General features: G+C 38.6%; 80 protein-coding genes, 2 tRNA genes and 1 pseudogene. 58 read left to right on the forward strand and 25 right to left on the reverse strand.

The window, feature by feature from the left end; translation table 11 throughout:
- Window positions 1–249: 249 nt before the first annotated feature.
- From accC to aroQ, 3 genes are read right to left on the reverse strand one after another with little or no spacing between them, the layout of a single operon-like run.
- Window positions 250–1,605, reverse strand: a complete 1,356-nt coding sequence (gene accC, locus ACYSN2_RS08980; RefSeq protein WP_461749920.1) for an acetyl-CoA carboxylase biotin carboxylase subunit — start codon at window positions 1,603–1,605, stop codon at window positions 250–252.
- 13 nt (window positions 1,606–1,618) lie between these two features.
- The gene (gene accB, locus ACYSN2_RS08985; protein WP_461749921.1) at window positions 1,619–2,095 is read right to left on the reverse strand and encodes an acetyl-CoA carboxylase biotin carboxyl carrier protein; all 477 of its coding nucleotides are present in this window, start codon (window positions 2,093–2,095) and stop codon (window positions 1,619–1,621) included.
- A 59-nt stretch (window positions 2,096–2,154) separates the two neighbouring features.
- Window positions 2,155–2,616, reverse strand: coding sequence for a type II 3-dehydroquinate dehydratase (aroQ, locus tag ACYSN2_RS08990; protein WP_461749922.1), 462 nt, complete (start codon window positions 2,614–2,616; stop codon window positions 2,155–2,157).
- A gap of 208 nt (window positions 2,617–2,824) precedes the next feature.
- Here aroQ and ACYSN2_RS08995 point away from each other — a divergent pair, with 208 nt between their 5' ends.
- Complete coding sequence (locus ACYSN2_RS08995; protein ID WP_461749923.1) at window positions 2,825–3,727, forward strand: lytic transglycosylase domain-containing protein; 903 nt, start codon at window positions 2,825–2,827, stop codon at window positions 3,725–3,727.
- Between the two features lie 289 nt (window positions 3,728–4,016).
- On the forward strand, window positions 4,017–5,171 hold the full coding sequence (locus ACYSN2_RS09000; RefSeq protein ID WP_461749924.1) for a mechanosensitive ion channel family protein: 1,155 nt from the start codon (window positions 4,017–4,019) through the stop codon (window positions 5,169–5,171).
- Between the two features lie 144 nt (window positions 5,172–5,315).
- On the opposite strand, the gene ACYSN2_RS09005 is transcribed toward ACYSN2_RS09000, so the two are convergent.
- Window positions 5,316–6,023, reverse strand: a complete 708-nt coding sequence (locus ACYSN2_RS09005; RefSeq protein ID WP_461749925.1) for a UTRA domain-containing protein — start codon at window positions 6,021–6,023, stop codon at window positions 5,316–5,318.
- Between the two features lie 382 nt (window positions 6,024–6,405).
- Here ACYSN2_RS09005 and hutU point away from each other — a divergent pair, with 382 nt between their 5' ends.
- The 8 genes from hutU (at window position 6,406) to ACYSN2_RS09045 (ending at window position 19,157) form a co-directional block, all read left to right on the forward strand.
- Entirely contained in the window at window positions 6,406–8,073 is a 1,668-nt protein-coding gene (gene hutU / locus ACYSN2_RS09010; RefSeq protein WP_461749926.1) for a urocanate hydratase, read from the forward strand.
- Window positions 8,074–8,319: 246 nt separating this feature from the next.
- A complete protein-coding gene (gene hutI / locus ACYSN2_RS09015; protein ID WP_461749927.1) occupies window positions 8,320–9,558 on the forward strand; it encodes an imidazolonepropionase in 1,239 nt (412 codons plus the stop codon).
- A 384-nt stretch (window positions 9,559–9,942) separates the two neighbouring features.
- Window positions 9,943–11,481 carry a histidine ammonia-lyase gene (gene hutH / locus ACYSN2_RS09020; protein ID WP_461749928.1) on the forward strand — a complete coding sequence of 513 codons (1,539 nt, stop codon included), beginning with the start codon at window positions 9,943–9,945 and terminating at the stop codon, window positions 11,479–11,481.
- A 125-nt stretch (window positions 11,482–11,606) separates the two neighbouring features.
- Window positions 11,607–12,998 carry an amino acid permease gene (locus ACYSN2_RS09025; RefSeq protein WP_461749929.1) on the forward strand — a complete coding sequence of 464 codons (1,392 nt, stop codon included), beginning with the start codon at window positions 11,607–11,609 and terminating at the stop codon, window positions 12,996–12,998.
- A gap of 342 nt (window positions 12,999–13,340) precedes the next feature.
- Entirely contained in the window at window positions 13,341–14,618 is a 1,278-nt protein-coding gene (locus tag ACYSN2_RS09030; RefSeq protein ID WP_461749930.1) for an MFS transporter, read from the forward strand.
- 343 nt (window positions 14,619–14,961) lie between these two features.
- On the forward strand, window positions 14,962–16,467 hold the full coding sequence (locus ACYSN2_RS09035; RefSeq protein WP_461749931.1) for an MBOAT family O-acyltransferase: 1,506 nt from the start codon (window positions 14,962–14,964) through the stop codon (window positions 16,465–16,467).
- A gap of 10 nt (window positions 16,468–16,477) precedes the next feature.
- On the forward strand, window positions 16,478–17,692 hold the full coding sequence (locus ACYSN2_RS09040; RefSeq protein WP_461749932.1) for an SGNH/GDSL hydrolase family protein: 1,215 nt from the start codon (window positions 16,478–16,480) through the stop codon (window positions 17,690–17,692).
- Between the two features lie 268 nt (window positions 17,693–17,960).
- The gene (locus ACYSN2_RS09045) at window positions 17,961–19,157 is read left to right on the forward strand and encodes a GDSL-type esterase/lipase family protein (RefSeq protein WP_461749933.1); all 1,197 of its coding nucleotides are present in this window, start codon (window positions 17,961–17,963) and stop codon (window positions 19,155–19,157) included.
- 502 nt (window positions 19,158–19,659) lie between these two features.
- On the opposite strand, the gene ACYSN2_RS09050 is transcribed toward ACYSN2_RS09045, so the two are convergent.
- From ACYSN2_RS09050 to ACYSN2_RS09060, 3 genes are all read right to left on the reverse strand, one after another.
- A tRNA-Met gene (locus ACYSN2_RS09050) sits at window positions 19,660–19,736 on the reverse strand.
- Window positions 19,737–19,840: 104 nt separating this feature from the next.
- Window positions 19,841–20,083 (reverse strand): hypothetical protein, encoded by a 243-nt coding sequence (locus ACYSN2_RS09055; RefSeq protein WP_461749934.1) that lies wholly within the window; start codon window positions 20,081–20,083, stop codon window positions 19,841–19,843.
- A 108-nt stretch (window positions 20,084–20,191) separates the two neighbouring features.
- Entirely contained in the window at window positions 20,192–20,617 is a 426-nt protein-coding gene (locus tag ACYSN2_RS09060) for an SRPBCC family protein (RefSeq protein ID WP_461749935.1), read from the reverse strand.
- A gap of 164 nt (window positions 20,618–20,781) precedes the next feature.
- On the opposite strand from ACYSN2_RS09060, the gene ACYSN2_RS09065 reads away from it, so the two are divergent.
- A complete protein-coding gene (locus tag ACYSN2_RS09065) occupies window positions 20,782–21,165 on the forward strand; it encodes a PAS domain-containing protein (RefSeq protein WP_461749936.1) in 384 nt (127 codons plus the stop codon).
- Between the two features lie 148 nt (window positions 21,166–21,313).
- Here the strand turns inward: ACYSN2_RS09065 and ACYSN2_RS09070 are convergent.
- From ACYSN2_RS09070 to mutS, 3 genes are all read right to left on the reverse strand, one after another.
- A tRNA-Leu gene (locus ACYSN2_RS09070) sits at window positions 21,314–21,397 on the reverse strand.
- An 86-nt stretch (window positions 21,398–21,483) separates the two neighbouring features.
- The gene (locus tag ACYSN2_RS09075) at window positions 21,484–22,263 is read right to left on the reverse strand and encodes an alpha/beta fold hydrolase (RefSeq protein WP_461749937.1); all 780 of its coding nucleotides are present in this window, start codon (window positions 22,261–22,263) and stop codon (window positions 21,484–21,486) included.
- Between the two features lie 173 nt (window positions 22,264–22,436).
- Window positions 22,437–25,115, reverse strand: a complete 2,679-nt coding sequence (gene mutS, locus ACYSN2_RS09080; RefSeq protein WP_461749938.1) for a DNA mismatch repair protein MutS — start codon at window positions 25,113–25,115, stop codon at window positions 22,437–22,439.
- Window positions 25,116–25,394: 279 nt separating this feature from the next.
- On the opposite strand from mutS, the gene ACYSN2_RS09085 reads away from it, so the two are divergent.
- The 16 genes and pseudogenes from ACYSN2_RS09085 (at window position 25,395) to ACYSN2_RS09160 (ending at window position 38,294) form a co-directional block, all read left to right on the forward strand.
- Window positions 25,395–26,978, forward strand: a complete 1,584-nt coding sequence (locus ACYSN2_RS09085; RefSeq protein WP_461749939.1) for a TerC family protein — start codon at window positions 25,395–25,397, stop codon at window positions 26,976–26,978.
- Window positions 26,971–27,867, forward strand: a complete 897-nt coding sequence (gene hslO, locus ACYSN2_RS09090) for an Hsp33 family molecular chaperone HslO (RefSeq protein WP_461749940.1) — start codon at window positions 26,971–26,973, stop codon at window positions 27,865–27,867. The genes ACYSN2_RS09085 and hslO overlap by 8 nt, the downstream gene beginning before the upstream one ends.
- 338 nt (window positions 27,868–28,205) lie before the next feature.
- Complete coding sequence (locus ACYSN2_RS09095; RefSeq protein WP_461749941.1) at window positions 28,206–28,862, forward strand: UbiX family flavin prenyltransferase; 657 nt, start codon at window positions 28,206–28,208, stop codon at window positions 28,860–28,862.
- A 186-nt stretch (window positions 28,863–29,048) separates the two neighbouring features.
- The gene (locus ACYSN2_RS09100; RefSeq protein WP_461749942.1) at window positions 29,049–30,059 is read left to right on the forward strand and encodes an RDD family protein; all 1,011 of its coding nucleotides are present in this window, start codon (window positions 29,049–29,051) and stop codon (window positions 30,057–30,059) included.
- A gap of 141 nt (window positions 30,060–30,200) precedes the next feature.
- Window positions 30,201–31,109 (forward strand): cell division protein ZipA C-terminal FtsZ-binding domain-containing protein, encoded by a 909-nt coding sequence (locus ACYSN2_RS09105; RefSeq protein ID WP_461749943.1) that lies wholly within the window; start codon window positions 30,201–30,203, stop codon window positions 31,107–31,109.
- 133 nt (window positions 31,110–31,242) lie between these two features.
- Window positions 31,243–33,276 carry an NAD-dependent DNA ligase LigA gene (gene ligA, locus ACYSN2_RS09110; protein ID WP_461749944.1) on the forward strand — a complete coding sequence of 678 codons (2,034 nt, stop codon included), beginning with the start codon at window positions 31,243–31,245 and terminating at the stop codon, window positions 33,274–33,276.
- Window positions 33,277–33,586: 310 nt separating this feature from the next.
- Window positions 33,587–34,330: a tRNA (N6-threonylcarbamoyladenosine(37)-N6)-methyltransferase TrmO gene (tsaA, locus tag ACYSN2_RS09115; RefSeq protein WP_461749945.1), complete on the forward strand. Its 744-nt coding sequence runs from the start codon at window positions 33,587–33,589 to the stop codon at window positions 34,328–34,330.
- Window positions 34,331–34,500: 170 nt separating this feature from the next.
- A complete protein-coding gene (locus tag ACYSN2_RS09120; RefSeq protein WP_461749946.1) occupies window positions 34,501–34,746 on the forward strand; it encodes a hypothetical protein in 246 nt (81 codons plus the stop codon).
- Window positions 34,747–34,945: 199 nt separating this feature from the next.
- Entirely contained in the window at window positions 34,946–35,278 is a 333-nt protein-coding gene (locus ACYSN2_RS09125) for a hypothetical protein (protein WP_461749947.1), read from the forward strand.
- Window positions 35,279–35,400: 122 nt separating this feature from the next.
- Window positions 35,401–35,532 carry a hypothetical protein gene (locus tag ACYSN2_RS09130; protein WP_461749948.1) on the forward strand — a complete coding sequence of 44 codons (132 nt, stop codon included), beginning with the start codon at window positions 35,401–35,403 and terminating at the stop codon, window positions 35,530–35,532.
- A gap of 93 nt (window positions 35,533–35,625) precedes the next feature.
- Window positions 35,626–36,087, forward strand: a complete 462-nt coding sequence (locus ACYSN2_RS09135) for a VENN motif pre-toxin domain-containing protein (protein WP_461749949.1) — start codon at window positions 35,626–35,628, stop codon at window positions 36,085–36,087.
- Window positions 36,088–36,094: 7 nt separating this feature from the next.
- Window positions 36,095–36,586: a hypothetical protein gene (locus ACYSN2_RS09140; RefSeq protein WP_461749950.1), complete on the forward strand. Its 492-nt coding sequence runs from the start codon at window positions 36,095–36,097 to the stop codon at window positions 36,584–36,586.
- Window positions 36,587–36,766: 180 nt separating this feature from the next.
- The gene (locus tag ACYSN2_RS09145; RefSeq protein ID WP_461749951.1) at window positions 36,767–36,982 is read left to right on the forward strand and encodes a hypothetical protein; all 216 of its coding nucleotides are present in this window, start codon (window positions 36,767–36,769) and stop codon (window positions 36,980–36,982) included.
- Between the two features lie 288 nt (window positions 36,983–37,270).
- Window positions 37,271–37,408: pseudogene (locus ACYSN2_RS09150) on the forward strand (hemagglutinin); the annotation flags it as partial.
- Window positions 37,405–37,815, forward strand: a complete 411-nt coding sequence (locus tag ACYSN2_RS09155) for a hypothetical protein (protein ID WP_461749952.1) — start codon at window positions 37,405–37,407, stop codon at window positions 37,813–37,815. The pseudogene ACYSN2_RS09150 and the gene ACYSN2_RS09155, both read left to right, overlap by 4 nt.
- Window positions 37,816–37,949: 134 nt before the next feature.
- A complete protein-coding gene (locus ACYSN2_RS09160) occupies window positions 37,950–38,294 on the forward strand; it encodes a hypothetical protein (RefSeq protein ID WP_461749953.1) in 345 nt (114 codons plus the stop codon).
- A gap of 136 nt (window positions 38,295–38,430) precedes the next feature.
- Here the strand turns inward: ACYSN2_RS09160 and ACYSN2_RS09165 are convergent, their stop codons facing one another.
- Entirely contained in the window at window positions 38,431–38,784 is a 354-nt protein-coding gene (locus ACYSN2_RS09165; RefSeq protein ID WP_461749954.1) for a DsrE family protein, read from the reverse strand.
- 218 nt (window positions 38,785–39,002) lie between these two features.
- Here ACYSN2_RS09165 and ACYSN2_RS09170 point away from each other — a divergent pair, with 218 nt between their 5' ends.
- From ACYSN2_RS09170 to ACYSN2_RS09180, 3 genes are all read left to right on the forward strand, one after another.
- Complete coding sequence (locus ACYSN2_RS09170; RefSeq protein WP_461749955.1) at window positions 39,003–39,197, forward strand: hypothetical protein; 195 nt, start codon at window positions 39,003–39,005, stop codon at window positions 39,195–39,197.
- A 149-nt stretch (window positions 39,198–39,346) separates the two neighbouring features.
- Window positions 39,347–40,660 carry a serine/threonine protein kinase gene (locus ACYSN2_RS09175; protein ID WP_461749956.1) on the forward strand — a complete coding sequence of 438 codons (1,314 nt, stop codon included), beginning with the start codon at window positions 39,347–39,349 and terminating at the stop codon, window positions 40,658–40,660.
- 41 nt (window positions 40,661–40,701) lie between these two features.
- The gene (locus tag ACYSN2_RS09180; RefSeq protein ID WP_461749957.1) at window positions 40,702–40,914 is read left to right on the forward strand and encodes a hypothetical protein; all 213 of its coding nucleotides are present in this window, start codon (window positions 40,702–40,704) and stop codon (window positions 40,912–40,914) included.
- A gap of 259 nt (window positions 40,915–41,173) precedes the next feature.
- Here the strand turns inward: ACYSN2_RS09180 and ACYSN2_RS09185 are convergent, their stop codons facing one another.
- Window positions 41,174–43,708, reverse strand: coding sequence for an ABC transporter transmembrane domain-containing protein (locus ACYSN2_RS09185; RefSeq protein WP_461749958.1), 2,535 nt, complete (start codon window positions 43,706–43,708; stop codon window positions 41,174–41,176).
- Window positions 43,709–43,929: 221 nt separating this feature from the next.
- Entirely contained in the window at window positions 43,930–45,006 is a 1,077-nt protein-coding gene (locus ACYSN2_RS09190) for an SEL1-like repeat protein (RefSeq protein WP_461749959.1), read from the reverse strand.
- A 571-nt stretch (window positions 45,007–45,577) separates the two neighbouring features.
- On the opposite strand from ACYSN2_RS09190, the gene ACYSN2_RS09195 reads away from it, so the two are divergent.
- The 13 genes from ACYSN2_RS09195 (at window position 45,578) to ACYSN2_RS09255 (ending at window position 62,840) form a co-directional block, all read left to right on the forward strand.
- Window positions 45,578–47,653 carry a RelA/SpoT family protein gene (locus ACYSN2_RS09195; RefSeq protein ID WP_461749960.1) on the forward strand — a complete coding sequence of 692 codons (2,076 nt, stop codon included), beginning with the start codon at window positions 45,578–45,580 and terminating at the stop codon, window positions 47,651–47,653.
- A gap of 550 nt (window positions 47,654–48,203) precedes the next feature.
- A complete protein-coding gene (locus ACYSN2_RS09200; protein ID WP_461749961.1) occupies window positions 48,204–49,259 on the forward strand; it encodes a methionine ABC transporter ATP-binding protein in 1,056 nt (351 codons plus the stop codon).
- A 2-nt stretch (window positions 49,260–49,261) separates the two neighbouring features.
- Window positions 49,262–49,936 carry a methionine ABC transporter permease gene (locus ACYSN2_RS09205; RefSeq protein WP_461749962.1) on the forward strand — a complete coding sequence of 225 codons (675 nt, stop codon included), beginning with the start codon at window positions 49,262–49,264 and terminating at the stop codon, window positions 49,934–49,936.
- A 314-nt stretch (window positions 49,937–50,250) separates the two neighbouring features.
- A complete protein-coding gene (locus tag ACYSN2_RS09210) occupies window positions 50,251–51,393 on the forward strand; it encodes an acyl-CoA dehydrogenase family protein (protein ID WP_461749963.1) in 1,143 nt (380 codons plus the stop codon).
- Window positions 51,394–51,807: 414 nt separating this feature from the next.
- Window positions 51,808–52,614 carry a MetQ/NlpA family ABC transporter substrate-binding protein gene (locus ACYSN2_RS09215; RefSeq protein ID WP_461749964.1) on the forward strand — a complete coding sequence of 269 codons (807 nt, stop codon included), beginning with the start codon at window positions 51,808–51,810 and terminating at the stop codon, window positions 52,612–52,614.
- A gap of 268 nt (window positions 52,615–52,882) precedes the next feature.
- Complete coding sequence (gene dbpA, locus ACYSN2_RS09220; protein ID WP_461749965.1) at window positions 52,883–54,274, forward strand: ATP-dependent RNA helicase DbpA; 1,392 nt, start codon at window positions 52,883–52,885, stop codon at window positions 54,272–54,274.
- Window positions 54,275–54,861: 587 nt separating this feature from the next.
- Window positions 54,862–55,470 carry a CDP-alcohol phosphatidyltransferase family protein gene (locus ACYSN2_RS09225; RefSeq protein WP_461749966.1) on the forward strand — a complete coding sequence of 203 codons (609 nt, stop codon included), beginning with the start codon at window positions 54,862–54,864 and terminating at the stop codon, window positions 55,468–55,470.
- A gap of 9 nt (window positions 55,471–55,479) precedes the next feature.
- Window positions 55,480–57,324, forward strand: coding sequence for a bifunctional alpha/beta hydrolase/class I SAM-dependent methyltransferase (locus ACYSN2_RS09230; protein WP_461749967.1), 1,845 nt, complete (start codon window positions 55,480–55,482; stop codon window positions 57,322–57,324).
- Between the two features lie 2 nt (window positions 57,325–57,326).
- Entirely contained in the window at window positions 57,327–58,664 is a 1,338-nt protein-coding gene (locus tag ACYSN2_RS09235; protein WP_461749968.1) for a phosphatase PAP2/dual specificity phosphatase family protein, read from the forward strand.
- Window positions 58,665–58,720: 56 nt separating this feature from the next.
- Complete coding sequence (locus ACYSN2_RS09240; RefSeq protein ID WP_461749969.1) at window positions 58,721–59,185, forward strand: hypothetical protein; 465 nt, start codon at window positions 58,721–58,723, stop codon at window positions 59,183–59,185.
- 161 nt (window positions 59,186–59,346) lie between these two features.
- Window positions 59,347–61,458: a carbon starvation CstA family protein gene (locus ACYSN2_RS09245; protein WP_461749970.1), complete on the forward strand. Its 2,112-nt coding sequence runs from the start codon at window positions 59,347–59,349 to the stop codon at window positions 61,456–61,458.
- Window positions 61,459–61,569: 111 nt separating this feature from the next.
- Window positions 61,570–61,776, forward strand: coding sequence for a YbdD/YjiX family protein (locus ACYSN2_RS09250; protein WP_461749971.1), 207 nt, complete (start codon window positions 61,570–61,572; stop codon window positions 61,774–61,776).
- 53 nt (window positions 61,777–61,829) lie between these two features.
- Complete coding sequence (locus tag ACYSN2_RS09255; protein WP_461749972.1) at window positions 61,830–62,840, forward strand: CobW family GTP-binding protein; 1,011 nt, start codon at window positions 61,830–61,832, stop codon at window positions 62,838–62,840.
- A gap of 105 nt (window positions 62,841–62,945) precedes the next feature.
- Here the strand turns inward: ACYSN2_RS09255 and ACYSN2_RS09260 are convergent, their stop codons facing one another.
- Window positions 62,946–63,560: a YdcF family protein gene (locus ACYSN2_RS09260; protein ID WP_461749973.1), complete on the reverse strand. Its 615-nt coding sequence runs from the start codon at window positions 63,558–63,560 to the stop codon at window positions 62,946–62,948.
- Window positions 63,561–63,935: 375 nt separating this feature from the next.
- Here ACYSN2_RS09260 and ACYSN2_RS09265 point away from each other — a divergent pair, with 375 nt between their 5' ends.
- The 7 genes from ACYSN2_RS09265 to ACYSN2_RS09295 all read left to right on the forward strand — a co-directional run bounded on the left by ACYSN2_RS09265 (window position 63,936) and on the right by ACYSN2_RS09295 (window position 70,963).
- Window positions 63,936–65,531 (forward strand): UxaA family hydrolase, encoded by a 1,596-nt coding sequence (locus ACYSN2_RS09265; protein WP_461749974.1) that lies wholly within the window; start codon window positions 63,936–63,938, stop codon window positions 65,529–65,531.
- A gap of 18 nt (window positions 65,532–65,549) precedes the next feature.
- Window positions 65,550–66,374, forward strand: a complete 825-nt coding sequence (locus ACYSN2_RS09270; protein WP_461749975.1) for an amidohydrolase family protein — start codon at window positions 65,550–65,552, stop codon at window positions 66,372–66,374.
- A gap of 25 nt (window positions 66,375–66,399) precedes the next feature.
- The gene (locus tag ACYSN2_RS09275; RefSeq protein ID WP_461749976.1) at window positions 66,400–67,182 is read left to right on the forward strand and encodes an SDR family oxidoreductase; all 783 of its coding nucleotides are present in this window, start codon (window positions 66,400–66,402) and stop codon (window positions 67,180–67,182) included.
- Entirely contained in the window at window positions 67,179–67,526 is a 348-nt protein-coding gene (locus tag ACYSN2_RS09280) for an L-rhamnose mutarotase (RefSeq protein WP_461749977.1), read from the forward strand. Before ACYSN2_RS09275 ends, ACYSN2_RS09280 begins: the two co-directional genes overlap by 4 nt.
- Before the next feature lie 20 nt (window positions 67,527–67,546).
- Window positions 67,547–68,785, forward strand: coding sequence for an L-fucose:H+ symporter permease (gene fucP, locus ACYSN2_RS09285; RefSeq protein WP_461749978.1), 1,239 nt, complete (start codon window positions 67,547–67,549; stop codon window positions 68,783–68,785).
- A gap of 173 nt (window positions 68,786–68,958) precedes the next feature.
- Entirely contained in the window at window positions 68,959–70,278 is a 1,320-nt protein-coding gene (locus ACYSN2_RS09290; protein ID WP_461749979.1) for an MFS transporter, read from the forward strand.
- Complete coding sequence (locus tag ACYSN2_RS09295) at window positions 70,271–70,963, forward strand: cyclase family protein (RefSeq protein ID WP_461749980.1); 693 nt, start codon at window positions 70,271–70,273, stop codon at window positions 70,961–70,963. The genes ACYSN2_RS09290 and ACYSN2_RS09295 overlap by 8 nt, the downstream gene beginning before the upstream one ends.
- A 279-nt stretch (window positions 70,964–71,242) precedes the next feature.
- Here ACYSN2_RS09295 and glyA read toward each other — a convergent pair whose 3' ends face one another.
- Complete coding sequence (gene glyA / locus ACYSN2_RS09300) at window positions 71,243–72,502, reverse strand: serine hydroxymethyltransferase (protein ID WP_461749981.1); 1,260 nt, start codon at window positions 72,500–72,502, stop codon at window positions 71,243–71,245.
- 176 nt (window positions 72,503–72,678) lie between these two features.
- Here glyA and ACYSN2_RS09305 point away from each other — a divergent pair, with 176 nt between their 5' ends.
- The 5 genes from ACYSN2_RS09305 to ychF all read left to right on the forward strand — a co-directional run bounded on the left by ACYSN2_RS09305 (window position 72,679) and on the right by ychF (window position 78,423).
- Window positions 72,679–73,344: a protein-L-isoaspartate O-methyltransferase family protein gene (locus ACYSN2_RS09305; protein ID WP_461749982.1), complete on the forward strand. Its 666-nt coding sequence runs from the start codon at window positions 72,679–72,681 to the stop codon at window positions 73,342–73,344.
- A 376-nt stretch (window positions 73,345–73,720) separates the two neighbouring features.
- Window positions 73,721–75,967, forward strand: a complete 2,247-nt coding sequence (parC, locus tag ACYSN2_RS09310) for a DNA topoisomerase IV subunit A (protein WP_461749983.1) — start codon at window positions 73,721–73,723, stop codon at window positions 75,965–75,967.
- Between the two features lie 80 nt (window positions 75,968–76,047).
- Window positions 76,048–76,713, forward strand: a complete 666-nt coding sequence (locus ACYSN2_RS09315) for a 50S ribosomal protein L25/general stress protein Ctc (protein ID WP_461749984.1) — start codon at window positions 76,048–76,050, stop codon at window positions 76,711–76,713.
- A 30-nt stretch (window positions 76,714–76,743) separates the two neighbouring features.
- A complete protein-coding gene (gene pth, locus ACYSN2_RS09320) occupies window positions 76,744–77,304 on the forward strand; it encodes an aminoacyl-tRNA hydrolase (RefSeq protein WP_461749985.1) in 561 nt (186 codons plus the stop codon).
- Window positions 77,305–77,328: 24 nt separating this feature from the next.
- Window positions 77,329–78,423 (forward strand): redox-regulated ATPase YchF, encoded by a 1,095-nt coding sequence (ychF, locus tag ACYSN2_RS09325; RefSeq protein WP_461749986.1) that lies wholly within the window; start codon window positions 77,329–77,331, stop codon window positions 78,421–78,423.
- Window positions 78,424–78,552: 129 nt separating this feature from the next.
- Here the strand turns inward: ychF and ACYSN2_RS09330 are convergent, their stop codons facing one another.
- Complete coding sequence (locus tag ACYSN2_RS09330) at window positions 78,553–78,945, reverse strand: fluoride efflux transporter FluC (protein ID WP_461749987.1); 393 nt, start codon at window positions 78,943–78,945, stop codon at window positions 78,553–78,555.
- Between the two features lie 67 nt (window positions 78,946–79,012).
- On the opposite strand from ACYSN2_RS09330, the gene ung reads away from it, so the two are divergent.
- Window positions 79,013–79,690, forward strand: coding sequence for a uracil-DNA glycosylase (gene ung, locus ACYSN2_RS09335; RefSeq protein ID WP_461749988.1), 678 nt, complete (start codon window positions 79,013–79,015; stop codon window positions 79,688–79,690).
- A gap of 70 nt (window positions 79,691–79,760) precedes the next feature.
- On the opposite strand, the gene ACYSN2_RS09340 is transcribed toward ung, so the two are convergent.
- From ACYSN2_RS09340 to tkt, 6 genes are all read right to left on the reverse strand, one after another.
- Window positions 79,761–81,026, reverse strand: a complete 1,266-nt coding sequence (locus ACYSN2_RS09340; RefSeq protein WP_461749989.1) for a serine hydrolase — start codon at window positions 81,024–81,026, stop codon at window positions 79,761–79,763.
- A gap of 445 nt (window positions 81,027–81,471) precedes the next feature.
- Window positions 81,472–82,860: a leucyl aminopeptidase family protein gene (locus tag ACYSN2_RS09345; protein ID WP_461749990.1), complete on the reverse strand. Its 1,389-nt coding sequence runs from the start codon at window positions 82,858–82,860 to the stop codon at window positions 81,472–81,474.
- Between the two features lie 72 nt (window positions 82,861–82,932).
- Window positions 82,933–86,094, reverse strand: a complete 3,162-nt coding sequence (locus tag ACYSN2_RS09350; RefSeq protein WP_461749991.1) for a DNA translocase FtsK — start codon at window positions 86,092–86,094, stop codon at window positions 82,933–82,935.
- 196 nt (window positions 86,095–86,290) lie between these two features.
- Complete coding sequence (gene secD / locus ACYSN2_RS09355; RefSeq protein WP_461749992.1) at window positions 86,291–89,140, reverse strand: protein translocase subunit SecD; 2,850 nt, start codon at window positions 89,138–89,140, stop codon at window positions 86,291–86,293.
- Window positions 89,141–89,229: 89 nt separating this feature from the next.
- Complete coding sequence (gene yajC / locus ACYSN2_RS09360; protein ID WP_461749993.1) at window positions 89,230–89,613, reverse strand: preprotein translocase subunit YajC; 384 nt, start codon at window positions 89,611–89,613, stop codon at window positions 89,230–89,232.
- Between the two features lie 563 nt (window positions 89,614–90,176).
- On the reverse strand, window positions 90,177–92,144 hold the full coding sequence (gene tkt, locus ACYSN2_RS09365) for a transketolase (protein WP_461749994.1): 1,968 nt from the start codon (window positions 92,142–92,144) through the stop codon (window positions 90,177–90,179).
- A gap of 218 nt (window positions 92,145–92,362) precedes the next feature.
- Between tkt and ACYSN2_RS09370 the strand changes: the two genes are divergently transcribed.
- The gene (locus tag ACYSN2_RS09370) at window positions 92,363–93,988 is read left to right on the forward strand and encodes a CTP synthase (RefSeq protein WP_461749995.1); all 1,626 of its coding nucleotides are present in this window, start codon (window positions 92,363–92,365) and stop codon (window positions 93,986–93,988) included.
- Window positions 93,989–94,167: 179 nt separating this feature from the next.
- On the forward strand, window positions 94,168–94,641 hold the full coding sequence (locus ACYSN2_RS09375; protein WP_461749996.1) for a tRNA (cytidine(34)-2'-O)-methyltransferase: 474 nt from the start codon (window positions 94,168–94,170) through the stop codon (window positions 94,639–94,641).
- Between the two features lie 139 nt (window positions 94,642–94,780).
- Here ACYSN2_RS09375 and ACYSN2_RS09380 read toward each other — a convergent pair whose 3' ends face one another.
- The 3 genes from ACYSN2_RS09380 to ACYSN2_RS09390 form a co-directional block, all read right to left on the reverse strand.
- Entirely contained in the window at window positions 94,781–96,151 is a 1,371-nt protein-coding gene (locus ACYSN2_RS09380) for an MATE family efflux transporter (RefSeq protein WP_461749997.1), read from the reverse strand.
- Between the two features lie 161 nt (window positions 96,152–96,312).
- Window positions 96,313–96,636, reverse strand: coding sequence for an RnfH family protein (locus ACYSN2_RS09385; RefSeq protein ID WP_461749998.1), 324 nt, complete (start codon window positions 96,634–96,636; stop codon window positions 96,313–96,315).
- Window positions 96,617–97,060, reverse strand: a complete 444-nt coding sequence (locus ACYSN2_RS09390; protein ID WP_461749999.1) for a type II toxin-antitoxin system RatA family toxin — start codon at window positions 97,058–97,060, stop codon at window positions 96,617–96,619. The genes ACYSN2_RS09385 and ACYSN2_RS09390 overlap by 20 nt, the downstream gene beginning before the upstream one ends.
- Window positions 97,061–97,400 lie beyond the last annotated feature (340 nt).

The raw sequence follows: 97,400 nt of genomic DNA on the forward strand, positions 1-97,400 counted from the left end.
TTCAAGGGTAAGATGTGAATAATGCGACATAATTCAACTCCGGGAAGGGATGGATAATGGAGCATTGTCACATCTTACTTCCGTTTCAGATAGTTAAAAAGTGTCGCACTTCATACTTGGATCTAAGCACTATAAGTAGCTGTAAAAATGCAGTTTATAAATTCTGGTTAAAAAGAAAGCCACAAATCAATATTTGTGGCTTTTACGTTTGTGTTTTATTAAATAATCACATGATTATATTTAATGATATTAAGCAGTAACTTTGCTCTCTTTTAACATTTTCTCAAGGTGATGGATATCCATACCACCTTTTAAGAATGTTGGATCATTAAGGATTTTCAAATGAAGTTCCGCATTTGTATTGATGCCTTCAATCACTAACTCATGAAGTGCATTTTTTAATCTGCCAATTGCCATCTCGCGAGTAGGCGCATAAGCGATGATTTTTGCGATCATTGAATCGTAGAAAGGAGGAACAGCATAGCCCGCATAGATATGGGTATCAATACGGATTCCAGGGCCACCTGGTGGATGATATGTTGTAATCATGCCTGGTGATGGAATAAATGTTTCATGATGCTCTGCATTAATACGGCATTCAATAGCATGACCTTCAAACTTGATATCTTCTTGTTTGATGGTTAACGGCATGCCACTTGCAATTTTAAGCTGCTCACGAACAAGGTCGATTCCTGTGATCATCTCAGTAATAGGATGTTCAACTTGAATACGGGTATTCATCTCAATAAAGAAGAATTCTCCATTTTCATAAAGGAATTCAAATGTTCCTGCACCACGATAGTTAATGCGTTTACACGCTTCAACACACGCTTCTCCAATACGTGTACGCTCTTCCGGCGTAATTTCAGGAGCCGGCGCTTCTTCAAGAACTTTCTGGTGACGGCGTTGCAATGAGCAATCACGCTCTCCTAAGTGAATTGCATTTCCTTGACCATCTGCCAAGATTTGCACTTCAATATGGCGCGGTTTTTGTAAATAACGCTCCATATATACTTCAGGATTACCAAATGCCGCAAGCGCTTCTGCCTTTGTAAGCTCGATAGAGCGAAGAAGATCTTTCTCAGATTCAACAACGCGCATTCCACGTCCGCCGCCGCCGCCTGAAGCTTTAACGATGACAGGATAACCAACTTCACGAGCTAAAAGGATATTTGCATCTGCATCATCTGTTAAGGCATCATCAGAACCTGGAACACATGGAACGCCTGCTTCAATCATTGCTTTTTTCGCAGAAACTTTATCACCCATAATACGGATGGTTTCAGCTTTAGGGCCAATGAACATGAAGCCTGAATTTTCCGCACGTTCAGCAAAGTCAGCATTTTCTGCTAAGAAGCCGTAACCAGGATGAATGGCATCTGCATTTGTAAGTTCAGCTGCTGCAATAATGCTAGGAATATTGAGGTAGCTTAAACCTGGTGCCGGAGGACCAATACAAACAGACTCATCCGCAAGGCGAACGTGTTTTAAATCTTTATCACCGGTTGAGTGAACTGCAACAGTTTGAATTCCAAGCTCTTTACAAGCTCTTAGAATACGGAGTGCAATTTCTCCACGGTTTGCTATTAATACTTTTTTTAACATCTCGAATTGCTCCTTATGCAAGGATCATTAGAGGTTGATCAAACTCTACAGGTTCACCATTTTCAACTAAGAATTTAACTACTTTCCCTGAAAGTTCTGACTCGATTTGGTTGAACATTTTCATCGCTTCGATGATGCAAACAACGTCGCCAGTATTGATTTGTTGATCCACTTCTGCAAATGCCGCTGAAGTAGGAGATGCCGCACGGTAGAAAGTTCCTACCATTGGTGAACGAACAATTTTACCTGATAATTCTGCCGGTGCAGCTTCAGGAGCTGCTGTTGTTGCAACTGATGGCATTTGAACATTTGCTTGCGGCGCTGGAGCTGCTTGCATTTGTGGCATCATTGGCATTTGGCCAGTGAATACTTGAGTTTCTTTAGGAAAACGACTAATACGGAGTGATTCTTCACCGTCAGTAATCTCGATTTCATCAATTGAGGATTTATCAATGAGTTCTACGAGTTTTTCGATTTCTTTAATATCCATTAAGATTTGCTCCTATTTGAAAAATGTAAGGAGATTCCGAAGGGGAATCTCCTTATGATCTATTTGCTAGAGATTATATTCGTAATATTAAGTAGTGCAAGTTCATATCCATAAAGACCACAACCAACTATCACACCTTTTGAAATATCTGATAGATAGGAAGTATGTCTAAATGTCTCCCGTTGATACACATTTGAGATATGTATTTCAACAAAAGGAACATCCACTCCTAAAAAAGCATCCCGAATAGCAACGCTAGTATGAGTAAAAGCGCCGGGATTAATGATAATTCCGGCAATGTTATCTGTTTTAGCCTGGTGAATCGCATCTACGATTTCGTATTCACGATTACTTTGCAGGGTTTGTAAATCAAAACCAAGCGTTTGAGATTTTTTAATCAGGTGTTCTTCAAGCATTTCTAAGGTTGTGTGGCCATATATTTCAGGTTCTCTCAACCCTAGGAGATTTAAGTTAACACCGTTAATTAAAAGGATTTTTTTGCGATTTTTCTGGCTTGTCATGAGGGCTATTTTACCGCATTATCTATAAGAATGTTTAAATATTCTCTTATACCACGGGTATCGAATTATCGGGCATTTTTAATTTGAAAATATTATATATCTATCAGAGATATTTAGTAAATTTATGATGGATATATAAAAAATAAAGGAGTTTTTTTGTTCATCTTGGGATATAATCCTTTTGTGTTCAATAATGTGAATGATTAGGATGATTAAAAAGCAAGCTTGTGATTTAAAGTTAAAATTAGGCGTTTCTTTGTGCGTATTAGTCTCTTCAGTGTTCTCTTGGAGTTTTAGCAAGAGCATTGATAGAGTGAATCCACAAGAGATGTTGTTGTCGACAAAGTTATCAAATGGAATGCAGATCAGCGATAAAAATCATGCTCGTGTTAAGGAGATGATTCATAATTTTGAAACTAAAAATTCAGCGATTTTTACGCATTTAGATGAGAATGGATTAGTTGTTTTCAACTATGTGGTAAAAGAGTTAGAACGTCGCAATATGCCGCTAGAAATAGCTTTCGTTCCGTTAGTGGAGAGTGGCTATAAACCGAATGCTCGTAATGGCTTACATATCGGGTTGTGGCAATTAGGAAAACCAACCGCGGAAACATTTGGTGTACGAGTAACAAAAGAGTCTGATGGCAGACTCGATTTAGTAAGAGCTACTGAAGCCGCATTAGATTATTTAGAATATTTAAATAAGCGTTTTGATGGCGATTGGTTATTAACGTTAGCTGCCTACAATGCAGGAGAGGGTAGAGTCCTTCGAAGCATGAAGAAAAATAGAGATGCTGGTAAGCCAGATGACTATTGGAATATTGAACTTCCTGAAATTACCAGAGCTTATATTCCCAAGGTTTTAGCGTTATCAGAATTAGCTTTGGAAAAAGAGATGTTTGCTGTGCCTGTGGTGGAAATACCCGAAATTGTGGCAGTAAAATCTAATAATAAAGGAAAACTATTAGGTTCCTTTAAAAAGCAAGGAATTCAGAAAGATACAATAGACTACTTTAATCCATCAGATATCTATACTAGAGACGGATCATCTGTCATAATTATGCTTAAAGATATTGTATCTTTAGCAGATTCAACGGCATATCAATTTTAAGAAAGAGTGTATATCTTACATATCAGCTAATAGATACTTTGTTGATAGTTGTTTTAGTGAAAATCGAAAATAGATAGTGTTTACATGATGTATCACTATCTATTTTTTTGTCCGTTGTTTCGGGGGAAATCAAAAGGATTGATGATTTACTCATGATAGTGATACTTAAAGTAGGAATATAGATTAGAATAAATGAAGATTTTACTGTAGATATTCAGCATATTCTTCACGCTATTTAAATAGTAATGGTTCTATGGATGGAATAAATTTGAAAAAGGAATATTTCTAAATGACAGATCCTATGATGATAAAATATGGTATAGGAATGGCGCTTTTCGGCGGATTTATGTTGATGAGCATACTTTTTTACTTTGTTGCTAAAAAGCATACTTTGGGTAAAAAAGGTATTATTTTTCATTTCCTTTTAGGTGGAACGCTGTATGCAGGAGTTATCGTTTTCACTAACTACCTCGAAATGGCCTTAAAAGAATTTCACATTAAGTTTATTTCAGTAGAAACAATTAATTATATTCAAACGCTTTTGTTCGCATTAATTGCTATTAAAATCTTATTCTTTTTTGCAAATGGCTTAGAAGAGGTTCAGATTAAAAAAGGGGCAGATAAAACTTCAGCAAGGTTTATCACACGAGTTTTAAAAATCACTATTTTTATTAGTGTTGTTCTACTTTTTGGTGAACATTTTGGTTTAAGTCTATCAGGACTCATGACCTTTGGAGGGATTGGTGGAATAGCTTTAGGGTTTGCCAGTCGGGATGTTCTTGGGAATTTTTTCTCCGGCGTGATGCTCTATTTTGATAGACCTTTTGAAATTGGAGATTGGATTAAATCTTCAGATCGAGAAATAGAAGGCATTGTCGTAGAAGTTGGTTGGCGAATGACAAAGATCATGACATTTCAAAATAGACCGCTCTATATTCCAAATTCTCTTTTTTCATCCATTACGATTGAAAATCCAGGACGAATGACAAATCGATGCATCGATGTTGTATTAGGTCTTCGCTGTGAAGATGCTAGTAAAATGTCGACGATTATTGATGAGCTTCGATCGATGTTGCGAAGTAGTGATAAAATTGATCAGACTCAAGATTTATTAGTAAACTTCAATGCGTTTGCTGATTCTTCTTTGAATATTATGGTCCATTGTTTTACGAAAACAGTAAAGTGGGAAGAGTGGTTAGAGGCTCAACAAGAGATCTTTTTTTCGATGATTGAAATTATTCAAAAGCATGGTGCGGACTTAGCGTATCCAACAGAAACGCTTAACGTTAATAATGATCAAAATCCTTTTTTAATTGCACAAACTGCTGATAATACAGCGCAAGTTCAAGTGTCTACAGACTCAATAGTTTCGAAAGAATCAACAGTGAATACGGCAAAAAATAGCTCTGATTCTGTAGGGAATAATACTCAAAATCCTGAATAGGAAGTATCGGTGTTGAGGCGATTGTTTCGATAACTTCTATATTTATAGAACTATAGGAGTTGAAAACATGTAAAGGCGCTTATTACGAGAGTAGTAAGCGCCTTTTGATGGTAAATAGTATGATTATGATGCCGAGGAAGATTATTAGGAAGAATAATTTCTACCAAAGAAGTATTTGTATCGCATTCCCGGCGCTAAAAATGAGGAAACACTAATGATATTATGTTTATCCCACGTTCTTCTTGAAATATAAAGACAAGGTTCACCTTCAGAGATCTCAAGGAGTTTTGCATATTGAGATGTGCAAGCGATAGCTTCTATTGCCTGTTCCATTCGGCTTAAACCGTGTTTCTCAAGCAAGTAGCCCGTCGGTGTGTATTGCGTAAAATCTTGATCAATAAACTCAGGTACAAAGATGGGGTTGATATAACGATTTTCTAAAATTAGGGGTAACCCATTCTCATAGTGAATGAGTTGACAATAGTAAACCTTAGCACCTGTATGAATCCCTAATCCTAATGCAGTCACATCATCCGCAGGAGTGCTCTTTTGCGCTAAGACTTTTACGGCATATTGATTACCGCGTTCTAGTACTTCTTTTTTAATATCCCCAATATTTGCCGGAGATGTGGCTGATTTTTGTCCTGTGACAAATGTACCTTTCCCCGCGGTTCTTGTAAGAACATTTTGTGTCGTTAAATCATTAACCGCACGATTTACTGTCATTCTGCTCACACCAAATTTTTCCGACAATTCTAATTCTGTAGGAATTTGAGAGCCAGGAGGGTACTCGCCAGAGGCAATGCTGTTAAGTAGATAATTTTTAATGCTTTTAAATTTTGGAATAGCCATAAGCAGACGTCTTATTGAAAAGTAATTTTGAAGATAGAAGCTAATAAGCATCTAAATGTATAATTATTTGGGAGTAACTGATAGAGGATTCTATCATGCCGTTATAGGGCTTTGAAGTGAAAGTTTTCTTAAAAACCCTGATAATTGCTTGATTATAAATGGATTATCAATGTATTAATACGATAATACTAATAATATCAATATGTTAATTTATCTATACTTAATATAAAAAACACTTGCCATAATCAAAAAAACATGGTTAATTACATACATTGCTTTAACAAATGTATATACATTTGCAGCAAAAGATGAATTTAAATACTGAGAAGAATGAAACGATCTTAGTAGATATCGATAAAAAGAGCTAGAGGAGTTAATTACTATGTCACATCGTACAGATAATAGCCGTGTTATTCGTTCACCTAAAGGGGATCAGCTTACTTGTAAGAGCTGGCAAACAGAAGCTGTTTACAGAATGCTTCAAAATAACTTAGATCCAGAAGTTGCAGAGCATCCAAAAAGCTTAGTTGTTTACGGCGGCATCGGAAGAGCAGCGAGAGATTGGGAATGCTTTGATAAGATTTTGGAAGTGCTCAAAAATCTTGAAGATCATGAAACGTTATTAGTGCAATCAGGAAAACCTGTCGGTGTTTTTGAAACGCATAAAGATGCGCCAAGAGTCTTAATTGCGAACTCGAATATCGTACCGCATTGGGCAACTTGGGAAAAATTCCATGAATTAGACCAAAAAGGTTTAATGATGTACGGACAAATGACCGCAGGTTCTTGGATCTACATCGGCTCGCAAGGAATTGTTCAAGGAACGTATGAAACATTTGTTGCGGCAGCGAAACAGCATTTTAATGGCGATCCATCAGGTCGTTGGGTGCTTACCGGCGGTTTAGGCGGAATGGGTGGCGCGCAACCTTTAGCGGCAACAATGGCGGGATTCAATACCATTGCTGTCGATTGCGATGAAACACGCATTGATTTCAGATTGAAAACTCGTTATGTCGATAAAAAAGCAAAAACGTTAGATGAAGCATTAGAGCTCTTAGAACTTGCGAAAAAAGAAGGAAAGCCAACGTCTATCGGGCTTTTAGGTAATGCCGCAGATATCTTTACAGAATTAGTAGAAAGAGGCATTACGCCGGATGTTGTGACAGACCAAACAAGTGCACATGACCCGATTAATGGTTACTTACCATCAGGCTGGACAATGGAAGAGTGGCTAGAGAAGCGCACCTCAAATCCAGCTGAAGTAGAGCGTGAAGCAAGAAAAAGCATGGCAAAACAAGTGAGAGCAATGCTAGAGCTTCAAAAACGTGGCGCAGCAACATTTGACTATGGAAACAATATTCGCCAAATGGCACTTGAAGAAGGTGTTGAAAATGCCTTTGATTTCCCAGGATTTGTACCGGCATATATTCGCCCACTTTTCTGTGAAGGAACAGGACCTTTCCGCTGGGTAGCATTATCAGGGGATCCTGAAGATATCTACAAAACAGACCAAAAAGTAAAAGAGCTGATTCCAGATAATCCACATCTTCATAATTGGTTAGATATGGCGCGTGACCGTATTGAATTCCAAGGATTGCCGGCGCGTATCTGCTGGGTTGGATTGAAAGATCGTCAAAGATTAGGTTTAGCATTTAATGAAATGGTTCGTAATGGCGAATTGAAAGCGCCGATTGTGATTGGCCGAGATCATTTAGACTCAGGATCAGTCGCTTCTCCTAACCGTGAAACAGAATCCATGAAAGATGGATCAGATGCAGTTTCAGATTGGCCATTACTCAACGCATTATTGAATACTGCTGGCGGTGCAACATGGGTTTCTTTGCATCATGGTGGTGGTGTTGGTATGGGCTTCTCACAGCATTCAGGAGTTGTTATCCTCTGTGATGGTTCTGAAGATGCCGATAAACGTGTTGCAAGAGTATTAAGAAATGACCCAGCTACAGGTGTGATGCGTCATGCGGATGCAGGTTATGAAATTGCAATTAACTGTGCAAAAGAGCAAGGACTTAACCTACCGATGATTAAGTAAAAAACTTGTAATACATTGAAAATAGTAGGAAGTACTGCTGGAAAAGCTCAATAGTTTAATGTTGGTTTTGATAGCAGTACTTTTTGCATTTTACGTTTATGTTCAGCAACGACTTAATAAATGCTTCATAAAATAACGAAGAACGAATGAAAAGGATGGAATACAAATCCTTTTATAAAAGATAAAAGATGAGATCTTTATAAGATACTATTTCTTTATTAATCACGATAACGATGAGGATAAAATATGAGTCAATCATTTCATGCAATTAAAGGACTTACCATTTGGAGAGGTGCTAAGATTGCGACTATGGATTCATCTTTAACGCAAGATTATGGATTGCTTGAAGGATATGATCTACTTACAAAAGATCAAGAAATTGTGGCTCTATTGGAAGAAGGGAGTTATGAAATGCCTGAGGATGCGCTCATTCATCAGGTAGATGATCTTCTGATTACTCCAGGATTTATAGATTGTCATACCCATATTGTCTTTGGGGGGAATCGTGCAAAAGAATGGGAACTTCGTCAAAATGGTGTTCCTTATGCAGAAATTTCTACAAATGGCGGTGGGATTAACTCTACGGTAAAAAATACACGAGAAGCTACTTTTAATGAGCTATATGATAGAGCTTATCCAAGAATGGCGGCATTGGCAGAAGATGGTGTCACAACCTTAGAATCAAAAACAGGTTATGGTCTGAATTTAGAAAGTGAGAGAAAACAGCTCGCTGTTTCTAAAAAGCTGGGTGAAACGTATCCCATTGAAGTTGTCCCAACATTACTTTCAGCGCATGCAATTCCCTTAGAATACAAAGATCGCGGCGATGAGTACATCGATCTTGTTTGCCAAGAAATCCTTCCGACTTTATGGGCAGAAAAGAGCTTTGAAGCAGTGGATGTGTTTTGCGAATCCGTAGGATTTACATTAGAGCAGACTAAAAAGGTATTTGAAGCGGCAAAAGCACTTCATATTCCGGTAAAAGGGCATATGGAGCAGATGTCTAACTTGGGTGGAAGTGAGCTTATTGCCCAATATAATGGGCTATCAGTTGATCATATTGAGTTTTTGGATGAAACTGCGATTCAAGCGATCTCTCAATCAGGAACGGTTGCAACATTATTACCACTTGCTTACTACTTTTTACGAGAAACACAGAAACCACCCATTGAGTTGCTAAGACAATATAACGTTCCGATGGCAATTTCTACAGATTACAATCCTGGCACAAGTCCATTTACATCATTAAGACTAGCGATGAATGCAGCATGTGTACTGTTTGGATTAACGCCACAAGAGGTAATGGCTGGCGTAACAAGAAATGCGGCAAAGGCACTGAATAGAGAAAATAGTCATGGACAAATTCGAGCAGGATTTGTCGCAAACTTTGTCGTTTGGGATGTCGTAGATCCTGTAGAGATATTCTATGAAGTGGGATATAACCCACTAGTTCATCGTGTATTTGAAGGAAATATTACGCATTAATACTTCTGAAAATATTCATAGAATGAATGTTTTTATTCATTAAATCCTCATTCATGCATGACAGAACATTGAATGAGGAAATCTTAAATCAGATATCGATCATATACCGATTATATATAAATCATGTGGCATGAAAGATGATGATTTAAGAGCATCAGAATTCTAAGAGTTGATCAGGATGATTTTCTCATAACATATTTTAAAACCCTAAGAAACATAGGAGATGATCTTGGGAGATGGGGTTTATTCACTTTTTTTATTAAAAAGCACCTATCGAAACGTATCAATGATCTCATATAAAAATGAGTAAAAGATCGTGATACCCCAATTGCATTATTAAAAAATTAGATTATTACAATTAATTATCTCGAAGAGGAATAGAATATGACAATGATAAAAATTGATGGAAACTCTCTTACATTGGAAGATATTGTCAATGTTGCAAGACATCATTATCAAATTGAATTAACAGCAGAAGCGATTAGTGAAGTTGAGAAATCTCGTGAATATGTGGATCAATTGGTTGACTCTGGCGAAGTTGTATACGGTATTACCACAGGGTTTGGGAATTTTAGTAATGTTCATATTTCTAAAGATGAAGCAAAAGAGCTTCAAAGAAATCTCATTATTAGCCACTCTTGCGGTATTGGTAATACGTTTAGTAAAGAAATTGTTCGCGCGATTATGCTCCTTCGCATTAATAACTTGGCGAAAGGTTTCTCTGGCATTCGTCTATGCACTTTAAATACCTTAATTGAACTTCTAAATAAAGGTGTTCATCCGCGTATTTATGAGAAAGGTTCTTTAGGCGCAAGTGGCGATTTAGTGCCGTTAGCGCATATGGTTTTACCAATGCTTGGGGAAGGAGAAGCGGAATTTGAAGGCGAAATGCTTGCAGGTTCTGAAGCAATGAAACGTGCCGGTATTGAACCATTAGAGCTTACATCGAAAGAAGGGTTGGCGCTGATTAATGGCACACAAGTCATGACGGCGGTGGGCGCTTTAACGGTATACGATTCGATTCAACTTCTAAAAGCCAATGATATCGCTACAAGCTTAACGATTGAGGCATTGAATGGCATTACCGATCCGTTTATTCCCGAACTTCATGCGCTTCGTCCGCATCCAGGGCAGGGAATTGTTGCTGAGAATCTTTTAAAGCTTCTTAAAAATAGTGAAAGAACCACGCGACAAGGCGATCTTCGTGTTCAAGATGCTTATTCGCTTCGCTGTGCGCCGCAAATTCAAGGTGCGAGCCATGACGCCATTGATTTTGTGAAATCTCGTGTGGAGATTGAAATTAACTCGGTAACCGATAACCCGATTATTCTTCGTGATAAAAACATGGGAATTTCCGGTGGCCATTTCCACGGGCAACCAATGGCACTTGCATTCGATTTCCTAGGAATCGCTTTAGCCGAGATTGCGAACGTGAGTGAAAGACGCATCGAGCGATTAGTGAATCCGGCGCTTAATAATGATTTACCGGCATTTCTAACGGAAAATGGTGGTCTTCATTCAGGGTATATGATTGTGCAATATGCGGCAGCTTCTCTTGTTTCAGAGAATAAAGTGCTTGCGCATCCTGCGAGTGTGGATTCTATTCCCTCATCAGCCAACCAGGAAGATCATGTCAGTATGGGAACGATCGCGGCACGTAAAGCTAAAGATATCTTTAATAACGCAAAATCTGTCGTTGGTATGGAACTAATGCTTGCTTGCCAAGCAATTGACTTGAATAAATCTGATGCAAATAAGGCTTTAGGCGTCGGAACAAAGGTTGCATATGATAGTATTCGTGAGCTTATTCCTGCATTAGAAGCAGATCGAATTACCTATATTGATATGCATAAAGCGATTGATCTTATTAATCATGATTTTATTGTAAAAGTTGAATCAGCCTTAGGCGATAAGCTTCGTTAATCGCTTAACAATTTAAATAGGATGATAGGTGCGAAGACTTGTTCGCACCTAATAATACAAGGAGTTTAGGAATGGCACTTATTGAATAAAAATTTAGATCTATAAGATCGAAAGGGGGTTTTACTATGGCCACACAACAATTAAAAAAAGGCCTTACAACACGGCATGTTCTTTTTATAGGATTAGGATCAGCAGTAGGAACAGGGCTTTTCTATGGCTCTGCGAATGCAATCCAACTTGCCGGACCTGCTGTTTTATTGGCATATTTAATTTCCGGTATTGCCGTATTTATGGTGATGCGAGCGCTCGGCGAGATGATTATGCATCAGGCATTACCCGGAGCATTTGGGGCATATGCCACTAAATATTTAGGTCCTTTGCCGGGATATATTACGGGTTGGACGTATGTCATTGAGATGGCGCTTGTTTGTATTGCCGATGTTACAGCATTTGCAATCTATATGGGGCTTTGGTATCCCGATGTCGAGCCGTGGGTTTGGGCACTTGGAATTACCATCTTATTATGTGGTATTAATCTTTGTACCGTAAAGCTCTTTGGAGAATTAGGTTTCTGGTTATCTTTACTGAAAGTAGTTGCGATTGTTGTCATGATCGTTGCCGGTGGTTACATTTTATTATCGGGGATGGAGTTATCAACGGATGGTAGTGCAGAAAGCTCTATCAGTAATCTCTGGAGCCATGGTGGATTTATGGCGAATGGCTGGCACGGCGTGATTATCTCGTTTAGTGTGGTTGTTTTTGCCTTTGGAGGTGTAGAAACCTTGGGATTAACGGCATTAGAAGCGAAAGATCCTGAAAAAGTAATTCCAATGGCCATTAATGTTGTACCTGTACAAATTCTACTATTCTATTTTTTAGCAATGTTAGTGCTGCTTTCACTTTTTCCATGGAATCAAATAGGGTTACAAGGAAGTCCGTTCGTGACAATATTTAGCGGTTTAGGAATAGAATCTGCAGCGAATATTTTAAATCTAGTTGTGATTACGGCGGCAGTTTCAGCGATTAATAGTGATATTTTTGGCGCCGGAAGAATGATGTATGGTTTATCAAAACAAGGACAAGCTCCGAAAATTTATAGCCAGCTCTCTAAAAATGGTGTTCCTATTTATTCTGTAGGCGCAATGTTCTTTGTTCTTATTTTGGGCGTAGTATTAAACTATTTCTTCCCAAAACATCTATTTTTTGTCATTGCGGCAATGGCAACATTTGCAACCGTTTGGGTTTGGTTGACGGTACTATTATCTCAAGTTGCAATGCGTAGAACACTTTCAGCAGAAGAGGCAAAAGAGCTCAAATTCCCGATTCCTTTTTGGCCTGTAGGACCTGCAATTGCAATCGCATTTATGGTTTTTGTAATAGGTGTTTTAGGATATTACGAACCTGCAAGAAGCGCCTTATATGCCGGTGTTGTATGGCTTATTTGGTTGGTGCTCGTTTATTATGTATGGACAAAACCCCAAATGTTAAAACGAAAAGCGGCAGGAGAATTTGACTAGATCATAACAGACAAAACCATTCTTCAGCATGAGTGTATAAAAATGAAAAAAGATCAAATCTATTTCCAAGATTTGATCTTTTTTTATTTTTTTCAATAGAAACTATCCCTATGTTTTTGAAAATAATGAGTTTTAAGTACTATCAAGTTTTTTTGTGTATAGTAAATAAAACGCTGTAATTACAATTTAGTAGTAATTTTGGTTGTGTTTTAAATTTATGAAAATAAGAACTGTACACGTTATTTTAAACAGGTTTAAATTTTTATTTAAAAATAGGAGGATTGCATTTATTTGCTTATCAAAAACAAAAAATAAACTAATGACCAAATAAGGAGGGGAATTATGTTTAAAGTTTCTAAGTACGACAATAAAAAGACAAGAATTAAAAATGTTGTAGGCATTACGATGGGGAATGCAATAGAGTTTTATGACTTTGGTATATATACAGTTTTTGCAGTTCTTCTAGGGCGATTATATTTTCCCGCTGAAAGTGAGTTTGTAAAGTTACTATTATCTTTTGCTACATTAGGGGTTGGTTTTGTTTCTCGACCGCTAGGGGCTATATTTCTTGGGCTTTATTCGGATAAATATGGGAGAAAACCAGCGCTTCTTTTGACATTATCACTGATGGCATTGTCGATTATTATTTTTATACTTACTCCAACCTATCAAGCAATTGGGGTTTTAGCGCCTATACTTATTATTTTTGCTAGATTGCTACAAGGATTTTCATTAGGTGGTGAGTTGGGATCCTCGACAGCAATGTTGATGGAGTACGCGGATAATAATAGTCGAGGATTTTATGGTAGTTGGCAGATGTTTGGGCAAAGCTTTAGTCAGTTGCTTGCTGCACTTATTGGTGGGGTGCTCGGGATATTATTGCCAATAGAGGCACTGGAGCTTTGGGGCTGGCGTGCGGCATTTGCGGTTGGTTTGATTATTATTCCTATAGCGCTTTATATTCGCCGAAATCTTCCTGAAACATTAGATGTTGAAAACGTGAAAGGAAAAGAGATATTACGGGAGTTATTTCAAAAGAAAGTAAAGTTGTTAATAGCAGGTATTTTACTTATCCTTGGGATTACCGCCCCAACGTACATTATAGGATTTTATATGGCAAATTATTCTACTTCTCAATTAGGGATGGAGTTTAAATATGCTGTTTGGGGGATTACAACAACAGGAATTGTGCAAGCAGTTTTAGCTCCTTTTATGGGAAAGTTGACTGATAAAATAGGTCGCAAGACTATGATTTTTTGGGGCAGGCTTGCAACTATTATTTTGATCTATCCTGCTTTTTTAATATTGAATCAATATCCAGAACCCACAGTCCTAATAATCATTGTAGGTATATTGTCAATATTTTTATCAGTAAATGGCGTGGCGAGTATCGTCATGTGTGCCGAAATTTTTCCGAGTAGAATTCGAGCAACAGGACTATCTATTTCTTACGGATTTTCCGTGATGATATTTGGAGGTTTTGCACAGTTTTTTGTGACTTTGCTCCTTGAGTGGACGCATAATCCATTATCACCATCGTTTTATGTTATAGGAACTGTTTTAATTAGCATGTTAGTTTTATTTTTGGTTCCAGAGACTTCTGGGAAAGAGTTAGAGTAGAAATATTAGTATCGATAGAATAATTTAGAATGGGTAAGCTATACAATGTTGCTACAAATAGGTGTTGGCTTACCCTATCTGATGCTTGGATGTTGATAATAATGACCGATGGGGGATTCTTGCTGACCAAAATAAGAGGATATTTAATATAAGTATGCTTTTGATTACGAATCAAATACTTTGCTTGAAACTCAATCTTAAATCCGTAAAATGAGCGATTCATCTGAATGAATCAAGGATGATTGTTTGAAGCTGAAAGCCATTTAAAATGGAAGAAATGCAAATTGAGCATTCAAATTGCATATTATTAAAAATTATCAAAATCGATAAGTAAGGTTGCATTGTGAGTTATCTATCAATAGAGTTTTCGGCAATATTTGTGCTTTTCTTTCTGTTTTATTGGAGCTTTAGGTCTTCTGTTGGGATTCAAAACCTGATTTTACTTATCAGTAGCTACCTGATTGTCGGGTTATTTAATATTAACTTTGCGCTGATATTGGGAAGTTATACTGTTGCCATTTACTTGCTTTCGAGCTGTATTATATACAGCTTATGGCCGAAATTATGGCTTGTGATCTCCGTATTTGTGGCGATTGGGAATCTAGCGGTTTATAAATATTTCAACTTTTTCGCACCGCAAGTACAACATCAGCTTAGTGAATTTGGCATTGATTTAACGTTGCCTATTGCCGAGATTATTTTGCCCATTGGAATCTCTTTTTATACCTTCCATTCGATGAGCTATTTGGTTTCTGTTTATGAAAGAGTAGTGGATCAGAAGCAGGTTGGATTGCCGGAAGATCAGTGGCGTGGAATTGCGCCTGTGAGCTTTTTTGACTTTGCACTTTTTCTCTCATTTTTCCCAAGTATTATTGCTGGCCCTATTAATCGAGCGAATGTGTTTCTGCCACAAATTCAAGCAACAAGTCCAAGAAATGTGATTGAACCACACCGCGCGTTTATGTTGATTATTCTCGCAGTGATTAAAGTCTATTGGCTGAGCGCATTTTTCTCACAAGCCTTTGTGAAGCCGGTTTTCGATAACCCAAGTGAACATCATACGGTTGAGCTTATCTTAGGAGTTTATGCTTATGCCGTAGAAATATACTTAAACTTCTCAGGATATACGGATTTAGTGACGGGAATTGCGCTGTTACTTGGTTTTAAATTGCCGATAAACTTTAATGCGCCATATTTAGCAACGAGCTTGAAAGAGTTCTGGAATCGCTGGCATATCAGTCTTTCTACATGGATTCGGGATTATATCTATTTTCCTTTAGGCGGAAATCGTAAAGGATTTTCACGTACGCAAGTGAATGTCATGATCGGTATGATTTTGTCGGGATTATGGCACGGAGAAACTCTGAACTTTCTTATCTGGGGCGCAATTCATGGCATCGGCGTTGTATTTTTGAATATTAAAGATGAGTTCAAAGAGCGAAGACTTCTTCGGAAAGGAATGGCAAGAGCTCATGTGAAAGTGATAATGCGAAAAGAGAGCATTGGCTGGCGGAAATATCTCTTTCGCTTTTTAACCTTCAACTATGTCTGTTTAGGTTGGCTCTTCTTTAGAAGCGAGAGTTTCGATGATTCTATGGCATATATTACGGCGCTCTATCGTAACTTTGGCGATATCACGCTCTATTACGAACCGCTTGGGATTTTGGCGCTGTTAATGATTGCGATATTTGTGATCTATCCGCTTCTTACAAAATTGCCGGCGCTGTTTGTGAACGTCACGAAAAAAATCCCGTTTTTACTATTGCCGGCAATTTACGTTGCCATTTTATGGATCGTGATCTATTTAGCACCTTCCGGCATTCCACAATTTATCTATGCAAGTTTCTAAGGAGAGAATAATGTCGAAATTAAAAGTGGCGTATATTCTGCTTCTCACGCTTGCCGGTATTTTCTTTCTATACCGAGAATCCATCAACGTCTATTGGGCGCAAACATATCATGAAGAATCGCCGTTAGTATCGATTGAGCAATGGGGCGAATCCGTTCTTGAGGAGTATGGTTTAGTTAAAAATGGCTCGAAAGAAGATTTGGTAGATGATTTGGAATATCGCACGGAGATTATTTCACAAGAAGGAATTAAAGAAGCGGATCGACTCTTTGCTAGAAGCTATCAAAATACGGCAGATCAGAAAGAAGATCATCATGCTAATAATCAGGGCGTAGAAGGGAAAGAAGTATTCGACGAGAATGATCCAATTGCGAATAGAGAGATTGGTGCTGATGTTAAGCAGGATGTTGCGCCTGAAGTGTTTATTTACGGCCCTGAAATTCCGCAGTTGCCAAGTGATGTGATTGTCACTGCCGGTGATAAGCTCTTTTTTGTGGGCGATTCCTTAATGCAAGGCGTTGCGCCAAGAGTTCGTCAATCCCTTCATAAGTCTGAAAATATTGATGGCGTTGATCTGAGTAAGCAGAGCACAGGGCTTGCGTATCCGAAATTTTATAACTGGCCACAAGTGGTTGCAGATACGTTGAGCAAGGATAAGGATATCAAAGCAGTTGTGGTCTATATGGGTGCAAATGATCCTTGGGATTTTCCGGTGCCGGGAAGAAAGCAATATTTACGCTTTAAAAGTGCAGATTGGGAGCGCGCATATCGTGAGCGAGTTCAGAAGATTTTACTATCCGCACATCAATATGATTTGCCGGTGATTTGGCTCGGCGCACCGTGTATGCGAAAGGATAAACTGCATCAATCGATGGTGTATCTCAATACGATTTATCAATCCGAGATGGAAAAGTTCAATGGGCATTACATTCCTACGAACGATATTTTAGGTTGTAGCGATGAAGAATATAGCGCTTATGTGGAAACCGAAGAGGGAAATCGAAAGGTTCGAACGAACGATGGAATTCACTTTACGGTCGCAGGGCAAAGATTAATTGCCGAGAGAATCATTGAAGAATTGACCATTGAACGGGAAGAAGTTGAAGAGATAGAAGCGGAAGTGATTGAGGCCGAAGAAGCGAGAGAATCTTCAGAAAAGCTGGAAGCACCTAAGCTTGAGCTATTATCGGAAACGGAAACTTTCAATGAAGAATCAACGCATTAAAAGTGTAAATAACTCGCTTTTAAATAAGATAGAGCTAAAATGCTCGATTGAAAATAAACATGGAAATAAGTTATAAAAATCAATTATTAAGATGTTCCTAGATTGTTCTTGGATTGGTTTTAGTTGGTTTTAGAAAATGCCTGAATATTCGATTGGATGCTTAATATGGATCGAATAGTTAGGTTGAATAAGTAGATTGAATAGAATTTTATGAGATTATGTGCTCACCATTGCAATATGAGCTTCTATAAATAGATAAGGGAATAGAATGAAAGTATTAAAAAATGGCGTAATGATGATGGTTGCGCTATTACTCGCAGCATGTAGCGCAGATGATATGAGCGATTATCAGCGAGATGTCGGTCCCGGCATTACGGATTTTGGTGAACGCAATACAGAACAGCTCAGAGCGAAAATGCAGATGATTGCGCAAGGCGGCAATGAAGTTGTGAAGATCACGCAATTTGGGGATTCGCATAGCGCCGCTGATCTCTTTACCGGCGCACTGAGAGATTCTTTACAAAGCCGATTAGGAAATGCCGGCATTGGTTGGGTAACGCCGATGAATGTTCGAGGGCAGCGAAATGCTGAAGTACGTTGGAAGAGCGGAAATTGGGAGTTATCTAGTAGTAGATCGACAAGTGACTTGGATTTTCCGATGGGCGGATATATTGCAAAACCCACAAGAGTTGGCGGCTATATTGACGTAACGCTCGCAAATCCTGAGAAAAGTCATGATCTTTGGGATATTAAAATGGTTCTGAAAGCGCGGGGTAGCGAAGATATTTCCATTACGAATGATATTGGACGTCTGAATCTCACAAATTCCATGAGTGGCATCGGGCGTTGGCAAACAATGGATTTCAGAACGCCGATGCCGTTTAGAATTATGGCGAATGATCGTAATGTCGAGCTTGGCGGAATATGGTTACAGCAGAGTAACCGAGCGGGCGCAATTGTCTCTTCTATTGCGACAAATGGCGCACAGCTTGCGATTTGGAATCGCTGGTCACCGGAATGGCTTGCAGAATTACGTACTACCCAAAGTGATCTCGTCATTTTAGAATATGGCACGAATGAAGCCTTTAACGAGATTTTCGATATTCAGGATTATAAGCAGAATCTCATCGATAGTATTCGTAATGTGCGAATGCAGTTACCGAATGCCGCAATTCTTCTAATGAGTCCGCCAGATGCGTTATTACGTGATGCAAATGGCAGTTGCGTAGATCGTATGCCGCCATCTTATCGAGCGGTAAAAGAAGTGCAATATTCCGTAGCAAGATCAGAGCGATTACTCTATTGGGATTGGCAAAAAGCAATGGGCGGGCAGTGTAGTATTGAGAAGTGGGAAAGAGAAGAACTTGCCGGCAAAGATAAAGTGCATTTAACTTCTAAAGGCTATCAAGTAAGCGCAAGAATGTTCTACCGAGATTTAATGAGCTTTGTAGGTTTGTCGCAATAATCAATCATAGATAAATTCGGAATATAAATTCGTCATAGAAAAGTTAAAAGATCATCTTCATAAACTGAGATGATCTTTTTTATTACCGGCAATTTTATGATGGGCAATATCAATATTATTGTCATTTTTCTTTACTGAAAACTTTAAAAAGAATGAATACTGCTGGCACGAGATTTACAAAAAGCTGCAAGCATTCGATCCAGCGATGAATCAGCCTCTGTTTAGTAATGGAGTTTTTTAAATCGATTTCACTATATTAATCGTCATTTTGGTTTAAATGATTTAAACGGTTTAAAACTCTAAAAAGGATTAACAGTGCTGGCACGGGATCTTGAGAAGAATGCAAACATTCGACCCAGCGATGAATCAGCTTCTATTTATAGTTGAACTTTCTTAAATCATCACTAAGATTCATTCTATTATTAATTAATGCTTGTTTTGGCTCAGAGAAGCAAAACCGATAGACGTAAAAAAAGCTCGTTAAATAACGAGCTTTTGAATGTGGTTGCGGGGGCTGGATTTGAACCAACGACCTTCGGGTTATGAGCCCGACGAGCTACCAGACTGCTCCACCCCGCGTTAATGAAGTAGCCATACTATAGAGTTTTTGAATAAACACAAGCACTATTTACAAAAAATGATAAATAAGTGCAGAAATTCACGTTTTTGCGCAAAATTGATCCTTAATCGTCACTTCCAATAGCACCGGCAGGAATTTCTCCTGATTTTGCTAATACGACTAATTTTCCAAAATCCCCAGTTTCTTCATCATATTCTTGAGATACCGCAATCACGCCGGCGCGTATCTCGGCAAATTTTTCCGCTCGGTGAATCGCTTCATCTGCATTGCTGCATTGAATTGGCGTATCAGTAATGAGTTGAGAACCTTGTTTTGTGAAAGTCTGAACGATATAAGCTGTTTTCATGATCATTCCTTTATTTGTGTTTTATAGTAATCGGATTACGTTGCTTAATATCCCCATAATTGCTTGTTTTCGCAATAGGAAAGAGCAGTTTATTTATCTGAATCTGTATTATTGATGGCTGAGTTTTTCAGCAGATGATTTTAGACCTGAAAGCGATTTTGGTAAGCCTTTTTGGATTTGCTTTCCAATAATTTTTCCAAATAAAGGACTTAAAATTCCCGAAAAACTAACTCGATGAATCACATTCATGAGGTTGTCTTGGATAGGAATGATTTCATGCTCAAATGTGATTTTACAAAGGGGAAGATTACTCGTAACAGTAAATGATCGGTTATCTTTTACATCAGCAAGATAGATTTTAGACTTAGGGCCTTTTAGGGGTTTTAAAAATCCTGAAGAACCTGTTGAAAAACTTCCGGTAATAGCGGAAGCTTCAACTTCATCGTCCCATTGATTCCAATTAGAAATATCTCTATATAGTGCAAATATAGCTTCTTTAGATGATGCTATGTGAATCGATTCTTGAAAAGACATGCAATGATTTCCTTCATAAAAGTATGCGTTAATGATTAATTAGAATATGCGTTTTATTATAATTATAGATTGTGCAAAAAATCTAATTAGAATTATGATAGAAAATAAACGATAGACTATTTTCTAAATAGTTTATATCAGTAAAACTGAAAAGGAGTCACGATATGAAGGATTATGAGCTTTCAGAACAGATTATAGAGCAGATGAATGATGCATTAATTTTTGCAGATCTTGCCGGCAATATTCAAAGGTGGAATGGCGCTGCAACACGTATATTTGGTTTTACAAAAGAAGACGCTATCGGCGAAAGTCTGAATATTATTATTCCAGAAAAGATCCGAAAAGCGCATTGGCAAGGTTTTGAAAGAGCCATTCAAAGCGGCAACTTACAATTATCCGGCAATCCCACATTAACAAGAGCGCTTCATAAGGACGATACTCGAAAAATCTATGTGGAAATGAGCTTTTCATTAGTGGTAGATACAGATGGAAAAGTCATCGGCAGCATTGCGGTTGCGAGAGATGTGACGGGGAAGATTGGGAAATAACCACTAAAATCAGAAAGAATTTGGGAATAAAGAAGCTCATAGAGTTTCATTAAAAGGGAGAAGTAAAAATAAAGCGTTTCTTTTGTGTCCCTTGGAATAAAAAAGAAGCCTGTAATCTATTGATATACAGGCTTTTTTAAATTAAAAATGGTACCGAAGAAGAGACTCGAACTCTTACGCCTTTCAGCAGGGGATTTTGAATCCCCCGTGTCTACCATTCCACCACTCCGGCTTAGGGTTGCTATTCTATGAGCTTTAGGGCTTTTCTGTCAATGAAAAAATGGTCTATTTTGCGATTTGAGTATTTAAAGTGCGATTTTAAACATTTTTGTTTAAAAATTTCAAAATCGCTCTAATGACAGAATCGGTCTTTTGTGCGTGTACCCAATGACCTGCGCCGGCAATGACAACGGCGGAAGCATTTGGCAATTGCGCTTGGATACCTGCTTGATATTCTCTTGTGACGTAAGGGGAATCGCCACCGATAATAAAGAATGCTTCGCCTTTCCATGCAGGAATGATTTGCCAGCCGGAAACAGCTTGATATTCAGCATCTAATGCCGAAACATTAAAGCGCCATGCGCCATTTCGGAAAGATTTGAGGAGAAATTGAATGACGAAATCTCCTTCCGTAATATATTCCGCCATGAGTTCAGCGGCTTGCCGGCGATCGGTAATCTCTTGGCTTTCCACCGCTTTAAGAGCGCTCAGGATTTCATCATGCCGGCGCACCTTGTATGAAACCGGTGCAACATCAATAATAATGAGCTTTTCCACACGATCAGGAATCAGCTTTGTTACGGTCATTACCGCTTTTCCGCCCATGGAATGACCGATGAGAATCACTTTATCGATGTTCAGATGATCGAGCAATCGCACGATATCTTCAGCCATCACATCATAATTCATCACATCATTGTGAAATGATTCTCCGTGATTTCTCGCATCAATTTGGATGGTTGTATATTCGTCCAATCCTCGTGCAATCATGCCGAGATTATTCATATCGCCGAATAATCCATGCATTAGTAGAATCGGAGTGGAATGTTTTTCAACCTCCGGCGTTGTGATTTTGTAATTGAGTAATGGTGTTGTCATGGTGATGTAATCTCGGGAGTTATTTTGAAAGTGATCTATTTGAATGTGTTTTAATCTCTGTAAAGGGCTGACTCATAGCGGGATATTATGTTTGCATACTTATTGGAAATTCTCGCCCGCTATTAAAAGTCATTTTTATAATATTGGAATGTACTATCTCTGGCACTAGTTCCTTAACGAAGTTTTTTCTGCCAAGCGTAGATGAGATCGAGCGCCATTCTTGGCGTGAGATCATTGGCATCGATTGCTCTGATTTCCTCTTCCACTTCTGAAGGCATTGCTTCCATGAATAATGGCAGTTCTGCTTGTGGGCTTGGCATTTTTGATGGTTTTGCTGAGGTTGCTTTCTCTGTTTGATTAGCCATTTCTGCCAGTGTTATTGCCGGCATTTCAGTTTTATGAGTTTGCTCTGATGATTGATGTTTTGTGGATGCCGCTAAGAAACTCTGTTCTAATTCAGAGAGTTTTTCTTTCGCTGATTCAATCACTTTTTTCGGAACGCCGGCAAGGGCTGCGACTTGTAAACCGTAGCTTTTTGAAGCGGCGCCGGCTTTGACTTCATGCATGAAAATGATTTCATCTTTGTATTCTACGGCATCAAGGTGAAGATTTTTCACGGTAGAGTAGAGCTCTTCCAGTTCTGTCATTTCAAAGTAATGCGTGGCGAAAATCGTCATCGCTTTTGCCGTTTCTGTGAGATATACGGCAGCGCTCCAAGCGAGGGATAAACCATCGAGCGTGGAGGTTCCTCGCCCAACTTCATCCATTAATACCAAGCTCTGATCGGTTGCGTAATTGAGGATTGTGGCGGTTTCTGTCATCTCCACCATAAAGGTCGATTGCTCGGAGTTAAGATCATCTTGTGCGCCAATTCGAGTAAAAATACGATCAATAGGGCCAAGTTTTGCGCTCTCTGCTGGCACAAATGAGCCAATATGTGCAAGCAGAGCAATGAGCGCTGTTTGGCGCATATAGGTAGATTTACCGCCCATATTTGGTCCTGTCACAATCAGCATATTAGATTCGGGATTAATATGAAGATCATTCGGAATAAACGGACGGGAAAGGGCGCGTTCTACAATCGGATGACGACCTTTCAGGATCTCAATGCCGATCTCTTTGCGAAATTCAGGACGACACCATTGATAACGATTTTTGAGTAATCCAAGAGTAATGAAGATATCAATATTCGCAAGGGCTTCGCTGAGTAATCGAAGCGCCGTTTGATGCGGTTCAATTTTATCTAGAAGCTGATCCCAAAGGAGCTTTTCAAGGGCTAAAGAACGCTCTTTTGCCGAGAGAATTTTGTTTTCAAACTCTTTCAGATCAGGGTAGATATAGCGCTCCACATCTTTAAGGGTTTGCCTGCGAACATATTCTGTCGGCACTTTGTCTGAATGCAGTTTCGAAACTTCAATGTAATAGCCATGAACCCGGTTATACCCCACTTTTAAGGTAGGAATATTGAGGCGTTCACGCTCTTTGGTTTCAAGATTCAGTAAGAACTGATCGCCTTTTGTACTCAGCTCGATGAGCTCATCTAAATTGGCATCGTAACCCACTTTAATCACGCCACCATCTCGAATCAAAAGGGGCGGTTCATCGACGATTGCCGTTTCTAATAGCTCGCAAAGTTCATGTTGTGGTTGAAGCCATTCAAGCCAGAGCGGATTAATCTCGCATAAACGGCTATTTTTAGAAACTTCGGCAACAATTTGTGGCGTATTTTGTAGGATTTTACGAAGCTGTGTTAAATCTCTTGGGCGAGCAGTTTTCAGCACGATTCTTGTCACTAAACGTTCTAAATCGCCGATATTTTGTAACGCTTTGTAGATCGCATCATGATCGCTTTTCGCTTCTAAAGATTCTACAAGATCGAGGCGCTCGTTGAGGATTTTATGATCTCGAAGCGGACGATTTAACCAACGGGAAAGGAGGCGTGAACCCATCGGCGTTTGACATTCATCTAAAAGATCACGAACCGTATTCTCTGTTTCGCCGTAAAGCGTGCGCTCAATTTCTAAGTTCCGGCGCGTTGTCATATCTAAAATCACTGAATCATCAATGGATTCGAGCGTAATTTGATTGATATAACTTAAGGGATCTTTCTGGGTTTCTTTCACATAGGTAAGAAGTGCGCCGGCAACATGAATGCCTAAATGGCTTTTTTCGAGGGAAAAGCCTTGTAAGCTTTGAGTTTTGAAATGCTCACAAAGAAGTGTGTAATTGCGTTCTTGATCAAAATGCCAATCAGGAAATGCCGTAAAGTGACATAAATGACGAATCGCCGGCGGAATAATGGTGGATTCGCTATACACGATTTCAGAAGGCTTAATGCGAAGCAACTCCGCCGTCATCGCATCTTGTGATAATGCCGGCATTAGCGAAAACTCCGCCGCCGCAAGGTTAATCCAAGCGATCAGCCATTTCTCATCGACTTTGAAAATCGCTGCCGTAATGCTGTCGTTTTTAGCATCTAAGAGATAATCATCCGTCAGCGTTCCCGGCGTTAAAATTCGTACCACATCTCGCTCCACAGGACCTTTGCCGGTGACTTCGCCGACTTGCTCACAAATGGCAACGGATTCGCCTTGTTTCAGTAATCTTGCGAGATAGCTTTCTGAGGAATGATGGGGGATTCCCGCCATGGGAATCGGTGCGCCGGCAGAATTTCCACGCTGAGTTAAGGTAATATCGAGGAGTTTCGCGGCTTTTTTGGCATCATCATAAAAGAGCTCATAAAAGTCCCCTAAGCGATAAAAGAGCAGCATGTTGGGGTATCGAGATTTAATTTCCCAATATTGTTGCATCATCGGCGTGTGGGCTTTGAGGTCTTTTGTTATTTCAGTCATGAGGTTTTAGCTTCTTTAACTATTAAGTTTATTAAGTTTCTTAAAAAAATCGTGTAAAATAGCGAGTGTTATGTTTTGAATGTATTGTTTTATAGAGTGTTTTATAGAGTGTTTTATCTGTTTTTATAAATATTTTATAAGGGTTTTATAAGTGCTTTATAGATTTTCTTATAAATTTCTTTATCAATTGACAGAAAAATTTATAGAAATTTCTTGGTAAAACAGACATCATTCAAAATATCATTATTTTAAATACCATACATTCTTAGAAGGAGAATCATGGAAGTATTTTTGGGATCTTTAGTAGATCCGTCAGTTTGGATATCGCTTGCGATACTTCTGTTATTAGAAGTGATTTTAGGCATCGATAACCTTATCTTCATTGCAATTCTTGCAAACAAACTTCCACCAAAACAGCGTAATAAAGCACGAGTTGTCGGGCTCTCATTAGCACTCATCATGCGTATTGGTTTGTTATCCGTGATGACATGGTTAATTACGTTAACAACGCCGTTATTCCACGATCCATTCTTCCATCATCCCTTCTCATTTAGGGACATTATAATGATTCTCGGCGGATTTTTCTTGATTCAAAAAGCCACAAGAGAATTACATGAACGGATTGAAGGCGAAATTGATCTTAATAATAAATCTAAAAACTATGCGAAATTCTGGCCAATCGTGGCGCAGATCATTGTTTTAGATGCTGTATTCTCATTCGATGCTGTTATTACGGCAACGAGTATCGCAGATCATCTTTGGGTGATGGTATTAGCAGTCACGCTCTCTATGGGAATGATGATCTTTGCCGCGAAATCCCTCACGATTTTCGTTCATAAGCATCCAACTGTGGTTGTGCTCTGCTTAAGCTTCCTCTTAATGATCGGTTTAACCTTAGTGGTAGAAGGTTTTGGCGTTCAAATTCCGAAAGGCTATATTTATGCCGCAATTGGCTTCTCGCTCTTTATCGAGATTATTAACCAATGGATTAATCGCAAACAAGAGAATGTTTACAATCAATATTCTCGCCGTGAAAGAACGGCAAACATGGTACTTCGCATGCTCGGCAATGAGCATGATGAAGATCATGATGAAGAAGATGGCGAAGAGAAAAAAGAGGAAGAACTCATCTTTGGGGAAGACGAGCGCAACATGGTGAGCGGCGTTTTAACCCTCGGTGAGCGAACCATTCGTTCGATTATGACGCCGAGAAATGAGATCTCTTGGATTAATCTTCAAGATTCTAAAGAGAAGCTCCTTGAAAGCCTAGAAGAGAATCCCCATAATCAGTTTCCGATATGTGATGGCGCCCTTGATAATGTAAAAGGTGTGGCAAGATCTAAAGATGTGGTGATGGATCTGATTGAGTTTGGCGAAATTCAAGAGCGTAGTATTAAATCTGTGATTTTCTCCCACCGTTCTACGAGTGTTTTGAAAATGATGGATATTTTTAGAGAGAGTAAAGCGCACTTAGTCGTTGTTACAGATGACTTTGGCGGTGTGCAAGGGGTTATCACATTATTAGATGTCTTTGAAGCGATTGCCGGTGAATTCCCTGATGAAGATGAAGGGCTTTCAGTGGAGAAAATTTCAGATGATGAATGGAATATTGATGCAGGATGCGATCTTTTATTAGTTGAGCAAACCCTTGGTATTCGCGGTCTTATTGATGAAGATGGCGATTATAGTTCGTTGGGTGGGTTAATGGTAGATCACTTTGATAGCTTGCCGACAAAAGGCGATTTCTTAGATATCGAAGGCTTTAGATTTACGGTATTGGATGTAGACGATAAGCGCATTCTCATGGTCAATGTCAAAAAATTAGAAGAATTTGATGATAATAACGAGGAAAAACATGATTAATACAACTGATAAAACCGTAGATCATTTAGATCGCTTTCTATTTGATAACTTACCGATTCGTGGCGAGAGAGTATTGCTTGAGCATACTTGGCGTGAGCATTTAGTGCGCCGTAATTATCCTAAAAATGTCGAAAAACTCTTAGGCGAACTCATTGCAACGACTGCACTTTTAGGCGCAACCATTAAAATTGAAGGCCGTTTAACGGTACAAATTCAAGGAAATGGTCCTGTGAGCTTATTAGTGGTGCAAGTGAATCATCTTCACGGTATTCGTGCAACCGCTAAAATTGATGGCGATGTCGAAGGTTTAGAAGGGCTTGAAGCACTTTGTGGAGAGGGACATGTTGTGATCACGATTGATGCGGATCATTTCAAACAACCATATCAAGGCGTTGTCTCTTTAACAGAAAAATCTATCGCAAAAGTGATTGAAGCATACTTTGAAAGTTCAGAGCAATTGCCGACAAGATTATTCTTAGCAACATCAGATCAAGCAGCTGCGGGCTTAATGATTCAAAGATTGCCGGGAGAAATTCATGATGAAGATCTCTTTAATCGTGCGATTTTATTAGCCGAAACAGCAACGCCGGAAGAGCTTTTAACACTTCCAACCACAGAGCTTCTCTATCGTCTGTATGAAACAGATGAAGAGCTTGCGGTGCGTATTTTTGAGCCGGAGTTATATCATTTTGAATGTAATTGTTCGAAAGAGCGCTCTTTAACCATGCTTTACCATTTGGGCGAAGATGAGCTAAAAGAGATCATTGAAGAGCAAGGTGGAACGGTATTTGTAGATTGCGAATTCTGCGGAAAACGTTATCTCTTTACAGAGCAAGATGTGGACTTCTCGCTCTGCACGCCGGAAGAGCAAGCAACTCAAAATGCTTAAACGTTAGAAAATAGAAAGAGCGTTCTATGAAGGGGGATGAATATCACTTCTTCATGGAACGCTTTTTTGTTAGATGAGTTTTTGGAGTTATCGTGTTTGGTGGTTTTGTTAAAATTAACCAAAGTATTAGTCAAAGTTTTAAAAAACATTCATAAAATGGCCTTTGTTCTTAGAAGGGCTGATATGTGGCGGGAGGGAAAGTTTGCATTTTTCCATAAATCTCACGCCCGCAGTTCAAGGCTTTTAGTTCGTAACTTGAATGAATAGATGTTAGATAATGAGGAAAGGGTTAAACTCCTTGAAAGCAGATCCGTGATTGAGGATAGAGAAGGTCGAAGATGAATAATCAACAATTTGAAATACCCACAAAACCTTATCGAGAGCGAGATAGAGTCACTGTTGCGCTCTCCGGCGCATCTGGTGCGCAATATGGATTGAGATTGATCGAGGTTTTAGTGAGCCGAGGTTATCCTGTCAATGTGCTCTTAACAAATGCCGCTCTGATGGTACTTGCCCTTGAGATGGAGATTCAATTGGGAAGCTCATTAAGCGAGCAGAAAAAGCGTTTAATGACACGATTCTCTATTACAGATGAAGATCTCCTTCGAATTTATAGCGAGAAAGATTGGACATCGCCGATGGCTTCTGGCTCGAATACATCTTACGCAATGGTGATTTGCCCATGTTCCATGGGAATGCTTGCAGCGGTTGCGACAGGGCAGTCGAATAATCTCATTGAAAGAGCTGCGGATGTGATGATTAAAGAGCGTAAAAACTTAATGCTCGTGGTGCGAGAAGCGCCATTTAATCAGATTCATTTAGAGAATATGCTTACACTTAGCCGCATGAATGTCATTATTATGCCGGCAAATCCTGGGTTTTATCATCAGCCGAAAACAGTAGAAGATATTATTGATTTTATGGTGGCAAGGATTTTAGATCAGCTCTCAATCCCTCATGATTTAATGCAACGTTGGGGTGAGAAAGAAACATAAGCGTAATATTGAATGAGATTAAATATTGATTGGGTAGAAGAAGATAGAAAATATTAAGAACATTGCTCCAATAAAATATTGCTTCATAGATATTTATGGCGATTTAAGATAATGTGCAGTGATTCAAAATTAGATGCCAATATTCGAAGTAGCGAAAAGTGTAAAAGTTAAACAGTTAGGAAAGTCATGACTCAGACGAATCAAAATCATAATGAACATCAAGAACAATATTGTGTTCGTTTTTTAGGGGAAATGTTGCCGGGATATTCGAAAGAAACGGCCATTATTAATGTCGCAACTGCCTATAATGTTGCGCCGGAAGAGATCGCAAAGTGGTTTGCAGAAAACGGTGTTACCTTAAGAGAAAAAGCGAGCAAGGAAGAAGTCAAAGGGCTTGAGCGCTTTTTTAATCAGCACGGAATGCGCCTTGCTATTACGGTGTTAGAAGTTGAAACCTCATTTGCACCGCAAATTGATAGCTTAGTGCCACCGGCAACAACGTCTGATGCACAAATTACAAATGGCGATTATCCTAGAAATGAATCCTCTGATGCTGGTCAGGATCACTTGCAATCAGATAAAAAAGTAACCGCAGAAGAGCTCGGGATAACGCTCCAAAAACTTCAGGAAACGTTAGTCGGTAAAGAATTAGCAAAATTTATGCCGGCGCCTCTTTGGAAGCGAACATTGGCTTTTATTATTGATTATCTAACGTTGTCATTTCTCTCATTAATTGCCATCTATATTTTAGGATCTATTGGCATTATTGATAGTTCGGCATTTAAAGAATATTTCGCGATGGCTGAAAGTAGCTTATCGACACAAGAGCTTCTCATGAACCCTGACTTAGAGCCGATTGTGGTTGAGATGATGAAGACGCTCAATATTTGGGTAAGCCTGATTTTTATTCTCTATTTTGGATTGCAAGAACGTTATTACGGCGCAACCCTTGGAAAAAGAATTTTTAATATGCGCGTTTATAATATGCAAACAGGAGTATATCTCTCTTGGAATTGCGTCATTAAACGAACGTTTCTCTTTTATCTAGGATTTAACTTTTTAGCGGGAATCCCGGTCATTGGGGGAATACTCTTCCTCATTAGTATCCTTTGGGTTGTGAGAGACCCGCGTTATCGCCGTACATTATATGATATTATTTCAGGAACAATTGTTGGATCGACAGGAAATAAGCCTTAATAACTCAGAAATAGTTGTGTAAGTTGCAGTAAAAAAAATAAAATTAAGGTAATATCTACAAGAAGAAAGATTTCTATCGATTCAAGCTGTTTCATGGCCTTTTTTAACAACAATAATAAGTAGTAGGAAGATAAAACTATTATGATCATCGTATATATTTTAATCGGCATCGTGCTTATTGTGGCTGCAGTCTATTGGATGCGCCTTGAGAAAAATAAGGTCGAAGATGATGTGGCTGATAAAGTCGAGCCTGATTTGCATAGCCTATTTGATGAAACGCCTATTTCAAAGGATGAGTCGTTAGAGCATAAAGATTCATCTCAACCATCAGAAGCAACGATTGATCATGATGATTTAGCGTATCGACCTAAAAGCCAAGAAGAAATCGCACCAGAACCTGTGCAACAAACAATGTTTTCAGAACCTGTAGAAGAAGTATTAGCAGAACCTGAGCCTTTCGAAGAACGATCTGAAGAATCACATAAAAAAGAAGGGTTTCTTCAGAAAATATCCGGGTTATTTCGTGGTAAGCAGTCTGATATGGCAGTTTATAGCGATGATGGAAATCTCATGCGACCGGCGGCTGTTGAAACAATTGCCCTTATTTTAAGTGCTGCGCCAGATCAACCTTATAGTTTTAAAGAGGTTTTAACCGTTGCGCATGAACTCAATCTACAAGTGGAAAATGGCGGATTTATTCAGCTGTTAACAACAACACATTACGGCGATGAACCAATGTATTCCATCGGGCATCTTTTAGGTGATGGAACGTTTGATGAAAATCTTGTGCGTCATCATTTAGATGATACAACGCCGGGATTAATCTTCTTCTCCAAAATCCCAGGACCCGATCCTGATATCAGTACCATTGAACAACTCTTAGCCGGTATTCATCATTTTAGTTCGGTATTAGGCGGAAAAATCTTAGATTCGAATCAAAGAGTGATGAGTAAAGATGATTTGATTGCGCTATTTCATAAAACAAACAAGCTCGATAGCGAAGAGTGGGAAAAAGCCTATGAAGCTTACGAAACTCGTAATCGTGAATAGAATTTTTGAAATTTCTAGGATCGGCTACGGGAATTCCTGAGCGAGATTCATGGAAGAGATTCGAGAGAAAAAGTGCTATTATCTGATAGCACTTTTTTTTGTGTCTTTCACATTATCAGTAAGAGGAATCAGCGTGAATCAATCTATAAAAGATCGTATGGAATTTTTGACGAAAGAGATTAATCGTCTTAATTATAATTATCATGTGCTTGATGAAACGTTGATTCCAGATCATGAATTTGATCAGCTTTTTCAAGAATTAAAAGTGCTAGAAATCGCCCATCCTGAATTTAAAGATCTCAATAGTCCAACTGAAAAAGTGGGCGGAAAAGTGTTGACAGGATTTACCGAAGTTCGTCATGAACGTCCAATGCTTTCTCTCGATAACGCCTTTAATGAAGCGGATTTAGTGAGCTTTCATGAACGAATTTTGGAGCGTTTAGGCGGTAATATCACGACAATCGAATATTATGCCGAGCCAAAACTCGATGGTTTAGCGGTGAGCATTATTTATGAGAATGGAATTTTAACGCAAGCGGCAACTCGCGGCGATGGCGTTGTTGGGGAAGAGATTACAGAAAATGTCCGCACGATTCGAAGCCTTCCGCATAAGCTTCAGGGCAATTTTCCTGAGCGTTTAGAAGTGCGCGGGGAAGTGTTTATGCGTAAATCTGTCTTTGAAAAAATTAATGAAAGACAGCTCAAAAGAGGACAAAAGCCTTTTGCCAATCCTCGAAATGCCGCCGCAGGTTCTATTCGTCAATTAGATTCTAAAATTGCCGCAGAAAGGGAACTCAGCTTCTATTGTTACGGCGTGGGTTTATACGAAGGTTTGCCGGTAACGATTGAGAGTCATTCACAGTGGCTAGAATATGTCGAAACGCTCAGCATTCCTGTTTCTCCGCTGAATCAAAAGCTCGATACACTTCCAAAACTGAACCAATATTATGAAGAGATGGAAGCGGCGCGGGATGCACTTCTGTTTGAGATTGATGGGGTTGTGATCAAAGTAGATAATCTTCTGCTTCAAGAGCGATTAGGCTTTGTTTCTCGCTCGCCACGATTCGCCATTGCCGTGAAGTTTCCGGCGATGGAAGCAAGAACGCAGTTATTAGATGTCGATTTCCAAGTCGGCAGAACGGGTGCAATTACGCCGGTTGCAAGATTAGAACCTGTGGAAGTGGGCGGTGTTGTAGTATCAAATGCCACGCTCCATAACCAAGATGAAATCGCCCGATTAGGCGTGATGATTGGCGATGAAGTGATGATTCATCGTGCCGGTGATGTGATCCCGAAAGTGATTCGAGTTGTGGTTGAAAATCGAGATGAAACATCAGTACGTGAGATTATTTTCCCGACAAATTGCCCCATTTGCGATTCGCCAATTATCCGTTTAGAAGGAGAAGCCATTGCGCGTTGTAGTGGTGGTTTAACGTGCGATGCGCAAAAGTTAGAAGGTTTAAAACACTTTGTGTCGAGAACGGCGATGAATATTGACGGCGTTGGTGGAAGATGGCTCGAAGTATTACTGCAAGAGAAGGTCATCGATTCGATTGCCGGACTCTATCATCTACAAAAAGGGCGTCTGCTTGAACTTCCAAGAATGGGCGAAAAGTCCGCAGAAAAAATGCTCGCAAGTATTGAAGGTAGTAAACAGCCGGCATTTTCAAACTTCATCTATGCGCTCGGCATTCGTGAAGTGGGGGAAGCAACGGCAAGAACGTTAGCAAATCATTTTGCAACATTATCGGACTTGATGAAAACAGATGAAACGGCATTAATTCAGCTAGAAGATATTGGTCCGATTGTGGCAAAACGCATCGTAGATTTCTTTGCATTACCGCATCATCAAGCGCTCGTACAAGCCTTATTAGATGCCGGCATTGAGATTCAATATCCTGCAAAAATAGATACAACAAATAGTGATTCTCTGCCACTTTTAGGCGAAACATGGGTCATTACCGGCACACTATCCAAATATGATCGTAATGAAGCAAAAGACAAACTCATGGCGCTCGGTGCAAAAGTCACAGGTTCTGTTTCGAAATCCACGACAAAACTCCTTGCCGGCGAAAAAGCAGGTAGCAAATTAGCACAAGCAGAAAAACACGGCGTGATTGTGGTAAGTGAACCTGAATTCTTAGCATTATTCGGAGAAACTTTATAAGATTTTATTCAGATAGGAATTGAGAAATCGTGATTTCGGTTTAATCATAAAAGCTCAATATTGCTGGCGCGGGATAATGAGAAGCATGTAAGCATTCGAACCGGCAATGATTCAGCCTATATTTGTCATTGGATTTTCTTAAACCGATTTCAACTGTAAAATCATAAAAACTCAATATTGCTGGCACGTAATAATGACAAGCATGCAAACATTCTAGCCGGCAATGATTCAGCTTATATTTATTATTGAATTTTCTTAAACTGATTCCATCAATTTTACTAAATACCGATACCGGCGAAAAAGGCAGATCATGGATAACTCTGAAAAACAGACGAAAACAATTGAAGCAATTGCCATTATGGAAGGCTGTTTTCCTGAGAAGTTTGGGATTCCTCGGCAAGCCGGCATTGCGAAATCTGCTCGGGGAATGATTCGATTATTACCGCCTTTTAATCATGAAAATTACCTGCACGGATTAGAGCTTTCAAGCCATATTTGGCTCACTTTTGGCTTTCATCAAAACCATTGGAATGGCAAAGCAACGGTTCGTCCGCAAAGATTGGGTGGAAATGAACGCATGGGCGTATTTGCCACAAGAAGCTCATTTCGTCCTAATGGTTTAGGTTTATCTGCCGTAAAGATTGAGAAAATCCATTGGGAGCAAGGCATCATCGAGGTTTCAGGGCATGATCTGATGGATGGCACACCAATTTACTGCATTAAACCTTACATCCCTTTTTCCGATTCTATTCCAGATGCCGTAAGTCATTTTGCTTCCGAAAAACCGGAAGATTATACGGTACTCTTTAGCCAAGAAGCAAAAGCGCAGTTAGCGCATTATGAAGCGGAAACGCCGTATCTAGAAACGCTCATCACAGAAGTGATCGGACAAAACCCCAAACCACAATTTCATCAAGATCCCAAACGCATTTACGGCATTCGCTTAAAATCATGGAATATCCGTTTTAAAACAGCGGAAGAAGCGGATCTGTTATCGATGAATACAGATCTTTCAAAAGCAAGTATTCTGGTTTTATCGGTAGAAAAGGTTTGATATCGTAAAATATTAATATCCCAAACTAAATATGGTTCTACACTGTTTATTTATGGTAGGAAAAAATTCTACTTATGATTGGTATTATTTTTGGAGAGGATTACAGCTCTTTCTCGGGAGTTTTATATCCTAAGAAACCTAAATAGGTAAAAATAATAGTAGAGGAATATATGATAAAAGATGATTTTACACTAGATTATTTTAGTGATGTAAATAGAGAAGAAGTCATGCTTGAAATATCTTACAAAGGGCAAATGTTGTGCCAGCTAAATAAAGAAAAAGGAGTAAATAATATTGAAATAGAGTTTTACCCTTTTATCAGAACGTCATTAGAGGAATTAGAAAATATGAAATTTTCTTTAGAATTATTTTTAGAAATTCTAGAAGAAGCAAAAGATGCATTAATAAAAGCTTAGGGTTATAAAGAAATCCAGAAAAAGCGAAAGATTGGGAAAATGCCGGTCTTCTTAGATCACTATTTGTTGCAGAAGAGTTAACACTTATGACGCAGATTTAAATTTTATTAAGGATTAATGACATGTTTGATATCAAAATAGAAGATGAGAAGAAAATTTTATACGAAGAGGAAGGTTTTTTTGGAGAAATTATTTTTTCTTGCCAACTTCCTATTGGACAGTAGAGCAATATAAAGAATCTTGGAAAAGAGCGATAGATTTAGGGGTGTTAAATAATAACCCTACTGTTCTGGCTGTTTCTATGAGAGACCCTGAATTTATGAACTTTATTTTTACGTGGGTACTTTATCCTGAGAATGGTAGGGTATTTATTCAAAATACTATTTTATTTAAAGAGGAAATTAAGGATTTTCAGGTTGAGAATATTAATAGTTATATTGGAACTCGAGAGACTATAAATGAGAATGGCGATAAAATTTCAGAGCGGGAGGCCTCTAAAGAGGATATTCTAAAATTTAGAAAAGGATTATAATTTTGATTAATTTGTAGATTTCACTATCTAAAATAGCTGCGCAAGGGATTCAAACGGATCTCACTAGAGAAACAGCTGATGCGAATAGTGGTGCGATTGAGAATGTATTTGATCGAGAGAAAGTGCAAGCGGAGATTGATCTTCAAGTCAAAGTCACGCAGCAGTTTGACCGAACATGGCAAGATTCAAAGCTCCTAATTAATACTGAAATTGAACGTCTTAAAAAAGAGGACCCAGAAGCGGCTAAAAAATGAGAAAATGCCGGTCTTCTGCTCGACATCATTGCCGGCGGTTTATCAAGTCCCGGTGAAGGGATTTTAGGTTCACTAGCGGGTGCTGCAAATCCTGTGATTGCACAAACGATTAAAGGGTTGGTAAATGATGAAACGCTTAAAAATGGTGGAATTGGGCATATTCTCGCTCACGCAGTTGCCGGAGCGGCAATGGCTGCGGCAAATGGTGGTGATCTTTTATCTGGTGCGATCAGTGCCGGCGGCGCCGAAGCGTTAGCACCCATCATCGCAGAATTTCTCTATGGTAAAGGCAAAACTCCCGAAGACTTAACCGCAGATGAGAAAAACATCTTAAGCGCAATCGTCGGTATTCTCGGAACTGATGCCGGCGCATTAACAGGTGATAGTGCCATTGATGCCGTAATCGGTGATAGTGTTGCGACTAATGCAGGAGATAAAGCAAAGCCTTATACAGATTCTAAACTTTTAATACAAGAATTAATAAGTACTAAAACACCAACCTTAGATCCTCAAGGAATATCAGCTTTACACTTTTTATTCACGACAGGAAAATAAAAACAGTATGAGTAAAATATTTTTCAAGTATAAAAAAGCTCAAGAACCGATTTTGGGAAAACTAATATATTACATGGATGAACATTCTATGGACTTTATCCTTGATGCTAAAAACGATACTTTTGGTGAGAGTGGGTTGATATCTCTCACTATTAATACGCTTCAAATTGAAGTTGATTTAAAAAGTGGCAGACTGATTTATCCATGGGGCTTTTTTCCATTAATTAATATTAATGAAAAAGTATTAGATATTCCTCAGCGAGGTTATGGGGATATATTCATAAATAATCAGGAAGATGATTTTATCTCAGGAGTATCCGTTAGATTTCCAAATTTTGAAGTTAGGGAATTATGTAGAGTTTCTCAAACAGATTGGATATTTATAGGTAATGTTGATGAACTGCAAGATTCATATTCTATTGAATTTGCACAAAATGTTATAGCTACATTAAAGAATAATAAGATTGTTGCTTTTTGGTTTTGTCCGACAAATAGTTAAAAGCCCAGCAGATATGAACAGATTGGGTAGAGAGATCCTAGCAGATATTATTACTTTCCCAATATTACTATTAAGTCAGGTAATCGTTTTAAACGGTTATGATATTATTTCACCTTATGAGATGGGAGCAAGATTTGACTTAAATGGTAATTTTAAAGGATTTTTGGAGCCGCCTAAGAAATGATAAATACTAACTTAGTAATTAAATTAGCTAGCGATGCTGAATATGAGCAGTTGATAGTTGAAATATGTTTTTTAGATCAATATATTGCATTTTTACATCAAGATAATGGTGAAAATGATGTCCGTATATCATTTGCTAATGATCTTAACGATATCAATCTTGATCAATTAATGGAGGCTTTGGATAAGGCTAAAAAAGAGTTATTAAATTAATTTTGATAGTAGATTTAATTCTCAATAATGTTGATATCAAAGCGGCATCTTTGCCGGCGATGATGGTTTCCAAGTAAAGGTGGATGGTTATCTCAAGATGGGTTGGTATTATATTTGGATTATAGTGCAAATGAAGAGCGTTTAATTTACCGTACTGATTGTGAGTATTTGTAATCTCCCATAATAAAAGACATACCTTCAGTGGGGTTTTCTCTTATAGATAAAGGTGATGAGATTGTTTATTTCTGTAATCGGTAACTGTTTGATATTTGTGTAAAAATTAGGCTGTTTTATTTGAGTGGAAAACATAAGGATCATATAGAGGTTTTTGATAAGCGGGGTAATTTTAGATTTGTATTAAATTTAGATGGTTCTCGTAATAATAAGAAAACCGAAGCAGGAAAAGGAAGAAGGTTACCAAAATGAATGTAGATATTGAATTTGAAGAAATTAAAAAATTAATTGTATTGGTTGCTGAATGGCAAGGGGTTTTGAAGGAAGATTTAATTCAAGATTGGAGTATTGATTATAAGATCGATTTAAACGAAGAATTTAATAGTATTGTAAAAGATCTTTTTCAGGAGATGAAATTACTGACTCAAGCACGAGAGAAAGAAGATGATTTAACAGCGTTGATTGCTATTATTGGAGCTAAAGTTAAATCTCAAAGCTTAATGAATTTTTTTATAGATATACATGATGATATAGAGCGACTAATGTGGGGGGATGAATTTGTTGGTAAATGGCCGTCAATACCAGAAGAGTATAAAATCCCAGAGGATTATGATTATAAAGATACAAATAAACCTTATAGTGAACAAATTAAATTTTAATATTTCTTAGATTCCAGTATTAAGTACGACACTTATTATATATAAAATATGGAATTTAAAATTTCAAGAAAAAATGCATACTACAAATAGGACATATTCAGCCAACAAGAAAAAATAGAAATAGGTTTTGAGTTATGAAAGAAGAAGAGCTAAGAAAAAAAATTTTAGAATATCATAGGGTTTCATCCTCTATAAATTTAATTTTAATTTCATATCAGGATGATATAAATAATATTTTTTTAAAAATAAAATTATCAGGTTATCTGGAAAGTGAATGCTTGTTTGATAAGTTGTTTTATATTCAAAAACTTCTATCAGAAATTAAATATAAGTATAAATACAATTTTAGTAGGGTTTTTGATAACTTTATTTATTTTTTTGATAGAGATGATGAGCACTCTCGTAAATTTCTATATAAAAAGCTTCAAGACAGTACCAATTTAGGAATGAATATGAGTTTTTTTGAAACCCTAGAGTAGTTAAACCTGAAGATATTCGGATAATTAGCCTCTTATTTGAAGCATCTTTGCCGGCGATGATGGTTTCCAAGTAAAGGTGGATGGTAATACGCACCTTTCAGGCGGAGTGATTGTTGTGGTTTAAATGATTTTTAGATTACGGCTTCACATACGCAAATCCTGCTTGCTGATATTCCACTAACGCAATAATCGCTACCGGCGTGATGTCGATGTTTGATGGATAATCAGCATTGTTGAGGGATTCTTGTGAAATATCTTGCCCTTTCAGAGAATTATTACAGGCGAAAAATTGCAGGTTTTCGTGAGCGAGAAGATGGATTTGCTCTCGAATGCCAGCATCAAGATACCCTTTTACGGCACCGGCATTGGCGATGACTGCGATTTCAAAAGAAGCGTGATTTTCCTGTAAGGAAGCAATGGCATTTTTGACATTATTAAGTGCCATTTGCCATCTTTCTACATCACTAATATGTAATACGAGCTTGAACATGATCAATCCTTTTAGTTTTAAGAGATAACTTTTACAAAGTTCTTTTTGCTGAAAGGCTCTAGTTTACGAAATCAGCAAAGAGATTGTCATTTCTTTTCATGAGTAATTTCAGTTACATTATATTTAATAAGTGTTTATATTTATAATCAAATGTTTATTTCTTAAAATAATGATATAATGTTATCACTTTAGTAAATAGTCATACGAGGTTACCAAAGATGACAAAGAAAATTGAGTTAAAAGATTTATCAATTAATCATTTTGATAGAGTTTTAAAAGTAGAAGAGATTAAAGGTGGCGGTAGAGAGATTTGCTACTATGATTCATCAGGTTCTTATACTTGTACTACAGAATCCACTACTACTTATTACAAGCGCAGACGCAGAAATAATCGTCGTTATGACCGTTGGTAAATTCAAGTAATATAGAAGAAGGCTTTTAAAGCCTTCTTTTTTATTTGGCAAAAATTCATGAAAATTTTGTAACGTATCTTGGATAGATATTTAAAATCTATTAGGGCGAATCCTCATCATCAATCACTATAATAATGGAAGATTATCAGATGGTACTTCAAACAAAGACGCTTCAAAAATTTATTAAAGCGGTAGATTTTACGCTAGAGAAAGTCGAAAGATCGGATGATCAAACCTACTTTTTGGTGCGAGATACGTTATATCAGCGTTCTTACAAAGTGAATGAGAGTATCTATCAGTTTTTAACATTATTGGAATCGGCATTCACGTTAGAGGAAATTTTTACCCATTTAGGTATTGCTGATATTCATTCGGAAGAAGCGTTGTCCTTTTTGCAGTTTTTTGAAGATCTTCAAGAGAAAGAATTGATTGTGACAGAGGAACATAATGAGCATATTAAAACATCGTTAGAAACCTTCACGCTTCCGGATGTGAATCTTCCACAGTTTGAGATATTGAAAACCTTCAAACATACGATTTCGCTTTTTGTAGGATTGGTGCGTTTCGTTGATCCGCTTCAAAATAAATCTCTTGGAATAGAGCAAGAAACAACGATAGACACACAGCCCTTTATCGTTAAGAAATTGCTATTTAGAGAAACGATTACTGAAGAGGAAAAGAGAGGGGATTGGCAGATTTTTGAACAAGAAATCGCATTGATGAAAGAGCTGGAACCCTTTCATAATTTCCCGAAGCTTCTTTTTTATAATGCCGAAGAATATCTCATGGCGATTGAATATATTGACGGCGTGGGCGTTCATAAATATGTTCAAACTCAGCAATTAGATTTGGCATCTCGCCTGATTTTGATTGAAAAAATCCTACAGATATTTGTAGAGCTAGAATCCATCGGTATTATTCACGGCGATATTCATGCGAGCAATATTTTGGTAGATACCTTCGGAAAGCCTTATTTAATCGACTTTGGCTTATCGAATCATACGGAGATTGCCGGCAATGAAGTGATTCGAAAAGGTGGCGTTTATCTCTATTTACCGCCGGAGCGAATTTCAGATCAAGCCTTTAAGATTATCAATCAAGAGCGCGCGGATATTGTCAGCGAAATTTATCAGATGGGCGTTTTGATCTATCTTATTCTGTATCATCAGTTTCCTTTTGAAGCGCTCACTTGGAGCGAGGTTTCAGAGAAAATCTTGAATGAATCGCCGGCATTTCCATTGCAAATAGATCATGGGAAAAGTAATCAAGTAAAAAGAGATCACGACGAATTTGATGAGCGTGAAATAAATTCCAGAGAAGCATTACCTTCCGGCATTATTGAACTGCTTCAAAAGCTTCTAGAGAAAAATCCGCAGAAAAGACCACAAAGCTTTTCAGCGCTGTTGGCAGAATGGCAACAAGCAATATTGCCGGCAATGAATGATGAGAAACCTTTAGAGTAAGTATTTCATGATCTTTAAAGGTTGATGCAAAACGGGGTGTCATGCTTGCAGTTTTTGAACAATTGCATGCCCGCAATAAGAGGCTTTTTGAGCGATTGACGAAAGGATTTTCAGAGTTTCGGGGAAGTTTTAAATTCAAAAGTGATGTGATCCTATTTCGGCTTAAAGCTCTAAAAGGATTGATACTGCTGGTGCGGGATATTGAGAAGAATGCAAACATTCGATCCAGCCATGAATCAGCTCTGATTGCATAATTAAACTTCCTAAACTGACTTTACGATTAGTTTTCAGGATTTTTTACTGCGGGCTCGGTATATTGAGAAGAATGCAAACATTCGATCCAGCCATGAATCAGCTCTGATTGCATAATTAAACTTCCTAAACTGATTTTACGATTAATTTTCAGGATTTTTTACTGCGGGCGCGTGATTTGAAAATATATGCAAGTATTCTCTCCCGCCATGAATCAGCCTGTTTTTATCATTAAACTTCCCAAACTTTCTAAATTGACCATTACAAAACCCATTCTTGCGTAAATTGAATGTGTTCAATATCTTCATGAGAAATGATGATAAAGGTGCGATCAATGGAATTCAGATAGTTTTCAATACGTTTTCTAGAATCCGCATCAATGCCGGAAAGCACTTCATCTAAAATCACAATCTCCGCAGGATGAAGGAGCGCTCGAAGCAGTAAAATCTTTTTGCGTTGTCCTGTTGAGAGATTTTTACCATTTTCACTAATCATAAAATCCAAGCCTTCTTCATGGGATTCCACTAAAGACGTAAGCGTGAGAAGATCAAGCATTTCGGCAATCTTTTTAGAGGAAACCTCTCTGCCAAAAGTGACGTTATAACGGAACGTATCGAAAAATAACGTATCTTCATTACTGACTAAAATGCTTTTCTCTTTGAGCGCATCATAATCATATTCGGTATGCGCTTTGCCGTTAATGAGAAGCTCGCCACTTAACGGCGGATATAAGAAGGCGAGGATTTTACAAAGCGTGGTTTTTCCCGAACCATTAGCGCCAATCAGGCGGATTTTATCGTGTTGATGAATCGTGAAATTAATGGAATCTAATGCTTTTTTATCCAGCCGATAGCGATAAGAAATATCTTTTAATTCGAGAGATTGAATGGGCTCAAGCGTGTGAATAGGATTGATTGTGCCACGCTGATGAGCGGAATTATGATCGTGATTGCTATCGTGATTATTGGCAATAATGCCGGGAGAAAGTGAATGATTAGAAGTTTCCGTATTCGGAGAAGCTTGAGTTTCTTCCTCCGATCTTTCTTCAAAGGCAAAATAACGCTGTAAGATAATTTGGTTTTCTTGAAGTGAGAGATTCTCTTCTAATAGCGCACCTAATGATGAAAATACCTTGCCGGAAAGGGCGATATAAGTGATCACTTGTCCCGTTGTCATGAGATCAAATGTGACGGCTTGATATGCCGAAATCGTCATAATTAAAATAGTGGCGATAATGGAAATCAGTGAAACCACAAGGCGATTGACGAGATCTGTTTTTTTAGAACGAACGCCGATAGCGAGTAAGTTTTCAATATTCTCACGGATTTTCTTAGAAAAATGATGCTCAAAACGTCCACTTTTTAGGGTTTGAATGCCATCTAATTTTTCAAACATACGAGAGAAAAAATCTGCCTTTCGTAAAAAACGGGTATGTTCATTTTGCTGAAGGTAGGGCGTAATAATATAAAACCAAATGATATAGAGAATAATCACGGCAATGACGATAAACGTGAGCTTCCAATCGAGCCAAAATAGAATCGCTAGCGTATAAATCACAATAAAGCTATCCATTAACAGGTTCGTGAAAAAGCGCATAAAGAACGATTTCAGACGCGTGGAATCATTCAGCCGTTCGGTTAAATCGCCTTTTTTATAGCTCTGAATATAGCTCAAAGAATAATCATTGAGTTTTTGATCAAACTTCACGAGAAATATCTCATCAATGGCTTTCGATAAAATAATGCCGAGCCAAGATTTACTTAGCGACATAATCAAATTGAGAAGCTGATAAAAGAGCACGCCGATGCCAAATGCCAGAATCACGGCGCTATTTTTATTCACGAGAATATGATCAATTAAATATTGATTGATAAAGACAGAAAGCTGAATAAAAGAGCCGGCAATGACCACCATTAACAGGTAATAACCCCAGATTTTTTGATACTTTCCAAGCTCCGTAAAAAGTTGCCAATAGATATTTTTGGAAGCAGGTTTTTCTGTTTGAAGTTGGTGGATTTTCCGGTTTAAAGCGGATTGATCATCAATTTTCACCGTTAAAATCACCGGCGCACGGAGCTTGATGGTTTCCTTTTTCAAAGTTGTTGTACGAAAGGATTTGGGCAGATGTTTAATCTCTTGATTAAAGATCAGATCGTGTAGAAATGCTTTTTCGCTGTTGAAATCTTTAAAACCAAAAGATTCCTTCATATAGAGAAAGTAAGTTGCCGAATTGAATAGATCCGTGAGCGATTGCACTTCTAGTGCTTTTTTCAAAGGAATATCATATTCATGAAGAAGCGGTTCCACGAGCGCCGTGATTTTTTCGGTGGTTGAGAGATATTCAAGCTCACTTTCCCCTAAAAAAGCCATCTTTTTAACTTCCGAAAAAGTGCTCCAATAGGGAGATTTTACGGCAGGATCGAGGATTTTTACTTTGCCATTTTTCACTTGCTGAACAACGACAAAGTGAATCTCTTTTTTACGTTTTACCGGCAATATAAATGGCGTTAAAGCTTGGTAATAGGCATTGTCTGTGAGATTGAGATCGAGCAGTTTATAATCGGCTTCAAAATGATGCGCTTTAAAAAACTGGGCAATATCTTCCAGATGTGTGCCTTGAAAATCGATTTCGATCGATGATTCAATATATTCTCTCGGAAGATCCACTTTTAAAATGTTACAGATCGTCTTTACGGCACTAATACCGCAATCATTATGTTTTCGTTGATGATCTATTCTGTTTTTAAGCACGGAATCCCCAAAGTCAGAGCTGGTTACAAGCGTTAAGCGTTTCATACGAGGGCTTTATGGAGCCCCCATGAATTCTTATCAATGAGTGTATTATAAGATAAATATATTTATTAATAGTTTTATATTCGCTTTATGTTTTTTGTATTATTTTAGCTGTTGGCTTGTAATGAGTGCTTTCCGTTATAGCGTTCTATCTCATGAAATATCCCATTTCTAAGACGGATACTTTGGATTCTATTTTATGATTTATAGGGATTTATACGGATTTATTGAAACTTCCCTCGCGCTTCATTGTCATATTCTCGAGCTCGTTTTAAATCTTTTTCAACGGCAAATCCGTGACGATATAAGTAAGCCAATACAACGAGCGCATTGGGATCCCGATTTTCTTCGGCAATTTTTGCCCAATATAATGCTTCTTCATAATCAATAGCGACCGGCATATTCTTCGTAATATACATGCGCGCTAGTAAGCCTTTTGCTGAGAGATCACCTTGCGCAACTGCTTTCATCAGCCATTCATAACTTGCTTGATAATCGATCTTTCTTCCATAACCCCAGAAATACATTTCCGCTAAGCGAAACTCGGCATCTACATCTCCTTGATTGGCGGATGCTGAAAACCATTTGTAGGCGGTTCTATTATTTTCTCTACCGATTAAACCTAAGTAGTAGATTTCTCCAAGAAGATGTTGCGCTGCGGCATTTTCTTGTTTGGCGGAGAGTTCTAGCCATTTTTTTGCTTCCTGATAATTGGGTTCGCCGATATGTCCTTGGTAATAAATCTCTCCAACTTTATATTGTGCCTTATCATCACCTTGCTTTGCAGAGAGAAGAAACCATTTGAGCGCTTCTTCGTTATCTTCTTCATCAATTAAACCAAAATAGTAAATTGCTCCTATTTTATATTGCGCTGCGGCATTTTCTTGTGCAGCGGAGAGTTCTAGCCATTTTTTTGCTTCCTCATAATTGGGCTCGCCGGTATATCCTTGGTAATAAATTTCTCCAACTTTATATTGAGCGTCCACATCTCCTTGCTCTGCAGAGAGAAGAAACCATTTGAGTGCTTCCTCATTATCTTCTTCATCGATTAAACCAAAATAGTAGATTGCGCCGAGATAATATTGCGAAACTGGGTCATTTTGTAGAGCGGCTTTCTCGAGCCAAATAAGCGCTTTGCGATAATCTTCCGGCGAAGAAGCTTCATGATAGAGATCTTCCCCTAATTGAGCTTGGGCAAATAGATGACCTTTTCTAGCTTGAAGCTCAAGTGTGCTGTAATTAAACGATTGAGCGAAAGAGGCAGAAAAGAGAAGAAAGATAAGAATAAGCAGTTTTTTCATAGTATAAGATCAGTTCTGTTTGAAGAGATTTCCATAATTTCAATGGGATGTTGGTTCAATAATAATCCTAAGTGAATGTCTGTAATTATCTGATATTTAACAAATCTCTTATTGATAATTACATAATAAAATCTAGATAAAATAGGTGACAAACATTAAATATTTTATTTTTTAATGGTGTGATTGATATTAGTCAGATTTTGAGTAGGACTTCATAGCTTACTGAAAATATTGTTAGTTTTTTTATAGAAGTCGTTTATTTTGTTGTAAATCATCAATTTGAAGTTTATAAGTGAAAGTTTTATTGCATGATGATGTGGGATTTGAGGGAGATTGTTTTTCTAGAAGTTAGGCTTGAGCTTGCTTGATATTATAAGAATGAGTATTGTAAAGTGATGTTAATGTGTTGGAAGTACAAAGAATCTCGAGCTTAGAGGGAATTTGGAAGAAATAATTTACAGTAAATGATGACGGGTTTGTATAATAGCGAGAACGTAATTAAAATCTGAAGAAAATCACACATTGGGTGGAATTATAAGAAAAATAATGATCAGTAGATGGAGAAGTAGATGTGTCGAAGTCAATTACATTGAACACTCTTCTTGAGTGGCTACAAAGTAAAGAGCAATCGTGGAAGCCTGAGTATTTTGAAGCTTGTATGAAGCATCAGGATCATCCGTTATTTAAAATAGCGTTAGAAACCGCTTACTACTTAGATCGATTGGATATTGAATCAATGCCACAAGTTGCATTGATTCTCTTTATATTGGGCGTTCCAATTGCAGAACAGCCTGAAGGCACACAAAAATTTATCCAATATTTAGGGGTTGTGAATCAGCTTACTTCCGGCAATATCTCTTATGAGAAATCTCCGGAAACCCTGCGGAAGATGTTTTTAGCGTTTGCCGAAGATGTGCGCGTCATTGTCGTCATGCTGGCGTATCAAGTAATTATTATGCGTAATGCGCGTGATTCCCAAGAAGATAATCAGAGAGCCATTGCCCAAAATACCAATACCATCTTTGCACCCATTGCTAACCGCTTAGGACTTTCCGGCATTAAATGGGAATTGGAAGATTATTCTTTTCGTTTTTTAGAGCCAGATTTCTATCGAGAAATCGCTTCAAAGCTCGATGGTAAGCGTAATATTCGTGAAACCTATATTACAAATGTTGTGCAAACTTTGAAGGATTTACTGGCAGAGCATCATATCAACGCCGATGTCAGCGGGCGCGTGAAGCATATTTACAGTATTGCTCGAAAAATGCGTCAAAAGAATTTAAGCTTTGAACAGCTTTACGATATTCGCGCGGTACGAATTTTAGTAGATACAACTGCTGATTGTTATGCGGTTTTAGGCATGATTCATGAGCTTTGGGTGCCGATTCCACGAGAGTTTGATGATTATATTGCCAATCCAAAACCCAATGGTTATCAATCGTTACATACGGTTGTATTAGCGCCACAAGATTTGACGTTAGAAGTGCAGATCAGAACCCATAAAATGCACAACGATGCCGAAAAAGGCGTTGCGGCGCATTGGAAATATAAAGAAGGTCGTGGCACAAGTATTGATCAGGCGGACCTTAACTGGCTTCGTGAGCATTTAGATCGTGCGCTAGAAGAGGGCGAAGAGCAGATTACGGAAGAATCGATCTTCAACGAAAATGTCTATGTGATGACGCCGGCAGGAGAACCGTTAGAGCTGATTGCTGGAGCCACGCCATTAGATTTTGCTTATAAAATTCATACGGGATTAGGTAATCGTTGCCGAGGCGCAAAGGTCAATGGTGCGATTGTGCCGTTAACGTACGTTCTGCAAAATCGGGATGTGGTAGAAATCCTCACCGGAAAAGTGCCGAATCCTAGCCGTGATTGGATGTCGCCCCATTTAGGATATACGGGATCGAGCCGAACAAGATCGAAAATTCGGGCTTGGTTTAGAGCGCAAGAGATTGAAAGTAACTTAAATGCCGGAAAACTCATGGTGGAAAAGGAGCTTTCAAGGCTCAATATTCGTCTAAGCGAAGAAGAGTTACGCCGATTATCGAGTAAGCTCCATTGCACAAGCCTCAATGATCTTTATGCGAATATTGGCTCCGGCGATATTACGATGGCACAGCTTATTGCAAGATTGCCGGGAGAAAAACCAAAGAATAACTTTGACCCTGATCTGATGGTGCGTCCGCAGACGAAAAAGACGCAGAGCGGGATTCAAGTGAAAGGCATGGGGAAATTATTAACGTCCATTGCCACTTGCTGTAAGCCGGCACCACCAGATTTGATCGGCGGTTATATCACGTTAAATCGAGGCGTAACGATTCATCGTCTCAATTGTACGAACTATCAAAATATGCTTGAGCAAAATCCCGAACGGGGCATTGATGTGGATTGGGGAAGTAGCGATGAGCGCTTGGTAGAAGCAGATATTCATGTGCTGGCGTATGCGAATGTGGATCTGTTGCAAGAGATCGGACAATTAGTATCGACAGAACATTTGAAAATCACCAATATGAATATGAAAAAAGAGAGTGCAGATACAAGATCAATCAGCTTTACGCTAGAGATTAAACATGTGGATCAGCTTAGCCGATTATTAGATCGTATCAATCAAATTCCGGCCGTTTTGAAAGCTTACCGGAAATAATTATTCATGAAATATTAGAAACCTACTCATTGAGTAGGTTTTTGTTTTTATGATGAGTTGAAAATGCGGTTTAAGTGATTATTTGAAAAAGATAATGACAGTAAGTTTTTTGAAGATTGATATTCATGCTTGTCATGTAATTATCTGTTTGAAATACCAGTGTATATTTTCGCCTTGTAGCTGAGGAAATATTGGGGAATGATCAATTATATGGATTTTCACTATTGTTAAGAGATGGTTTTATTGCATCTTGAACGTTCTTTTAACGCTCTTTTAACGGTCTATTTACAAAATAATTTAAATTACATATTGTTTTTGTATGCGATGTATGTTTTATTATACGAGCTGTTGCACCAAACCCAAAAGATTAAACAATTGAAATTGTATTTTACCCAAAGAAGTAGAAACAATTATCAGAGCGTAAGGAGTTGATGAAAAATGTGTAAAATAATGAACTTATCCATGATGCGAATGTTGGCAATGTGTCTTTCGATGTCCACATCTTCAAAACCAACGTCCTTGCAAAAAATCTATAAACGGAGAAAACCCTGTGATTCAATTTGAACATATTTATAAAACATATTTACGTAACGGCGTTGAAACCGAAGCGTTAAAAGATGTCAGTTTGCATATTGAGAAAGGTGATATTTTTGGTGTAATCGGTTACAGCGGTGCCGGCAAAAGTACCTTGATTCGTCTTGTGAATGATATCGAAAGCCCAAGTCACGGAAAAGTGATTGTTGACGGACGAGATCTTTCTACCTATACGCCGAAGGAGCTTCGTTTAGCGAAGAAAAATATCGGCATGATCTTCCAACACTTTAACTTGCTAGAAACCAAAACGGTTGCGGAGAATATCGCTCTGCCATTAACGTTAAATGGTAATCATTCTGCGAGTGAAATTCACCAGAAAGTGGATGAGCTCTTAAAGTTTGTCGAGCTTCCTGATAAGCGAAATTCTTATCCACGTGAGTTATCTGGCGGACAAAAACAGCGAATCGGGATTGCGAGAGCGCTCGTGAATGATCCAAAAATTTTGCTCTGTGATGAAGCAACTTCAGCGCTTGACCCACAAACAACTATTGCGATTTTAGACCTTTTGAAAAAGATCAATAAAGAGCAAGGCGTGACGATTATGATGGTGACGCATCAGATGGAAGTGGTGGAATATCTCTGTAATAAAGTTGCCGTGATGGAAAAAGGCGAAGTGATTGAAACCGGTAAAACCATTGATGTTTTCGGCAATCCACAAAACCCAACTACAAAGAGCTTTGTACGTACAGTCATCGGCGATTCTATTCCGGAGCGTGTATTACAAAACTTAGATGATCCAACATTAAAAGATATCTACCGCTTTGAGTTCTTAGGACGATCTGCGCAAGAGCCTGTGATTAATGAATTAATTTTAAAAGGGAATGTTGTCATCAATATTCTTTTTGCCAACATGATTGAGATTGAGGGCAATATCTTAGGAAGCACGTTTGTACAGATGACGGGCGAACCTCAAAAAGTGGAAGAAGCAATCGCATTTTTACGTTTCCACGGCGTTCGTGTCACGCACGAAGCAACTAAATCAGATCAAAATACGGCAAGAAAAGGAGCATAATCATGTGGCAATGGTATACAGAAACATTCAAAACCCAAGTAACGCTTGAACAGTTTTTACAAGCTGGCTGGGAAACATTTGTCATGGTCGGTGTTTCTTTAGTAATCGGTACGATTTTAGGTTCGATTATCGGCATTCTCTTGGTATTAACACGCCCCGGCGGTATTGAAGCGTCGCCGGTCTTTTATAAAGTTTTAAACATCGTTGTCAATATCGTTCGTTCTCTGCCATTTATTATTTTAATGGTCGCAATTATTCCGTTTACGAGAATGGTTGTCGGAACATCTATCGGAACTTCAGCGGCAATCGTGCCACTCATTATCTACATCTCGCCATTTATCGGACGTTTAGTAGAAAGTTCACTATTAGAAGTAGATCACGGCATTGTAGAAGCAGCAAACTCTATGGGCGCAACGACTTTTCAAATTATTTGCAAGTTCTTATTGCCGGAAGCGAGAGGCTCACTCATTTTAAACTTCACAACGGCAACTATTGGTTTAGTGGGAGCAACGGCAATGGCAGGCGCAGTTGGCGGCGGCGGTATTGGAGATTTAGCGCTGAACTACGGTTACCAACGTTTCGATAGCGTTGCGATGTTCTACACGGTGGTTTCTTTAGTCGTGATTGTTCAAGCAATTCAATCACTCGGTAACTTCTTGGCAAAACGTTATCACTAATGGATACCGCAAAATAGAGCAACTATTTCAAGTGTTGATAGCGTATATTCCTCTCTCAGCACTTGAAGAAGACAAAATAATGACAAGGTAATGTAGGAATCCTTCATGTTATGAACATGATTTGTGAATCTAGTTTGAGAATTTAGTTTATGAAAGAGATTTTGGATTCCTACATTCGTTTCATTCAGTGGCGAGTTTCTTCAGCCATTATCATTATTTGTTCCCCTAATTACATCTGTTAATAATCATCGGTTAATTATTTTAAAATATGCGTGATTGCACGTGTAGTAGTAAAACTCAGCTTGGAGAAAGTTATGAATATTGTAGAAATGGATTCAAAAGCACGTTTAGATGCGATTAGAAATATTGCGAAAGCCTTTAGAGAAAGAGCTTATCAGCATGATCTTGATGGAACATTTCCTTTAGAAAATTATGCAGATTTAAGAGCTGTAAACTTTCCGGCATTAACCATTCCAACAGAGCTCGGCGGCGCTGGGATTTCACTGAGTGAAATGCTGAGATTACAATCTGAAATTGCTAAAAATGATGGCTCAACAGGATTAGCAATCGGCTGGCACATGGGCATCAGTAAGCATTTAGGGGAAAGTGATCATTGGGATGCAAAACTGTATGAAGCGTTTGCGAAAGATGTGTTAGCAAAAGGTGCACTGATTAATAATGCCGCATCAGAGCCGGCAACAGGAAGTCCGACACGAGGTGGAAGACCTGAAACAACTGCCGTAAAAACAGAAAATGGTTGGATTATTAATGGTAGAAAAACCTTTACGACATTATCTCCTGTTTTGGATTATATCGCCGTAAGTGCCGGCATTGATGGTTCCGACAAAGTCGCAAGTTTCTTAGTAAAACGAGAGCTTCCCGGCGTTTCTATTGAAGAAACATGGGATTCCATTGCGATGTCGGCAACAGGAAGCCATGATCTCATTTTAGAGAATGTAGAAGTTCGAGATGAAGATTTAGCGCAATACTTAACGCCGGGGAAAAAAGATCCACAGGGTTGGTTATTACATATTCCGGCAGTCTATTTCGGATTATCGGTAGCAGCTTATGAAGAAGCGCTCAATTTCGCTAATAGTTACTCTTCCAATGCAATGACAGGAACGGTAGGGCAATTCCCAACAGTTCAGCAAAAAATCGGGCAGATTCGTGTGAAATTATTAGAGATGGAATATTTCCTCTTTGGTGTTTCTCAAAAATGGGATGAAGCCGATGCAGAAACTCGTAGGGAAATGGGCAGTGAACTCAGCGCCGTCAAAGTAGCAATTGTGAATAATGCGCTTCAAGTTGTGGATATTGCCATGCGCATTGTGGGCGCAAGAAGCTTATCGCAAAAGCATCCACTTTCTAGAATTTACCGTGATGTTCGTGCAGGATTACACAATCCACCGATGGAAGATATGGTTTACACCAATCTCGCGAAAGAAGTTTTAGTGTAGTTTGAATTGATGGTTTTAAGCTGATTTTAAAAGCCTTCTTACTAGAAAGACATTCTTACCAGAAAGACGTTTTCGTTCTAAAGCTGTTGATTATCAGATAAATATGAGGGTTTGTTTAGCCGATGAGGGCTAAGCAATCTCTTTATTCACGCCCAATTTTTTGTGGCGTACTTTATACAAAATGTCGTTTTTTAGTTTAACAATCTTTAAAAGCCTTCATCTTGCTAGCACGAGATATTCAGAAGAATGCAAACATTCGAACCAGCGATGCATCAGCCTGTAAAGATGCCATTGAGGCTTCGTAAATTCATTCTATTATTCAAATCAATTCCAGTATTCAATGATTCAATTATAAAAAATATCACTAACAATCAATATGATATAAGCATTCAAATCACGCAGAGGAGAAACAATATGAAATCTTTAAAATATGCACTTTTAGTGGGCGCTACATTACTATTAACCGCTTGCGGAGATGGAAAAGATCCCGATAAAACGGTTGTTTTAGGATTTGGTCCTTCAACTTATGCCGAGCAATTTGAAAAGGGCATTCGTCCGATTTTAGAGGCCGATGGTTATGATGTAACGGTGAAAATTTTATCGCAAAACATGCAGATCAATCCGGCATTGAAAGATAAATCCATCGATGTTGCAGGGCACCAAAGTATTGCCTATATGGAAGAGATGAATAAAGAGCTCGGCATGAATATGGTAAAACTTGTGGATACCGCAAGTGCGCCACAATCCCTTCGTTCTAATAAACACAAATCCTTGTCTGATGTGAAAGCCGGCATGACGGTTGCGATTCCAAATGATCCTGTGAATGCCGAAAGAGCGGCAAGAATCCTAGAAGATATCGGTTGGGTAGAAGTATTGGATGGCGAGATTTCTAACTTTAGTGAAAGAGATATCAAATCATTAAATGGCGTAAAAGTCTTATTTCTCGATCCTGCGTTAGGACTTCGTATTTTGGAAGATGTAGACTTTGCCGTCATTAACGGAAACTACGTTGCTAATGCCGGTTTACAGATGACAGATGCATTAGTGATCGAAGAAACGCCGGCGGAACATGTAGTCATTATCTCTATTCGCGGGGAAGACCAAGATACCTCATGGGCAAAAGCTCTGAAAGCGGCGTATGAATCGAAAGAATATGAAGCATATATTAAAAATGAACCGCTATATAACGGCTTTATTTTGCCAACGGTTTGGAGAGATTAAGGTTTTCGGATATTTTAGAACCAATTTAATAACCTTAAAAGAATCAATATTGCTGGCACGGGATATTGATAAGCATGCAAACATTCGAACCAGCTACATATCAGCTTTTGTTGTGTGAAAAACTTACTTAAACCGACATCACCATAAAAGAGTGATGAAAAATCTAAATCGTCAACCGCGTGAAAATAGCGTACTATTCAAGGGTTGAGAAATGATGTGAAAGTCATTTTCTCAACCCTTTTTAATTGATATATCAGAGAAAAATACCGTGTCGAATCAAAAATTTTCAAGTTTAGCTCTTCCTAAAACGCAATTATCGAATCTTCAGGATTTGGGATATGTTGCGATGACGCCGATTCAAGCCGCAAGTTTGCCGGCGATTTTAAAAGGCCGAGATCTTTTGGGGCAAGCGCAAACGGGAAGTGGAAAGACAGCGGCTTTCGGAATTGGTTTGCTTGAAACCATTGATGCAAGACAGTTTACGACGCAAAGTTTGATTATTTGCCCAACACGGGAACTTGCGGATCAGGTTAGTAAAGAGCTTCGCCGATTAGGACGTTATATTCCGAACCTGAAGATCTCAACGGTTTGCGGCGGTACGCCGATTAAAAGACAGATTCACGCAATGGGGCAACATGCGCCACATATTGCTGTCGGAACGCCGGGAAGATTATTAGATCATTTAGAGCGCCGAACATTAGATCTTTCTCATGTGAAAGTTGTGGTGCTAGATGAAGCCGATCGCATGCTCGATATGGGCTTTTTTGATGAAGTCGATGAGATTATCGAATATACGCCGAGAAAACGCCAAACGTTACTTTTCTCAGCGACATATCCAGAAGATATTCAAGCCATTAGCCGTAGAATTCAGCATAAACCAGAAATGGTGGTGATTGAAGATGCGCCAAGCGAAGCGCCGAAGATCGAGCAATCGGTGGTAACCCTAGAAGATGGCAGAGATAAATCGGATGCAACGTTAAATCTGCTCTATCATTTTGAGCCAGAATCGGCGGTGGTATTTTGTAATACGATTGCTTCAACGATTGAGCTTGCAGAGTTTTTACAAGATCATGATATTGATACCTTAGCGCTTCACGGCGATTTAGATCAGCGTGAAAGAGATCAAGTTTTACTCCGTTTTAGCAATCGCAGTTGCCGAGTATTAGTGGCAACAGACGTTGCGGCGCGTGGATTAGATATCGAAGATTTAGCAATGGTGATTAACTACGATGTGCCTTTTGATCCGGAAGTATACGTTCACAGAATTGGTCGAACAGGGCGCGCAGGAAAAATGGGGATTGCCGTCAGTTTAAGCCTTGCCGGAAAAGGTCATCGTTTGGAAGAGATTGAAGATTATATTGATCAGAAATTAGCCGAAATCTCTTATGCGAAATTGCAACAATCTAAGGCAATTCCACTTATTGCACCAATGCTCACTATTGAAATTAGCGAAGGTAAAAAGTCGAAAATCAGCGCCGGCGATATTCTCGGTGCATTAACGTCAAGAGGCGGTATTCAGGGATCGGATATGGGTAAAATCTCCCTTTTCCCAATGCAATCTTATGTTGCCGTTACAAGAGATCAAGCGGAAAAAGCCGTAGATCAGATCTGGAATGTGACTTTGAAAGGCTTGCGTTGCCGAGCGAGAATTGTGAAGTAGTTTCTGTAAAATATATTTTTAACGCATTGTTTTCTTTTTTCTCTTTTCTCTTTATGTAGTGCGGGAAAGATGTTTCATAATGGGTTTTATATAGGATTTTCCCATATAGTTCTCCCATAAAATCCATTATGAATATGATATTCCTGCTCCTAAAATCTCTACTCTGTTTGCATGCAAATAAGGATTCCTAATGAGATGATCTTTACTGAATTTTTGCATGCTATTTTTATGGCTATTTGATGTCATAAGCTCAAAGGGATCGATATCGCTGGCATGGGATATTCAGAAGAATGCAAACATTCGAACCAGCCATGAATCAGCCTATATTTATGCAATTAGAGTTTTTATGTGAAGTTTTCATTTAAAGTTTCGTAAACTGATTTTTCAATAATTTTTTACTTCCCGATTGTTTTAAATTACTCTCATCGTTCTGGTTCTTATATCTGTTTGTTATCAATAGGTTATTTTTACACCTTATTGATCTGCAACGTTTCGAGAATGAAGCGCATCCATAGATTGACATTAATTTAACGCCATAATGATAATATTTATCAAAATATTATTTTAAAATAATGGTGTTTTATTAAATGATCTCTATCTATTCATTAAAATCAAAATTTCAGAATCTTTTGAGACCTTTCGTCAAAAATCTCTATCAATGGGGGGTTACGGCGAATCAGGTAACTCTGTTTGCGTGTCTTGCTTCAATATTCATATCGATTATCGCCATTATTATTTTGCCATCTGTATGGATTCTAACGTTGATTCCTGTGTGGATGTTTATTCGAATGGCGCTGAATGCCATAGATGGAATGTTAGCAAGGGAATTTTCGCAAAAATCTATATTAGGTGCGTACTTAAATGAACTTTGCGATGTGATCGCCGATAGCTTTTTGTTTGCCATTTTTATCTTTATTCCCGGCATTGAATTGTGGGCTATTTTGCCGGTGATTTTTTTAGCGATTGTATCTGAATATGCCGGTGTAATGGCACCTTTGATCGGCGCAGAAAGACGGTATGACGGACCGATGGGAAAGAGTGATCGAGCATTTGTATTTGGAACATTAAGTCTGTTGATAGGCTTGAAACTATTGCCGGCATTCCTCGTGAACTTTGGACTTTGGATTATTTCCGCATTACTAATTTATACCATTGTGAATCGAGTCCGAAAGGGAATATCTGCCGGCAACTTGTAGGGAGTTTTTATGAGAATTGAAAGTCAGTTAGAATTTATGAGTCATGATGGCGAGGCGCTATTTTATCGTCATTGGTCGATGGATAAGAGGTCAGTGGATAAGAGGTCGATGGATAAGAGCGATCATAGCGTAGAAGATTCGTATGAATCAGAAGATCCTTCGAACCGGAAGGCGATTATCCTCTTTCACCGAGGTCATGAACATTCCGGAAGAATTGCCCATCTTGTAGAGGAACTTAACCTTCCGGATTATCAGTTTTTTGCGTGGGATTCTAGAGGTTGTGGGAAATCTCCGGGAGAACGAGGAGATGCGCCGAGTTTTGGCTGGATGGTGCACGATGCTGAAGCTTTTTATCGCCATATTTTGCAGGAATATCAGCTTAAAGAAGAGAACATCATTGTGATTGCGCAAAGTGTGGGTGCTGTCATTGCCGCAACTTGGGTGCATGATTATGTGCCGAAGATTCGGGGATTAATTTTGGCATCTCCGGCTTTTAGAGTGAAGCTTTACGTGCCTTTTGCAATTCCGGGATTGAAACTGATGTATAACATTCGTGGGAATTTTTTCGTGAATAGTTATGTGAAATCTCGCTTTTTAACCCATGATAAAACCCGGCAAATCAGTTTTGATTCAGATGCATTAATTGCAAGACCGATTTCGACAAGAATTTTATTAGATTTAGCAGAAACATCGAAAAGAATCGTTGCGGATGCCGCATCTATTCATACACCAACGCAACTCCTGATTTCAGGATCAGATTATGTCGTTAGACGTAAACCGCAGATGCAATTTTTCAAAGGATTAAGCTCGGATTTTAAAGAGATTCATCTCATGAAAGGGTTTTATCACGATACGATCGGAGAAGAGAATCGACATTTAGCGATTGAAAAAATTGAAAAATTTATTGCAAAAGTCTTTCAACAGCCGGTTAAAACCTCTTCTTTAATAGATGCCGATAAACAAGGATATACTTTTGACGAAGCAATGGCGTTGATGAAACCTGAGCGTTCTATCTTCAAAAAGATCTATTGGGCATTCACGAAGAAGAGTTTGAAGTCAGTTTCAAAGATCTCAGAAGGCGTGAAATTGGGAATTGATACGGGATTTGATTCGGGAAGTACCCTCGATTATGTCTACCGAAATCAAGCTTCCGGTGAAACTGCTCTAGGAAGATATTTGGATTATCTCTACCTACAAGCCATTGGCTGGCGCGGTATTCGTCAGCGAAAAGTGCATTTAGAGCAGATTTTAAAAGAAGCGATAGAAACACAGCAAGCAGATGGAAAAGAGGTCAATATTCTCGATATTGCCGCCGGTCATGGGCGCTATGTTTTAGAAACGGTGAATCAAATACCGAAGAAGCCGGCTTCTATTTTATTGCGAGATTATAGCGAACTCAATGTGGAGAAAGGCACGGCGTTAATTGCGCAGAAAGGGTTATCTGATATTGCTCTTTTTGAGCAAGGAAATGCGTTTAGCAGAGAAGAACTGGTTGCGATTTCGCCAAAACCAACCATTAGTATTGTGTCGGGACTTTTTGAGCTATTTAGTGAGAATGCTTTACTGCAAGAATCGTTATCAGGATTATCTGCCAATATGGAAGAAGGGAATTACCTGATCTATACCAATCAGCCTTGGCATCCGCAATTAGAATATATTGCAAGAGCGCTCACGTCTCATCGAGAAGGGCAACAGTGGGTAATGAGACGAAGAACGCAATTAGAGATGGATGAATTAGTAGAATCTGCGGGATTTACTAAGGTGAAAATGCTGATTGATGAATGGGGAATCTTTTCAGTATCCATTGCTGTGAAGAATTCTAGTCATCTTGATTTTAATCATCGAGATCTATAATCATGCCGGAAGTGTGTTCTAAAAAAAGATTGTGGGTTTATAAAATCGCAGGGCTTTGTGCGCTCATACTCTTTTTTTATGTTACCTATAATTTTGCCAATCAAATGACGTTACTTCGTGCGAAGAATGAAGTGATTCCTCACGTGATGTTTGCGTGGGAATCAAACATTCCTTTAATTCCTTGGACGATTATTCCTTATTGGTCTGAAAATTTGCTGTATGGTTTAGCGGTTTTATTAGCATGCAATCTCCGGCAATTGAAAACGTTATTAAAACAGCTGTTTTCAGTACAAATCATCTGTGTTCTTGGCTTTTTGTTGGTGCCGTTACAACAAATTAATATTACGCTTCGTCCGGAAATCGGGGGTTTCTTTGGTTGGTGGTTTGATGAATTAATGAAGTTTGATCTTCCTTATAATCAAGCGCCATCGCTTCATATCTCCCTATTAGTCATTCTGTGGGTTTTTTATAACAAAATAGTTCCGCGGCGATGGCAGTGGTTGATGCATATTTGGGCGCTGTTAATTGGCGTCTCTGTTTTAACCACATGGCAACATCATTTCATTGATATTCCCGCAGGAGTTTTGGCAGGATCGTTAGCGATTTGGTGTTTTCCGGCAGATCGAAAATCTCCTTTAAACCAACTTTGGCAGAAAAAACCGTATCGCTGGCCGTGTCGATGGAAATGGGCATTGTTGTATTTTGGGATTAGTGCGCTCGCTTTATCAATAGCCCTTTGGTTACAAAGCATCTATCTCTGGTTGCTCTATATTTCTTTCTCATTTCTACTCGTTAGCTTCAATTACGCAATATTTGGGAAAAATGGGTTTCCTAAAGAATCAAATGGACGATATCAACTGACGAATGGGATTCTATTTTTTCCTTATATTTTGGTGGCAAAGTTAAACGCTAGGATTTGGACAAGAGATAATCAGGCATATGATCGAGTGATTGAAGGATTATATCTTGGTGCAATGCCGAGAAAACAAGCGGGAATTACGGAGTTTTCTTCGGCAGTTGATTGTTGCGTTGAAATTCCTTTCTCATTAGAGGTTGCTCATTATTATCCGAATTACTGTTTAGATATGACGGCACTTTCTGTACAAGAATGCCGAGATTCAGCCATGACCATTCATCAAGCATTACGGCAGGGTAAGACATTTGTTTTTTGTGCATTAGGATATTCCCGCAGCGCAACAGCTATCGCCAGCTATTTGATGATATATGAAAATCATACCTTAGAAATGGCACTGCAATTGATTTTACAATCGAGAAAAGGTGTCGTGATTAGCGTGTATCAACAAAGACTTTTGAAAGAATTAGAGATGATTGGATTGTAATCAGGAGAAGATGAATGAAGCTTCCCGTAATAGTGACGTTTTTAAAGCAAGGAAAGATGATTAATAGAGCATCATCTTTAATGCTGCTTTTTGGATTATTGATCGCAGTCGTATTTTTATTATTATTTTCATATCTATTGAGTTCATCGAATTCATTGGCATTAAATGCACCGAGTTATTTAGCGCCCATGATAATCGGATTATTATTACTATCTATCGTGCTTTGGAGCGCGCAAACTTACCATTATTTACGAGTAAATATAGATTATGGTTTATTTCTTCACTTATTGCACAAAGAAGAGAACGGAGAAGATATTGCTCCACTTTTATCGCAACTAGATGAAACGCTCATATCAATGGGAATGATGAAGAGTTTGAAAGCTCAGAGATCATTAGAGAATCGCGCAAGAGGTGCTTTGAAATTGCTGAGGCAACAGATCATCATCTTAATTTCTCAATGTTTCATTATCAGTATGATGGTGATTATTTTAATGATTTGGTCAATTTTATCGTTTTTTTGAAACATTTTATTTTGAGATTTTCTTGAGATATATCAGTCGCTATAAATTCCTTTACAAGTAATTCTTTAATCTAAATGGCAACAGAATTTGTATTTTTATGAGTGTTTTTTATTAACTCATTGATTATATGAATTATATTATTTATTTAAGAGGAACTATTTATGGTTAATACTTCATCTCGTGGCTTAAAAAGCCATTTTATTTGGCTGGTTTTCGCCATTATTGGTGCAAGTTGCCTAGGATATATCGCATTAAATCGGGGAGAAACGATTAATGCAATGTGGGTTTTAACGGCATCTATTTGTGTGTATTTAATTGGATATCGATATTATTCCCGTTATATTGCGAATCGAGTTTTAAAATTAGATAGCACACGTTTAACACCGGCTTATAAATATAATGATGGTTTGGATTATGTTCCAACACGTAAATCTATTCTATTTGGTCATCACTTTGCGGCAATTGCAGGAGCAGGACCTTTAGTAGGACCTGTTTTAGCAGCTCAAATGGGATATCTACCAGGAATGCTCTGGATTTTAGCCGGCGTAATATTTGCCGGTGCGGTTCAAGACTTTATGGTGTTGTTTGTTTCCACAAGAAGAGATGGAAAATCTCTTGGAGAATTGATTAAAAGTGAAATGGGTTCAATCCCTGGCATCATTGCATTAGTGGCTTGCTTCATGATTATGATTATTATCTTGGCGGTTCTCGCTATGATTGTCGTTAAAGCTTTAGAGCATAGCCCTTGGGGAACTTTTGCCGTAGCCTTTACAATTCCTTTAGCCGTTTTTATGGGTGTATATATGCGCTATATTCGCCCTGGAAAAGTATTGGAAATTTCTGTTATTGGTTTTATTTTACTGATTCTAGGAATTGTCTTTGGGAAAGATATTGCCGACTCTGTTATTGGTCCTTGGTTTGATTTTTCAGGAAAAGGATTAACCATTTCATTAGTAATTTATGGTTTTATTGCTGCCGTATTGCCGGTGTGGTTACTGCTTGCGCCGAGAGATTATCTTTCAACGTTTTTAAAAATTGGGGCAATACTTGCACTTGCTGTAGGGATTGTCATCGTCATGCCAGAGCTGAAAATGCCGGCATTAACGCAATTTGCAAAAAGTGGTAATAACGGTCCTGTTTGGTCTGGAGATCTGTTTCCTTTCCTCTTCATTACAATCGCCTGTGGTGCTGTATCTGGATTCCATGCGCTGATTGCTTCAGGAACGACACCGAAGATGTTAGAAAATGAAGCGCAAGCCCCACTTATTGGTTATGGTGGCATGTTGATGGAATCTTTCGTAGCGATCATGGCGCTTATTTGTGCTTCTATTATTGATCCGGGTATCTATTTCGCAATGAATAGCCCAATGGCATTCTTGAACCCTGATGGTCTACAAGATGTCGTACTTGCAGCATCTAATACGGTAAGTAGTTTAGGATTTGAAATAACGCCGGAAGTTTTGAAGCAGTTAGCGATTGATGTTGATGAGCCTAGCATTATTTCTAGAACAGGTGGAGCTCCGACGCTCGCAATAGGCATGGCAACGATTTTACACGGCGCATTAGGTGGATTGATTAAAATGGACTTTTGGTACCATTTTGCCATTTTATTTGAAGCACTCTTTATTTTAACGGCGGTAGATGCCGGTACACGTTCTGCAAGATATATGTTCCAAGGGATTTTAGCAGTTATTAATCCTAAATGGGGTAGAACAGATATTTTGGCGGTAAACCTTATTGCAACGGGAGTAGTGGTTGCTGCTTGGGGATATTTTCTTTATCAAGGAGTGATCGATCCATTAGGAGGAATTAATACTCTATGGCCACTATTTGGAATCGCAAATCAGATGTTAGCAGCGATTGCATTGATGCTGTGTGCAGCAGTTCTTTATAAGATGAAGCAACAAAAACATGCATGGGTTGTGATATTTCCTACAGCGTGGTTGATCATTTGTACAATGACGGCGGGATGGCAAAAAGCATTTTCTGCAGATCCGGCGGTAGGATTCTTTGCAAAGGCCTCTCAATTAAAAGCACAGTTTATTGAAACTCCTTTTGTTTCCAATGCTATTTTTAGTAGCGTTGAGAAAGTCGAGCAGGTAATTTTAAATAATCAGATAAATGGTATTTTAACGTTATTCTTCATGTTGGTAGTGGTGCTATTAGGATTCTATTCCTTTAAAACAGCGATTGTGGCGCTTAAAAATCCTAAACCAACAGCAAATGAAACACCCTATGAAACTTTTCCTAAAAATATTGTGAAAAATTCATAATGATTCTTTATGTATGATGATGCGTTAAAGTAGAAACCGGAAGTCAGAAATTAGAACCTGATAGGTTTCTGCTTTAACGAGTAGTGAATATAAAAAGGAAGGAGTATTTATATGTTTAAAAAAATAGCAAAAGCTGGGAAGTATCTTGGCGAAATGGCGCATTCAATGGTGGGACTTCCCGATTATGATAATTATGTTCAACATGTAAAACTCAATCATCCAGACCAAGAGCCCATGAGTTATGAGGAGTTTTTTAAGGAAAGACAAGAAGCCCGTTATGGTGGAAAGGGTGGTAAAGGTGGCTTTCGTTGTTGTTAGTTTGGAATTATAAGGATTACCAATTTAAACTCTCATTGAAGTAAAGGAGCGATATGTTACCAGTCACTATTTTAACGGGATTTTTAGGAGCGGGAAAAACAACATTTATTAATTATCTGTTAACACACAATCAAACTCGAAAATTTGCAGTTGTAGAAAATGAGTTTGGTGAAATCAATATTGATTCACAATTATTGGCAAAGAATGAATCGTTAGAGTTGATAGAACTGAGTAACGGTTGTATTTGTTGTAGTGTTCGCGGAGAGCTCACGAAAGCTTTACATGAGTTGTTGGATAAGATTGAAAACAAACAATTATCGATAGATTGGTTAATATTGGAAACGACAGGATTAGCTGATCCGGGTCCTATTATTCAATCTTTTTTTATGGATGAGAGGATTCAACAAAATATCTATTTAGATGCCGTTATTACGTTGGTGGATGCGGAGCATATGATGCAACAACTAGATGATCATCGGGTAGCAGTTGCACAAATAGGATTTGCGGATAGATTGGTTGTCACAAAGCTTGATCGGATTGATTCGGAAGGAAGAGATCAAGTATTGAATCGATTACATCAGATTAATCAGAAAGCAAAAGTTTTAGAAGCATCATTTGGGGCGATACCTTCTGATTTATGGCTGGATATTAAAGCTTTTGAAATGAGTGATGATTTAGAGCTAGATAGAATCTCTTTTCAATTAGAAGAGGAAAATACAATTACCTCCAGAAGTTTTTCACTCATGGCTCAAAAATCTTGGAATGATGATATTCGATCTTATCTCTTTGAAGGGAATTCTCTAGATATCGATGCTATCGGAGAGTTTATGACGGGATTAGTGGAGCGTTATGGGAATGATATGCTTCGTTATAAAGGGATTCTAGCGATTGCGAATGAATCTAGAAAGCTGATTGTTCAAGGAGTCTATAAGGTTGTTGGTTTTGATTATGGGGAAGAATGGCAAGCTTCCGAAAAAATGAGCAGCCAATTGGTCGTTATTGGTAGAAATTTACCTTTTGATAAGCTTCTTAAGGAATTTCAAGAAACAGAAGATATTGGTTAATAAAATATCTTAATCATTCGGCATATCTATAGCCCATGAGAATAACCCATGAGATATAGCTTATATTAGATGACGCTTATTACTGATTGCTTATTTCTATCTTATCTAAGGCCAATCAAATAGGAATGAATTGAGTAAAGCCAAAGGTTCCCGAATATGGGCGGTGATTTTTGAACCGTTATCTTGCGGTGTTTGACTTGCAGAGCCTGATATTTTTTCAAGACCTGAACGTTTTGCAAGGATCATGGCACGAGGAAGATGAAAATCGTTGGTGATGATGACGGTATTTTTCATTGATCTTCCGGCATTATCGCTGATCACTTTTGCATTAATAAACTGATGCGCTGTTCTTGTGGAATCTTCTTCTAATAATATTTGCGCTTCAGGAATACCTTTTCTAACAAGATATTGTTGCATCACTTCCGCTTCACTTTGTGGATATCCTACCGTTCTTCCACCGGTTGTAATAATCGTGATGTTGGGATTTTGCTCCCAATATTCGATGGCTTTATCTAAACGATATTGCAACATTAAACTCGGTCTTAAAGGATATCCTTCAATATGTGCACCGAGAATGATGACAGAATCAGCTTGAGGATCCGGCGAGAGTTTTCTGACTTGATCATAAATATAAGCATTGCCGGCAATAAGAATAATCGCTAATAGCATCATGCCGAGAAGCATTAAGCGAATAAGCCATTTTAAGGTGAATTTTAGCATGAATATTGTTCCATTTTAGAGACTGTTGAGTATTTGAGATAAAAATAGAGAGTAGAAGAATATCATCGTAAAAATAATGGTAGCCTTCTATGTTTGTATTTCAAATATTATTTTAATGATGAGGCTTGACAGAAACTAAAGCTAACTCGGTTAGAGTTAAATATCTATGACAAATGTCATTTAAAAAATATTTCATGGAATCTAATATTAATTGAAGATGGGAGATCTATTCTATATTTGGTTAAGCATCATGAATGTCTAACAGACTTTATTATTTAAACGTATTTAATATTATTTGCATAGTTTTTGGTAGGAAATGCATAGTAAAAAAATAAGATCTACTTAGTATCTAAGAGAGTGATATGAGGAAATCTTATGAATAAAATTTTAAAAATAGATAATAAAGATAATTTAATCGTCGCATTAACAGATATTTCCAAAGATAGTATTGTGACTTGGGATGGAAAGGATTATCTGTTAGTAACAGATGTTTCTGCAAAACATAAATTTACGACTGAAGATCTATCCGTTGGTGATATTTTATATATGTACGGGGTCCCAATTGGTAAAGCATTGAGCCCTATTCAAAAGGGCGAAGTTATCACTACTGATAATGTCATTCATTATGCCGCACCTATTAGTTTAGATAATGAGGCATATTACGAATGGACTATTCCTAATGTAGAAAAATGGGATAGAAGAACATTTAAGGGATATGTCCGAACTGATGGACGTGTAGGTACACGTAATTATTGGCTGATTATGCCTCTTGTATTTTGTGAAAATAGAAATGTATTGAAGTTACAAGAGGCTTTATCAATTCCTTTAGGTTATGGAACTGTTGACTATTCTAATATCACACGACGTTTACTTGGTACAGAAAATCAATCTTTTAAAGGTAATAGAGTTTATTCTAATATTGATGGAATCAGAGCAGTACAAGTCAATAGCGGCTGTGGTGGCACAGATTATGATGCTCGTTCATTATGCCGGATATTAGCAGATTATGCAGATCATCCCAATGTATCTGGGGTAACTGTCTTTAGTTTGGGATGCGAAAAAGCCCAAATAAATATCTTTAAAGAAGAGCTCAGAGAGGTTAACCCAACCTTTAATAAGCCTCTATTAATTTATCGTCAACAAGAATGGTCAAGTGAAGAAGAGATGATGAACACAGCTCTTGAAGAAACATTTGGTTATTTAGAGTCAGTGAATCAAATTGAAAGAGTGGACGTGCCTTTATCTAAATTAAAGTTAGGCGTAAAGTGCGGTGGGTCTGATGGCTTTTCTGGGATTTCCGCAAATCCTGTAATGGGAATAGTTTCTGACCGCATTGTGTCTTTAGGAGGCGGTAGTTGTTTGGCAGAGTTTCCTGAGCTATGTGGAGCTGAGGGAAATATTTTAGAACGCTGTATAGATTTAGCGGATAAAGAGAAATTTTTATCTTTGATGGAATCTTATGAGAAGGTTGCAAACTTTGAAGGAGCATCTATTTCTGATAATCCGAGTCCAGGGAATATTAAAGATGGATTAATTACTGATGCAATTAAATCTACAGGAGCTGCAAAAAAGGCTGGAGTTGCACCGATTATTGCGGTTAAAGATTACGGGGAGTTAATGCCAGATTCAGGGTTATCTTTAGTATGCACTCCCGGCAATGATGTTGAAGCTGTTACGGGACAAGTTGCTGCAGGTGCTAATATTATTTTATTTTCTACAGGGTTAGGTACCCCCACCGGTAATCCTATTACACCAGTTATTAAAATTGCGACGAATAGTAAGGTCGCTCAAAAAATGTCAGATATGATTGATTTTGACTGTGGAGATGTGATTGAAGGAGTTTCTCTTGATAAAGTCGCTGATGAATTGTTAGAAAAAATTATTCAAACAGCCAGTGGAGAATACGAAGTTAAATCAGATGAGTTAGAACAGTTTGATTTTATGTTTTGGAAACGCAATACATCTTTATAGACTGACAGGAGCTGAGTGATGAGAATCGATAGTCATCAACATTATTGGATTTATGATGCCGCTCATTATGGTTGGATTAGTAATGAGATGCCAAAGTTAAAGAGGAATGTCCTTCCTCAGGATATTAAAGCTACTTTAGAAACCTATCGAATAGATGGGGTTATTGCCGTTCAAGCAAGACAGAATCTAGAAGAGAATCAATTTTTACTAAACTTATCTGAAGAGTATTTATGGATTAAAGGCGTTGTAGGATGGGTAGATATTCGTAGTCAAGAGCTAGCTGAACAATTAGATTTTTATCAAAAGACAAAAATGAAGGGATTTCGTCATTTGATTCAAGATGAACATAATCCGTCAGCATTTTTTGAAGATGAGAAATTTAATCAAGGTATCGAAAAGCTCTTAGCATCTGGGTATTTGTATGAAGTTTTATGCTATGAAAAGGATCTTAAGGCCGCAATCAACTTTTGTAAGAAACATGATAACTCTCCTTTGATTATAGATCATTTAGGGAAACCAAGTATCGCAAACAATAACTCACAAAGATGGCGAAAAGAGTTAAAGGAGTTGGCAAGTTTACCACACGTATTTTGCAAATTATCCGGAATGGTAACAGAAGCAAAGACTAATTGGGTGTCAGAGGATATCTATCCTTTTATTGATCATGCAATAGAGGTATTTTCCCCAGATAGATTAATGTTTGGCTCTGATTGGCCTGTTTGTCAATTAGGAGGAACTTATGAGAATGTTTATGACTTAATTGAAACTACTATTGCAGATCTTACCTTAAGTGAGCAGGCATCAATTATGGGGAATGTTGCTTGCCGGGTTTATAAACTATAAAAATAATAATATGGAGGAGATTAATATGGATTTAAAAATAAAAGATAAAGTATTTATTATAACAGGAGGAGGGTCAGGAATTGGGGGGGGGATTTCAGTTGCGATTGCTCGAGAGGGAGGAATACCGGTTATTTTTGGGAGAAGTAAACCTACTATTGAAGTTAGCGATATTATTTATGATCTGCAACCTAAAACAAAAGTGGTACTCATAGATTTAACGAATAACGATGAAGGAATCCGACAAGAAATTGAGAAGGTGATTCAGGAGTTTGGACGGATAGATGGATTAGTAAATTGTGCGGGAGCGAATGATAGTATTCCTTTAGAGGGATCTCCTGAAAGTTTTAGAGAGTCGCTAGATAAAAATCTTATTCATTATTTTACGATGGCTCACTACTGTATTGGAGAGTTAAAAAAAACTAAAGGATCCATTTTAAATGTTAGTTCTAAAACTGCCTTAACAGGACAAGGTGGAACGAGTGCTTATACGGCTGCAAAAGGTGCACAATTATCTTTAACTAGAGAGTGGGCTGCATCATATGCCAAAGATGGTGTCCGTTGTAATTGTTTGGTTCCGGCTGAAGTATGGACTCCGTTATATCAGAAGTGGATTCAATCATTTCCTAATGCTGAAGAAAAATTACAAAGTATTACGAAAAATATTCCCCTAGATCAAAGAATGACAACAGTTGAGGAGATGGGAAATACGGCAGTATTTCTATTATCTCCTTTAGCATCTCATACAACAGGACAGTGGGTGTTTTCTGATGGTGGTTATACTCATTTAGATCGGGCTATCACACTATGAATACAATAAAACGTTATTGCCAAGCATTAGATTTACATGATGATCCAGAGCTTATTGCTGAGTATGAGATGGCACATCACAAGATTTGGCCTGAGATCGTAGAACAGATCAAGATGATGGGAGTTGAACAAATGGAGATTTGGAGGATTGGAAATCGTTTGTTCATGATTATGGATGTTAATTCTGAATATCATCCAGAGAAAGCTCGTCAAATAGCTAAAAATAATCCTATTAATGAGAAGTGGGAGAAAGAAATGTGGAAGTACCAAGTTGCCACCCCTTGGGCTAGAGAAGGTGAGAAATGGGTACAAATGAATAAAATTTTTGACCTACAAAAACAATAAAATATAACAAGGAGATAAATATGGGTGAGATAAAGAAGAGAATTACAGATCCTAAGTATCGTTTGGCATTTATTTTGGTAACCTCATTATTTTTTATGTGGGGATTATCTTATGGCTTAATGGATGTTTTAAATAAACATTTCCAAGAAACACTGAATGTGAGTAAGGGGCAATCAGGATTAGTACAAGCTGCATATTTTGGGGCATATTTTGTTGTTGCTATTCCTGCCGGATTAATCATGGAAAAGAGAGGGTACAAAAGCGGGATTATTCTTGGATTAGTGTTATATGCCGTAGGAGCATTATTATTTGTTCCAGCGACCTCAATTGGCAATTTTTATGTCTTTCTTTTTGCATTATTTGTTCTAGCATTAGGATTAGGATGTTTAGAAACAGCTGCGAACCCGTATGCAACAGCTTTGGGAGACCCTAAGACTGCAGAGACACGATTAAACCTATCTCAGTCATTTAATGGTTTAGGGCAGTTTTGTGGACCATTAATAGGAGGATTACTCTTTTTTAAATCTGGGGAACAGATTGTAGAAAGTACAAATTCAAGTGAGTCAGCAGTGATGATGACTTATATAGCTATTGCTATTCTTGTGATTTTATTGATATTTTTATTTGCAAAAACGAAGCTCCCAGATCTTAGAGACAATGAACAGGAGTTGGATTCAATTGCACATAACAAACCTCTTTTTCAACATAAAGAATTTGTATTTGGCGTGATTACACAGTTTTTTTATGTTGCTGCACAAGTAGGGATAGGTGCATTCTTTATTAATCTTGCTGTTGAAAATTGGCCCAATGCTTCTAGCCAAAATGGAGCATTTTTTCTCTCTATCGCAATGCTATGTTTAATGCTAGGTCGTTTTATTAGTACAGGATTAATGACAAAGTTCCAACCTAGTAAAATGTTAGCTTTATATGGTTTAACTTGTTGTGTAATGATGGTATTAACTGTTTTGGAAATTCCTTATATTTCAGTAATTGCTGTAATCGCAACGTTTTTCTTTATATCCATTATGTTCCCAACTATTTTTGCGATGGGGGTTAAAAATTTGGGCTCACGTACTAAGATTGGGAGCTCATGTATGATTATGGCAATTGTTGGTGGGGCTATTATGCCAGCAATTATGGGAGTTGTGGCAGATAGTCAGGGAACCGCATTTTCATATATATTGCCGTTATTCTGTTTTTCTATAGTAGTTATTTATGCGTTTTTCTATGAAAGACTTGTCAAAAATATTAAGAGTTAATTTTTGTAGGGACTTGGATGTGTTGAGAATTATTCTTTGGGGTCTTTTATAAAAAATATTATTTTTAAAGGTGTCTTAAACCTTGTGGGATTAATATAGTTTTATCGTTAGAGGAATCTATTAATAATACTCAGCAGTTTCCTTGTCAATATCAATGGATTGAGGAGAAGCATATGAAACTTAAACTGAATATCCCAAAAGCACACCCTATATCATGGTGGATGCTATGGATAACGACATTAGCCATTTTAATGAACTCTATTGATCGCCTAATATTGCCGGCGTTAATGCCAGCAATTATGAAAGAGTTTGATTTAACAGAAGTCCAAGCAGGATTTTTAAATTCATTAAGTTTTGTTGGAACTTTTTTAGGAGCATTAATATTAAGTTTCATATCCGATTATATCGGTAAAGGATATAAGCGAGCTTATAGTTGGGTTTTTGCAGTATTAATTGAAATCGTCGCCGGTGTTCTCACTGCATTCAGCAAGACCTTATTAGGATTTCAAGTATTGCGTGTAGTTATGGGGTTTGGAAGCGGGGGATCTGAGCCTATTAATGTTGCATTAGTTAGTGAATGGTGGCAAAAAGAAAATCGTGGATTTGCAATTGGATTACATCATACAGGGTTTCCTTTAGGCCAGTTTATTGGACCATTACTGATTGGATTAACGATATATATTGTTACAGTTTTTTCTATAGGTAATCCTGATGAAGCATGGCGTTATGTTTTTTTAGTAATTCCTTTGTTAGGTGTCCCGATTATTATTATTCAATTAGTGATTGCTACAAAGAAAAAGCAAGCCGAAGTTTATCAATGGATAGAGGATAACCATTTAACGGTTCCTATAGAAGAGGATGAGCCCGTGAAGATCTCTTTTATGGAGTCTTTAAAGACAGGATTAAATTGTTTAAAAAACAAAAATTGTCTTATGGCTATTATTTTATTTTTTATTTTCATTTGGGCTGAATTAGGAATAGCAACTTTTTTGACACTTCAACTTACTAAAAATGTAGGCTTGGATTTGGCTGAAGCTATTGTAATATCAGGAGCATCAGGAATTACAGGGTGGATAGGTCAAATTTTTTGGGGTAGTTATTCTGATAAGAAAGGGCGAAAGGGAGCTTTATTTATTATTACGGTAGGTTGGGTCATAGCTTCAATAGCATGTAATTTTATTGTATCTGCTACTAGTGCATGGATTATCCTTATTTGTTGGGGAATTTTTAGAAATTCACCATTTCCAGTGATTTACGCAACATTGATTGACTCAGCGCCTCAGGCCGCCGCATCTAGTATGGGATTAATGATTGGCATTGCATTAGGGGTTGCTGGATTCATTGTTGCTCCGGTTGCGGGATGGATAATTTTGAACTATGGATTTTCGACTCATTATATTGTTATTACTATTATTATTTTATTAGCTTTAATTCCTCTTTATTTTCTGAAAGAAACAGTCATTAAGCCATCTAATAGGAGGCATTATGGATAGTTTGTTATCTCTACTTAATAAGTATTCAATTATAGATTTGAGTCATAGTTTAGAAGAAGGAATGCCAGTATGGTTTACTCATCCTAAATTTTATCAGAATGAAGTTGATTCCTTAGAGAAAAAGGATGTTTCCTATTTAAATCAATTAATCTTAGGTGAGCACTGTGGAACACATGTGGATGCACAAAGTCATTTTATAAAAAATGGTTGGAATATTGATGAGATGCCTTTGGATCAATTGGTGGGGAGGGCATATGTGATAGATATATCAAATCTGCCAGATAATGGGGTTGCTACTAAAACCCTTATTCAGGAATGGGAGCAAGAAAATATTTCTGTTCAAAAAGATGATATCGTCTGTTTCTATACGGGGCAAGAGAAATACTGGGGTCTGAAACCTGATCATCAAAAATTTATGGTAGATTGGCGAGGTTTATCTAAAGATGGGGCGATGTATTTGCAATCTAAGGGTGTTAAAGCGGTTGGTACAGATGCTATGGCTTTAGACGCTTTTGAAAATGATGGAACACATCCAGCTCACCAAGTTTTATTAGGTGCAGGAATTCCCATTATTGAGAATTTAGCACATTTGAGCGACCTCAAGGGTGAATTCCTTTTTATGGCTTTTCCTCTTAAAATAAAACAGGGTTCAGCCTCTCCAATGCGAGCTATTGCATATATTTAGTATTCATCTAGTTATTTTAATACTTACCTAGGGATAACTTAAAAGATATGCACAATTTCTGTGGATATCTCTCAGGGTAACTTGAAGATATTTTTGGAATAACTTGAGTGTTTTTGTTTAACTATTTGAAAGTAATATGGTTGCAAGACTTTTGATAGATGTTTATAGCTTGGAAAAAGATGATAAAAAAACGCTCGATGATAAAATCATGAGCGTTTTTTAGATTGATGATGCATCACGTTCTAATCTATTGAGAGATTAGAAAATTGAAATCTAACATTAGATTACTGAAGCTGGGTAAACTGGGAATTTATCGCAAAGACCAACAACATTGTTCGCAACACGATCAATCACTGAATCGTCTTCGATGTTGTCTAATACATCACAAATCCAGTTTGCAAGAAGGTCACATTGTGCTTCTTTGAAACCACGAGTTGTAATTGCAGGTGTTCCGATACGGATTCCTGAAGTTACAAATGGAGATTGTGGATCGTTTGGTACTGAGTTTTTGTTTACAGTAATATTTGCGCGACCTAAAGCTTCGTCTGCTTGTTTACCTGTTAAACCACGATCGATTAAATCTACAAGCATCAAGTGGTTATCTGTTCCGTTAGAAACAATTTTGTAACCGCGTGATTGGAATACACGAGCCATTGTTTTAGCATTCGTGATTACTTGTTGTTGATATTCTTTGAATTCCGGTTGAAGTGCTTCTAAGAATGCAACCGCTTTAGCAGCGATAACATGCATTAAAGGACCACCTTGAATTCCAGGGAAGATCGCTGAGTTTAATTTTTTCGCAAGCTCAGGACGGTTTTTAGAAAGAATCAAACCACCACGTGGACCACGAAGTGTTTTGTGAGTTGTTGTTGTTACAACGTCCGCATATTCGATTGGGTTAGGGTATAAACCAACCGCTACTAAACCTGCAACGTGAGCGATATCTGTAAAGAGGTAAGCACCTACTTTATCTGCGATTTCACGGAAACGTTTGAAGTCTAAAGTTTTTGAATATGCAGAGAAACCTGCAACAATCATTTTTGGTTTGTGCTCAAGCGCTAATCTTTCTACTTCGTCGTAGTCGATTAAACCTTCGTTGTTCACGCCGTAATGCACAGCATTATAAGTACGACCTGAGAAGTTTACTTTCGCACCGTGTGTTAAGTGACCACCGTGATCAAGGCTCATACCTAAAACAGTATCGCCAGCATTTAAAAGCGCTAAGTATACTGCGCCGTTTGCTTGTGAACCTGAATGTGGTTGAACGTTTGCATAATCTGCATTGAAGAGCTGTTTTGCACGCTCGATTGCAAGATCTTCAGCGATATCAACAAATTCACAACCGCCGTAGTAACGCTTACCAGGATAACCTTCTGCATATTTGTTTGTAAGTTGTGAACCTTGAAGTTCCATTACAAGCGGTGAACAGTAGTTTTCTGAAGCGATCAATTCGATATGATCTTGTTGACGTTTGTTTTCTTGCTCAACAGCATTAAAAAGTGCCGGATCAAAGTCTTGAAGAGAGATATTTTTAAACATGCATTATTCCTTCAGGGATTAGGACAAAAGATGTGGTGCGCCATTAGTTTAGTTTTTCCCGTGAGTGCTTGCAAGTCTTGTTGTTTAATAATTTTAAGGATTTTTTGAATGGTGTTATGATGTCATGATTATTTGGTTATTGGATTAAAGAAAAGACTTTTTGGAAAGGTGGGAAAATGTTAGATAACGAACAAAAAATCCAGCAAGCTCGTACGAATATGGTTCAGCAAATGTTAAGACCGTGGAATATTTTAAACCAACGGGTTTTAGATGTATTTGATGTGGTATCTCGTGATCAATTTGTCCCAAAAGAGTATGAAAGCGTTGCTTTTGCCGAAACACGTATCCCATTAAATGATGCACATTTAATGTTAACGCCGGTATTTGAAGGACGTTTTTTACAAGAAGTTCGTATTGAAGATCATGAACGCATATTAGTGGTCGGAACAGGTAGTGGTTTCTTGGCCGCATGTGCTTCTAGACTCGGTAAAGAAGTGGTTGCTGTGGATATGGTTGAGCGTTTTAATGTGAATGCAGAAGCGATCACAAGAGAGCTTGGTTTTACCAATATCGAATATAAAAATGGTCGTATTCAAGATGTTTACAAATCATTAGGAACATTTGATGTCATCATTTTCACGGGTTCCATGAAAGAAGTGCCGGCAGATTACTTTGATCTTTTAAATGAAAAAGGTCGTTTATTAGCAATCGTTGGCAAAGAGCACGCAATGAGCGCAACGGTATTCTCAAAAATTGCTGAAGAGATTCGTACAACACCAATTTTTGAACGTGATCTTGAGCGCCTTGCTGGCTTTGAAGATAAGCCTGAATTTGTATTCTAAGATATCGTTGAAATAGTACATTCCTACTCTTTTGGAGTGGGAAATAGATTGATTCAAACAAATTCAGTGGTACTAAAAGTATTAAAACCCATCTAGTCATTAGTTTTAGATGGGTTTTTTAATTGAGTGAAACTATCGATTTTCAACAGCTGTTTTCACTATATAGCTTAACAACAATAAAATTTGTCATAATGCATCATTTAAGAATGATGCTAGTAGAAATAAATCTGCAAATCATGGATTTAGATAATGATTTGCGCAGATAAAATTATTATGGAATCTGATATTGCAGTACAATCTTGAGATTGTCTATAAAAATCTTTACTAAAAGCTAAGTCATAGCAGATCAAAGAAATAAACTAAAAACGAGAAATATATGAGTAACTTGTCTAATAAAAATTTTGAAGTTCGCCCAATGGCAGATTTTGCGGAAGAGGCTTATCTCAATTACTCAATGTACGTCATTATGGATCGTGCGTTGCCTTATATTGGAGATGGTTTAAAGCCTGTTCAGCGCCGAATTGTTTATGCGATGAGTGAACTCGGTTTAAATGCCGGCTCAAAACCTAAAAAGTCCGCAAGAACCGTTGGGGATGTGCTCGGGAAATACCATCCGCACGGAGATAGCGCATGTTATGAAGCGATGGTATTAATGGCGCAGCCATTCTCCTATCGTTATCCATTGGTAGATGGGCAAGGAAACTTCGGTTCTCTTGATAATCCGAAATCGTTTGCGGCAATGCGTTATACGGAATCAAAATTATCGAAATATTCAGAAGTGTTATTGAAAGAGCTCGGCGAAGGCACTGTTGAATGGGCGCCGAACTTTGATGGCTCTTTAGAGGAACCAAAATTATTGCCGGCAAGATTGCCGAATATTCTCTTAAATGGAGGAACGGGAATTGCCGTAGGAATGGCAACAGATATTCCACCACATAACTTAAGAGAAGTGGCAAAAGGTGTCTGTGCGCTGATTGATCAGCCGGAGATGACCTTAAAAGAGTTAGTAAAAATTATTCCGGCACCTGATTATCCAACGGGTGGCGAAATTATCACGCCGAAAAAAGAGCTTCTTTCTATTTATGAGAAAGGGCGTGGAAGCGTTCGAGTACGTGCAAGATATCGCGTGGAAAATGATGAGATCATCATTTACGAATTGCCGTATCAGGTTTCCGGCGAAAAAATGCAACAAGATATCGCCGCGCAAATGCAGGCGAAGAAATTGCCGATGATCGAAGATATTCGTGATGAATCGGATCATGATGAGCCTGTACGAATCGTTCTGATCCCACGATCAAATCGCGTGGATGTAGAGATGGTGATGAATCATCTATTTGCCACAACGGAACTGGAGAAATCATTCCGTGTAAATCTCAATATGATTGGGCTTGATCTCAAACCTAAAGTAAAATCTTTAGATAAGATTTTAACGGAATGGATTGAATTCAGAAGAGAAACGGTCATTCGTCGTTTAACGTTCCATAAAAATCGTATTGAGAGAAGATTGCATCTTTTAGAAGGGCTTCTCATTGCCTTTTTAAATTTAGATGAAGTGATTCGAATTATTCGCTTTGAAGATGAACCAAAATTAGAGCTGATGAAACAGTTTGAGCTGAGTGAAACGCAAGCGGATTACATTTTAGAAACCCGTTTACGTCAATTAGCAAAACTTGAAGAGATGAAGCTCAAAGGCGAAGAAGCAGAGCTTCGTGCAAAACTTAATGATATTGTTGCGCATCTTGAAAGTCCTCAAAAAATTAATGCGTTAATCAAGAAAGAAGTCGAAGAAGACGCCGAGAAGTATGGCGATGATCGTCGTTCTAAAATGATCGAGCGAGAAGCGGCCGAAGCGATTGATGAGTCAGCATTAGTATCCAGTGAACCTGTAATGGTTGTGATCTCTAAAATGGGTTGGGTTCGTGCGGCAAAATCTTTAGATATTGATCCTACAAGCCTGAACTATAAATCCGGTGATGGTTATCTCACCTCTTGCGTAGGACGAAATAATCAGCAGTTAGTGCTGTTTGATAGTACAGGACGCAGTTTTAGTACGCCGGCATTTACCCTGCCAACAGCGAGAACTGCCGGAGAACCGATTACGACACGTATTAATTTAACGGATAATGCCAAAATTGAGCACTTAATTCTCGATAAAGATACAAGTCATTATTTAGTCTGTGCATCGAATGGTTATGGCTTTGTTTCGAAATATAGTGATTTCCTCACAAGGCAGAAAGCGGGTAAATCAACGGTAAATTTAGGTGATGATGCGATCATGTTAGCGCCGCAAAAAATTGAAGATATTGAATCGCAATTTGTGATTGCCGTAAGTGAGCAAGGGCGATTCTTAGTGGTGCCAACCTCAGAGCTTCCGGTAATGGCTCGTGGAAAAGGCAATCAGATTATCGGCATTCCAGGCGCACAGTTTAAAGCGAAGAAAGATCGATTAGTCGGCATTTTGGTCATCAGTAAAGGCGATACGCTCGTCGTAGAATATGGTCAGCGTAAATTTAAATTAGCGCCACCAGAATGGGAGAATCTCATTGAAGAGCGTGGAAAACGTGGTAAGGAATTAAGATTAAACCTGAAATTGAAATCGATAACGATTGCAAACGAAGAGTAACATCCGTATAATTACGGGCTTGACTGTTATAACTGGTCGCGGTTGTAACGTATTTTAAACATTTTAATTGGAGTTCACCAATGTCAATCTATTTTTTTGAAGCAACAGTTCGTTCAGATATGGGTAAAGGTGCGAGCCGCCGCCTACGTCATGAAGGAAATATTCCTGCAATCGTTTACGGTAATGATAAAGAAGCAGTAAGCCTTGTTCTTAACCATAACGAAGTTTTAAAACGTTTCCGTCGTGCAGACATCTATACAACAATCCTTGATTTAATCATCGATGGTAAAAAAGAGTCTGTAATTTTACGTGACGTTCAACGCCATCCGTACAAGCCAATCATCACGCATTTAGACTTCTTACGTGTAAATGCTCACGAAGCGCTTATCGTTGACGTACCAGTTGAATTATTAAACGAAGAAACATCTGTAGGTGTTGTTCACGGTGGTATCGTAACACTTCATGAAGCAACTTTAGCAGTTTCATGCTTACCAAAAGATCTTCCAAGCGCAATCCAAGTAGATATCGCAAACCTTGCTGTTGGCGAGCACATCATGATTTCTGATATTCCAGCAATCAAAGGTGTTGAGTTCGTAAACATCATGAACGAAGAAGAGATGAACGACCAACCAGTTGTTGCAATCGTTGAGCCGCGTGTTGCAGTTGAAGAAGAAGCTGAAGACGCAGCAGCGGCAGAAGAAGCATCTGAAGCGGCAGCAGAAGCAGCGGCTGAAGACAAAGAGTAATTAAACACTCTCTTAATTGAGTATTTTATTATGATAAAAATGATTGTAGGCCTTGGTAATCCAGGGCTTCAATATGCAAGAACCCGCCACAATGCGGGTTTTTGGTTTATTGATAGTATTAGAACAAGCCCGCTTTCTCTCAATAATCGTTTTAAAGGATTAGTTGGAGAGCAGCTTTTTGGTGTTCATAAAGTACATCTTCTTGAGCCTGAAACTTATATGAATAAGAGTGGCGAAGCTGTGGTTGCGCTTGCACTTTTTTATAAGATCAGACCTGAAGAAATCTTAGTTGTTCATGATGAATTAGATCTACCTCCTGGAGTTGCGCGCTTTAAAAAAGGTGGCGGACACGGCGGTCATAATGGTTTAAGAAGCATTATTGAGCTTTTGGGTTCTAAAGACTTTATGCGATTAAGAATCGGTATTGGGCATCCCGGACATTCATCTCAAGTATCAGGATTTGTATTAGCAAAAACCCCTGAAAAAGAAGAACATGAAATTTTTAATGCGATAGATAATGCAAGAAGAGTCTTGCCAGAATTTGTTGCCGGTGAATATGAAAAAGCGATGAACGAGCTTCATCGTAAATAAACTAATAATTGTAAAGGAATTTGTATGGCTATTCAGTGTGGAATTGTAGGTCTTCCAAATGTTGGTAAATCGACACTCTTTAATGCATTAACGAATGCGGGCATTGATGCTGCAAACTATCCGTTTTGCACAATCGAGCCAAATGTCGGTCGTGTGAATGTTCCCGATCCTCGTTTAGATCCTTTAGTGGCGATTGTGAAGCCTGAGCGTGTTCAACAAACGTATATCGACTTTGTGGATATTGCCGGTTTAGTAGCGGGTGCTTCACAAGGGGAAGGATTAGGAAATCAATTCCTCGCAAATATTCGTGAAACTGATGCAATTGCACATGTGGTTCGTTGTTTTGAAAATGATGATATCGTGCATGTTGCTGGTCAAATTAATCCGATTGATGATATTGAAGTGATCAATACGGAACTTGCGCTTGCAGACTTAGCGAGTGCAGAGCGCGGCGTTCAAAGACTTGAGCGTATTGCAAAAGGTGGCGATAAAACTGCCGTTGCGCAGGTTGAGCTTTTGAAATCGAAAGTATTGCCGGTATTGAATGAAGCAAAAAGCCTTCGTTCATTGGGCTTAGATGCAGAAGAGCGTCTGCTTCTTCGTGATTTCCACTTCTTAACATTAAAACCTGTGATGTATATCGCAAACGTGAATGAAGATGGTTTTGAAAATAACCCCCTTCTCACGAAAGTAGAAGAATATGCTGCAGCTGAAAATTCTTTTGTTGTGCCCATTTGTGCAGCGATTGAAGCGGAAATTTCGCAATTAGATGATGAAGATAAAGCAATGTTCTTAGATGATATGGGCTTTGAAGAGCCAGGCTTAAACCGCGTGATTCGTGGTGGTTATCAGCTTTTAGATCTTGAAACATACTTCACTGCCGGCGTGAAAGAAGTGCGTGCTTGGACGATTCGTAAAGGATCAACAGCGCCACAAGCAGCGGGCGTGATTCATACAGACTTTGAGCGTGGATTTATCCGTGCAGAAGTAATTGCGTATAATGATTACGTAGAACTGGGTGGCGAAAATGCCGCTAAAGAGAAAGGAAAAATGCGTCTTGAAGGAAAAGAATATATCGTTCAAGATGGCGATGTGGTTCATTTCCGTTTCAACGTGTAATTACGAGCTCTTAAAATGCTTTAAAAACATTTAAAAGCAATTAAATGTGAAGGATATAAAGTCTTGGTAGATGATCTTTACCAAGACTTTTTTATTGGAATTTGGAAAGTATTAGGGTAGTTTAGGTTTTTAAGCTGAAGGATTCATCAAAGTATTGATGAGATAAAATCCTAAGAATGTAGCGCCAATTGAACCGATGAGATGAAAGAGCATAAGCATCATAGAATGGAAATATTCTCTATTTTGCAGTAATGACATGGTTTCTAAGGAGAAGCTTGAGAAGGTTGTTAAACCGCCACAGAATCCTACGATTAAAAATAGGCGGATGGCTTGATCTGGTTTTTGTAGTAAATATCCGGCGATAATTCCGGCAAGTAATCCGCCGAGGATATTCACGGTTAGAGTGGATATCTGGATTGGAAGCGAGATTTTGTTTTCAATCAGAGAGATCAGATAACGACTTCCGCCCCCTAAAGAAGCGCCTAACATCACCCATAAAAGGTTTGAGATTAATTGTGGCATTTTGAGGCTCCTCTCATTACAATGGCGGAAAATTTAATGAATCAAGAATCAGAAAGGGAATAGAAATATGGTGGAGTTAGAAGAAATTCATCCTGAATGGAGAGATTTTATCAAAGCGGAGCTTGGAAAGCCTTATTTTCAGGATATTCAGCGAGGATTATTAAAATCACAAGCAGAAGGAAAGCGAGTATTTCCCCCTAAATCCCAAATTTTTGAAGTGTTTAAACAGCCTAAATCCACCATTAATGTCGTCATTTTAGGACAAGATCCTTATCATGGCTTTGGGCAAGCAAATGGCTTGGCATTTTCCGTTCAGAGAGGGGTGAAGATTCCGCCATCCCTTCGAAATATTTACCGAGAATTAGAGAGTGATATCGAAACCTTTGTCACTCCGCAAGATGGGGATTTAACGGCGTGGTGTTCGGAAGGTGTTTTTTTGCTCAATACAGTATTAACCGTTGAAGAGAAATCGGCGCATTCCCACGCTAAAATTGGTTGGGAAGAGTTTACAACTGCCGTAATTGAAGAGATTAATCATCGCTGTGAAGGTGTGGTATTCATTCTTTGGGGAAGCCATGCGCAGCAAAAAGGAAAGAATATTGATAGTGAGAAGCACGGTATTATCACAAGCGCACATCCTTCGCCGTTGTCCGCATATCGGGGATTTTTAGATTCTAAGCCTTTTTCTAAAACCAATGAATATTTAACGGCAAACGGTAAAAAACCGATTAATTGGCAAAATTAATCGGTTTTAGAGATCTTCGAGAAGATGTTCTAGAGTGATTTTACGATATTCTAGAATTGCTTCTGTTGAATTAGAGGGAAATCACAAAGCACTCAGTCTGTTTTTGACGTAACTTGGTACAGATTTGATCTGCATCAGCCTCGTTCATGCCAGATAATAGGGCTCTATACACTTCTCCTGTATTAAAGACTTGTACGGTTCCTGTTCGCACATGTTCATATGCCTGACGTGCTTTATCTCGTGCGGCGTTATAATCTTTAAAAGCTCCAACTTGTACAGCGTGACTCGATTTTTCAGCGCTAATAATTGGGCCACGAATGGGCGCTGTTCCTGGGTGGTAATCGCCGGCAGATGTATATTCTGAAGAGGATTCCAATACAAGCTCAGGTATGGTAAATACTGGTTGAGTTGTTTTTGGTTTGGGTGTCTGAGTTGCAGTTGCAACTGCGGTATTTGGTGTGTTTAGCTGTGAGCGGCTACTGTTTTTGAGAACTGTCTTATCGCTTGTCACTGTTTTTGTGGGGGTAAAGAGTACAGTCATGTCTTTCGTGATATAGGGAGAGATTGTGCGAACAGAGCTTCTCCGGTATCCAGAAGAGAAACTCTCATTGAGCATTGAGAGCATTAAATCATCTCTCAATTGCGTTGTTCTTCCGCCTAAGACAACGGCAAAAACCCGATTATTATTACGTTTTGCACTGGTTAGTAGGTTAAATCCAGATTTTCGAATATAACCTGTTTTCATCCCATCCGCTCCTTCAAAGTTCTTATTGACTCTATTGTGAGAGTTAAAGACAACACCATTATAGGTAAAGGAAGGCGTTTGAAAGAGAGGGTAATATTTAGGGAAATGGTTGTGGGTTGCAATGCCGAGCTTAATCATATCTCGAGCCGTTGTATATTGGTTCGGATCAAAGAGTCCATGGGGATTTGCAAAGTTTGAGCTATGCATGCCTAAGCGTTTTGCTGTCGCATTCATGCGTTTTGCGAAAGCGGCTTCTGATCCTGAAATTTTCTCTGCAACGGCAAGGGCAACATCATTAGCAGATTTTACAATAAGTGCTCTAATTGCCGTATCCATCGTAATAGAGCTACCTTCTTTCGCACCGATTTTGGAAGGGGGCTGAGCGGCTGCTTTCGCTGAGAAAGGCACTTTAGTATTAAGATTAATCTTCCCTTTAGATAGATCTTCAAACACGATATACAGCGTTAATACTTTTGTTAAAGATGCAGGATAGCGACGAGCATCAATATCATGTTCATAAATTGATTTTCCGGTACGATGATCGACAATAAATGCTGAAAAACCCGTTTCGGCAAAGACGAGGGCTATCATGCTGGTCATCATCAATATCATGATGGTAAGGCTTTGGGCGATCTTTTTCATGCACTATTCAGTTTTCGGTAAAAGTTTAGGGAAACGGTCTATTGTAAAATTATATTATCTAATATCGTCGCTATCGTGATGAAGTGGATTACAGTCATCAGTAGAAGCTAAATCTAAATTCTCATGAACATTCGATGAATGAGTGCTAAGAATACGAGATATAATAACGGCGGATAGATATATTTTTTATTTTCAATAATATAAATAATAACTAAAATTATTCATTAATGGTACTTAGACATAAATTTTAGTGTAGCGTTTATTGATTTAAAATACTATAGCTTACAGTTATCAATAGGTTATCAAAGGGTTATTGATGATAACCCTTCTGTTTTTTATGTTGTTTTTCTCAAAATGTGAAATTTATTTCTATAGAATTCTTTATATTTGATGCTTATTGACAGTTAAAGTGGTATTTGAGAGCTTCAAATGCCGCTCTTAATCCCATGGCTTCTCCCCCTTTTGGTCTTCCGGGGCGATGGCGGATATTCCAAGCCATCACATCAATATGCGCATAAGGCACTTTACTGTCAGCAACGAATCTCTCTAAAAAGAGGGCTGCGGTAATAGCGCCGGCGTAAGGCACACTACCTGAATTGCTAATATCGGCATTATCCGCTTTAATCCAATCGTTATACGGCGCATAGAGCGGTAAGCGCCATACGGTATCGCAGTTTTCCATAGATTTTTGGCTCATCAATGCTGAAAATTCATCATTGTTACTAAAGAGTGCCGGAACCTCTGTACCAAGCGCAACTCGAGCAGCTCCTGTTAATGTGGCAAAGTCTAAGAGAAGATCGCTTGGTTTTTCTAACGCATAGGTCAGAGCATCGCATAAAATAAGACGACCTTCGGCATCGGTATTATCAATTTCAACGCTCATACCATTACGGCTTTTCACGATATCGCCGGGGCGCATGGAGCGCTCAGAAATACTGTTTTCGACGATGGGTAATAATAGACGAAGCGAAATATTCCAGTTCTCTTGTAGAATCCATTTCGCTAACGCCAACATATGTGCTGCACCGCCCATATCCTTTTGCATATAACGCATGCCGTTAGGGGGCTTGATATCTAAACCGCCGGAATCAAATGTAACGCCTTTTCCCACAAGCGTTAAAGTTGGCGCACCTTCTTTCTCAGAGATCACTTCTACTAATCGTGGTTGATATTTGCTTGCAGCGCCAACGGTATAGATGAGCGGGAAATTTTGCTTGAGAAGATCCGCGCCGACAATCTCTTTGATCGTTGTATTAAAACCGACTAACTCCGCACGAATTTGCGTCACAAAATTATCCGGCGTTAAACTATTTGCCGGCTCATTAATGAGATCTCTAGTTAAGTAATGTGCACTTAACGCATTTTTCACTTTATCTGCTAAAGCTTCTGGCAGATAAAAAGATACCGCGCGTTTCTCGCAAGCCTTATATTGATCAAATTGATAAGCCCCTAATCCGAATGCAAGAAGATGCTGATATTGTAAATCTTCAGATAAATCTTCCGGCAAATGGTAATGCCCAAATGGCAATTTTGAATAGCTATCGCCTAATGTGAAGAAAGGCTCTTGCGCATTATTACCGATAATCACACGTTCTAAATTCCCTTTGCTATTGTACAGAGAGATCACTTCGCCGGCGCTTAGAGCATTCGAATTTTTCTGTGTTTTTAAATAGTTTTTTTGTAGAGCGGAGAGAGAAACGTCTGCAAGTGAATTGGCAAATTCTACAGGAATACTTTTGGCGGAAGTTGCCTGATATAGATGATCTAATTCTGTTTGAAACATATTTCTCTCCCTCTGATTTTAAGTCAATTTATTCGTTATTATTTGAATGTTAGTACGGATTATTTGTATTGATTATTTATCGTAGCTCACAAGAATTTCTCGATTGCCGTTATTTGCCGGCGCTGAAACAATCCCTTGCTCTTCCATTGCTTCAATTAAGCGAGCGGCTCTTTGGTAGCCGATGCGTAATTTTCTTTGAACATATGAAATCGTCGGTCTTTGATCTTCTAGAACAATTTTGACCGCTTCATCATAAAGCACATCTTCCACATCTTCCGGCGCTGGCACAAAGCCTGATGCATTTTCGGAAAGTCCCGGAATCTCTTCTGTTGGGTCTTTGAGCATATCTTCAATATAATCAGTATCGCCGGTTAAACGGAGGAAGTCCGTCACACGATTCACTTCATTATCATCGACAAATGCACCATGAACACGAAGTGGGAACGGTGCTCCCGTTGGGAAGTAGAGCATATCTCCATGACCTAATAAGTTCTCAGCACCTTGTTGATCGAGAACGGTACGGGAATCGATTTTACTCGATACTTGGAACGCAATACGGCTAGGAATATTTGCTTTGATAAGGCCTGTAATGACATCCACCGAAGGTCTTTGTGTTGCAACCACCATGTGAATGCCGGCAGCACGAGCTTTCTGCGTAAGGCGAGCAATCAATTCTTCAACGGCTTTTCCAACGCTCATCATCATGTCGGCAAGCTCGTCGATGACAATGACAATGTAGGGAAGGGGTTTTAAGTCTGGCGCAGTCACGTGATCGGAAACTTCACGAGCAGGATCCCAAAGCGGATCTTTAATTGCTTCGCCATTATTAAGAGCTTCTTTCACTTTTTGGTTGAAGCCATCAATATTACGAACACGCATTTTACTCATGAGAAGGTAACGGCGTTCCATCTCCATAACTGCCCAGCGAAGCGCATTTGCAGACTCTTTCATGTCGGTCACAACTGGCGCTAAGAGATGCGGGATATTATCGTAAACGGATAATTCCAACATTTTTGGGTCAATCAGGATAAGGCGTAAATCTTCAGGATGCGCTTTGTAGAGAAGGCTTAACAGAATGGTATTTAAACCCACTGATTTTCCTGAACCTGTGGTTCCGGCAATGAGAAGATGTGGCATTTTTACAAGGTTTGCAACAACTTGATTGCCGGAAACATCTTTTCCTAAAAGGATGGTTAAAGGATGCTTACTTGAACGATAAGCATCGGCATAAAGCCCTTCTTTAAAGTAGACGATTTGGCGTTTTTTATTGGGGATTTCTAAGCCAATGTAAGGCTTGCCGGGAATAATATCGACAATACGAACGCTTGTAACAGAGAGTGCGCGGGCAATATCTTTGTTGAGATTGTTGATTTGTGCGATTTTCACGCCGGCGGCAAGATCAAGCTCAAAACGGGTGATGACAGGGCCTGGCTCAATATTGACAACTTTCACTTCAATGTTGAAGTTTTTGAATTGCTCTTCAATCAGTTTTGCAAGGTCTTGTAATTCTTCGGCGTCATAACTCTCGGTTACAGGAGGAGGATTTCCAAGAAGATCAAGTCCCGGAAGTCTTCCTGCCATTGGGAATTCTTTGGGCGCTTTGACAGGAATTGGCATGCCAGAGCGAGGATCAATTTCATGACCCACATATTCAGACTTTTTCGGCGCTAAGCTTTCTGGAGCGATTGTTTCAACTTCAATATGTGAAGATGAAGCATCTTCCGTGTTTTGAGTAATTGGATCCATCTCTATTTCTGAGATTTCAAAGCTTGTGACGCCATTCTCACTTTCTACATTCGCCGGGAATTCGAGCGTCACTTCCTCTTCTTCCTCTGCTGAATCACTAATAGAAAACTGTAATGAAGAAGGTGTAATCGTTTGCGTTGAGATCGGAGCTGTTGGCGCTTCTACTGTTGGAGTTCCTTCAGAAATAGGGGATTCTTCTGATGAAGTCATTGTTTCCGTAAGAATAGACGACTCTAAAGAAGGTTCCACTTTTGTCGCTTCTTTGATGGAAATATGTTTCTTTTTCCGCGCTTTAAATAGATTTTTAAAGATCGATGGAATGCCTTTTTTATCGGATGGCTCGATCTCTTCTTCGGAAGCTACTGCGATTTCAGTCGGTATTTCTTCTACTTTATCTTGTGGTGAGCGAATAAATTGATCCCATTCGTTGATAGAAGGCTGTAGTGGATCAATTTTAAAATCATCCGAATTGCCATGAATGGGAATTGGATCCGAGTTGTTATCAGGTTGAGATTTATTAAGGTTTCTAAAAATAGGGGGAATATTATTATTGTTATTATTCATTTCTGTCGTCGTTTCTACTTCGCTATTTTCTTCTTCAAGAGGATTGTAATTGTAACTATTAAAAGAAGCGTCCTGTATTGGGGCATTTGTTTCATAGGTCTCTTCTAGTAATGATGAATCTATCTCAATAAATTCCTGTGTATCGGAAACATTTTTATCCTCTTTTGAAGAAAAGAGTTTACTGAGAAAGTGTGATGGTTTGCTCGGGGGATTATGTAGCATTTTGTCGATGGTTCTTTGATCTATGGTGCCATCATGTTCGGGAAGGTGCTTATTGTCAGAGTTTAACTCAGGCTTTTTTTTTGGACGTAGAAAGTCAATTATTGTGAAGATTGTTTTCCCGAGAGAATCTGCCCAGCCAATGGGACCCATGCCGGTTATTAAGTAGAATCCAGTAAATGTGAGAAGCGCAAACCCGATCTTTGTAATGTAAGTGAGTGTATCAAGCGGGATCGTTAAATGATTGCTAATGAGCGTAATGAGTTCCGTGCCAATAAAGCCACCCATCATGCCGCCATTGTTATTTTGAAGATCTAAAAGGGCGGCAAGAGAAAAAATAGCTACTAAAAGCCCTAATAGTCGGAAACTAATCTTATCGAGAGAGATTGTGAGTAATTTTCGTTTTAAAAAAAGCTGATAGCCAAATCCGACTAATAGTAAAGGGATAATCCATGCCGCTTTACCAATTGCTGAAAAAATAATATCCGCAAAATAGGCGCCACGTTCACCTGCAATGTTGTGAACGATATCTGTATCTGTTGCGCTGCTCCATGCAGGATCCGCAGGATGATAGCTATGAAGACTGATAGCCATCGCAACAGCAGATATTAACGTTGCGATAAAAAGCACCACTCCGATGGTCTTTGAGAAGATAGACAGAATGACAGAAGATGTTTTAGGTTTTTTAGGAACAGCTTGCCGCAAAATGTACATCCTTTTGCAAATTAAAATGGTGAATAAAACGCGTTAATAAATCTTAGTTATTCTAGCATAAACCGCAATGTAAGGGATTATTCTAACAAATCATCTAGATTAATAAAAACCTTTACAACGGTGACATTGTAAAGGTTTTGGATACGGCTTTTTGATCAGATTATTGTTTGATTATTTCAATAATCGATTAATGAGGTAAGTTGCTTTCGCTATCGCCTTCCTCAATAACCTCGATCCCATCTTCTTTGCTTACAGGTGCTGGAATTAAATCATCACGTTTTAATCCTAAAACATAAGCGCCGGCAGCTGCAATAAAGATTGAAGAGTATGTTGCAACTACAATCCCGATGAGCATGATAAGTGCAAATGTTTCAATCACCGCGCCACCGAAGATGTAGAGTGAGAGTACCGCTAAGAATGTTGTCAGCGATGTCATAATCGTACGAGATAACGTCTGATTAATAGAAGCGTTGATAATCTGTTTTGGCGTACTTGTACGATCGAGTTTAAAGTTCTCACGGATACGGTCTAAGATTACAACGGTGTCATTCACAGAATATCCGATTACAGCAAGAATCGCGGCTAATGACGTTAAGTCAAACTCCAGTCCTAGAACCGAGAAGGCGGCAACAACAAAGAGCCCATCATGTACCGTTGATAGAATGGTTCCCATTGCGAGTTTCCACTCGAATCTAAACCAGATGTAGACAAGGATTAAGAAGATCGCAAGGGCAGAAGCCATCACGCCATCAGTAACTAATTCACTACCGACTTTTGCGCCAATGTAGTCAATTTTTTGAATGGACATTGGGTTATCAGGAAGCGTTAATGCTGCCGTTAAGGTATCCGTAATGAGCGTCGAATCTTCAATGTCTTGTGTAGTTGGGATATTGATAAGAACATTTCGAGCAGAGCCAAAATGCTGCGCAACGACAGAATCGAAACCAACCGCAATGAGGTTTTCTCTTACAGTATCGATATCAACTGGCGTTTCATAAACCGCTTCAATTTCCGTACCACCCGTAAAGTCTAATCCGAGTTTAAAGCCTTTGGTGACAGACACACCGATTGCTAAAACACAGACAACGATACATGCACCAATCCAGAATTTGGCATAGCGCATGAAGTTGTAAGTCGTTTCTCCAGAGAGAACTTTGAGGCGTTCACGTCCTCCCACAGAGAGTTTTTTAATCGTACGGCGACCGCCATAAATAAAGTTGATAATGGCGCGGTTGAAATATACTGCGGTAAAGACAGAAGTGATAATCCCCACTGAAAGCGTAACGGCAAAGCCTTTAATTGGACCAGATCCAATAAAGAAGAGGGCAACTGCCGAGAACAGACTCGTTAAGTTGGCATCCATAATCGTCCCGAATGCTTTACCAAATCCATTATTAATGGCTTGTTGTGGTGTACTGCCTTTACGTAAGTCTTCTCGTATTCGTTCATTAATCAGAACGTTCGCATCCACACTCATTCCAAGAGAGAGAACGATCCCGGCAATTCCTGGAAGGGTTAAGGTTGCTTGAAGTAGAGAGAGAACCGCAAGAATGAGGATGAGGTTTGCAAAGAGTGCGACGTTTGCCACCATTCCAAAACCGCGATAACGGAACACCATGAAGACCATTACCATCACTAATCCCCAAAGCGCAGCATCAACACCTCGTTGGACATTATCTTTACCGGCACTTGGTCCGATAGTTTTTTCTTCAATGATGTGGATAGGAGCCGCAAGTGCGCCCGAGCTTAAGGTAATAGCAAGCGTGTTTGCTTCTTGTAAAGAGTTAATGCCGGAGATTGAGAAGTTTGAGAAAAGTTGTTGCTGAATGGTTGCCACGTTAGCAATTTCTTCAGTGGTTACACTTTTACGAACTTCATTGCCATCTTTATCAAACGTTGTTTGCAGTTTATTTTCAATAAACACCGTTGCCATTGGTTTTTTCTCGTTTGCTTTTGTACCTACGGCAAAGCGATCTGCGCCTTTAGAATCAAGCGTAATATAAACTTCTGGCAAGTTTGTTTCAGGATTTAAGCCGGCAGTTGCTTTAACGATGGACTCACCCGTTAAAATTACCTGACGCTTCAAGAGATAAGGAATGCCATCTCTTGTTTGGTAGAGTTTTGTGCCAAGTGGCGCACGACCTGTTTTAAGTGCGTTATATGCTTCAGATTGTGAGCGATCATCTACAATTCGAAACTCAAGCGTTGCCGTAGTTCCAAGGATCTCTTTGGCACGAGTGGTATCTTGAATTCCTGGTAATTGAACAACAATACGATCTAAACCTTGTTGTTGAATGATGGGTTCTGCAACCCCGAGTTCATTCACGCGATTACGAAGTGTTGCAATATTTTGCACAACAGCGCTTGCTTTACGATCATTAATCTCTTTATTACTAATATTTGCGGTTAAACGATTTCCTGTGGAATCAAAATTTAACTCCATAAAGGATTGGTTAGTTGAGAGTAATTGGCGCGCGCGATTTGCTTCATTTGCATTGGCAAAAGAAGCGACAATGGTTTGAGCATCGCTAATTTCGATAAGTGGTGTTAAACCTTTATCGGTTAAGTTAGAACGAATACTTTCGGCATAGGTATTGGTAAGCTGATTAATCAGACCATCCATGTCGATTTCAAGTAAAAAGTGAACTCCACCGCGAAGGTCAAGTCCTAAATACATTGGTTGTAACCCAAGACTTGCAAGCCAATCTGGCATATCTGGTGCTAAGTTGAGTGCTGTAAGATATTTATCTTGCAATACACCATCAAGTAAATCTTTAGCTTTTAGTTGCTCTTCAGTATCTTTAAAGCGAATAAGAAGCTGATCATCTGATTCTTCAATACGTTTTACATCGAAATTATTCTGTTTTAAGACAGAATCAACTTCTTCAATTAACGCTTGGTTAATTTGCGTATCTCTTGTAGGAGAAATTTGAATGGATGGATCTTCTCCAAATAGATTTGGCAACGCCAAAATCGTACAGAGAACAATGACCCCAAAAATCAGAATATTTTTCCAAAGTGGATATCGATTTAGCATAGTTTACTGGGTTACTTTTTATCTAAGTTAATCAAATATACCGGCACTTCTAAGAAATGCCGGCATCGAGAAATAACAGACTAAAGAGATTAGTCAGCCTTTTCTGCTTTTTCAGGTGTAGCATCAAGTTTCTCTTTGTATGTACCTTTTGGTAAAAGAGAGTTGATTGCTTGACGTTGTGCTTTGATTACAACGTTAGGAGCGATTTCTGCGCTCACGTAGTTTTCATCTAATGCTCTAATTCTTGCAACAAAGCCAGAACTTAAAAGAATTTCATCCCCTACTTTAAGAGAGTTAATCAACTCACGATGAGCTTTTGCTCTTTTTTGTTGTGGACGAATCATTAAGAAATACATCACAACGAACATACCACCGAAAAGGAGGAGAGTAGGGACGATGCTTTGTGGTTCTTGTGCTTGTGCAAATGCCGGAGAAACAGCCAAGGCAGTTAAAGCAAACATTAAACGCTTCATAAATGCTCCAAAAAATTAAGTTAAAAAAATTGATTTAATAGCCGATCATTCTAGCATTATATTGTTTCTAACGTCTAAAAGATCCCTCAGGAATCTTTTAGTGAAGTAAGGCAATTGAAATCATTGCATTAAGTCTCTAGAAATAGGCAATAAGTGTTTTAAAATCTCTAGAATGATTAGATATTTCAATCTCATTGTATTCTTAAAGAAGATGGATTCTATAATTTTAATTTCAAGCCTGAGCTTTAATATTTATTCATTTAATATTATTAAACATAAAATATGGAACAGAGATTAAAGTAAAAAATGTAAAAAAACTTCATTGAGAACATAATTATCAACTAATTCACAATTAAATTGATATATGTGTAATAAGTTGTAATTTTGATATTGCGGAATAATCTTAGAAGATCATGCAGTCGATGAAGATGGTAATACTTACATTATCAATATATATGAAAAATGCGTATGAAATAAACGCATATGAAAAATCCCATATAAGTAAACACCTATATGGGATTTTGTTTTATCTCTAGATAACTATAACTAGTAGAATATAGTTACTAATCAGCTAATAATTTTTGAGCTTGTTGAATGACGATATCTACTGTGAAACCAAAGTGTTCAAACAATTGGTTTGCCGGCGCTGAAGCACCGAATGTGTTGATTCCGATCACTGCATCTGCAAATTCATACCAACCGCGCGTTACACCTGCTTCAATTGCTAAGCGTTTAGTGTTACCTAAAACAGATTTTTTATATGCGCTGTTTTGTTCTCTGAAGAGTTCTACACAAGGCATAGACACAACACGAGCATTTAACTCTTTTGCAGCTGCCATTGCGAGTTGTACTTCAGAACCTGTTGCGATAAGTGTGATGTCGGCATCATCATTTTCAAGAAGAACGTATCCACCTTTGATCACGTTTTTAAGTGTTGCTGCATCACGAGTTTGATGTGGCAAGTTTTGTCTTGAAAGTGCGAGAAGTGTAGGGTTGTCTTCTGCTTGTAAACCGTGACCCCAAGCCACTAATGTTTCAACGGCATCACAAGGTCTCCAAACGTTAAGATTTGGAATTAAACGAAGGGATTCAACGTGCTCAACAGGTTGATGCGTAGGACCATCTTCACCAAGACCGATAGAATCATGTGTCATGACATACACAACACGTTGTTCCATCAATGCGCTCATACGAATTGCGTTTCTTGCGTAGTCTGAGAATACTAAGAATGTTGCGCCGTAAGGGATAAATCCACCATAAAGTGCTAAACCATTCATGATTGCAGACATTCCAAATTCACGAACACCGTAACGGATGTAGTTACCTTTACCTGTTGCGATATTGTAATCTAGACTGCCTTTGAAAAATGTGTTGTTTGATGGCGTTAAGTCCGCAGATCCACCAACGATTTCTGCAAGATTCGTTGCAAGAAGATCAAGGGCATTTTTGCTTGCAACACGAGTTGCGATGTTGTCTGCTTTTTCGTTCACAGTGTTAAGTGCTGCTTTGAAAGTTTCTTCGAAATCTTCCGGAAGCTCACCGCCTACACGGCGAAGGAATTCATCTGCTTTTTCAGGATTTGCTGCAACGTAGCTTTCAAAAAGCTCATTCCATTTCTCTTCACGAGCATCCCCAGCAACACGTGCATCCCATGAATTATAAACATCTTCAGGAACTTCGAAAGGACCGTGATTCCAACCTAAGCCTGCTTTTGTTACCGCAATTTCTTCTGTACCTAAAGGAGAGCCGTGAGTGGCTTCTGAACCTTCTTTATTTGGAGAACCTTTACCGATAAGTGTTTTACAGATAATAAGTGTTGGTTTATCTGATTTTTTCGCTTCTTTGATTGCCGCATCCACAGCAGAAACGTCGTGACCATCAATTTGACCAATCACGTTCCAGCCATAAGCTTCAAAGCGTTGTTTTGTGTTGTCTGTAAACCAACCGCTGATATCGCCATCAATGGAGATGCCGTTATCGTCATAAAGTGCGATGAGTTTGTTAAGTTTTAATGTGCCGGCAAGTGAACAAGCTTCATGCGAAACACCTTCCATCATACAACCATCGCCAAGGAATGCGTATGTGTAGTGATCTACGATTGCGTGATCTTCAGTATTGTAAGTACCGGCCATCATTTTTTCTGCTAAAGCGAAACCAACGGCATTGGCAATACCTTGACCAAGTGGGCCTGTTGTTGTTTCGATGCCATCTGCAAATCCATATTCAGGATGACCTGCTGTTTTTGCATTTAATTGACGGAAATCTTTCAAATCATCAATAGAAACAGCGTAGCCTGTAAGATGTAAAAGAGAATAAAGGAGCATTGATGCATGACCATTTGATAATACAAAGCGGTCGCGGTTGATCCAATGAGGATTGTTAGGATTATGTGAGAGGTTTAATCCCCAAAGCGCAGTTGCGATTTCTGCCATTCCCATCGGTGCACCAGGGTGGCCTGAGTTTGCTTTTTGAACCGCATCCATGCTGAGCGCGCGGATGGCATTAGCGCATTGTTCATTCATCTTCGACATAGTATAAATATTTAACCTTTATAAAAATAAGCACGAGGAAATAAGAAGGTTTAATTATACTCAATTTCTGTCCAAAATGCTCGCTTCGTTCGGTGCAAAAAATCACAATTTCGATAAATTTACATAATTGCATAGAATACTTATCGAATTTTTTTGTGAAATATACTAAAATGCCATCCCTGATAGACATTTTATTCACATAATTCAGGGTAGGGTTCATGACACATTTTATATTTGTCACAGGTGGCGTCGTTTCATCTTTAGGCAAGGGGATTGCAGCAGCTTCATTAGGGGCTATTTTAGAGGCAAGAGGCCTTAAAGTTACCATGATGAAATTGGATCCTTACATCAACGTAGATCCAGGAATGATGAGTCCTTTTCAACACGGTGAAGTTTTTGTCACAGATGATGGCGCGGAAACAGATTTAGACTTAGGGCATTACGAGCGTTTTATTCGTATGACCGCAAGTCGCCGTAACAGTGTGAGTGCCGGCCGAGTTTATAAAACGGTAATCGAGCGTGAAAGAGCTGGTGAATATCACGGCAATACGGTTCAAGTGATTCCACATATTACAGATGAAATTAAACATCGTATCTACAATGCCGCAGGCGATGCTGACGTTGCATTGATTGAGATCGGTGGGACAGTTGGAGATATTGAATCTCTCCCATTCTTAGAAGCGATTCGTCAAATTCGTACAGAAGTGGGTCCTCGTAAATCCCTCTTCTTACATTTAACATTGGTGCCGTATTTACGTGCATCAGGCGAGTTAAAAACAAAGCCAACACAGCATTCTGTGAAAGAGCTCCGTTCTATCGGTATTCAGCCTGATATCCTTATTTGTAGAACAGAGGAAGCAATTCCTAAAGAAGAGAGTCGTAAGATTGCACTCTTTACTTCTGTTGCAGAAGAAGCGGTTATTTCTTGCGTGGATTCTGATTCTATCTATAAAATTCCAAGAATTCTTCATGAGCAAGGATTAGATCGTATTGTTCTTGAACATTTCAATATTCAAGCAAAAGAAGCAGATCTTTCAGAATGGGATCAAGTTTTAGAAAACTTAGCTGCTGCTGAAAACAGTGTGAATGTGATGATTGTTGGTAAATACACAGACTTTACGGATACTTATAAATCTATCAATGAAGCATTATTCCATGCCGGCATTCAAACGCTGACTAAAGTAAAATTACATTACGCAGAAGCGGCATCTTTAGAGAGTATGGATGATACGGGTCTTGCGGCGACTTTTGCCGGAATGGATGCTGTTTTGATTCCGGGTGGATTTGGCGAGCGTGGGATTGAAGGGAAAATCAGAGCGATTCAGTACGTTCGTGAAAACAATATTCCATTCTTAGGTTTATGCTTAGGAATGCAACTAGCAGTTGTGGAATATGCGCGTAATATCTTAGGGTTAGAAGGCGCGCATACAAGCGAAGTTGATCCAGAAGTTGCATATCCTGTGATCCGCATGCTTGATCCTCAGCGTGATAAAGAAACGGATGAGTTCCGTGGTTATATGACAATCGGTGCGCAACCATCAACGATTGTGGAAGGTACGAAAGTATTTGAAGCGTATGGTCAAAAAGAGGTGAGCGAGCGTCATCGTCATCGTTACGGCGTGAATTTGGATTACATTGATCAACTTCAAGATGGGAATTTTGTGGTTTCAGGTCGTACGAATGATCGTGGTTTAATCGAATTTGTTGAGTTGAAAGATCATCCATGGTTTGTAGGAACGCAATCGCATCCAGAATTCAAATCAACACCAAGAGATGGTCATCCGCTCTTTATCTCATTCATCAAAGCGGCAAATGCGCAGAAAGAAGCAAAAACGCACGCGTAATTGATGAGTTGAATGATTGTGAATGAATAGATAATTCCTGTAGAAGCATTGAATTCTACAGGAATTTTTTTGCATTTAGTTTTAGTTAAATCAGGAAACCAAGACGAGATTTAGTATGGTTTATTTGTGGTTACGCCACAATTACTCGTGATCTTGGGTATCCAAAATAGTGATAAGGAATGTGTGTGAATAAGAGATTATCTGTTATTTTATATGAGCCGGAAATTCCGCCCAATACTGGCAATATTATTCGTCTTTGCGCAAATAGTGGCGCAAAGCTTCATCTAATTGAGCCACTTGGCTTTAATTTAGAAGAAAAAGCGCTTCGAAGAGCTGGGCTTGATTACGCAGAATGGGCAGATATGCATGTTTGGCCAAATTTGGAAGCGTGTTTAGAAGCAGTTGCACCTAATAAAATCTATGCAATGACGACAAAAGGTAGCCGAAACTTTTTTGAAGCGAAGTTCGAAGATAACGATGCGCTCATTTTTGGACCTGAAACGCGTGGATTGCCGGAAGATTTTATTTTTGGATTGCCAACAGAACAACGTTTACGTTTACCAATGGTGGAAAATGCCGGCAGAAGTTTGAATCTCTCCAATTCAGTAGCGATTGCTGTATACGAAGCGTGGCGTCAGTTTGAATTTCAGTAGATTGAGCTTGGTGGTTTCACTCTTATTTATAGAAAATGAGTTTTGAAAATTTGAAAAGCTATAAAAAAAGCGAATCTTGAAATAAGGTTCGCTTTTTTAATGAGATTAGTTTAGGAAAACTGGATTATGCATCACGATCCTATGTGACGGACTGTACTTCAGCTTCAATATTGAGGCGTTTACTCTCCCATTTACGAGATTTCCAGCGCCAAGCATTTACAAGACCGCGAATCCATTCATCACATAAGAAACCTATCCATATGCCGACTAATCCAAGTTCTTTCACGATTCCTAAATAATATCCAATGGGAATCGCAACACCCCACATAAAGATCATTGCTGTGATTAAGGGGAACTTAGCATCTCCCGTTGCCCGGAGAGCGTTGACCATGACGATATTCTGCGTTCTTCCGGGTTCTATAAAGATGGAGAGAAGAAATAGAGGAAGCAGTAGCTCTCGAACGGCGGTGCTATCTGTGAAGTTATCGACAATTAAATGACGCGAGAGATAAAAAACGATCACAACACCTAAAGTTACGATCATGCCGATTTTAAGGCTTTTAAAGGTTCTATGATAGGCGATTGTGAATTGTTTTGCGCCCATCAGATGCCCAACCATAATTTCATTACCAATACTGATAGAAATTCCAAATAGCATGAGCATATAAGAGAGTTGAATATAGATATTGTGAGCGGCTAAACTCTCTTCTCCCATTAAGCCTACGAATGAGAGCATCACCAACATTTGTGCTGACCAAGAGAGATTTTCGCCGGCAGAAGGTAATCCGATTTTAAGGATTTGGCGGATAATATTTTTTTGGAATTTGAAGAAGAGAGAAAAATCGAGGCGGATTTTAATGCCGTAAAAAAGGAGATAAAAGAGAAGGGAAACGCCGATCATTCTCCCAATTACCGTAGACCAAGCAACGCCTTCTAATCCTAATTGTGGCATGCCGAAAAATCCGTAGAGAACGATAATATTTCCGAGAACGGTAATGACATTCATGATGAGTGAAACATACATTGGAACTTTAGAATGTCCATAAACTCGTAAGCAAGAGGCGAGAATCACGGCGAGCGCTTCAAATAAAAGACAGAAGCCAATAATTTTAAAATATTGACTACTCATGTCTAAAATATTTGTAGGAGTATTCATCTGAATGAGAAGAGATCTGCCGAAAAAGAAGATCACTAAAAAGCAGAGAAGTCCGAGGAGAAAGTTGAGAGAGATAGACAGATGGATCGCTTTACGAGTTGTTTCCCGATTGCCGGCACCTAAATATTGCGCCACAACAACACTACATCCAATGCCAATAAAGCTGAAAATAGTCACGGTTGTATCAAAGAATTGATTACTAGCCGCTGTGGCAGCAACCATTTTTTGAGAGATATGGCTGATCATATAGGTATTAATCAGCAGAGTGACTAGGTGCAATAAGATATCAATAAAAATCGGCCAGCTGAGAGAAAATAGCGATTTTTTTAAAACGAAGTCTGAAGAGGAGTGCATGAAATCTCTCAATAATGGATGCGAAAGAAGAGGTGTGCATTATACGAAATTTCAAAAAGTTAGAAACAGAAATATTGTAAAGATCATAAATAGATCCGGGCACTTTAACGGTTGGTTTGAAGTTCCCAGATAAGACTATAAAAAAGCATCAAAGCTGTAGGTTACCATTTCTTATGCTTAAACTGCGGATCTCGTGCTGCGCGGATTTGGCGTGCTTTTTTCGGATCAATGATGAGCGGTCGATATACTTCAATGCGATCGCCATCTTTTAATACGTAATCTTCTTCCACCTTAATACTAAAAACACCATATTGCGGCGCTTCAATGATTTTATTGGCTTCATGAAAGAGAGAGAAGAAAGGCATCGCTTCTTTGAGTGTAATGCCTTCTTGGAATTTTTGAGCTTCGATTTTTTGAGTGTCGGGAAGCGCTAAGGCAAATTCAACCGTGATAAAGGTGCGTTGATTAAGCGAGGGATTTGCCATAACGAACCTTTGCTTGTGCGCTAAATGCCGAAACCATACTGCCGGTAATGCTTTCAAAAATGGGCGTTAAGAGTAAACGCGCGGGGCCAAATGAGAAATCAAAATCAATCATTAAATGCACTTCACAGCCACCATCAGGAAGATCAATAAAACGCCATTCACCGTGGAGATGTTTAAAAGGGCCATTCACTAAATTAAGGGTAATCTTCTCATTTTCAACAAGCGTATTGCGAGTTGTAAACCATTTATTTAAAGGACCTTTTGCCGTTAAAATAGATGCTTCCATCATGGTTGGGGTAGATTTTATAATTCTAGATCCTCGGCACCATGGCAGAAAACTTGGATATGAATCAACATCATTTACAAGCTCATACATCTGTTTGGCAGAAAAAGTCTCTTTTTGTGATCGGCGAATAATTGGCACAATATTCCTCAATAAACATAGGTTGTAGTGAGTTTGAATGGCAAGATAGAAGTTTTTTCATTCTTTACCGATATTTTACTCATTACGACAACATATAAAAAGCTACTCAAAATTGAGTAGCTCAATAGTATATCAAAAGTTATATTCCAAAAGTAGACTAAAATATGGATCTGATTTTCCTTTATTTTTCTGTTATTTATTAAAAGACTTAGATCCAAGTATGAAGTGCGACACTTTTTAACTATCTGAAACGGAAGTAAGATGTGACAATGTTCCATTATCCATCCCTTCCCGGAGTTGAATTATGTCGCATTATTCACATCTTACCCTTGAAGAAAGG

The sequence above is a fragment of the Ignatzschineria sp. LJL83 genome (genome assembly GCF_054871845.1).

Bases quoted from the DNA above. Each gene is read 5' to 3' on its own strand.
- ACYSN2_RS09180 (WP_461749957.1), top strand. From the start codon at position 40,702: ATGCTTGCAGTTTTTGAACAATTGCATGCCCGCAATAAGAGGCTTTTT.
- fucP (WP_461749978.1), top strand. From the start codon at position 67,547: ATGGGTGAGATAAAGAAGAGAATTACAGATCCTAAGTATCGTTTGGCA.
- ACYSN2_RS09040 (WP_461749932.1), top strand. From the start codon at position 16,478: ATGTCGAAATTAAAAGTGGCGTATATTCTGCTTCTCACGCTTGCCGGT.
- ACYSN2_RS09345 (WP_461749990.1), bottom strand. From the start codon at position 82,860: ATGTTTCAAACAGAATTAGATCATCTATATCAGGCAACTTCCGCCAAA.
- hutU (WP_461749926.1), top strand. From the start codon at position 6,406: ATGTCACATCGTACAGATAATAGCCGTGTTATTCGTTCACCTAAAGGG.
- ACYSN2_RS09030 (WP_461749930.1), top strand. From the start codon at position 13,341: ATGTTTAAAGTTTCTAAGTACGACAATAAAAAGACAAGAATTAAAAAT.
- ACYSN2_RS09165 (WP_461749954.1), bottom strand. From the start codon at position 38,784: ATGTTCAAGCTCGTATTACATATTAGTGATGTAGAAAGATGGCAAATG.
- ACYSN2_RS09105 (WP_461749943.1), top strand. From the start codon at position 30,201: ATGATCATCGTATATATTTTAATCGGCATCGTGCTTATTGTGGCTGCA.
- ACYSN2_RS09025 (WP_461749929.1), top strand. From the start codon at position 11,607: ATGGCCACACAACAATTAAAAAAAGGCCTTACAACACGGCATGTTCTT.
- ACYSN2_RS09240 (WP_461749969.1), top strand. From the start codon at position 58,721: ATGATTAATAGAGCATCATCTTTAATGCTGCTTTTTGGATTATTGATC.
- ACYSN2_RS09275 (WP_461749976.1), top strand. From the start codon at position 66,400: ATGGATTTAAAAATAAAAGATAAAGTATTTATTATAACAGGAGGAGGG.
- ACYSN2_RS09330 (WP_461749987.1), bottom strand. From the start codon at position 78,945: ATGCCACAATTAATCTCAAACCTTTTATGGGTGATGTTAGGCGCTTCT.
- ACYSN2_RS09380 (WP_461749997.1), bottom strand. From the start codon at position 96,151: ATGCACTCCTCTTCAGACTTCGTTTTAAAAAAATCGCTATTTTCTCTC.
- ACYSN2_RS09255 (WP_461749972.1), top strand. From the start codon at position 61,830: ATGTTACCAGTCACTATTTTAACGGGATTTTTAGGAGCGGGAAAAACA.
- ACYSN2_RS09075 (WP_461749937.1), bottom strand. From the start codon at position 22,263: ATGACAACACCATTACTCAATTACAAAATCACAACGCCGGAGGTTGAA.
- yajC (WP_461749993.1), bottom strand. From the start codon at position 89,613: ATGAAGCGTTTAATGTTTGCTTTAACTGCCTTGGCTGTTTCTCCGGCA.
- ACYSN2_RS09215 (WP_461749964.1), top strand. From the start codon at position 51,808: ATGAAATCTTTAAAATATGCACTTTTAGTGGGCGCTACATTACTATTA.
- ychF (WP_461749986.1), top strand. From the start codon at position 77,329: ATGGCTATTCAGTGTGGAATTGTAGGTCTTCCAAATGTTGGTAAATCG.
- ACYSN2_RS09315 (WP_461749984.1), top strand. From the start codon at position 76,048: ATGTCAATCTATTTTTTTGAAGCAACAGTTCGTTCAGATATGGGTAAA.
- ACYSN2_RS09095 (WP_461749941.1), top strand. From the start codon at position 28,206: ATGAATAATCAACAATTTGAAATACCCACAAAACCTTATCGAGAGCGA.
- ACYSN2_RS09065 (WP_461749936.1), top strand. From the start codon at position 20,782: ATGAAGGATTATGAGCTTTCAGAACAGATTATAGAGCAGATGAATGAT.
- ACYSN2_RS09155 (WP_461749952.1), top strand. From the start codon at position 37,405: ATGAATGTAGATATTGAATTTGAAGAAATTAAAAAATTAATTGTATTG.
- ACYSN2_RS09295 (WP_461749980.1), top strand. From the start codon at position 70,271: ATGGATAGTTTGTTATCTCTACTTAATAAGTATTCAATTATAGATTTG.
- ACYSN2_RS09280 (WP_461749977.1), top strand. From the start codon at position 67,179: ATGAATACAATAAAACGTTATTGCCAAGCATTAGATTTACATGATGAT.
- ACYSN2_RS09340 (WP_461749989.1), bottom strand. From the start codon at position 81,026: ATGATAGCCCTCGTCTTTGCCGAAACGGGTTTTTCAGCATTTATTGTC.
- ACYSN2_RS08995 (WP_461749923.1), top strand. From the start codon at position 2,825: ATGATTAAAAAGCAAGCTTGTGATTTAAAGTTAAAATTAGGCGTTTCT.
- ACYSN2_RS09205 (WP_461749962.1), top strand. From the start codon at position 49,262: ATGTGGCAATGGTATACAGAAACATTCAAAACCCAAGTAACGCTTGAA.
- ACYSN2_RS09270 (WP_461749975.1), top strand. From the start codon at position 65,550: ATGAGAATCGATAGTCATCAACATTATTGGATTTATGATGCCGCTCAT.
- hslO (WP_461749940.1), top strand. From the start codon at position 26,971: ATGATTAATACAACTGATAAAACCGTAGATCATTTAGATCGCTTTCTA.
- ACYSN2_RS09045 (WP_461749933.1), top strand. From the start codon at position 17,961: ATGAAAGTATTAAAAAATGGCGTAATGATGATGGTTGCGCTATTACTC.
- ACYSN2_RS09085 (WP_461749939.1), top strand. From the start codon at position 25,395: ATGGAAGTATTTTTGGGATCTTTAGTAGATCCGTCAGTTTGGATATCG.
- ACYSN2_RS09290 (WP_461749979.1), top strand. From the start codon at position 68,959: ATGAAACTTAAACTGAATATCCCAAAAGCACACCCTATATCATGGTGG.
- ACYSN2_RS09305 (WP_461749982.1), top strand. From the start codon at position 72,679: ATGTTAGATAACGAACAAAAAATCCAGCAAGCTCGTACGAATATGGTT.
- ACYSN2_RS09370 (WP_461749995.1), top strand. From the start codon at position 92,363: ATGACACATTTTATATTTGTCACAGGTGGCGTCGTTTCATCTTTAGGC.
- ACYSN2_RS09185 (WP_461749958.1), bottom strand. From the start codon at position 43,708: ATGAAACGCTTAACGCTTGTAACCAGCTCTGACTTTGGGGATTCCGTG.
- ACYSN2_RS09190 (WP_461749959.1), bottom strand. From the start codon at position 45,006: ATGAAAAAACTGCTTATTCTTATCTTTCTTCTCTTTTCTGCCTCTTTC.
- mutS (WP_461749938.1), bottom strand. From the start codon at position 25,115: ATGACTGAAATAACAAAAGACCTCAAAGCCCACACGCCGATGATGCAA.
- aroQ (WP_461749922.1), bottom strand. From the start codon at position 2,616: ATGACAAGCCAGAAAAATCGCAAAAAAATCCTTTTAATTAACGGTGTT.
- hutI (WP_461749927.1), top strand. From the start codon at position 8,320: ATGAGTCAATCATTTCATGCAATTAAAGGACTTACCATTTGGAGAGGT.
- tsaA (WP_461749945.1), top strand. From the start codon at position 33,587: ATGGATAACTCTGAAAAACAGACGAAAACAATTGAAGCAATTGCCATT.
- ACYSN2_RS09120 (WP_461749946.1), top strand. From the start codon at position 34,501: ATGATAAAAGATGATTTTACACTAGATTATTTTAGTGATGTAAATAGA.
- ACYSN2_RS09250 (WP_461749971.1), top strand. From the start codon at position 61,570: ATGTTTAAAAAAATAGCAAAAGCTGGGAAGTATCTTGGCGAAATGGCG.
- ACYSN2_RS09005 (WP_461749925.1), bottom strand. From the start codon at position 6,023: ATGGCTATTCCAAAATTTAAAAGCATTAAAAATTATCTACTTAACAGC.
- tkt (WP_461749994.1), bottom strand. From the start codon at position 92,144: ATGTCGAAGATGAATGAACAATGCGCTAATGCCATCCGCGCGCTCAGC.
- ACYSN2_RS09375 (WP_461749996.1), top strand. From the start codon at position 94,168: ATGTGTGTGAATAAGAGATTATCTGTTATTTTATATGAGCCGGAAATT.
- ACYSN2_RS09385 (WP_461749998.1), bottom strand. From the start codon at position 96,636: ATGGCAAATCCCTCGCTTAATCAACGCACCTTTATCACGGTTGAATTT.
- ACYSN2_RS09140 (WP_461749950.1), top strand. From the start codon at position 36,095: ATGAGTAAAATATTTTTCAAGTATAAAAAAGCTCAAGAACCGATTTTG.
- ACYSN2_RS09245 (WP_461749970.1), top strand. From the start codon at position 59,347: ATGGTTAATACTTCATCTCGTGGCTTAAAAAGCCATTTTATTTGGCTG.
- glyA (WP_461749981.1), bottom strand. From the start codon at position 72,502: ATGTTTAAAAATATCTCTCTTCAAGACTTTGATCCGGCACTTTTTAAT.
- ACYSN2_RS09175 (WP_461749956.1), top strand. From the start codon at position 39,347: ATGGTACTTCAAACAAAGACGCTTCAAAAATTTATTAAAGCGGTAGAT.
- ACYSN2_RS09210 (WP_461749963.1), top strand. From the start codon at position 50,251: ATGAATATTGTAGAAATGGATTCAAAAGCACGTTTAGATGCGATTAGA.
- accC (WP_461749920.1), bottom strand. From the start codon at position 1,605: ATGTTAAAAAAAGTATTAATAGCAAACCGTGGAGAAATTGCACTCCGT.
- accB (WP_461749921.1), bottom strand. From the start codon at position 2,095: ATGGATATTAAAGAAATCGAAAAACTCGTAGAACTCATTGATAAATCC.
- hutH (WP_461749928.1), top strand. From the start codon at position 9,943: ATGACAATGATAAAAATTGATGGAAACTCTCTTACATTGGAAGATATT.
- ACYSN2_RS09055 (WP_461749934.1), bottom strand. From the start codon at position 20,083: ATGAAAACAGCTTATATCGTTCAGACTTTCACAAAACAAGGTTCTCAA.
- ACYSN2_RS09160 (WP_461749953.1), top strand. From the start codon at position 37,950: ATGAAAGAAGAAGAGCTAAGAAAAAAAATTTTAGAATATCATAGGGTT.
- ACYSN2_RS09265 (WP_461749974.1), top strand. From the start codon at position 63,936: ATGAATAAAATTTTAAAAATAGATAATAAAGATAATTTAATCGTCGCA.
- ACYSN2_RS09060 (WP_461749935.1), bottom strand. From the start codon at position 20,617: ATGTCTTTTCAAGAATCGATTCACATAGCATCATCTAAAGAAGCTATA.
- ACYSN2_RS09230 (WP_461749967.1), top strand. From the start codon at position 55,480: ATGAGAATTGAAAGTCAGTTAGAATTTATGAGTCATGATGGCGAGGCG.
- parC (WP_461749983.1), top strand. From the start codon at position 73,721: ATGAGTAACTTGTCTAATAAAAATTTTGAAGTTCGCCCAATGGCAGAT.
- ACYSN2_RS09235 (WP_461749968.1), top strand. From the start codon at position 57,327: ATGCCGGAAGTGTGTTCTAAAAAAAGATTGTGGGTTTATAAAATCGCA.
- ACYSN2_RS09260 (WP_461749973.1), bottom strand. From the start codon at position 63,560: ATGCTAAAATTCACCTTAAAATGGCTTATTCGCTTAATGCTTCTCGGC.
- pth (WP_461749985.1), top strand. From the start codon at position 76,744: ATGATAAAAATGATTGTAGGCCTTGGTAATCCAGGGCTTCAATATGCA.
- ACYSN2_RS09145 (WP_461749951.1), top strand. From the start codon at position 36,767: ATGATAAATACTAACTTAGTAATTAAATTAGCTAGCGATGCTGAATAT.
- ACYSN2_RS09000 (WP_461749924.1), top strand. From the start codon at position 4,017: ATGACAGATCCTATGATGATAAAATATGGTATAGGAATGGCGCTTTTC.
- ACYSN2_RS09170 (WP_461749955.1), top strand. From the start codon at position 39,003: ATGACAAAGAAAATTGAGTTAAAAGATTTATCAATTAATCATTTTGAT.
- secD (WP_461749992.1), bottom strand. From the start codon at position 89,140: ATGCTAAATCGATATCCACTTTGGAAAAATATTCTGATTTTTGGGGTC.
- ACYSN2_RS09100 (WP_461749942.1), top strand. From the start codon at position 29,049: ATGACTCAGACGAATCAAAATCATAATGAACATCAAGAACAATATTGT.
- ung (WP_461749988.1), top strand. From the start codon at position 79,013: ATGGTGGAGTTAGAAGAAATTCATCCTGAATGGAGAGATTTTATCAAA.
- ACYSN2_RS09225 (WP_461749966.1), top strand. From the start codon at position 54,862: ATGATCTCTATCTATTCATTAAAATCAAAATTTCAGAATCTTTTGAGA.